The following is a 114,013-nucleotide window of genomic DNA, read 5'->3' as shown; positions in this document are numbered from 1 at the left end:
CGGATCCGGGAGAGATCACGGATGCCGCCGCCGAGCTCGACGAACTGGGCTGGGGAGCATTGTGGATCCCCGGCCTGGGAGGCGGGGACATCCTCGGCGACTCGGAGCGGCTGCTGCGAGCCACCCGCAGCACGAAGGTCGCGATCGGGGTGCTGAGTATCTGGCGGCACCAGGCCACCGAAATGGCGGCCGGGCATACGCGGCTGCAGGACGGGTACGGCCGCCGGCTGCTCCTCGGGCTCGGCGTCAGCGACCCGGCCGCCGCGCAGAGCGCGGGACACGCCTATCGACCGCTGTCAGATATGAGCGCCTACCTGGACAAGCTCGACCAGGCCCCCCGGGTGCCCGCGGACGAACGTCTCATGGCCGCGCTCGGCCCCAAAATGACCGAGCTGGCAGGGCGGCGCACCGCGGGTGTGCATCCCTTCATGGTCACCCCGGAATACTCGGCCGCGGCCAGGGAACTGCTCGGTGACGGCCCCCTCCTCGCGCCCTACCAGGCGGTCGTGCTGGAGCGTGACCCCGGCAGGGCGCGCGCCGCAGCCCGGGACTTCCTCGGCGGGTTCCTCGCCATGGACCACTACGCCCGAAATCTGCGCCGCCAGGGCTTCACCGAGGAGGACCTGGCCGGCGGCGGTAGCGACCGGCTCATCGACGGCGTCGTGGCCTGGGGCGATGTGGAGACCATCGGCAATCGCGTCCGCGCACACCACCAGGCCGGCGCCGATCACGTCTGCCTGCATGTGGTGGGCGCCGGCTCCGGCCTGCCCCTGCCCGAATGGCGTGAACTGGCCGTGCTGACCCGCTGACGTGTCCCGGCTGCCCGAGGCATACGGCTACCCGCCATGACACCGGGGGACTGGCGTCCGCACGCGTGCCGTCGGCAGCGCACACCGATGCCGTCTGCGGTCCTCCCGACGTCCCGCGCGCCGGCTGCGCTCACGCGCGACCGCGCGTCAACGACCGTCGTGCCGACGTTTCCCGGCCCCGCAACCGACCGACAGCAAGGAAAAGCGATGGAAGGCCCCACCCGGCACCCGGGCCGAACACAGCTGCACGCACCGCGAGATCAGCAGCTGTCGGGCGGATGGCCCGCGGTCGTCTCGGTCGCGCTCGTATCGTTCGTGCTTGTCCTGTCGGAGTTCCTGCCCATCGGCCTGCTGCCCGATATCGGCGGCAGCCTTCATGTGTCCACGGGCACGACGGGGCTCCTGATCGTCGTCCCCGGCCTGGTGGCCGCGATCACCGCGCCGCTGGTGACCGTCGCCTCCGGGCGGCTTGACCGCCGGTGGGTCCTCATCGGCTTGGCCGCCCTGATCGCCGCCTCCAACACGGCGGCGGCGGTGGCCCCGAACCTCATCGTGATGGTGGCCGCGCGCGTCCTGCTCGGTCTGGGAGTCGGCGGATTCTGGGCGATGGGCATCGGAGTCGTCCCCCGGCTGGTGGCCGCCCATGCGGTCCATCGCGCCTCTTCCCTGGTCACCGCGGGCATCTCGGCCGGCACCGTCATCAGCCTGCCTCTCGGTGCCCTGATCGGGCGCCTCGCCGAATGGCGGACCGCGTTCCTCCTCGCCACCGTGGCAGGCCTGCTCACCCTGACGGCACTCGTAGTGCTGCTGCCCGCCCTCCCACCGACCGGCACCGTGCGCTTCGCGACCCTGGCGGCGTCCTCACGACACCGTGCCGTCAGATTCGCCCTGCTGGCCACCGCGCTCATCTTCTTCGGCCACTTCGCCGCCTACACCTACATCACCCCCTACCTCGAGGAGCACGCACACTTCGGGTCCTCCGCCGTGACGGCCGTACTGCTCACGTACGGCGTCGCCGGGCTAGTCGGCAACTTCGTCTCGGGCGCGACCATCGGCCGCAGCCTGCGCGGGGTGTACGTCACCGCCACGGTGCTGGTGGCCGCCGCGGTCGGCCTTCTGACCCCGCTGGCCGACACGGCGCCCGCCGTCGTCGCCCTCGTCGCCCTGTGGGGCGCGGCCTTCGGCGCGGTGCCGATGGCCCTGCAGACCTGGATCGCGCGCGCCGCCCGCGACGCTCCGGAAGGCGGCCTGGCACTCCTGGTCAGCGCCTCCCAGATCGCACTCGCCGCCGGGTCCTTCCTCGGCGGTGCCGTTGTCGACGGCTACGGCGTGGGCACCTGCTTCGCGCTGGCCGCGGTGCTCGCGCTGTTCAGCGCGGCCACCCCGAACCGCCACCACCGGTGACACGCCGCACCGCCACCACCGGTGACACGCCGCACTGCCACCACCGGTGACACGCCGGCGCTGTCCTGCCGTTCTGCCCGGGCAGAACGGCAGGTGGATCACCCTCCTGGCCGTTCCGCCGGTACGGGGCCATCCAGGTCACACGGACAGCGAGGGTCATTCACCGTCCCCAATCCTGGCGGGGATTCGCCGGCCGCGATCAGGCGTCCGCCCGCGACGGCCAGACACGCATGGCGAGGTCGACGGTCTGGTGCAGTTGCTCCCGGCTCGCGCCGCCGGCCGCCTGAACGGCGATGCCCTGGTGAACGGTGGCAAAGTAGCGGGCCAGACCCTCGGGGTCGACGTCGTCCGGCAGTTCCCCCTCGATGCGGGCCTGCTCCAGCCGCGCACGCAGGAAGGTCTCGCCCATCCTTCGGCGCGTCGCCATCTCGTCGCGGGCGCCCTCCGCGGCGGGAGCGGAGGCAAGCCCACCTTGCACCGTGAGGCAGCCGGGAGGGCAGTCGGGACGCGTCGTCCCGTCAACGGCGCCGTGCAGGAGACGCTCGACGACGGCCCGCGCCGTCGGCTGCTCGAATGCTTCGCGAATGTAGCGCGCGGGGCCGTCGGTGTAGCGGTCGAGGACCTTCCGGAACAGCTCCTCCTTGTTCCCGAAGGTGCCGTAGAGACTGGGCGGATTGATGCCCATCGCCCTGGTGAGGTCTGAAATCCCGGTGCCTTCGTAGCCCTGGCGCCAGAACACCTCCACCGCCCGGTCGAGCGCCTCGTCGACATCAAAGCCGCGCGGTCGTCCTCCCGCCATGATGGCCTCCCGGTATCGACCAGAATCTATAACGCTCACTACAATACGCCATGGTCTCCGTGTCCGACGGGACAAGTCCGACGGACCTACGGCTCTCGGCAGGCGCCCGCCGACGACCTGAGAGCCCTGAGAGTAGGGCGTGCACTACCGGAAATCTCGGAGCGCACTACCGGGGATCTCAGGGGGTGCGCTACCCGGGATCCGGGTGGTGTCCTGCTGGGGGTGGCACTCGGTGGCGACCTAATGTCTCAGGCGTGATCAAAAACTCCCGTCGTGTTCTCGCGCTCTCCTGCGCCGCACTCATCGCCGTCGCCCCCCTCGCGGTGGTGACCAGCGCCACCGCCGCCACCACTGCCGCCGCTGTCACCACTGCCACTGCCACGGGGTTCACCCGGGGATCCCTGGTCAAGGCCGAGCGGTCGGCCCACCTGTCGGGCGGGCAGGTCAACGACTACCTCGGCAGCGCCGGGTTCCCGACGATCGAGGACGCCAAGGGGATCGACGTCTACAGCGTCACCTACCGGACCGTCGACGTGCAGGGCAGGCCGACCACCGCGACCGGCGCGGTCGCCCTGCCCCGCGTGCCCGCTCACAACCTGCGCGTGGTCAGCTACGCGCACGGCACGATGGCGACGAGGAAGGACGCCCCGTCGGTGGAAACCCAGAGCGACGGCAGCTACATGGCGGCCTACTTCGCCACCCACGGCTTCGCCGCGGTCGCCCCCGACTACCTCGGCCTGGGCGGCGGACCCGGCCCCCATCCCTACATGCACACCGCCACCGAAGCCGGTGCCTCACTCGACCTGCTCAAGGCCGCCCGGACGCTGGCCGGCCAGAAGCGGGTCACGCTCGACAGGCGAATCCTGGTGACCGGCTTTTCCCAGGGCGGCCACGCCGCCATGGCCCTGGGCGCGGCTCTCCAGAAGGACCAGGAGCTTGACGTGGCGGCCGTCGCGCCGGTCAGCGGTCCCTTCGACCTCGAGGACGCCGAGTTGCCCGCCGCGCTCCACGGCGGGCTCGACGACCGCTCCGCCACCTTCTACCTCGCCTACTGGCTCACCTCGATGGACCGGATCTACAACCTCTACGACGCCCCCGCGCAGGCCTTCCGCCCGCCGTACGACAAGAAGATCACCAAGCTGCTCGACGGGAGCCAGGACTTCGACACGATCGTGGCCGGTCTGCCGCCCACGGTGGAGAAACTCCTCACTCCCGGCTACCTCAAGCGGCTTGGCAAGCCCTCGGGCACGCTGCTGAAGGCGATCAGGGCGAACGACACCACCTGCCGCGACCTGCGGCCCGGCGTGCCCGTGCGGCTGTTCGCCGCGCGCGGCGACCGCGACGTGGCCATCGCCAACTCCGTGAACTGCCTGAAGGATCTGCGGGGCAAGGGCTTCGACGCGAGCCTCACCGACGTCGGGGAGGTGGACCACACCGGATCGGTCATGCGATCCATGCCGCAGGTGCTTGACTGGTTCCGGCAGGAGGCCACGACCGAGTAGTTCGGGGTTTCCTGACATCTTCCCCGCCCTGAGGGACGGGGCCTCCACGCCGCAGATACTCGGTGACGATGGCGTGCCCCGAGTCGGGTGATGACAACGATGGGGCCCCGCCGGTTGGCGCCGGCGATCCGCGTCGTCGGTGGATCCAGTCGTCACCGTTGCGCGAGGGCGCGGAAGCGCGGAGAGAAGAAAACCCTCATTTTTTGGTGACTGCCGTCAAATCGACACGGCAAATGGCGAAGGACAAGAAAAACTCCCACAGCGCGTCAACGGCGGAACGGCGACGAGGCGTGAGCAAGATTGGCCGGCCCGCGCCTCGTCAATCTCGGCGGCCCGTCAGATTCGGACGATAGCCCACAGACCTATAGAAAAAAGGCTTAAAGCGCCTGGCGAGCACCGTTGATCTACCGTACGATTGGGCCGCTTCGCCCAGAAATGCGCATTGATGACACTTAAGTCACCTTTGGTGTTTTTGGAGTTTTATTCCCTTTCGTCAAAGGAACTCCCCTTTGTTAATCCCTTCCCCCCGCGGATCGAAGCTGATGGCTTTCGCGTCCGCACTGGCGATCCTGACGGTCATCCCGCCGGCGTTCTCCACCACGTCGGCCACCACCCCCGGCGCGACGGCCGCATCGAACACCTCCGGCGCCCTTCGTGCCATCACCCTGATCACCGGTGACAGGGTCACCGTCACCACCGCCGCCGACGGCACCGAGACGAAGCAGGTCGAGGGTCCGGATGGCGGATCCATCGGGTTCAAGATCAATAAGGTCGGAAAAGACACCTACGTCTACCCCGACTCCACCCTGTCGTACGTCTCCGCAGGGCTCCTCGACAAGGACCTGTTCAACGTCACCCGGCTCCTCGCCGACGGCTACGACGACGCGCACACCGATCGTCTTCCCCTGATCGTCACCTACACCGACGCCGCCGCCGGCGCGCGCACCCAGGCGGTGCCCTCCGGGGCGGCCAGGGTCCGCGCCCTGAGCAGCATCCAGGGCGCGGCGCTGACCGAGGAGCGGAGCCGTTCGGCCGACTTCTGGTCCGCTCTCACCTCCGGCGCCGGCGCCCGCACCTCCGGCGCCGCGCCGGTCTTCACCGGCGGCATCGCCAAGATCTGGCTGGACGGCAAGGTCAAGGCCGACCTGGCCGACACCACCGCGCAGATCGGCGCCCCGCAGGTGTGGGCGGCGGGCAACACCGGCACCGGCGTGGACGTCGCCGTCCTGGACACCGGCGTCGACACCGGTCACCCGGACCTGGCCGGCCGGATCGCCGAGACGGCCAGCTTCGTCCCCGACGAGGACGTCAGCGACTATCACGGCCACGGCACCCACGTCGCCTCCACGATCGCCGGCACCGGCGCCGCCTCGGGCGGCACCGAGAAGGGCGTCGCCCCCGGCTCCGACCTGCACATCGGCAAGGTCCTCGACAACTCCGGAAGCGGTCAGGACTCCTGGATCATCGCGGGCATGGAATGGGCCGCCCGCGACCAGCACGCCAAGATCATCAGCATGAGCCTCGGAGGCGGTCCGACCGACGGCACCGACCCGATGAGCCAGGCCGTCAACACGCTCAGCGCCGAGACCGGCGCGCTCTTCACCATCGCCGCGGGTAACGCCGGACCGAACACCGTCGGTACTCCGGGCGCCGCGGACGCCGCGCTGACCGTGGGCGCCGTGGACGGCTCCAACCAGCTCGCGGACTTCTCCAGCCAGGGTCCGCGCGCGGGCGACTACGGGCTCAAGCCGGAGCTCACCGCCCCCGGCGTCGACGTGCTGGCGGCACGCTCGCAGTACGCGCCCGAGGGCGAGGGTTTCTACCAGACGCTGAGCGGCACCTCGATGGCCACCCCGCACGTCGCGGGAGCCGCCGCGCTGCTGGCCGCCGCGCACCCGGACTGGACCGGCCCGCAGCTCAAAGATGCCCTGGTCAGCTCCACCAAGGCCACCCCGGACTACAACGCCTACCAGGCCGGCAGCGGTCGCCTGGATGCCGCGGCCGCGGTGCGGAACACGGTGTTCGCGACCGGCAGCGCCTACTCCGGCTTCCACACCTGGCCGCACGAGCCCGGTGAGAAGAGCACCAAGAAGGTGACCTACACCAACACCGCCGGCACCCCGGTCACCCTCGACCTGGCGATCAACGCGCCCCAGGCACCCCAGGGTGTGTTCACCCTGTCGGCCACGCGGGTCACCGTGCCCGCGCACGGAACCGGCGAGGTCGCCCTCACGGCCAACCTGGACAAGATGCCGCTGGACAGCCACTACAGCGGCATGGTCGACGCCTCCGGAGCCGACGGCAAGGTCCTGGCCCACACCCTCATCGGGGCCGGCAAGGAGAACGAGCGCTACAACCTCACGATCACCGCCAAGGACCGCGGCGGCGAGCCGCTCTCCGGACAGCTCTTCGTGGCGGGAAAGAAGCTCTTCGAGTCGTACGGTCTCGGCGCGTCGGGCACGGGCAGCCTCCGGATGCCGGTCGGCACCTACGCGGTGTGGCTCGAGGCCGACGTGCAGGGCACCCACGGCCCGCACTCCCTGGGCGTGGCCACGCTGAGCGCTCCCGAGATCATCCTGGACCGGGATCGCGCGGTCACGCTGGACGCCTCGAAGGCCCGGCAGGTCACGGCCGTCACCCCCCAGAAGACCACGGACTCCCAGATCCGTCTGGACACCTACCGGTCCTTCGGCCCCGACGACTCCGCGGGGAGCTCCCAGCTGCCCCGGCCCGAGTACGACAGCATGTGGGCGCTGCCCACCGGCAAGAAGGTCACCAGGGGCGAGTTCCTCTTCGGCGCGCGCTGGCGCAAGGAGGAGCCCATACTGACGCTGGACGCAGACCGGCGGAGCTTCGACGACCTGCGGGTTCAGCGAGGCTCGACGCCGCTGCCCGAGGGACGGACGAAACTCGACACGGTCTTCGTCGGACAGGGCGCCGAGGCCGACTTCGCCGGGCAGCGGGTCCAGGGGAAGGTCGCCGTGGTGCGTCACAACGACGCCGTCACCGTGGAGCAGCAGGCGGCCTCGGCCGTGAAGGCCGGCGCGCGGCTGCTGCTGGTCGTCAACGACGGAATCGGCCGCCTGCAGCCCTGGACCAACCCCATCTGGGCCCCGCCGCCCCCGCCGCCCCTCACGGTGGCCACCCTCACCCATGACGAGGGCGAGGAACTGATCACTCAGATCCAGCGCGGCAGGGCCCCGCTGACCCTGGTCTTCAGCCTCACCACCGACTACCTCTACGACTTCGTCCACCACTACGACGGCGCGGTGCCCGCCGACCCGACCTACCGGCCGGAGAAGCACGACCTGGCCCGCGTCGACGTCTCCTTCCGCAACTACCAGCAGGACAGCGCGATCGAGTATCGCCGGGACGTCTGGCAGGGAGTCGCGATCAGCAGTTCCATCTCCCTTGAGTCTCCCGCCCAGGGCGAGCGCACCGACTGGGTCTCCGCGGACGCGGACATCCAGTGGCAGGAACAGGCACTGCTCCTCGGTGAACTCCAGGAGTCGGCCCCGGTGGGACGTTACAAGGCCGGCACCACCAGCGACCTTCACTGGTTCGGCCCGATCCAGCGTCCTCGCCTCGGCGTCCAGGCGGGACTGCCGACGAGGCAGGACGACACGTTCTACGTCACCGTCCTGGGCTGGGGCGACTCCGGCGGCGACCACGTGGGCGCCACCGTCAGCAACCCCGAGGTCATGAACACGCTGACGCTGTACCAGGGAGACACGCTCCTGCAGGAGAACTACTTCGACTGGATCGAGGTCGGAGGGCTCGGCTCCGAGCGCCTTCCCTACCGGCTCGTCTCGGAGAACTCCCGCGGCACCTGGGCGAACCCGTACTCCACCAGCACACGGACCGAGTGGGGTTTCACCTCGGCGGCCGGTGACCCCGGCACGGCCGCGGTCCTGCCGCTGATCCAGCTCGACTACAAGGTCGACACCGACACCGCGGGCAAGGCACGCCGCAACGCCGACCTCGCGGTCATCCCCTCCCATCTCCCCGGAGGGCCGAGCTCCAAGGCGATCAACGCCCTCACGCTCGACATCTCCTACGACGACGGCGCCACCTGGCAGAAGGCAGACCTCACCCATGCCGGTGACGGCTGGAAGACCAGACTCCACGCCTCCGCCAGAGCCACGTACGTCACCCTGCGCGTCACCGCGCACGACGGCCGGGGCAACAGCGTCACCCAGAACATCACCCGAGCCTTCGGGCTGAGGTAACCACTCTCAACCCCGTCACCGGGGCGGGGCCGCTCGGCCCCGCCCCGGTGACGGAGGCCGGGAAAAGGATCGTCCCCGCCGCTTCCGACGTCACGGCCCCGCTCCGCGGACCGTACTCGGGAGCCGGTCGTCCGCGATCGCCGCTGAGAGTTCTCCGGATGGATTCGTCCGGCCCCGGAAACCGTCCGCCCCGATGCGGTCACGTATGACGCTCAGGTTCAGGCGCCGGGATACTTCCGCAGCCATGCCTCGGTGACCTCGTGCCCGTCGACCGACTGCGCCGCGAAGTCGTCGGCGAGCTCGACGATGACTTCGCGCCCTTCGAGGTGGGCGAGCCACTCGGCGGGGAGTGCGGTCTCGCCGTGTACGGCTCCCAGGAGGTTGCCGCAGACGGCGCCGGTGGAGTCACTGTCGCCGGAGTGGTTGACCGAGAGCAGGAGTGCCCGCTGGAAGTCGCCGGGCTCCGGATGCACCAGGGCGCAGTAGACCGCGATGGCGAGAGCCTCCTCGGCGACCCACGCCTCGCCGAGGGATCCGACCTTCTCCGGGCTCGGGTCGCCCGTCGTCGAGAGGGAGACGGCGGCGTGCAGCGCCTGCGTGGTCTCCTCGTGGGAGGGATAGGTCGCCAGCAGGTCCATCGCCTTCCGTACGGCCTGCGCGAGCGGCTCGGCTCCCCGCCGGACCTCGTCCTCCATCAGGAAATGGACGAGGGCCGCGAAGGCGCCGGCGGCGAGGTACCCGGTGGGATGGCCGTGGGTGATCTGGGCGCACTCGACGGCCAGATCGAACGCGTGCCGGGCGCTCCGCGCACGGAGCCCGAAGGGAGCCGAGCGCATCACCGTTCCGCAGCCCTTGGAGTCGGGATTGACCGGGCCCGGCAGACCGGGGGAGACGGGGACGCTTTCCCACTGGTGACGCAGGCCGGACAGGCAGGCGTTTCCGGGGGCTCGCTTGGAGTAGAGCCACTTCTGCTCGCGGAGCCAGCCGGTGCGAACCGTCTCGTTCACGGAAGGAGCGGAGGAGGTGGAGGAGACGGGGAGAGGGGCGGAGTGCTGCTGGGTGTCCAGCCAGCGCAGGTAGGCCCGCCGGACGGCGGCGGTTTCTTCCGTGAGGGGCGGCTCCTCCGCGACGGTCTCACCTTCGCGAGCCGGCCTGTCCGGGGTGGCCCCGGTTTCGCGAGCCGGTCCGTCCACGGTGATCTGGTCCGCGCGGATCAGCCCCTCCACGGTGAACAGCGTCATCTGCGTGTCATCGGTGATCAGGCCGACCTCGCCGCGCCAGTCGGCGACGAGCCCGGTCAGGCCCGCGAGGCCGTACTGCTTGCGGATCCTCCGGATCGGTTCGAACTCGACGGGCGCTCCCAGGGCGTCGCCGAGCGCGCCGCCCAGGAGGCAACCTCTCACGCGACTGCGGTACTCCGGCAGGTCATCGGTGGAACGGCGCACGGTCGTGATCCTTCGGCTTCTGTCAGATGTCCGGCGGACGGTAGCAGATGTCCGGTAGGCGGGAGCGTTCATGGTCGGTCAACGGGCGGGCCACTCGAGAGTGGTCGCGCTTCTGGATGAGTGCGGTGTCATTACGAAATTTACGGCCAAATAGGTACGTGTGGCATTGATTATGAAGGCGTTCGCCATCTGACGGCAGCTACCCGACGACAGAAATCAGGCGTGCGAGAGGGAGATTTATACCGTTTCGCACCTTTCTGTGTCGACCTTTTGTGGTGGTGGTCAGGTCGCGTTCCGCGTCGTATGGGATGAAACCCCCGTGAAACCGGTTCTCCTTACCCTGATCTCGATTAGCGCCAATGCCGCCGGGGGGCGGTATCCGAGTTGCCGTGAGGTGAAGGTGGCTGTCCGTGCCCGGAATCGACGAAGTGCTGCCCAGGGGAGTCGCGGGCCACGGCTCGGCGAGCGCCACCGAGGCTCCGGGCACGTGATCCATTCTCGCCGGATTATGCGGCCTTCCAGTAGGCGCCGGCCCCCTCGGGGACTGTCCGGCACTCCAACCGGTACCGACCGAGAACGACGTCAGGCGGGGCGCGTTGCCTGCGGACGTCACTGCCGTGACCTCCGCGGGGGCGGTCGCGGCCTTGGTCGGGGACACCGGGTTGCACGCGGTCATGACCACGCCTTCGGGATGAGCGGGGAATCTCACCGACGGCACGTGCTCACCCGTCGCCGAATCACACAGGTGACAGATGAGCGTGCAGACCGGAGACTTCTCCCAGTCCTACCGGAGATGAGTGCGGGGAGGAACGAATGAAAAAGTTAAAGAGCGCGATACTGGCCGTGGTGGTGGCCGGGCTCCTGGGGGCAGGTGCCGCGCCCGCCGACGCGAGGCAGTACGAAGGTCCGTGCCAGGAGCAGGAGGGCGGCTTCTGTCCTGACAGTCACTGGATGGCCCCCGGCGATCCCCCCGACGGGCTTCCCACCGCTCCCCCCGGAGGGACCCCCTGATCCCTCTGAAGGAACCTCCGGTGTGAACCGGCGTCGCGGGGTGGTCAGGCGGGAGGCGGGGGTCGTGCTTCCGCCTGACCGCACCGTACGTCTGGATCAGCACGGCAGGGCGGGCAAAGGAGGGGACGGCATGGCGTCGAGGGCCGCCGGCCGTCAACCGTCCGCCCGTGCCGGAGGGACTGGCGGACCACGGCGAGCGCGGACCGGGCCGGCTCGCACTCGCCGTGGTCCTGTCGGCGATCACCGACACATGACGGCGGGCACTGTCCCGATGACGATCGAGGAGAGATGAAGAAGATCAGATTGGCGCTGCTGGCGCTGATGGTGGCCGGGGCACTGGTGGGGACGAACGCCGCGCTCGCCGACGACACCGAGCCGGATCCGGATTTCAACGTCCAGGACAGCCACTGGATGGAACCCAGCGAGCCCCCCGAGACCCCTGCTCCTCCCGTGCCGAGTCCTGATCCTTCCACGGGGACTCCTGCTTCTCCCGTGCCGAGTCCCGATCCTTCCACGGCGACTCCTGTTCCACCCGCGCCGAGTCCCGATCCTTCCGAGGAGGCGGCGCCCGAGGATCCCCATGAGGATTGGGAGCCTCCCCTAATGCCTACCAAGGGGTGGATCCCCCAGGATCCCTCGGAGGGGAACCCCTAGTGATCGGGGGAACCGGCGTCGTGGAGCCGGTCAGGCGTGAGGCGCGGGCTGCGTTCGCTGTGTTTGCCGTGCATCCGCCTGGCCGTACCCCAGGTCCGGGTCAGTACGGCAGGGGCGGGCACAGCGTGGTGTCGAGGCTGCGCCGGGCATCCACCGCCCGCTCGTGCCAGACCGGCAGGCCGATCTCGGCGAACTCGCTGATCGCCCGGTCCAGCATGGACCGGGCCGGTTCGTGCTCGCCGCGTTCGGCGGCGAGCCGTCCGGCGGCCAGTCGGGCACGGGCGGCGATGAAGGTTTCCCCGAGTCCCTCGGCCAGTGCCAGCGCGGCGTCGAGGTGGTCGGCCGCGGGGTCGAGTTCCCCTGCCAGCAGTTCGGCCTCGCCCACCCCGAGCAGGCCGTACGCCTCGCCGATCCGGTCTCCGATCGCCTGGGACGCGGCGCTCACCTGTCGGTATGCGGCTTTTGCCTGCTCCGTGCGTCCCTGCCGCAGGTGCAGCGCGCCCATCCGGTTGAGGATCTGGGCGGCCCCTCGTAGATCGCCCAGATCGTGGTAGACGTCCAGCGCGGTCTCCAGGAGCGGGGTCGCGTCGGCGCGGCCGTGCTCGATGTGGATCTGGGCGATGCTGCCGAGCACGTGGGCCTCGGCGTGCCGGTCGCCGACCTCGCGGAGCATCCGCAGTGCCCGCCGGTAACGGCGGAGCGCCGTCCCCGCGCGTCCCTCCACCCGCTCGATCAGCGCGGCGTTGCGCAGGGTCAGCGCCTGGCCGTGCTGGTCGTTCACCGCCTCGAAGAGCGGCAGCGCGGCGTCGAAGTGCGGCCGTGCGGCGGTGTAGCGCTGCCGGAAGAGATCGAGCGTGCCCAGCGAGTAGCGCATCGCCGCCTCGCCGCGCGAGTCGCCCGCGCGGCGGACCACGGCCAGCGCGGTCTCCGAGGTGTTCCGCCAGTCGTCGAAGTGGCCCTGAGCCTCGAACAGTGTGATCGCCGTCATGGCCAGGTCCCAGCAGGTCTCGCTCAGCTCGACCCTGGCCGCCTGATCCACCGCGGCCACCAGGCCGAGCCGTTCGCTGCGCAACCAGGCGGCGGAGTCGGCGAGCAGCCGTTGAGAGGCGACCGCTCCGCAGTCCCAGCGGAGTCCTTCGCCGTGCAGCACGGTGTAGTCGCCGCCGTACTGCCGCCGGTGCGCCTGCTCGGCGAGCGCGAGGTACGCCCCGGTCAGCCGGGTCAGCGCCGCGCGGACGGAGGCGGGCGGCTCGTCGGCCTCACCACGTTCCCTGGCGTGCAGCCGTACCAGGTCGTGGATGCGGTAGCGCGGCTCGCCGATGCCGTCCAGCCCCGCGTACTCGATGAGCTGCGCCTCCATCAGCCCCTCCAGCACGTCCTCGGCGTCGCGTGGCTCGGCGTCGAGAAGCGCCGCGGCGACCCAGCCGGCGAAGTCGGGCGTCTCGACCAGGCCGAGGCGGCGGAACAGGGTACGGCCGGGCTCGGTGAGTCCGGAGTAGCCGAGGGCGAGGCTGGCCCGCACCGACAGGGCGCCGTGGGTGAGCTCGTCGAGCCGGTCGTGTTCGGCCACGAGCCGGGAGACCAGCCGGTCGACGGTCCAGTGCGGTCGTGCGGCCAGCCGCGCTCCGGCGATCCGGAGCGCCAGGGGCAGCCGTCCGCACAGCTCGGCCAGTTGCCCGGCGGTGGTGCCGTCGGCGCCGTCGGAGGTCAGTTCGGCCCGGCCGGTGATCGTGCCCAGCAGTCCGACGGCGGCGGTGCTCGTGAGGACTCCGAGGACGAGCCGGCGCGTGCCGGGCAGCGCGGTCAGTGCGCTGCGACTTGTGATCATCACCGCACATCCGTTCTCCGGAGGGATGAGCGGCTCGACCTGGGCCTCGTCCGCGGCGTCGTCCAGCAGCACCAGGACGCGACGGCCGGACAGCCGGGCGCGGAACACCTCGGCGCGCTCGTCCAGGCTGTCCGGAATGGCCCTTCCCTCCACACCGAGCGCGCGCAGGAACCGGCTGAGCGCGTGCGACGGTTCGACCGGCTCGGCCCCCGCGCCCCGCAGGTTCACATACAGCTGGCCGTCGGGGAAGTCGTCTCGCAACTCATGGGCGGACTGTACGGCCAGCGCAGTCTTGCCCACTCCCGGCATGCCGGAAATGGCGCATATCGCCGGGGTGGTGGCAGGGCGGTCACGCAGGATCGCGGCGAGCCGGCGCAGCTCGTCATCGCGTCCGGTGAGGTCACCCACCCCGGCGGGAAGCAGGAACGGCACCGGATCCGGTGCCGTGGCCGCCGTCTTCCTTTCCGCGGGCTCCGCTCTCATGTGGAGGTCCAGGCCGATCTGAGAGTCACCGCGCAGGATGGCCGCCTCCAGCGCGCGCAGCTGCGGCCCCGGCTCCAGCCCCAGCTCCTCGGCCAGGACGGCGCGGGTACGCCGGTAGGTCTCCAGCGCCTCCGTACGCTGCCCGGACCGGTGCATCGCCACCATCAACCGGGCGGCCGCGGACTCCACGAGTGGATCCTCCGCGACCAACGAGACCAGCTCGGGAATGACCTCGGCGTGTCTGCCCATCACCAGGTCGACGTCGATGCGCTCGATCAGCACCCGCCTGCGGTCCTGCTCCAGCCGCTCCGCCGCCTCCGCCAGTGGGGCCACGTCGTCCAGACCGGCGAAGGCGCGGCCGCGCCACAGCGCGAGCGCCTCCCTCTGCAGGACGGCCGCCGTCTCCAGATCCTCCCGGTCCAGCGCCCTCCTGGCGCGCTCGGCCAGGTCGGCGAAGTGCCAGGCGTCGACCTCCGCCGTCTGCGCCGACAGCGCGTAGCCCGAGCGGTCGTGCCGGATCCGTTCGGGATCGTCGAGGGTCTTGCGCAGCCGGTGCACGAGCACCTGCAGGTTCTTGCCGGCGCGGGGCCCGAGCTGCTCCCCCCACATCGCGTCGATCAACGTCTCGGCTGCCACGACGCGTCCCTGCGCGCAGACGAGCAGTGCCAGCAGTCGTTCCTGCCTCCGGGAGGACAGTGATGCCGGACGCCCGTCGAGGACGAGCGTCACATCGCCAAGTACCTGGAACCTCATCGAAGCTCCCCGAACGGTTCGCAGATCTCAAGGGCCGGTACGAACCGCGCCGCTCCGGAGACGGTCCGTAGTTGTCTGATTTCGGGGAGTATAGCCCGAATAGATCACCTTATGGTAAGGCGTTGAAGGTCCGTTTCGGCGGCCTTAATGATGATTCGGATCGGATGCCTGCCGGAGCGCAGGCCTGATGCGGTCGCCGATCCGTCATTGCTGAGAAGATGTCGGGACATGGATCGTATTGACCTGGTTCCGCGCCTCGCCCGGATGGTGGTCGTCGCCGTTCTCGGCGGTTTCGCCAGTGTTTACGTGCTCGCGGGACTGCCCTCGCCCGTGCCGGTGCTGATCGCGGTGGCCGCCTTCGTGGTTCAGGTCGCCTGTGTCCTGACGGACGCGCGACCGTGGTGGCTGCTCGCCGTACAGGCCGGTCTGGGCTGTCTGGGTGTGCTCGGTTTCGGGATGTCGGTGGGGATGCTCGGGTTCGTGGCCGGGTCGCTGCTGCTGACCGCCGCCTGGCCCGCGGCGGCGCTCGTCGTGGCGGGCGCCGGGGCCATCTCGCTGTCACCGGACGCCACGATCACCACGCTGCTGATCGCCCTGGTGATCTACGGGCTGGTCCGGATGATCGAGCTGGTGGACGACCTGTTCGCGGCGCGACTTGAGCTGGCCATGGCGGCCGTGGCCGAGGAGCGACTACAGATCGCCGCCGAGCTGAACGCCGGCGTCGGCCGGAGCCTGGCGATCGTCGGAGGGCTCGACCCGGAAAGGCCCGAGATGCTCGGCGAGATCCTGGCCGTCACCCGGCAGGCCCTGGCCGACGCCCGCGCCGCCGCCGTCGACTACCGCTCCCTCTCCCTGGCCCCCGACACCGCCTCCGCCCGCGCGCTCCTTCTCGCGGCCGGGGTCGAGATCGAGGTCCGCGTGGGTCACACCGAGCCCCTCGGTCCCACCGGGGCCCTCCTCGCCGCCGCACTCCGCGACGCGGTCTCCGACGCCGTACGGCACGGCACCGCCCGCCACTGCCTCATCGAGACCTCCGAATCCGAAGATTCCGTACGGCTCCGCATCGTCCACGATGCCCCTCGCACCGCCGTCCAGGCCGCCGACGCCCTCTCCGAAGCCCAGGCCCGCATCGCCTCCGCCCACGGGACCCTGACCCTCGACCTCGCCCCCGACGGCCGTCTCACCGTCGACGCCCGTGTCCCCAAAACCCCACCCGCCCGGCCGGCGGCGATCGGCGCGGCGGGCTCGGCGACCGGCACACCGGGTGGGGCGGGCGGCGGAGCGGGTGCCGGAGGGCGCCTCAGCGGTGTCTTCGGGCGTCTCGGTGCCGGGCGCCTCGGCTTCGGGCGCCTCGGTGTCGGGCGTCCCAGGACGGTGGGGAACGCGGACTCGGCGTATCGGCTGTCGGTGGCGTTGCTGGCGGCCGTGCTGGTGGGATTCTGCGCGAAGGCGCTGTTGCGGGTGTCGGCGGAGATGCTGGTCCCGGTCGCGGCGTGCCTGGGCCTGGTCGTCTTCCTGCATCTCAGGTCGGTGAGAGGACGGCATCCGCGGAACCTGCTGGTGATGGCCGCCCTGACCTACCTGCCGATCCCCGCGTTCGGGTCGGGCTGGTTGGTGGTGGCGGGATTCCTGGCCGGACCGCTGCTGCTGGCCCTGCCACCGGTGGCGGCGTGGCCGATGGTCGCGGGGGTCATGGGAAGCGTGGCGGGGATCGGCGTGATCATGGATCTCGACCCCGGAGTGGTCGTCAACCTCACGGTCAGCACGCTGGTGACCGGGCTGGTCATATACGGCCTGGGCACGCTGGCCCGGCTGGTCAAGGAGCTCCAGACCGCCAGGGAGCGATTGGCGAGCGCGGCCGTCGTCCAGGAGAGGCTCCGGACGGCCAGGGACCTGCATGACCTCCTCGGCCACAGCCTTGCCGCGATCCTCCTCAAATGCGAGCTCGCCCGCCGCCTCGCCGACAGGGATCCGGATCGGGCCAGGGCCGAGCTGGCCGACGTCGTCGAGATGGCCGGGCGGGCGGTGGCCGACATGCGCGGCGTATCGGGAGACGGGCGGGAGATGTCGCTCGAGGTCGAGGCGGAGTCGGCCAGGTCGGTGTTGGCCGCCGCCGGGATCGAGGTGGAGCTCGACCTCTCCCACGACCGCCTGCCGCCGCAGACGGCCACCGTCCTGAGCGCCGTGCTCCGTGAGGCCGTGACCAACGTCCTGCGCCACAGCTCCGCCCGGCGCTGCGTCATCAGGATCACGCCCGAAGGGCTCAGCGTGGCCAATGACGGGGTGCCCGCCGCAACGAACAAGCCGGGTTCCGGAATCGGCAACCTGACCACCCGTCTGGCCGCCCTCGACGGCGGACTGACGATCCGGACCGACGGCGGCTGGTTCGAACTGCGCGCCGTGTTAGATCCAGCCCGCCTCGGTGGCGATGCGGACCGCGTCGGTGCGGTTGCGGGCGTTGAGCTTGGCCACGATGGCCGTGAGGTAGTTGCGGACGGTTCCCGCGGTTAGGTGGAGCCTGGTGGCGATCTCGGGCGCGTCCGCGCCCTCCGCGACGAGGCGGAGCACGTCGGTGTCGCGCGGGGTGAGCGGGTTGCCGGCGAGGTCCCAGGCGGTGACGGCGAGCTTCGGGTCCAGCACCCGCTGACCGGCGGAGACCGCGCGGATGGCGTCGATCAGCTCATCGGGCGGGGCGGTTTTGAGCAGGAAGCCGCCGACCCCGGCGGCCAGGGCCTGGCGCAGGTGGCCGGGCCTTCCGTTCCCGGTCAGCAGCAGCACGCCGCATCCGGGCAGCCGCTCACGGAGCACGGCCGCGGCGGTCAGGCCGTCCATGACGGGCATGTCGATGTCGAGCACCGCGACGTCCGGGCGATGTTCGAGCGCCGCCGGGAGGACCTGGTCGCCGGAGCCGACCGCGGCGACCACGGTGAGATCGGGCTCCAGCTCCAGCAGTGCGACGAGCGCGCCCCGGACCACGTGCTGATCTTCGGCGAGGAGAACCTTGAGCATGTGGTCATATGTACCAGTTCATGATGAGGTCATGGTCCACAGGTGAGGGCATCTCTGGGCCGGAGATCGCGTGCTCGGAAGACTCGTACCCATGAACAACGTGGTGCGTCTGGACGCTGTGAGCAAGGTGTACGGCAGGGGGCAGAGCGCGGTGGCCGCCCTCCGCGAGGTGACGATCGGCATTCCGAAGGGCAGTTTCACCGCGGTGATGGGCCCCTCCGGATCGGGCAAGAGCACGTTCCTGCACTGCGCGGCGGGCCTGGACAGGCCGACCTCGGGATCGGTACGGCTGGGCGACACCGAGCTGTCGGCGATGAACGAGACCGAGCTGACCGAGCTGCGCCGGGAGCGGATCGGTTTTGTGTTCCAGGCCTTCAACCTGGTGCCGTCGCTGACCGTGACACAGAACATCACGCTGCCGCTCCGGCTGGCCGGGGTGAGAACGGACGAGGCCTGGCTGAGGGGGATCGTCGAGCGGGTCGGGCTGACCGGCCGCACGGACCATCGGCCCGCGCAGCTGTCCGGTGGGCAACAGCAGCGGGTCGCGATCGCCCGGGCCCTGGTGGCCCGGCCCGAGGTGGTCTTCGGCGACGAGCCGACCGGTGCCCTGGACATGATGACGGCCCGCGACGTGCTGGCCCTGCTCCGCGAGGTGGTGGACGGTCTGGGGCAGACCGTGGTGATGGTCACCCACGACCCGATCGCCGCCTCCTACGCCGACACCGTCCTCTTCCTCGCGGACGGCCGCATCGTCGACTCCGTGACCGCCCCGACCGTCGACATGGTCGCCGAGCGCATGACCCGGCTGGGGGCGTACGTCTGATGATCTCCTTCGCCCTGCACAACCTGCGCCACCGCAAGGCCTCTTTCGCCGGAGCCTTTCTGGCGCTGCTCTGCGCCGCCGCGCTCGTCTGCGCCTTCGGCATGCTGCTGGAGACCGGCCTGCGGGGCACCATCGCCGCCGCCCGTTACGCCGGGACCCCGGTGGTCGTCGCCGGGGACCAGAACGTCCGGGAGACGATCCGCAAGTCCGAGGACAAGGTCAAGGTCAAGGTCAAGCCCATCGCCGAGCGAGCGTGGATCGCGGCCGGACTGGCCGACAGACTCCGGGCGGTGCCCGGAGTGACCTCGGTCGTCCCGGAGGTGACCTTCCCCGCCTACGTCACCCGGGTGTCCTCAGGAACGGCCGCGGGACGCGACGCCTCCCGGAGCACGACCGCTGTCACCCGGGTGTCCTCCGGAACCGCCGCGGGACGCGACGCCTCCGGGAGCGCGGCCTCGACCCCCACGGCATCGGTCCCCTTCCTGGGACACGGCTGGGAGTCCGCCGCCCTCACCCCCTTCACCCTGGCCGAGGGCCGGGCGCCGAAGGCGGACGACGAGGTCGTCGCCGACGCGGCCGCCGGGATTCGCACGGGATTCCGCGTCACGATCCAGTCCACCGCCGAGCCACGCGTCTACCGGGTGGTCGGCGTGACCGCGCAGGCGCTGGAGAACCAGCCCACGCTGTTCTTCCACACCGGCGAGGCCCGCCGCCTGGCCGGCCATCCCGGCCTGGTCAGCGCGATCGGCGTCTTTCCCGCCGTGGATGTCACCGCCGCGCTCAAGGACGCCTCCGCACAGGGCCCCGCCGCCGCGCGGAGCGGCACCGCGGGAGCGGCCGCCGACGCGGAGGGCGCCTCCATGCAGGCCCCCGTCACGGTTGGGGGCGCCGCCGCGGTGGCCTACACGGGTGATGCCCGCGGCCCGCTGGAGTTTCTCAACGCGGACAAGGCACGGATCAAGCTGATCAGCCTCGGCGGCGCACTCGGCGGCACCTCGCTGCTGGTCGCGATCATCGTGGTGGTCGGGACGTTCGCGCTCTCCATCCAGCAACGCCTTCGCGAGATCGCGCTGCTCCGGGCCGTCGCCGCCACCCCCGGGCAGATCAGGAAGATGATCGGCGGCGAGGCCCTGCTGATCGGCCTCCCCGCCGGAGCGATCGGCTCCGCCCTCGGCATCGGGCTCGCCTTCTGGCTGCGGACGAGGTTCGTCGCCCTCGGCGCGATGCCGGTCAACCTGGAACTGGTCGTGAGCCCGTTCCCCATCGTCGTCGCGGTGGCGGCCACCGTTGCCGCGGCCTGGGCCGCCGCTCGGGTCTCGGCCCGCCGTACGGCACGCGTCAGGCCGGTCGAGGCGCTCGGCGACGCCGCGCTGGGCCCGGCGCGACTGCCCGTGGTCCGCGTACTGGCCGGGCTGGTCTGCGTAGCGGGCGGCGTGACCCTCACAATCGTGCTCTCCACGCTCTCCTCCGAGGCCGCGTCCAGCCCGGTCACGATGCTGACGGCCCTGATCTGGACGGTCGCCGTGGCCCTGCTCGGTCCCGTCGTCGCGCGGATCCTCGTCGCCGTGCCGGCCCTGCTGCTCCGCGCCTCCGGGGCCGGCGGTTACCTCGCCGCGGCCAACCTCCGCACCGGCGCCCGCCGCCTGGCCTCCGTCATCACCCCGCTCACCCTGATGGTGACCATGACCTGCACGATCCTCTTCGTCCAGGACACGACGGGTCACGCCGCCGCCGGTCAGCTGCGCGACGGCACCCGCGCCGCCCACGTGCTCGGGCCGCACGTGCCCGCCGCCGCGGCCGAGGCCGTACGGCATGCGCCGGGGGTCACCGCGGTCACCGAGGTCCTGCACACCACGGTCCGGATCGGTCTCGCCAAGTACGGAGTCCAGGCCGTCACCCCGGACGGGCTCGAGCGGACCATGAGCCTCGGCGTGCGTTCCGGCTCGATCGACCTCCTGGGCGAGGACACCGTGGCGGTCAGCGAGAAGCTGGGCTTCACGGTCGGCGACCGGATCGGGCTCACGCTCGGCGACGGCACGCCCGCCACGCTGAAGGTCATCGCGACCTACACCCGCAACCTCGGTTTCGGCGACCTCACCCTCGCCCGCGGCCTGATGGCCGCCCACGTCGACAATCCCCTCAGCGACACCGTCCTCGTCGCCGGGTCCTCGGCCGCCGGTCTCGCGAAGGCCCTGCGGAACTTCCCCGGGGTCATGGTGGCGGACCAGGCGACCGTCGCGGCCGAGCGCGAGCAGGCCGGCGCCGAGATCAACTACGTGGCCATGGGCCTGATCATCGCGTTCACGCTCATCGCGGTCGTCAACACCCTCGCGATGGCCACCTCGGACCGCGCCCGCGAGTTCGCCCTGCTCCGCCTCGTCGGCACCACCCGCCGCCAGATCCTGAGGATGCTCCGCCTGGAGACCCTGTCCGTGGTCGCCGTCTCGGTGCTCCTCGGCACGGCCGCCACCCTGGTCACCATCTCCGCGTTCAGCACCGGCATGACCGGCTCCGCCCTGCCCTACGTCTCCCCTCTCACCTACGCCCTGATCGTCGCGGGGGCGGCGATCCTGGCGGTGGCCGCCACCAGCGTCCCCGCCCGTTTCGCCCTCCGGGGCCACCCCGCCGACACGATCGGCGCCCGCGAATAAATCTCCCGGCTGCCGAAGGTCCCGGATTCCCTCCGGGACCTTCGGCATTCCCGCCGGGCCCGATGGGCGGGCCTGGGGTTTCTCGCGGAATGGGCGCGGCCGAGCCCGTTCCGCGGGGAGTCCCGAGCGTCTTAAGCGATCCTCAGCGGGGGATTAACCGGTAATAATGCACATTGCCAAGAAGATCAAGGGGCTGGCAGATTCGCCGTTCTCTGTCACCATTGCCCCATGCACGCCCTCCGTCTCCTGCGCGCCGCGGTGTTCGCGGTCGTGTGCGTGACGGCGTCGATGGCCATGCACGTGCTGGCCCAAGGCGCCCCGGTGGCTCCGGGCGTCCTGGCCGGGGCGATGCCGCCGGTCGCGGTGGGCGCGTACTTCCTCGCCCGGCGGCAGCGCGGGTTCGGCGCGCTGATGGGGGCGAGTTTCGCCACGCAGTACGGCCTGCACCTCTGGTTCTCCGCCGGAATGGCTCCGCCGCCGCCTGAGCACCCGCACGGTGGCGGTCTGTCCGTGGGCCTGTTCATGCTGCTGGTGCACGTCGCGACGGGACTGCTGTCCGCCTACTGGCTGGAGCGCGGGGAGTCGGGCCTGGCCATCCTCCTGCGCCTGCTCGTCGCCTCGGTCCTCACTCTCCTGGTGTGGCGGGCACCCGCCGTCGCGCACCCCGTCGCACCTCCCGCCAGGGGCGACGACCGCGTCTCCTTCGTCACCCGGCTGCTCGCCGCGGCCGTCTCCCGGCGTGGGCCGCCGGGAGCGTTCTCCGTCATCTGATCGGGCCCGTGGGCCCGAGTGCCGCCGCGCCCTCGCGGACGGCCTTTCTCATGAACCACTCGCCGAGGCGGCGCGTGCCTTTCGCCGTGCGCGCCCCCAGTGAACGGAGAACCTCCCATGACGTCGGACGTCGAGGTTCAGCCCACCGCTGAGCCGTCCTTCCCTGAGCCGTCTTCCCCTTCCGCATCCCGAGGGCCCTCCACCTGGCCCATCCTGCGTTCGCTCCTGCTCCGCCTGCACTTCTACGCCGGCATCCTCATCGCACCCTTCCTGCTGGTCGCGGCGACGACCGGCCTTCTCTACGCGGCCTCCTACCAGCTGGAGGAGGTGGTCTACTCCCACGAGCTGACAATCCCGGTCCCGGCGGGGCAGGGGAGACTGCCGCTCGCGCGGCAGGTCGCCGCGGCCACGTCCGCGCACCCCGAGGGCACCGTCAACGCCGTACGGACCGCCGACGAGCCCGATGACACGACGCGGGTTCTGCTCGATGTGCCGGGCCTCGCCGAGAGCACCCGGCTGGCGGTGTTCGTCGACCCCTACACCGGCGAGGTCAGGGGAGCCCTGGAGAGCTACGGCAGCTCCGGCGCGCTGCCGGTGCGAACCTGGATCTCCACCCTCCACCGCCATCTGCAACTGGGTGAGCCGGGACGCCTCTACAGCGAGCTGGCCGCCAGCTGGCTGTGGGCCGTCGCGCTCGGCGGGCTGCTGCTCTGGCTGAGCCGCCGCCGGAACGGCCGGCGGCTGCGCCGGCTGGTCGCGCCCGAGCGCGGCGTCCGCGGCCGGAGGCGGGCACTCTCCTGGCACGGCTCGGTCGGTCTGTGGGCGGTGATCGGTCTGCTCTTCCTGTCCGCCACCGGACTGACCTGGTCGAAGTACGCCGGAGCGAATGTCGACGTGCTCCAGAGGGCACTGAACTGGTCCACCCCGGCGCTCCCCACCTCCGCGGGTGACCACGCCGACCACGCCGGTGGGGACCACGCCGGTCCTGGTTCCACCCAGTCCGTCGACGTCGACCAGGCCATCCGGGCCGCCGCGGGCAGGGGACTGTCCGGGCCCCTGGAGATCGTCTGGCCGGGCAAGTCCGGGAGCGACTACGTCGTCAAGGAGATGGACCGCGACTGGCCACAGCGGAACGACCAGGTGGCGGTCGCCCCCGCCACCGGCCAGGTCACCGGCGAGCTGCGCTTCGCCGACTTCCCCATCGGGGCCAAGCTCACCCGCTGGGGCATCGACGGTCACATGGGGCTGCTGTTCGGCCTGCCCAACCAGATCCTCCTGGCGGCGCTCGCCATCGGGCTGATCTCCGTCATCGTGCTGGGCTACCGGATGTGGTGGCTGCGCCGTCCGACCCGCGGCTTCGGCACTCCCTACAGGCGTGGCGACCTGCGACGGCTGTCCTGGACGGTGGCCCTGCCCCTGGCGGCCGTGGTGATCGCCGTGGGACTGTTCCTGCCGCTGCTCGGGATCTCGCTGCTCGCCTTCCTCGTGCTCGACGTCGTCCTCGGCCGCGTCAAGGCGTCCCGCGCCGGAGCGCCGGGCGTTGGCAAGCCAGACGCTGAGACACCTGACTCAGAGAAACCCGCCGCCGGGTTGTCCGGCTCCGTGGAGTCCGGTGCCGGGGAACCGGGTGCCGGGACGTCCGGCGCCGGGGAAGCCGGGGTTGAGAGATCCGGCGCCGGGCCGTCCGACTCCGAGGAGCCCGGTGCCGGGATGCCCGGTCCCGAAAAGTCCGGGGTCGAGGCGCCCGCCTGACGTGCGTGGGGGTACGGCGACGCCGTACCCCCACCCACGGGCCGGTTCACTGCTTGACGGACGGGCGTCCTGCCACGAAGTTCTGGACGTTGACCTTCCATCGTTCGATCGGTTCCCGGATCCTCCGCTCCCGCCACTCGGCTCTGCGCAGGCTCCGCGAGCCCGGCCGGTAACGACGCCGCGCCCAGGGCGAACCGGGGCGGGCCAGCCGGATGGCCCCGATCAGAGCCAGCGGGGTGATGTAGATCCCGAGCAGGCCGGTCCAGATCTTCCCCTTGCCCAGGGCGACCAGGGAGAACAGCAGGTTGCCGCCGACGAACAGGGCGATCATGCCCGTGGACGGGAGATCGCCTTCCACGTCGGGAGTGAGCGCGTCGCCGAGTTCCAGCGGGCTCGCGCCGAGCAGGGCCAGCCCGCACAGCGCGATCGCGACGAAGACGGCGTCCACCGACAGGCGGCCCTGCTCCTTCCAGTAGACGTCGTCGAGATGGAGCACCAGCGCGAACTCGTCCAGCACGAGCGAGGTTCCGATGCCGAAGAGCGCGGCGAGCAGGCCGGCGGAGATCGAGGTGTTGTCCTCCACGGACAGCCCGCTGATCCCGCCCACGCACATGAAGACCAGGCCGAACACGACGTGATGGATGTGCGTGCCACCGGGCGCCACGTTTCCGGGCCACCACTTCACCTGGGCGCGGATCAGGCGCACGCTGATCCGGATGAACACGAACGTGACGATGAAAAAGACGAAGAAGCAGAACAGCCGGAGCCTGCCCGCCGCCACGATCTCCCTCGCGAACCAGCTACCCACCCGTGCTCCCGCCCGCGCGACAAGGGAGGAGGTCCGGGCAGATTATCACCGAGGTACGGCCCCGCTCCCGGCGTCATAGGCCACACGAGATCAGTCTTGCCGGAGACGCTCCGGGGCCGTCCAGGGCACGGCCGGGGGTGTCCGGTCTCGATAGCCGACGGCCTCGATATCCGACGGGCTTGCCTCGTCGGGTGAGCTCGGTGGGTTCGGCGGAGCACCGGGTGCGCCGCTCCGTGACGTCGGGTCAGATGCTGCGATGGGTGCTGACGGCGGCTCGGAGTTGGTCGAGCTTCGGCGCGAGGGCGGCATCGACGGCTCAGGGCCACGGCCGCCTCATTGATCACCGCACTGCTCGCACCCGCGGCCTGACCGAGCACTACCGACCCGCGTTGGCGCGGCGGGCCGTGCTGAACCGGCGTTGGTAGGCGGTGGGGCTGATCGACAGCTTCCTGGCGAAAACCCGTCGCATGCTTTCGTAACTGGGGAACCCGGCGAGGGTCGCGGCCTGCGTCGCGGTGTGTCCCTGGTCGAGCAGTGCCCTGGCCATGTCGAATCGGATGTTTTCCACGTAGCGGGCCGGTGTTGTGGACAGCTCGTCGTGGAAAAGCCGGGTGAGGTGCCGGGTGCTCGCGTTGAGGTGCTTCGCGAGTTCACCGAGCGAGTGGTCCCCGCAGGGGTTCGCCGTCACCAGGTCGGTGATTGTGCGGAGAGCCGGCGAGCGGGGCGGCGGTCCTTGCAGCGGTGCCGAGAACTGGGACTGGCCGCCCGCACGCTGCATGTACACCACCAAGGCGCGGGCGACATCGCGCGCCAGGTCGGGCCCGTGGTCCTCTTCGACGAGGGCGAGCGCCAGATCGATGCCGGCCGTCACCCCCGCCGACGTGTACGTGGTGCCGTCGCGAACGTAGATCGCGTCGGGCTCGACGCGGCACGTCGGACACCGGGCGGCGAGCTCGTGCGCGACCTTCCAATGCGTGGTCGCGCGCTTGCCGTCGAGGAGACCGGCGGCGGCGAGGACAAACGCCCCGGTGCAGATCGACACGACCCGGCCGGCCACGGCCGCCGGTATCCGCGCGGCGTCCGCCAGGTCGCCGGGGACACGGGCGCCCGGATAGAGGTCGGACCCGGCCACCAGGAACGTCTCGAAAGCCGGCTCCGAGGAGGCGGCGCCGTCGACCGCGACCCGGACCCCGATGTTCGACGTGACGTCCGCACCGGTCGGCGACAGCAGCACGATCCGGTAGTCGGCACCGAACCGGTTCGCCTCCTTGAACGCCTCCGCGGGACCGGCGACGTCCAGCAACGTCACTCCGTCGTAGACGAGGATCGCGACGCGATGGGGGACGGCGTTCACCACTCCGGTCCCTCCTGAGCCGGATCCGCGCGGTGACCGGCCGAACCCCGGCGGCACCGGCCGCCGTCGGGTCGGCGACGCAGAGGCATGGACACCGTTCATTGTTAGCACACCGTTACCAAGATCCTCGTGGGCGGGGTTGCGCAACCGGCGGCGGGCGCCGAAGCCACCCCTCCGGCCCCTGGCCGGCTTCGGCGTGCCGCAACCGAGGCCCGGTCGGCTCACGCGATGAACCCGGCACCGGGCCTCGCGCGGAACCGGCTGTGACGGATGACACGAAGGCGCAGGCCACACGCCGGACCCGGCTGAGCGACGTGGTGGAGCACACGGCTGCGGTTTCGCCCTGTCCGGATATGGGTGATTCCTGGCCGGACGAAGGCGGCGCCGTACGCCGGTCGGTCGGCAGCATGGACGTCGGACACACGGTCCACCGCCGACGCACTTCCCAGAAGGCCAGAGGTCATGTCAGAGTTCATCGCAGGGCTGGAGATTCCTGAGACAGCGGCGGTCGCCGAAGCGACCGGGCTCATCCAGGAGACGACCAGCCCTCTCATCTACCACCACTCCCGGCGGGTCTTCCTCTTCAGCCTGATTCACGCTCACAGGCTCGGCGTGAAACCGGACCCGGAGCTGCTCTACCTGGCGGCCATGTTCCACGACACCGGCCTGCTGACTCCCTTTTCCGACGTCGAGCAGCGCTTCGAAGTCGATGGCGCCGACCACGCGCGCAAGTTTCTGCTGGACCGGGGTTTCTCGCCGGCCGCCGCCGAGACCGTCTGGACGGCGATCGCGCTGCACACCACGCCGGGCATCCCCGACCGGATGGCCCCGGAAATCGCGACCACGCAACTCGGTGTCCTGACCGACGTGCTCGGCTTCGGCCTGGACGGCCTGGAACACGATCAGCTGGACGAAATCCTCGCCGTCCACCCACGAGGGGACTTCAAGAACGAGTTCCTGCGAGCCTACGTCGACGGGCTCAAGAACCGCCCCGAGACCACGAACGGCACCGTGAACTCCGACGTGCTCGAGCACTTCATCCCCGGCTTCCAGCGCATGACGACGGTCGAGCGCATCATCGGCTCGCCCTGGCCGAGCTGACCGGACATCACCCGAGGCAACGCGACGAACGGCGTCGCCTCGGTCCCCGAGCCCTCACAACCACCCCATGCCGCCTACCGTGCGGCCCAAGGACGGGCGAGCCAGCTTTTTTGTCGTCGAACCCGCCCGCGCCCGGCTGACCGACCTCGCCCAGCGCCTCCGGGCCGGACGGCTCAAACCCATCGTCGGCGCCGTGCGACCGCTTTCCGAGACGGCCTCCGCGTTCGCCCGCGACCGCCGCACGCCCGGCAAGACGATCATTCAGGTCGTGGACGAACAGGGAACGCGGCGCTCATGACCAATATGCGAGACAACAAGGTGCGTGATCAATCCATGACCGAGACCGTGAACTCTTCGGCGAGCGAAACCGAGGCCCCGGCCGTTGTCGTCACCCTCATGCAGATGATCAGTGGCTACTGGGTGAGCCAGATCGTCCGCACGGCGGTCGACCTTTCCATCCCCGACCATCTCGCCACGGAGTCACTGACCGCGGAAGAGATCGCTGAGCGCGAGTCCAGCGACCCGCGCACCACATACCGGCTCCTGCGCGCCTGTGCGTCGCTCGGCCTGGTGGCCTACGAGGGCGATCGCCGGTTCTCGGGGACGCCGATGAGCGAGCTGCTCCGGTCGGGAGTGCCGAACACGCTGCGGGAACTGGCATTGGTCTGGGCCGGCCCGTCGCACTGGCGGCCCTGGGAGCGGATGCCTGAGGCCGTCCGCAAGGGCGGGACTCAGATCGAGGCGGTGCTGGGCAGCGATTTCTTCTCCTACCTGGCTGAACGGCCCGAGGAGGCCGCGCTGTTCTCGGCCGCGCTGGCGGGTGTCACGGACCAGTTGAACCGGCTGGTGGCCGCGACGATCGACACCACGAACGTCTCGGTCGCGGTGGATGTCGGCGGTGCTACCGGAGCACTTGTACGCGGCATCCTTCAGAGGAACCCGGCACTGCGCGGCCTGAACCTGGACCTGCCGGTCAATGCGGCCACGGCTCGGCAGGAGGCCGAGAAGGACGGTGTGGCGGACCGTTTCGAGGCCGTCGGCGGTGACTTCTTCCAGGCCGTTCCGGCAGCCGACCTGTACCTGCTGAAGGCGGTGTTGCACGACTGGTCGGACGAGCAGTGCGTGCGGATCCTGCGCAACTGCCGTGCCTCCGCCCGCTTGGGAGCCCGTGCCGTGGTCGTGGAGAACGTGATTGGTGAGATCGGAGCCCCGGGTGCCGAACCGCTCGCCGACATGCACATGCTGGCCATGTCGCCGGGCCAAGAGCGTGACCTGCCCGAATTCGATGCGTTGTTCGCCGCCTCGAGATGGCGCCGGGTCTCGGTCACCCCGACGGGTCTCAGCTTCGCGATGATCGAGCTGGAAGCGTTCTGACATCCGGCCGCTGCCGGCGGCGCTACAGAGCTGACAGAGCACTGCTAGTCCGGGTGGTGCTGGTGCTGCAGATAGGCGGCGGTCTCGGGGTTGGCCGGGAAGTAGGCCTCGATGGCCAGCTCGGCGACGGTGATGTCCAGCGGGGTGCCGAACGTGGCCATCGTGCTGAAGAAGGCGAGCTCTCGATAGCCGCGGCGGAGTCGCAGCGGGATCACGATGTCGCCGGGCCCCGGCCGCTCTATCTCGGGCTCGGGCTGGTCGCAGGGGTAGTCGACGAGCTCGCGCCAGAGCGCGGCCAGGTCGGGATCGGCGGTGAGACTGATCTGGCGGCGCAGCCGGTGCAGCAGGTGGGCCCGCCACTCGCCCAGGTTGGTGATCCGCTGGGCCATCCCCTTGGGGTGCAGGCTCAGCCGGAGCACGTTGACCGGCGGGACGAGCAGTTCCGGTGCGACCCCGCGCAGCAGCAGGCCGGTGGCGGAGTTGCGGTCCACCAGGTTCCAGCGCTGGTCGACGACCACCGCGGGGTACGGCTGGTGCCCGCTCAGCACCTGGCCCAGGGCCTCCCTGACCGATGCCATGTGCGGGGAGCTGAGCGGGGTCTCCGAGTAGACCGGTGCGAACCCGCCGGAGAGCAGGAGATGGTTGCGCTCGCGGAGGGGAAGCTCCAGCTCCTCGGCGAGGTGGAGGATCATCTCCCTGCTGGGTTTGGAACGGCCGGTCTCCACGAAACTCAGGTGACGGGTGGAGATGTCGGCCTGGATGGCGAGATCCATCTGGCTCATCCGCCGACGTTCCCGCCACTGGCGGAGAAGTTCGCCGACTGGCCGGGACACGCTGGTGCTGGTCACGCACTACACGATAACCGGCCGGGCCATGGTGAAACCATTACCGTCCACGTTATGCGTACCATGATGTTATCTTGCGCGCATAGAATATGCAGATACCAGCCAAAAATGCTTGGACACCATGAATTATCGGCGATAAATGCCTATTCAGGGTGGCAAAATCCAGGCATGCGGTGACGGGTCGCGGCGGTGTTTCGGTTCGGTGAGGCCGCGGCACCGCCCGTTTCGGACACCGATGCCGCCGGGCTACGGGCCCGGGTTGTCCGATGGCGGATTCTGCCGGAGGGCGGTGACCGCCCACCTTCGAGCCGCCTGGCGGAAACTCCAGCGTTCGTCGGTCATCGCGATTCATACTGTCTGTAGTGACGATGCGCGCGACGATTGAAATCCTCGCCTCCGCCGAAACCATGGCGGCCATCCGTGAGGGGCTCGCCGACCTGGAAGCGGGGCGCGTCCACTCCCAGGCAGAGGTGGAAGCCGAGCTGCGCCGGGTCGGCCGCCTGTGAGCGAGAGGTACGGACCGCCGGACCTCCCCGAGCGTCTGCCCGGTGGAGGCCGTGAGGGTGTCGGCGGTCTGTGGTCAGCGGCGGCGGACCTTGGTGGTGAGGCGGTTGAGGATGCGCTCCCACTCGGTGCCGAAGGGATTGTCCTGGACGAGGTAGGTCCAGGTGGCGGTGGGGCGCTTGAGGCCCGCGCCGTCGAGGTCGAGGCCGTCGGCGGTGATCGAGGCGGTCTCGAAGGTGGCGATCGAGCGCGACTCGGTCTCGGCCAGCATGCGCTGGTAGGCGGCCTTGGCCTCCTTGTTGAACTCGTCGATCGGGCTGAGGCGGCCGAGGGCGCGCAGGTGGATGCCCTCGCGGAGGTCGGCCAGGTCGGCCAGGTGGTCGGCCCAGGAGTGGTCGAGGTGGAAGAGCACGATCTGCCGGGCGGCCTCGTGCAGCACGTCCTCGCCGACGGTCTCCTCCAGCTCCGACCACCGCTCCGGGGCGCCCGCCGACAGGGCCTCGCCGGCCGAGTGGCCGCGCAGGATCTTGTCGCGGAGGTCGAGGACCAGGCTCCGGTGGAGTTCGAGGAGGCGGGTGTAGCGCCAGGTGTTGCGGTGGATCTCCATGTTGACGCCCTCGGCGACCCGCTGGGCGTGGCCCACGAGGGTGTGCTCGGGAACGCCCGTGGCGTACTCGTCTGCCACGTAGTGAGTGATCAGCTCGTCCTCGCCGCTGACGAAGAAGATCGAGCCGCCGGGGTCGCCCTGGCGGCCCGCGCGCCCGCGGAGCTGGTCGTCCAGGCGGCTGCTGGTGTGCCGGCCGGAGCCGATGACGTACAGGCCGCCGAGCTCGTCGACGCCCTCTCCGAGGCGGATGTCGGTGCCGCGCCCGGCCATCTGGGTGGAGACCGTGATCGTGCCGCGCTCTCCGGCCCCGGAGATGATCGCCGCCTCTTCCGCGTCGTTCTTGGCGTTGAGGACCACGCAGTCCAGCCCGCGCCCGCTCAGGGTCAGTGCCAGCCGCTCGGACTCGGCCACGTCCAGGGTGCCGATCAGGATCGGCCGCCCGGTGGCGTGCACCTCGACGATCTCGTCGACCAGGGCGTGGTCCTTCTCCATCCGATACTCGAACAGCCGGTCGGGCTCGTCGATCCGCACGCACGGCCGGTTGGACGGGACCACGACCACCTTGAGGTCGTAGAACTCCCGGAGCTGGTCCCCGACCGCGACCGCGGTGCCGGTCATCCCGCACTTCTCCGGGTAGCGGGTGATCAGGCCCTGGACGGTGATCGAGTCGAGGATCTCGCCGGTCTCCGAGGGAGACAGCGCCTCCTTGGCCTCCACCGCCGACTGCAGGCCGTCCGGCCAGCGCTGCAGCATCGCCACCCGGCCCCGTGACGGGTTGATCAGCTGCACCTTGCCGTCGCGCACGATGTAGTCGACGTCCTTGGTCAGCAGGGCGTGCGCGTGCAGGGCGAGGTTCACCTCCGTCAGGGAGGACGGGCTGTCGTAGAGGTCCAGATCCAGCGCCTGCTCGACGGTGTCGATGCCCTTGGTGGTCAGGTGGACGTTGCGCGCCTGGTCGTCGAGCTCGTAGTGGTAGCCCTTGACCAGCTGGCGGACCAGCGCGGCCATCTCCGGCACCGCACCGCCCGGGTCGGCGCTCCCCGCCAGCACCAGCGGCACCCGGGCCTCGTCGACCAGTACGGAGTCGGCCTCGTCCACCAGCGCCACGTTGGGCGCGGGCACGATCAGGTCGGCGACGTCGGTGCAGAGCCGGTCGCGGAGCACGTCGAAGCCGATCTCGCTGACCGAGCCGTACGTCACGTCCTTGGCATAGGCCGCCCGGCGCTCCTCCGGCGAGGAGCTCTGGCCGATCCAGCCGACCGAGACCCCCAGCGCGTCGTACAGCGGGCCCATCCACTCGGCGTCGCGCTGGGCCAGGTAGTCGTTGACCGAGATCACGTGGACGCGCTTGCCCTGGAGGGCATAGCCGGCGGCGGCCATGGCACCGGACAGGGTCTTGCCCTCGCCCGTCGCCATCTCCGCGATGTTTCCCGACATCATGGCCAGCATGCCGACCAGCTGCACGTCGTAGGGCCGCAGACCCAGCGTGCGGTGCGCGGTCTCCCGCACGATCGCACAGAACTCGGGCAGGTCGTCCACCGAAGGCACCGGAAGCTCGGTGAGCTCCCGGATCCGCTCCTCGCGGGTCGCGGCGGCCGCCACGGTCCGTTCGAACGGCGTCCGGTCGATCGAACCGGGACGCTCCAGGAACCGCCTGACGAGCTGAGTTATCGAGGCCACGTTCCCTCCAACGCCCGTTCCCGGGCTCACGTTCCCACTGTCGCCTTTACCGTACCGACTGTCGCCTCACCGTACAGACGGGGTAGATCATCCGGGTAGGGGGGTATTGGGCGGGATATGTGCCTTTTTGTGCCGGAGCGGGTGCCGCGGCGTCGCCCGCGCCGTCGCGGAACAAAACCGAACGGGATTCGCGTCGGTCGTGGACACGACGTCCGGGGAAGGACACGCTGGACGCGTGCCCTTCCCCATCGGGCATCCAGCGGCTCCGACATCTTCAAGGCCCTCGCGCCCGGCGCGTGTGTCCCTACCCTTGCCCCTTTCCCCCTGGAGGCACGATGAGCCTGTCCGATCTGCAGCCGGTCCCCACGGACCAGCTCGTCTTCCGGCTGCCGCAGACCTTCGAGACCGTGGAGGAGGAGCGCCGCCATCGCCGGGAACGCCTGGTGGCCGCGCTGCGGCTGTTCGGCAGGTTCGGCTTCGAGGAGGGCGTCGCCGGCCACATCACCGTCCGGGACCCCGAGCACACCGACCACTTCTGGGTGAACCCGTTCGGCATGTCGTTCAAGCAGGTCAAGGTGAGCGACCTCATCCTCGTCAACCACGACGGACAGGTGGTCGAGGGCCGCTACCACGTCAACCAGGCCGCGTTCGCGATCCACGCGATGATCCACCAGGCCAGGCCGGACGCGGTCGCCGCCGCGCACAGCCATTCGGTGTACGGCAAGGCCCTGTCGTCGATGGGCGCGCTCCTGGAACCGCTGACCCAGGACGCCTGCGCGTTCTATGAGGACCACGGCCTGTTCGACGACTACACCGGCGTGGTCCTGGAGACCGAGGAGGGACGTCGCATCGCCCAGGCCCTCGGCTCCCACAAAGCGGTGATCCTGCGCAACCACGGTCTGCTGACGGTCGGCGACAGCGTGGACGCCGCGGCCTGGTGGTTCATCACGATGGAGCGCTCGTGCCAGGCACAGCTCCTGGCCAAGGCCGCCGGTCCCACGATCCAGATCAGCCACGAGAACGCCAAGCTCACCCACGGTCAGATCGGCAACGACCTGGTCGGCTGGATCAACTTCCAGCCGCTCCACGACCAGATCATCGCGGCGGAGCCCGACCTGTTCGACTGACCCCGGTACGGGGTCGTCTCGCTCCAACCTCTGTGGCTCTTCCAGATGGCTCTCACCCGTGCATGCTCTTTTCCGGATAGGAGGCTCCGGTCTCGCGGCGGGTCGTATGACGGTGACCTCACTCATGGGGCAGGCCGGTCGGCGGGGAAGTGGGGGAACCCACGTGCTCCTTTAGTCGGGAAAGTTGTGGTTGCGTGGTTATGGGGTGACCGGAAAGGCCGCTCCCGGCGATGGAGCGGCCTTGGCGCGCGGCGGCTCAGCTGGGAAGCGAGGAGTCTCGTCTCTCGCGAAGGGCGAGCAGGCCGACGGCGGCGAGCAGCAGGACCGCACCGCCGGCGGTCTGCGGGGTGAGCCGTTCGCCCAGCAGGAGCACTCCGATGATCGCCGCCCCGACCGGCTCCACCAGGGAGATCACGGAGGCCGTCGTGGCCCGCACCGCGGCGAGGCCGGCGAAGAACAGGCCGTAGGCCAGGGCGGTCGGGATCGCGCCGAGATAAACGATGATCGCCGAGGAGGCGAGCGGGTCACCCGACGGCAGCAGGCCCTGAGCCAGCGCGAGGGGAAGCAGGCAGAGGCCGCCGACGACAAAGCCGCCCATGGCGGTGGCGTACGGCTCGTCGGTGGAGGCGCGGTTGAGCAGGGTCACACCCGCGTAACCGGCCGCCGAGAGCAGCGCCCACCCCATGCCAAGCGCGGAAAAGGTCGCCGATCCGCCGTCGAGGGTCAGCATGACCAGGCCGGTCAGGGCGATCGCGACGGAACCCAGCCCGGCCGCACCCAGTCGCTCGCCCAGCAGCAGGCGCGCTCCCGCGGCCACGAAGACGGGCGTGGCGCCTATCGTGACCACGGTGGCCACGGCCAGACCGGATTCGGCGATCGCCGCGAAGTAGGCGGTCTGGTAGACGGCCATGGCGACGCCGGTGACCACGATCCGCCCGAGGCCGCGGACGCGCCCGAGATCGAAGAGGCGGGACGCCAGCAGGAGCATGACCGCCCCGGCGGCGAACCGCCAGAAGGAGACCGAGACGGGTCCGAGCCCGCCGGTCCGGTAGAGCAGCGCCCCGGCGGCGCCACCGGTGCCCCAGGCGGTCGCCGCGATGGAAACGTACAGCAGGCCCCGCCGTACGGAGACATGCGTCATGGATAACTCTCCAGATGAGGTGGTTGTCGTCAGGCCGCACGTATGCGGGCGTCAACCACCTACCGGACCGCTCGGGTCCGGCTGTCAGGAGAGAGGTGCCGCCCGCCTAACGGGCGACGGGCGGAGACATGATCAAATGCACGGCACCACCCTAACCGGCGCCGGAGGCGTCATCCAGCGGTTATCGAGCACCCCGGCGGCGAGTGACGGCCGCTGTCGTCTCGTCGCTATGGCGGCAGACCGGGCTCAGCCCGACGGCCTGCCGCCGAGCCGGTCCCAGCGGTGACATGAGAGCCCTCGCACAGGGTGCGATCACCTGGTGAGGCCGTCGACACGAGATCATGATTCCCGCGTCAACGCGATCCCGTCCACGTCGTGCCGGGCGGTGAGGGTGACCCCGCTGCGATGACAGCGGACCGACTGCAGCTCAGGCGTGTTCGACACCACGGTGACGCCCGGGGCGACGGACCGCTCGGCGGTGGTCGTCCGATCTGCGCAGGGCAGGATCAGACACGCGTACGAGGCAGCTTCCGGCCGCGGGCCGTGGTCGAACCCGATGGAGAACACCTCCGCCGACAGCGGCGCGGCGGAGCCGGTCACGGTGACGTCCGACCACCTGCCGGTACGGGGCTCCAGCCGGGCGGACACGGACCCGTGACCGGCCAGCGGCACGTACCCGATGCGCCCGTGATGGACGTAACGGGGACGGCGCGGATCCGGCCCGGCCGTCATCGGTCCCTCCGCCAGCCGCTGGTCGATCGTGGTGATCACCGGGTGAACGGCCGACGGCGCGGTGATTCCGGCACCGAGCGCGACGAACAGGTCGTCGAAGCAGAACCACGCCTTCCAGCCGTCCGCGATCCGGTCCGTCCCCTCCAGACGCATCACGGCGATGCCGTGACGACCGTCGGACCAGCCGCCGACGTCCCCGGAGCCGCCGTGCCGGTTGTTGGGGCGGGGGAAGAGCGCCGCCGGGTCGCGGAACCACTCGGCGGTGACGCCGGGGAGCCGGGCCCAGTCCCACAACGGAATGACGGCCCGGTAGCCGTCCTGCGGGTCGTCACCGACCCGGATCGCGGCGACGCCGTCGCCGAGGTGGCGACCTCGGAGGTTCTCACCGTTCATGCTCTCGGTGGGAGCGGTCCGCGTGGACGACATGCGCACCGATACCGACCAGGCGGGCCGCCGATGCACGAGGTAGTCCGAGCGCGGGTAGTACCGGCAGCCGACCGGGCCCACGGGGAGGCGTCCGGCCTCGGTCCCGGCCAGACGCGCGTCGAACGCGGCGAGTTCGTCCCGCCTTGGCGCGCCCGCCGCCAGCAGCCTGCGAATCGCGGGCCGCAGCTCGCCGGTGGCGCGGTGCGCTCCGGCACGGGTGATGTTGCGTCCCATGGTGGTGAAGTCGAAGCCGCCTCCGTGCACCGCCCACTGCTGGCCGTCCAGCAGGAAGTCGGTGAACAGCCGGACCTCGGGCGTGCCGAAGGCCCACGGGGTGCCGTGCACCGCGTAGATCCACAGGGCGAGGTCCGCGACCAGGGAGGAGCCGTAGCCGCCGGAGTACAGCTGCGCGCCGTGCTGGTGGAAGCTGAGGTCGTCCTGGATCCCCTCGCCGTCGGTCACCCGCAGGACCGTCGACATCCGGGCGACGGCCGAGGAGACCAGCTCGCCGTCGTTCGCCAGGAGCCCGTGCCGCAGCACGATCCCCTGGGCCCAGACGAGGTTCTGGCCGGTCATCTCGATCGAACCGGCGCAACCGGCGAGCCAGTCGCCCCACCGCGTGCGCTGCCGGGTGCCGAGGTCGCCGGCCAGCAGGAGGAGGGCGTCCCCGATCAGCTGCGGTGCACCGATCTGGTTGAACCACCAGTTGTCGCTACGCGGGCCGTGGCGGCGCCACGCGTCGAGGGCGCTCAGAGCCGCGTCCCGGTGTTCTTTCGACAGGGCCAGGCGCAGCGCGCGTGACACATGCTCCAACGGCCGGAAGGCCGTGCCGTCCCGGTCGCTGTAGTCGATGTCCGGCCAGGTGCCGTCGGCCGCCAGATCATTCTTGAGGCGCGTCGCCTCCGCCAGATCGGTGACGCCGTCCAGGAGCTCGTGCCGCAGGCGGGCCCGTACCGCCTTGAGATCATGCATGTTCGGTAGTCTTTCCACTACTCTCCGTGTGCTCACCCATGATCTCTTCCGCACCCTGTGGGTCAGGCCCCTTGGGCCGCCAGGAGGGGCACGGTGAGATTCGTTCCTCGATGTGGGGGATGGCCACGTCGAATGGCGGTCGTAGCCGAACGAGCGGATTCGGATGTTCGACAGGTCCTGGATGCGGGTCCGTCTCGAAAGGCGGGCCTCCACGCTGAGCTACTCGGTGACGTGAGCGCCGCGTGGCAAGGAACCGATCGAAAGACAGGTCATCCCGCGCCGCATACCTGACGGCAGCTGACAGGTATAGGCGTGACGATGAGACTCATGACCACGATCGCGAAGTTCCTCGCCGTTAACATCGACTGTGCCGAGCCCAAGCGGCTCGCCGAGTTCTACGCGACGGTCTTCGGCTACGAGATCCAGTACGCCGAGGACTCCTACGCCGGCATCGGCGACGGCACGATGACCATCTACTTCCAGCAGAACCTCGACCGCAAGCCGGCCGCGTGGCCCGGCTCGGACAAGCAGTTTCACATGGATGTCCGTGTCCCCGACGTCAAAAGGGCAGTTCAGGACTATCTGGAGCTTGGGGCCGCCAAGCCCGATTTCCAGCCCGATGAGACAAGTTATGTCGTGCTCGCGGACCCCGAAGGGCACCTCTTCTGTGTCTGCCCGGCCCGCGACTAAGTGAGGGATCAGCCTCTACCCGCTTGCCGGGCACCTTAAGCTTGCGGGATGACCCGAGAAATTCTCTTTTGCGTTCCTCTGCTCTCCCCAGGTGGGTGGAGATGACTTGGGTCGGGATTTCCATCGCTCTCGTCGGCGCACTGGGCTATGCGCTGGGGGCCGCGCTGCAGCAGTTCGAGGCGGTCTCCGAGGGGGCCTCGCTGAAGCTGATGAAGCGGCCTCGCTGGTTGCTGGGCGGCGTCATCGGCTTTGCCGGGGCCAGCCTGCACGCCGTCGCCCTGAGCTTCGCGCCGCTGATCGCGGTGCAGCCGGTCAGCGTGGCGACGCTGGTGTTCGCGGTGCCGCTGGCGGCGATGATGCACGGCCGGAGACCGCGCAAGGAAGAGATCATGGGGTCGATCGCGGTGGCGGTCGGGCTGCTCGGCCTGGTGCTGCTGCTCCCCACACATGCCGTGACGCCGCACCTGACGAACCATGAGGCGTTCGGTTTCCTCGGGGCCGTCGGGCTGGTCGTGCTGGTGGCCCACCTGGCCGCGCGGAAGGTGACGGGATCGGCCAAGGCGCTGTTGCTGTCGGTCGGCGCGGGCGCGGTGACCGCGTCCGTGTCCACCTTCGTCCGGGTGGTGGGCGGCGGTTTCGGCGGAGACCTGTCGAAGCTGCTCAGCTGGTTCCTGTTCGCCATTCCCGTGCTGCTCCTCTGCGCGATCGTGCTGCTGCAGAAGTCCTACGAGGTCGGCTACTTCGGCATCGCCTACGCCACCGTCCAGGTGGTGGATCCGATCACCTCGATCATCGCCGGCGTGCTCCTGCTCGGCGAGGCGATGCCGACCGGCTGGCTGGACGTGATCCCCGCGCTCTTCGCCGCGGCCCTGCTGATCTGGGGGACCGTCACCCTCGGGCGTCTCGCCCCCGACCACGGGGTTTCCGCCCTGCCCCGCGAGACCGCCCTCCTCAGGTCATAGGGATCGCGGGCCAGGGGCATCACCGCGGCGTCACTCAGATCGTGGAAGCCGGGGCGCCACAGATATCACTCAGGTCATGGGGCTCGTGGGTGTCGCAGGCATCGCGGGCGGAGTCCAGCCGAGCACGTCGTCCATGACGCCCGTCATGCGGGCGGGGGCGAGGCGCCAGGTGAGTGCCATCATGGCGTCGCGCAGCCGTACGGCCAGCGGATTGCGCAGCCGGGTGGCCCGGCAGATCGAGGCGGACCTGGCCACGATCCCGGCGGTCCGCTCCAGCCGGGCGGCGGTGTAGCCGTCCAGCCCCGTGCCGCTGCCCGCGACGTGGGCCAGCACCACCGCGTCCTCGATCGCCTGGCAGGCGCCCTGGCCCAGGTTGGGGGTCATGGCGTGCGCCGCATCGCCGAGAAGGGCGACCTTTCCCCTGTGCATCGCGGGGAGCGGGACGGCGAGGTGGTAGACGTCGTTTCTGAGCACGTTCTTCGGAGAGGCCGAGGCGAGCAACGCCGGGATCGGGGCGTGCCAGTCTCCGAACAGGCGCCGCAGCTCGGCCCGCTGGTCCCCGCCACCGCCGCCGGCCGGGACCGCGTCGGTGGCGTAGCAGTAGGCGAGGCCACCGGCCAGCGGCATGACCCCGAAGACCTTTCCCTCGCCCCAGCTCTCGGAGGTCTGGCCGGGAACGCCCCCGCCGGGGATGAGAACCCGCCAGCTGGTGATCCCGGCATAGCGCGGGCCGGGGTGACCGGGGAACAGCGCGGCCCTGACGGAGGAGTGGATGCCGTCCGCGGCGACCACCAGGTCGGCCTCCAGGTCCATGGGGTGGCCGGCCTCCGGGGCGGACGCCCGCCCGGTTTCCGGGTGGGTCCGCCGGCCCGTGGCGAGACCAGGTCCCGGGGCGGTCCCGGGGCCCGCTCCCGGACCGGTTCCCGAGGCGGTTTCCGGACCTTGAACCTCGATGGTCACCCGGCCGGTCTCCGGGTCCACTTCCTTCACCGTGGTGTTCAGCCGGATGGTGCCGGGTTCGAGCCGGGCGAGGAGCACGTCGACCAGGTCCGCGCGGCGCAGCACCACCACCGAGTCGCCGTGCCGGGCGGAGGTGGCCTCCTCGGTGGTCTTCATCAGCCATCGGCCGTCGGCGCGCCGGATGCCGGCCTCGCCCTGGATCGCCGACAGCCCGCGGATCTCGTCGCCGACGCCGATCGTGTCCAGAGCCTTGAGCGCGTTGGCGGCGACGGCCAGCCCGGAACCGACCGGCTCCAGGGACGCCGCGCGCTCGAACACCGTCACGTCCCAGCCTCGCTGCTGCAGCGCCACCGCCGCCGTCAGCCCGCCGATCCCCGCTCCGATCACCACTGCGTGCGCCATGACCTGCTCCTCACTACGGCTGTAGTGGATATTACTACGGCCGTAGTTAAACTACAAATGTAGTATCAGGGGGGTGAAGCCCCAACGTGCCGAACTCGTCGCGGAGACCGCCATCACCCTGCTGGCCGAGCGGGGCATGCGCGGACTAACCCATCGGGCGGTGGACGAGGCGGCCGGGCTGCCGCCGGGTTCGACGTCCAATCTGGCCCGCACCCGTTCCGCGCTGCTGGAGTTGACCCTCGCGCGGCTCGCCGAGCTGGAGGCCGACGCATTCGCCCCGGTGCTCGACGTCGCCGGACTGACCATGCCGGACATGCTGGCCGAGATGACGGCCCGGGCGCTCTGGACGCAGCTGACCACCGGCCGCCGCCAGACGATCGCCCGTTACGAGCTCGCCATGGAGGCCACCCGCCGTCCCGAGCTGCGCAAGATCTACGACGAGGCGGGGAGCCGGTTCCGCGATCCCGCGGTCACGATCCTCTCCGCCGCGGGGTCGACGGATCCGGTACGGCACGGCCGCCAGCTGGTCGCCTTCAGCGAGGGCATGATGTTCGACGCCGTCATCGGGGCCGGAGCCGAGCCGACCCTGGACGACCTTCGTCTCGGCGTGAGGGATCTGCTGCGCGGCATGCTCGCCGGGTGAGCCGGGTGAGCCGGGTGAGCTCGGTGAGGTGGGTCAGGTCGGGCGGCGGGCCGGCGGTCGCGGGATCCTGTACGGCATGCTCACCCGGTGAGCTGGGTGAGTCGTGCGCGGTGGGCGGGCCATTCGTCGTCGAGGATGCCGAAGTAGGCGGTGTCGCGCCAGGTGCCGTCCGGGCGGCGCCGGTGGCGGCGCAGCACTCCCTCGGACAGGCCGCCGATGCGCCGGATCGCGGTCTGGGAGCGGATGTTGAGGATGTCGGTCTTGAGCAGGACGCGGTTCACGCCCAGCTTGTCGAAGGCGTGGTCGATCAGAAGGATCTTGCACTCGGTGTTCACGGCCGAGCGCCACACGGCTCTGCCGTACCAGGTCCAGCCGATCTCGATGCTGTCGGCGAATCCCGGGACGTCGTGGTAGGTGGTCGATCCGACCACCCGGCCGGTCTCCTTGAGGATCACCGCGAACGGCACCACGTCGGGCCTGTCGATCAGCTCGGTCGCGATCTCCGCCATCTCGGCCTCGCTGCGCGGCGTCGGCGCCGGCATCCAGCGCCACACCTCGTCGTCGCCGCCACCGGCCAGGAACAGCTCGGGGACGTGGACGAGGCTCAGCGGCTCCAGCCGTACGACATCGCCTTCGAGGGTGACGGGAGTGGGTGTGTTCGCGGTCATGAACACGACCTTAGGGCCGAAAGTGGACCTGCCCTAAGGTCCACTCCCGTGTGTTTTCCCGGGACCACTCCGGGACTCGGCTAGCTGAGCCTGCGGCCCTGAGCGGAGTCCTCGATCAGCTGTGCGAGGCGCTTCTCCCTGGTCTCCGGCCTTTTGGCGGTGGTCACCCAGTGCAGCGCCGTCCTGCGATAGCCGGGCGGCTGGCCCTGGAACCACGTCCAGGCGGTCGTCTCGGCCCGGAAACGACGCTCCTGTTCCGAGGGCAGGGCGGGGTCCTGGCTCCGCTCGTGGGAGTAGATGAGGGAGTTCTCCTCGGTGCGCCGTTCGAAGGCGCCGACGCCCGCGGGGTGCATCAGGCCCAGCTCGGTGAGCTCGGCGACCTTGGCGATGTTGACCGCGCTCCACGTGCTGCGGGATTTTCGCGGGGTGAAGCGGATGGAGTAGCTCTCGGCGTCGATGCTCCTGCGGACCCCGTCGATCCAGCCGAAGCAGAGAGCGTGGTCAACGGACTCGGGCCAGGTGATGCTGGGACGGCCGGTGCCTTTCTTGAAAAAACCGACCAGGAGCTCGGTCTCGGTGGTGTGATGCTTCTCCAGCCAGAGGCGGAAGTCTTCCGGGGTGGCGAAGAAGATGGGCTCCATGCCGTTCAGAATAAAGGGCGTGTCGACATCCATACCGGCCGGTCGGTACGCTCCTGGGAGACCTGAGGAGGGCCCATGGACTTCGCGTTCGACGCCGAAACCGAGAAGCTGCGAGGACGGCTGCTCGACTTCATGGACGAGTGTGTGTACCCGGCCGAGGAGGCCTTCGAGGCCCAGGCTGCGACGAGCGGGTGGGCCAGCCCCCCGCTGATGGAGGATCTCAAGGAGGAGGCGCGCAGGCGGGGCCTGTGGAACCTGTTCCTGCCGGGAGAGCACGGCGCGGGCCTGACCAACCTGCAGTACGCGCCGCTGGCCGAGATCATGGGCCGCTCACCCAGGATCGCCCCCACCGCCACGAACTGCGCCGCCCCGGACACCGGCAACATGGAGGTCCTCTCCATGTTCGGCAACGAATGGCAGCGCAAGGAGTGGCTGGAGCCGCTGATGAGCGGGCAGATCCGGTCGGCGTTCGCGATGACCGAGCCCGACGTGGCGTCCTCCGACGCCACGAACATCTCGCTGTCGATCGTGAGGGACGGCTCCGAGTATGTGATCAACGGGCGGAAGTGGTTCGCCTCCGGCGCGATGAACCCCAACTGCAAGATCTTCATCGTGATGGGGAAGACCGACCCCGAGGCCTCCTCGCACAGGCAGCAGTCGATGGTCCTGGTGCCGCGCGACACACCTGGCATGCACGTCAAGCGGGGCATGCACGTGTTCGGCTACTCCGATGCCGACCACGGCGGGCACGCCGAGATCGTGTTCGAGGACGTCAGGGTGCCGGTGGACAACCTGATCGGGGAGGAGGGCGGCGGTTTCGCGATCGCCCAGGCCCGCCTCGGACCGGGACGGATCCACCACTGCATGCGACTGATCGGGATGGCCGAGCGGGCCGTCGAGCTGATGTGCGCGCGGACCCTGTCCCGGAGCGCGTTCGGCAAGCCGATCGCCCAGCAGGGGGTCGTCCAGGACTGGATCGCCGAGTCGCGGGTGAGGATCGAGCAGCTCCGCCTGCTCGTGTTGAAGACCGCCTGGCTGATGGACACCGTCGGCAACCGCGGGGCCCACACCGAGATCCAGATCATCAAGATCGCCACTCCGCGCGACGTGGAGTGGATCCTGGACAAGGCCATCCAGGCCCACGGCGCCGGCGGCGTCAGCCAGGACTTCCCGCTGGCGGCCCTCTGGGCGGGCGCCCGGACGCTGAGACTCGCCGACGGACCCGACGAGGTGCACAAGCGCTCCCTGGCGTACCGGGAGCTCAAGAAGCACATGACGCCCCCGGCGTCTTCCCACGACTGAGCCGAGGGTCTCCGTCCCGCAATCCCGATGAAGGAGTGTTCGTGGCATTGGACGAAAAGGCGATCCAGGAGCGCGTCGCCGCGTTCCTGGCCGGGCACGACCCCGCCGGGGACCGGCTGGAGTTCCTGCGGGCCCGGTTCGACGCCGGGCTGGCCTGGGTGCACTTCCCCGAGGGCCTCGGCGGGCTCGGCGCCCCCCGCGAGCTGCAGAACGTCGTGGAGCGGGAGCTCGTGGACACGCCGCAGCTCACCCCGGGGGTGCAGGCGATCGGACTGGGGATGGCGGCGCCGACGATCCTGACGTTCGGCACCGACGAGCAGCGGAAACGGTTCCTGCGCCCGCTGTGGACGGGCGAGGAGATCTGGTGCCAGCTCTTCAGCGAGCCCGGCGCCGGGTCGGACCTGGCGACGCTGGGCACGCGCGCGGTCAGGGACGGCGACGAGTGGGTCGTGGACGGGCAGAAGGTGTGGACCTCCGGGGCACACCACTCCCGGTGGGCGATCCTGGTCGCCAGGACCGACGCGGACGTGCCCAAGCACCGGGGGCTCACCTACTTCGTGTGCGACATGCACGCCCCCGGTGTCGAGGTCAGGCCGCTGCGGCAGATCACCGGGGAGGCCGAGTTCAACGAGGTCTTCCTGACGGGCGTACGGCTCGGCGACGATTTGAGGCTGGGCGAGATCGGTGACGGCTGGCGGGTCGCCCAGACCACGCTCATGAACGAGCGGGTGGCCATCGGCGGTGCGCCGGTCCGGCGGGGCGGCGGCATGGTCGGCCTGGTCGCCGAGAACTGGCGCGCGAGGCCCGAGCTGCGCACCCACGACCTGCACCAGCGCCTGCTGCGGCTCTGGGTGGAGGCGGAGGTGACCCGGCTGGCCGGGACGCGACTCCGCGAGCAGCTGTCCGCCGGGCAGCCGGGGCCGGAGGGCTCCGGCATGAAGCTCTCCTTCGCCACGCTCAACCAGGCGCTGTCCGGGTTGGACCTGGAGATGCGCGGGGAGGAGGGGCTGGGCTACGACGACTGGTCCTTCCGCCGCTCCGACAGCGTGGACTTCTTCGGCCGGGGCACCGGCTACCGCTACCTCCGCGCGAAGGGCAACTCGATCGAGGGCGGCACCTCGGAGATCCTGCGCAACATCGTCGCCGAGCGCGTGCTCGGCCTGCCCTCCGAGCCCCGCGTCGACAAGGACGTGCCCTGGAAGGATCTTCCCCGATGACGCTTCTTTATACCGAGGTCGAGGAGGAGCTCCGGGCCTCCGTGCGGGATCTGCTCGCGGACCGTTGCAGGCCGGACGCCGTGCTGAAGCGGGTCGAGTCGGGCGTGCCGTACGACATGGACCTCTGGAAGACGCTGTCCCGGGAGATCGGGGTGGCGGGCCTGCTCGTGCCGGAGGAGTACGGCGGGGCGGGGGCGTCGGCGCGGGAGGTCGCGGTGGTGCTGGAGGAGCTGGGACGGGCGGTGGCGCCGGTCCCGTTTCTCACCAGCGCGGTGCTCGCCACGAAGGCCCTGATCCAGGCCGGTGAGGAAGAGCTGATCCAGGAGCTCGCCTCGGGGGAGACCACCGCGGCGCTCGCGGTGTCGATGGCGGCTTCGCCGTACCGGCCGCTGCCGGAGACCGTCACCGTCACGGACGGGCGGGTTCTGAACGGGGAGATCCGGGCGGTGGCGGGTGCGGACGTGGCCGACGTGCTGCTCGTGCCCGTCGGGACGACGCTCTACGTGGTGCGGGCCGAGAACGTCCGGGTCGACGTGGTGCCCTCGCTGGACCTGACCCGGCCGATCGCCACCGTCACGTTCTCGGACGCCCCCGGTGACGCGATCGGCGCGTTCGACGTGCGGAGCGTGCTGAACTTCGGCGCCGGTCTGCTCGCCTCCGAGCAGCTCGGGGTCGCCGAGTGGTGCCTGAGCACGACGCTCTCCTACATCAAGGAGCGCCACCAGTTCGCCCGGCCGGTCGGCTCCTTCCAGGCGATCAAGCACCGGATGGCCGACCTCTGGCTGGACGTGGTGCGGGCCCGTGCCGCCGCGAGGAACGCCGCCGACCTGCTGGCCGCGGACTCGGAACCGGCCGCGTCCCGCGACGCGGAGGCGGTCGGGAACCGCGAGCTGGCGGCGGCGGTGGCCAAGGCCTGGTGTTCGGAGGTGGCGGTGCACGTGGCCGAGGAGAGCGTGCAGCTCCACGGCGGGATCGGGATGACCTGGGAGCATCCCCTCCACCTTTATCTCAAGCGCGCCAAGTCCACTGAGATCGCGCTCGGCAGCCCCGGCGCCCACCGGGACGCCCTGGCGGTCCTCGCCGACCTGCCCGGCCCGGCCTGACCGCACGGTGACGCGATGACCTCCGGCTTCCCGCCGGGGGTCGTCGCCGTCCCGGTCGGGCGGAGGGTCACGCGGGGGGTGCCGGCCGATCCGGCCGCAGCGAGGTGAGCAGCAGGTCGGCGAAGTGCGCCCCCAGCTCGGCGCCGGAGAGCGCGCCCTCCGTGCTGTACCAGGTGCCCAGGTGGTGGACGGAGCCGAAGAAGAAGTCGACGACGATGTCGGCGGGGGTGTCGGATCTGAAGGTGCCCTCGCGCTGGCCCTCGGTGACCAGGTCGCGGAAGCGCTCGTGGTAGCGGCGGCGCTCGGCGCGGACGCTCTTGCGAGTGTCGGGCGCGAGCAGGTGCATCGAGCGGAAAAAGATCTTGGAGTCGTCCAGGTTGTCTACGGTGGTCGTCACGACATCGGAGGCGGCGGCGTAGAGGCGCTCGGCCACCGGCCCCGGGCTGTCGGCGAAGTGGGTGAGGCGCTCCATCTGCATGCGCAGCACGCGCCCGTAGATCTCGTGGAGCAGATCGTCTTTTGAGTCGAAATAGTGGTACATCGCGCCCTTGGTAACGCCGGCTGCCGCGACGACCTCCTGCACCGACGTGCTTTCAAAACCTCGTTCGGCGAACAGGCGAGTGGCCTCGCTGAGCAGGCGCTGTCGTACCGGCTCCTGGTCCTGAGTCATCCGTGTCCCCCATTGTGTGGTTCAGCAAGCATACCGACTGGTCGGTTGAGCTGCCGATGAGGTAGCTGTGATGTGTTACTTGCATCACCTTCGCGTGCCTGGAGCCCCTACTTGGGTATTCCATAGTCGGAGGATCTTCAGCGTGGCAGATCCGCACCCCTTTCCATCCACCATTCGAGCCTTCAGGGGGTTCGCTTTGCCAGGCGGATCTATCTACGTGCCTCCCGACGACCAGGTCCATGGTCTGTCGCCTCAGGTTATGTACGAGCAGTTCTGGCTCAAAGAGGCCGATCAGCGAAGGAAGATGGCCGGGGTCAAGGCCGCGGTCGGCCTGGTGGTGGGTGTCGCGCTGGCCTACCGGTTCGATCTCTCCCCACCGGTCGTCGGCCTCCTGTTCGGCCTGCTCGTCGGCGCCGGCGACCTGCTCTGGAACTGGTGGTCGCACGACGCCACGGCGGTCTGGCGTGGAAAGCGCCGGGGTGAGGTCATCACCGGCAAGCTGCTCCGCCGCAGGCTCCGCAAGCGCGGCTACCAGATTCTCGAAGGCCGCGCGGTACCGGGAAAGGCCTCGATCGACCACCTCGTCATCGGTCCCGGTGGCGTCTGGGTCGTCGACAACGAGGCGTGGGACCCCGAGACCGAGATCGCCCGGTATGGCGATCGGCTGTTCCTCGGTGAGAAGTACGGGACGAAGGTGGCCCAGGCACTCGTCGAGGTCGCCGATTCGCTGGCCGAGGTGCTGTCCCGTGAGTCGGGCATTCCCATCACGATCGAACCGCTGCTCGCCGTACACGGCGGGGTCATCAGGCGGTCGGTCACCGCGGAGGGCCTCACCCTGCTCAAGCCGCGGCTGGTCGCGCGCTGGATCCTGAACGGGCCGCGTGCGGAGTTCGACGAGTCCCAGGTGGAGGTGCTCACCCGGACCGCCGCTCGGGTACTGCGCAGGATGAGCTGATCGTACGGGTGCCGGTGCTTCGCGGTCACGGGTCGTCTTCCGCCCGCGAAGTACGGGAACCCCGCGAAATGCCCGATGCCCAGGTGATGTGGCATCGCAGTGGGTATTCACTGCGGTTCTGGGTCGAGGCAGCTTCCGGTTTCGTGCACCTGGTCCTTCGGCGGGGGCCCGATGGACACGTCGCTTCCCCAATCGGTGAAGTCGATCTCGGTCACGGCAGACCTGGGCACGTCCTTCTCGGCCAGAAGATCGGTCATGATGAGACGGACCCGGCGGGGAAGCTGGTCCGGCCCGACCCACAACTGCCACGAGACCTCTATGGAGCGGGACTGCATCGGCAGTTGTACCGCCATAACGGGGTCGTCGCCTTGGGCCGGGATGCTGAACTCGGCGTGCGAGGCACTCCCGGAATGTACGACGGTGGCGACCGCGTCGATGACCCCGCCGGAGGAGGGAGCGGGGGCCGTAAGCCGCTGCAGTACCTTGGGCGACAGAACCGCACGTGCGTCGAGTGCCCCCAGGAGACGCGCCGCCATCCCGCATTTGGGGCTGCTGTGGTGAAGCCAGGCCTTGCCGGCGGGAACGTCTCTCCGGTCGGCCCGCTGCTCGTAAGTGTCGGTGCCGCTGATCGAGATCGCCTTGGTCGTCATATAGGACAGATCATCCGGAATGATGCCCTTCAGATCTTCGGGGATGTCGGTCCGGTGGAAGGTCGTGGTCAGATCGGAGGCAGCCGCACCGAGCCGTAGGATTCCGGTGGTCCGGCTCTCGCTGTATTCGCCGATGTTGACCGGCACGATGGTGTCGTCCTCCGACGAAGGGGTGGGTGTCACCACTCCGCTGTAGTCCACACGGACGAGCTTGGTGACCTTCACTCCGGTCGAGTCTTTCGCCTGCTGGGCCACCGCCTCGGCGGGCGTCCGCCCCGTCATCGTGCTCTCTTCGCCACACCCGGCCGTCAGGGTGATCACCAGCACGGTCGGCACAATCCTCGATAAATGCACCCGGTGATCATAGGAGCGATGGGTGAGGGCGTGCGCAGACCACTCTGGCGACGGCGGGCGCATATCCGTGCCATCCCGCCTGACTCAGGACGGTTGTTCCGCCACCTGGAACCAGACCGGCCTGCCTGCTCCATCGTGGCGGTCGGTCCGCCGCGGCTGTGCGTAGGAGAGCCGGCAGGTTCGTCGGGGGCGGGGAAGGGCCTCGACACAGGAGGCCACGGTTGGTCCGGGGCGCCACACGAACACCACGATCGCGTGGAGCGCCTGGCTCGATATGCGCTATCCGGTCACGCGGTAAATATATTGCGTGAACCATGCGGACTATTGCAAACTCTAGTTTCAAAGATCCCATGATCCATGGGTAATGAGACTTGTCGTACCGCGAATCTGAGGTGTCCATGGCAGGCGACGACGGCGCGACACCGCTGATCCAGGCGGAGGGGCTCGGGAAGACGTACCCGCCCAGAGACAGGCGGGGCACCGGGTTCCGGGCCGTGGCGGGGATCGACTTCCACGTCAACCGGGGAGAGGCCTTCGGGTTCCTCGGTCCCAACGGGGCGGGAAAGTCCTCGACGATGCGCATGCTCGGCTGCGTCTCCCCGGCCACTGAGGGAACCCTGCGGATCCTCGGCATGGACCCCGCACGCGACGGCCGGAAGATCCGGGCGCGCCTGGGAGTGGTCCCGCAGGACGACGTGCTGGACCCCGATCTCACCGTGCGCGAGAACCTGACGATGTACGGCCTCTACTTCGGGCTGCCCCGCCGGGTGATCAAGGAGCGCACGGAGCGCCTGCTGGAGTTCGCGCAGCTGGAGGAGAAGGCGGGCGAGCCGCTGGGGGCGCTGTCCGGCGGCATGCGGCGGCGGCTGACGATCGCCCGCTCCCTGATCAACGAGCCGGACATCCTCCTGCTCGACGAGCCGACCACAGGGCTCGACCCGCAGGCCAGGCACGTGCTGTGGGATCGGCTGTTCAGGCTGAAGCAGCAGGGGGTGACGCTGCTGCTCACCACCCACTACATGGACGAGGCCGAGCAGCTGTGCGACCGCCTGGTGGTGATGGACAAGGGGCTCATCGCGGACGAGGGATCACCCCAGGAGCTCATCCGGCGGCACTCGACCCGCGAGGTCCTGGAGCTGAGGTTCCGGATCGACGAGCACGAGCAGGCCGCGGAGAAGCTCCACGACCTGGTCCGCCCCGGCGAGGGGGAGCGGGTGGAGGTCCTGCCGGACCGGGTGCTGGTCTACACGCACGACGGGGAGACGACGCTGGCCGCCGTCACCGCCGCGCGGATGACCCCGATCACCGCCCTCGTGCGGAGATCGACGCTGGAGGACGTGTTCCTGCGCCTGTCCGGCCGGACCCTGACGGACTGAGGCGGACCCATGCCCATGTTCCTTCGAGAGTTCCTCTCGTGGATGCTCCGCTACCGCCGCACCTGGAAGAGCACCATCGTCATCAGCGTGGCGAACCCGCTGCTCTTCCTGGTGGCCATCGGCGCCGGGCTCGGACGGCTGGTGGACCCCTCGTCACTCGGCGGCCTGACCTACCTGGAGTTCTTCGCCCCCGGGCTGATCGCCGCCGCGGCGATGCAGAACGCCTACATCGAGGGGGCGTTCGCGGTCCACGGCTCCCTGCGCCGGGGCCAGGGCTACGCGGTGGCCGCCGCGACGCCGCTGGAGCCCCGCGACATCATGGCCGGGCACCTGCTGTTCATGGCGTTCAGGATCGGGACGAGCGCGCTGGCCTTCGCCGTGGTGATGATGGCCCTCGGCGCCACCCGGTCGCCGTGGGCGGTGCTCACCGTGCCCGCGGCCCTGCTGACCGGCATGGCCTTCGCGGCCCCGCTGGCGGCGTGGACGGTGACCGTCGACAAGTTCGACACGCTCAACAAGGTGTTCCGGTTCGTGCTGATGCCGATGTACCTGTTCTCCGGGACCTTCTTCGGCATCGAGACGCTCCCCGACTGGCTGCGCCCGCTGGCGTACGTCCTGCCGCTGTGGCACGGCGTCGACCTGTGCCGCACCCTGAGCCTGGGCACCGCCACCCTGCTCACCTCCGCGATCCACGTCGGCTACCTGGGGGCGCTCACGGCGGCGGGCGTCGCGGCGGCCCTGGTCACCTACCGGCGCCACATCCACGTCTGAGGGGGCGACATGCTGGAGAACCTGAAGAACAGGGCGCCGGACACCGCCGTGCCGTCCGTCGTCCCCCGCTGGGGCGGCGCGCACTTCCTGGTGTTCCGCAATCTCCGGGTCCACGCGGGAGGCAACCCGTGGACCATGGCGATGTACTCGATCTTCGAGCCCATCCTGTACCTGCTGGCCATAGGTGTCGGCATCGGGCAGCTCGTCGGGGACGTCGAGGGGGTGAAGGTCACCTACGCCGCGTTCGTCGCGCCCGGCCTGCTCGCCACGGCGGTCATGAACAGCGCCCTGCACGAGACGATGGAGGGCGCCTTCGTCAAGTTCACCCACGACAGGTTCTACCAGTCGATCCTCTTCACCCCCGTGTCCCTCACCGGGATCGTCGTCGGTGAGGTGGCGTGGGCGGTGCTGCGAGGCTTTGTCACCGCGATGGGGTTCCTCCTCGTGATCACGGTGTTCGGGCTGATCTCCTGGTCGGACGCCCTGGTCGCCGCCGCCGCGACGCTGCTCGTCGCCTTCGCCTTCGGGGCCGCCGGGCTGGCGGTGGCGACGCGCATCAGGGCGTGGTCCGACTTCCAGTACGTGCAGCTGGTGCTGCTGCCGATGTTCCTGTTCGCGACGACCTTCTACCCGGTCACCGTCTATCCCCGGCCGGTGCAGGTCGCGGTGGAGCTGCTGCCTCTCTACCACGCCATCCAGCTGCTGCGGGGGTGCGCCCTCGGCGAGATCGATTCCGGCCTGATCGTGAGCGTGGTCTATCTCCTGGTCATGGGGGCACTGGGCCTCGTCGTGGCCCGCAGGCAGTGGGCGCGCGTCATGCTGCACTGAGACCGCGTCATGGACGTGGGGCTCAGCCCGCGCGGCCGAACCCGGAGGCAGGGGTTTCGTAGGCTTCGCGGGCGTCGAGCAACTCTTCCCAGTGCCTCTCCGCCCAGGCGCACGCGACCGCCATCGGTCCCAGCAGGCTGCGTCCGAGCGGGGTCAGCTCGTACTCGACCCGCTGCACAGCCTCGTCGTAGGCGGTACGCGAGATGAGGCCGTCCCGTTCGAGCCCCCGGAGCGATTGCGTGAGCACCTTCGCGGTGATGCCGCGCAGGGGAATCCGCAGTTCGGAGAACCGTCGCGGGCCGTGTTCGAGACAGCGGATGATCATCCCCGCCCACTTGTCGCCGAACCGGATCGGTGAGAGCGCGGACGGGCAGAGCTCATCGAACATGTCGGGGGCCAGCGGTTCGTTCATGGGCGTCACGATATCCGGTGTCCCCTCGGTATCCCCTGGGTAACCACTGCCCCGGATAGCGTCCGGGGCAGGCGGCTGGAGCCCATGCCCAGCCCTGGTGAGAGGGGTGATCCGATGAGCGAGATCGTGGTCTTCGGGGCCGGTGGCCGAGCCGGACGCGCGGCCGTGGCCGAGGCGCGCGAGCGCGGGCACCACGTCACCGCCGTCGTCCGTGATCCGGTCAAGTACGGTGACCTCGGGGCCGAGGGCGTACGGGTTGTCTCGGGCGATGTCACCGACGCGTCCGGCATCACCGCGATCGCCGCCGGTCACGACGCCGCGATCAGCGCCGTGTACGACCCGGGCGCCGACCCGCATGACTTTTTCGTCAGCGCGGCACGGGCCCTGGCCGACGGTCTGGGGCAGGCCGGGGTGGGACGGTTGGTGGTGGTCGGGCTGGCCCCCATCCTGGAGACCCCCTCCGGGGTGAAACTGATGGACGCTCCCGGCTATCCCCAGGAGTATCGATCGTTCTATCTGGGACACGCGGCTGGGACGGACACGTTGCGTGCGACGGCCACCACACTCGACTGGCTGGTCATCAGTCCGGCCGGCGACTTCGACCACGGTGGTGCACGCAGCGCCCGGTACCGGACCGCCCAGGCGGACGCGGCCAGCCGCATCTCCTACGCCGACTTTGCGATCGCGCTGCTCGACGAGATCGATGCCCCAAGGCACCACCGCACGCATCTCGGCGTCGAGGAGGGATGATGGACGGCCGAGCCGGAGAAGACGTTCACGACAGTCCGAACGCCTGGGTCGCCCGGCACATCCACAGCTTTCTCGAAACCGGTGGCCAGGCGCGTCCGGGCATGAACGACCTGCTGCTGACGACCCGAGGCCGGAAGTCGGGCACATTGCGCCGCACGGCACTCGTCTACGGGCGGGACGGTGATCGCTTCGTGCTGGCCGCGTCCAACGGCGGTGCGCCGAACCACCCGGCCTGGTACCTCAATCTGCTGGATGACCCCGAGGTCACGGTACAGGTCGGCACGGAGACGTTCGCCGCGCGGGCCCGTACCGCCACGGCGGAGGAGAAGCCGCCGCTCTGGCTGCTGATGATCTCGATCATGCCTTCCTACGCGGACTACCAGCGGCAGATCAGCAGGGACATCCCCGTGGTGATCGTGGAGCGGGTGTAGTGGCCGCCCTGCGGTCTGCCGGGGACCTGGGCCGGCCGCCCTAAGAGATCATCTTGAATCAGGGCATCCGGTCGGCGGATATCGCTCCGTTCCTTTCACCGTCCCCGATTAATGGTGCGGACCGGCCCTGGAAGTGAAGTCCTTGAGCGGTGCGGACCGGTCGGCGGCCGGCCCGCACCGTCGGGATCGTCAGGCGAGTTCTTCGATGAAGGCCGCCAGTTGGGCGACGTTCCGGCATTCGTGCATCGGGACGATCCCGCCGTAGGCGGTCGCCAGCGAGTCGCCGGTGTCCCACTGGGCGGTCGGTTCCGGATTCAGCCAGTAGGCGTGCCGGGCGCCGGCGCTCAGGCGTCTCAGCGTCTCCAGCGCGGGCGGCTGGTAGTTGGACCGGGCGTCGCCGAGGATCAGCAGCGACGTCTTGGGCCCGATGGCGTCGCCGTACCGCTCGGCGAACTCCTCCAGCGCGTGGCCGTAGTTGGTACGGCCGAACCGCACCATGTCCGCCTCCTGGGTCAGTCGCGTCATCGCCTCCACCACGTCGGCGCCGGGGACGAAGAACCGGGTGATCTCATCCACGGTGTCCACGAACCCGAACGCCCGGACCTTGGTGAACTGCTCGCGCAGCGCGTAGGTCAGCAGCAGCGTGAAGTGGGCGAAGGAGGCGACCGAGTCGCTGGTGTCACAGAGGACGACCAGTTCGGGCTTGTGCGGGCGGCGCGGCTTGTTGAAGGTGTTCAGCGGCACCCCGCCGCTGGACAGTGAGGCCCGTACGGTCCGGCGGAAGTCCAGGCGGCCACGGTGGCCGAGCCGGTGCTTGACGGTCAGCCGGGCGGCCAGGCGGCGGGCGAGCGGGTGGACCTCCCTGCGCAGCCTGGCCAGGTCGGCCTTGGTGATCCGCAGGAAGTCGAGCTGCTCCAGCGGCGGCCGTACGGCGGAGCGGGCGATCCGCTCGATCCCCGAGTCCTCGGCGATCCGGCGGCGCACATCGGTGGAGACGGCCTCCTCGAACCGCCTGGTGTTCTCGTTGATCCGCTGCCGGGCGACCTTCTCGGCCAGCCCGCCGCGCTCCTGGCCGGCCAGGACCTCGGCGAGCAGCCGTGCCATGAGCGTCTCGGGGGAGAGCGCCCGCATCACCGAGTAGGAGAACCAGTTCTGCCTGCCGGGGCCCGCGGGCTGGCGGCCGAAGCGCTCCACCATCGCCCGGGCGAACTCGTTCATCCCCTCGGCGCCCAGCAGCAGCCGGGCCAGCCGGTCCCGCAGCTCGGGAAGCGGGGCGGCCTCCAGATCCAGGTCGGGGGCGTGCGAACCGCCTTCCTGGCGGGGGTCGTACAGGCCGCTGGTCGAGGCGGGGAACCACAGGTCGAAGAGCACGTCGAAGCCCGGCCGGTGCGAGGGCCGCTTGACCAGGGTCGAGGCGTAGGCGGCGCGCAGCGAATCCCGCTCGCTCAGGTCGATCACCTGCAGGGCTCTGGCGGCGTCCAGCCCCTCGGCCAGCGACACCGGCAGCCCGGCCTCACGCAACGCGTGCACGAAGCCGATATGACGGTCGAGCAGGCTCATGTCCCAGCCCCCATGCCGCTCACCCGGCCGGTCCCGCCGCTCGCACATCCGTTCACGCTGGAAGATCCGATCACGTGCTTTGCCCGGCCGTTCGCGGGTCCGGCTCCGTGATCCGTTCCGCGGTCCAAGGGCCCGGCCTCGCGTCCGGTCGCGCCGTTCACAGGGCCAGCTCCTTGCGCGCCCGGGTCTGGTCGGAGGCGTGCTTGAGCACCACCCCGAGGGTGGCGCCGATCGTCGCCTCGTCCAGCTCGGTCCGTCCCAGGGCGAGCAGGGTGTTGGCCCAGTCGATCGTCTCGGCGATCGAGGGGGCCTTCTTCAGCTCCAGGGTGCGCATCGTGGCGACCGTACGCGCCAGCTGCTCGGCCAGGCCCGCCTCGATCGTCGGCACCTGGGCCAGAACGATGTCGCGCTCGCGCTCCGGCGTCGGATACTCCAGGTGCAGGTAGAGGCAGCGCCGCTTGAGCGCCTCGGAGAGCTCGCGGGTGGCGTTCGAGGTCAGCACCACGTACGGCTTGCGCACGGCGGAGATCGTGCCGAGCTCGGGGATCGTGACCTGGTAGTCGGAGAGGATCTCCAGCAGGAGCCCCTCCACTTCGACGTCGGCCTTGTCGATCTCGTCGATCAGCAGGACAGTCGGGACCTCAGAGCGGATCGCCCGCAGGAGGGGCCGCTCCAGCAGGAACTCCTCGGTGAAGATGTCATCGTGAGTGGCGTCCCAGTCCCGGTCCGATCCGGCCTGGATGCGCAGAAGCTGCTTCTTGTAGTTCCACTCGTACAGTGCCCTGGCCTCGTCCAGCCCCTCGTAGCACTGCAGCCGGACGAGCTGGGCCCCGGTCGCCGCCGCCACGGCCTTGGCGAGCTGGGTCTTTCCCACCCCGGCCGGGCCCTCGGCGAGCAGTGGCTTGCCGAGCGCTCCGGCCAGGAAGACCGAGGTCGCTATGGAGGCGTCGGAGAGGTAGTCGACGGCACTGAGCCGCTCCCGGACGTCTGCGGGCGAGGCGAACCACATGTGTGCTCCCAGTACAGGACCGAATGTTGTTCTAGCTTAACCGCTGATCGTCGGTGATTTCGAAGCCCTGCCCGATGTGCGCTATCCTTCGAGGGCTTCAAGCGCCGCTAGCTCAGTTGGTTAGAGCAGCTGACTCTTAATCAGCGGGTCCGGGGTTCAAGTCCCTGGCGGCGCACAGCGCATCCGAACAGCGCACCCACGATTCCGTGGGTGCGCTGTTCGCGTTTAACGCCGTCCCGGTTTGTGCCGGTTTCTGCCCGATGTTGGCTCCATGTTTGCTCGAACGCCGCCGCATCGCCGAAAACGATCATCCGGCCGATGTGATCGTTCCCGCCTGACCCGCCCCCCGCCTCGCGATCATCAGCGAGGGGCCGTCCTCGTGTCCGGGGCCGGCGGGCGGCGTGAACGCGCCACAGAGTGCGCAAGGCGGGAAGGAGGACGACGCGCACACGGCCGGACGAGGGCGGGCTTTCGGGGTGGTCGGGCTGTTCCGCCGGTGGCCCAGGGCGAAGAGCTGACGCAACGGTGGACGAGCGCCGCGAACCGCTCAGGCGAGCCGATCTCCAGAACATCCTCAGGAGGTGGCAAGTGGGAAGGCTGGTCACGCATACCGAAAGTGTCTAAACATCTTTGACGTTTTCGTAAGGGCAGTGCTCTACTCCCTGCCATGACGACTCTGACGAAGCTTCAGCCTGCCCCTGTCATCGACGAGACAGTCCGGCTGGTGGTCGAGCACTACGTTTTCCCTGAGATAGCCGAGCAGCTCGCCGGCCTCCTCCAACGACGTCTCGCCGAGGGGGCCTATGACGTCGACGGTGCCGAGGAGCTCGCCCGTCTGGTCACCGCGGACCTGCAGTCCGTCAACAACGACAAACACCTGAGACTGAAGCACCACGCCGACCCGGTGCCCCCCAAGCAGATGGAGGCCACCCTGGCCTCCATCCGCCGGGACTTCGACACCTCGCTGGGCGGTGCGCCCCGGGTGGAGTTGCTCGACGGAGGGATCGCCGTGGTGGAGCTGGCGCCGATGCTGTTTCCGCTGGATTGGGCCGCCGAACCGCTGAGCGCCGCGCTCACCCTGGCCTCCCGCGCCCGGGCGCTGATCGTGGACCTTCGCAGCAACCGGGGCGGCGACCCGGACACCGTCGCCTTCGTCTGCAGTTACCTCTTGGACGAGCGCACTCACCTCAACACCATGCACTGGCGCGACGGCGAGCGCAGCGAGCAGTCCTGGAGCCTGCCGCACGTTCCCGGCGCGCGCTTCGGTGGCAGCAAGCCGTTGTATGTGTTGTCCAGTGAGAGCACCTTCTCCGCCGCTGAGGAGCTGGCGTACGACCTGCAGCAGCTCGGCCGCGCCGTTGTCGTCGGCGAGCGCACCCGCGGCGGCGCACATCCGTGCAAGGGCTGGACCGTGCACCCACACCTGGAGGCCACCGTCCCCACTGGCCGCGCCATCAACCCCGTCTCCGGCACGAACTGGGAGGGCACCGGTGTGCAGCCGGACGTCCCTTGCGCTGCCGCTGAGTCCCTCGACCAGGCGCACGCACTGGCCCTCGCCCGACTGGCAGACTGACGCAGTCCAGCTCATCGACAGTGTGGCACCCAAAAGTCCTTCGTGATCAAGGCAACTGGAGCTCCGGGCGTGGTACCAGACCTCGCTGAGGTCGGTACCAAATCCCGCTCGCCCCCGAATAGCGCGCTGGGCCCGGGCTGGCCTCCTTCGAAGGCCCTGGCTTGGGCGTATATGGGCTGAACTGCGCCACGAGCGCGCCTGCGCCGCTTGGTGCAGGCTGGGGATGAAAGAATCTCAAACGGCTCATTTAAAATATATGCCGCCTAAATGAGAAATCGCACAATGGGGCATATTTATTTACATGAAATGAATTGGAGAAGGTTTTTGGATTTATGTTGTTAATTTAAGCCTCGTTGGCCGGGGTGGCGTATTTGATGGCGCCTGTCGGGGTACTTCTCGGTGCGATTGTTTGGGCACTACGGGTGCCTATTTCTTCGGAATCGCAACGATGCGGATGAAAATGAAATTAAGCGGTAACGGGCGAATCGAGGCTCCGCCCCCCGTTGGGCAGCACTACCAGGCATGGAGTGTCGCGGCGACAATAGCTGGAGCTTTTCTCGCAGTGGCATGTCAGGTGCCGGCGAACGCCGATGCCAAAACGACGGAAACCTTCTACGTTAATTCTCTGATCGGTGATGTCAGGGCGATTCTGAGCCCCGGCCTCACTATCGCTCCACGAAATATTTACACCCATGCCAAGGCCGACGGCTGGAAAGGGTGGGGAAAATCCTGCGAATACCTGCCCAGCCCGCCGAGGCCGATAGATGATCCGAGCTCGCAGGCCTCGACGGAAGTAAGCCTGGCCTTGACGTCGGCCCCTTCATGCCAGACAGGTCCAGCGGGTCCGACGGGCCCGGCGGGTCCGACGGGCCCGGCCGGACCCCGGGGACCCGCTGGCCCACAAGGTGTGAGCGGTGTGAGCGGTGCCGATGGCCCTGAAGGAGAGGCAGGTCCGACCGGACCCGCAGGTCCTGCGGGCCCGGTCGGACCGCGGGGCCCGGCAGGCACGGCCGGTCCTCGCGGTACCAGCGGCGCCGACGGCCCGGAAGGAGCACCAGGTCCGACCGGCCCCGAAGGTCCGGCCGGCCCGCAGGGTCTCTCCGGTGCGGACGGCGCGGTAGGCCCACAGGGTCCGGCGGGCGCTGACGGCGCCAATGGCGTGGACGGAATGGACGGTGCGGTAGGTCCGGCGGGTGCGGACGGCGCGGATGGCGCGGTCGGTCCGGTGGGTCCGCAGGGGCCGGCGGGTGCCGATGGTGCGGTCGGTCCGCAGGGTCCCGCGGGCACGGACGGCGCGGTAGGTCCCGCGGGCACGGACGGCGCTGTAGGTCCGGCGGGTGCCGACGGTCCGGTCGGTCCGGCGGGTGCTGATGGCGCGGATGGAGTGGACGGTGCGATAGGTCCGCAGGGTCCTGCGGGCGCGGACGGTCCGGCAGGTGCCGATGGTCAGGTGGGCCCGGTAGGTCCGCAAGGCCCGGCGGGTGCTGACGGCGTGGATGGCGCGGCGGGTCCGCAGGGTCCCGCTGGCACTGATGGCGCGGACGGCGTAGTAGGTCCGGTAGGGCCGGCGGGCCCGGAAGGTCCGGCGGGTCCGGAAGGTCCGGCGGGTCCGGCGGGTGCTGATGGCGCGGTGGGCCCGGCGGGTCCGCAGGGTCTCTCCGGTGTGGACGGCGCGGACGGTGCCGTAGGTCCGCAGGGTCCGGCGGGTGCCGACGGTGCGGTAGGTCCGGCGGGCGCTGACGGCGCGGTGGGCCCAGAAGGTCCCGCGGGCGCTGATGGAGCAGTCGGTCCGCAGGGTCCCGCAGGTGCTGATGGTGCGGTGGGTCCGGAAGGTCCGCAGGGCCCCGCGGGTGCCGACGGCGCGATCGGTCCGGTCGGTCCGCAGGGTCCGGCGGGTGCCGACGGCGCGGATGGTGCGGTCGGTCCGCAGGGTCCGGCGGGCGCGGATGGTGCGGTGGGTCCGGTAGGACCTACAGGACCACAAGGGCCGACCGGTCTTATCGGGCTTGCAGGTCCCATCGGGCTCACCGGTTTTATGGGACCTGTTGGTGAGATTGGCCCCGAGGGTCCCGCAGGACCACAAGGTCCTGCGGGAGCCAATGGCGCCGAGGGGCCGGCGGGCCCGGTGGGGCCGGTGGGGCCGCAAGGACCGGCCGGACCTGCCGGAGTGGATGGCGCCGAGGGGCCGACAGGCGCCCCCGGAGCTGACGGCGCCGATGGGCAGGCAGGCCCTCAGGGTCCTGCTGGGGCGAATGGCGCCGACGGTCCGGCGGGTCCGGTGGGCCCGGCAGGATCCACCGGTCCGGCGGGTCCCGCGGGTGAACAGGGTCCCGCAGGACCGGCCGGACCCATCGGTCTGACCGGTCCTGCGGGACCGACCGGCGCGGCCGGTCTGGCCGGGCCCACCGGTCTGACGGGTCCTGCGGGTCCGACCGGCGCGACGGGCGCGACCGGCACGACCGGTTCGCGTGGTGCCACCGGTCCGACAGGCCCCGCGGGTCCGACGGGTCCGACGGGTCCGACGGGTCAGCAAGGTCCTACGGGTCCGATCGGGCAGACAGGGCCTGCGGGTGCGACCGGTTCGCGTGGCACCACCGGTCTGACCGGAGCCACGGGTCCGCAGGGTCTCACGGGTGCACAAGGTCCTGCGGGACCTACGGGGCCCAGCGCGAGCATCGTCGCCTCCAGGGAGAACGGAACGGAGTTCACCGCGTTCGCCTCGGGCGCCGGGACGACGTTGGTCAGGGATCCGCGAACGGTCCCTCTGTGGCACAACCTCTCAACGCTGACGGGTTACCCCGGCAACGTGATCGGGGTCGCCCTGAATGAAGATCTCGTCAACCTCAACGTCACCGTGCTGAGTTCGACCGGAACGGTCGCCCGGACGAGCTGTCTGGCGCAACCTACTCCGGGAACGCTCCTGAATCCGGCGGCGTGGCCGACGAACTGCTCCGCCTTCGTCAATATAACCCCCCCGAACTGAACTAACCGGGGGCATGAAAGGCAGGAAAGGAGTGCGTGTCGTGTTCGGGATGACCCGGGCGCGGCACGCGTTCCGTCTGTGAAGGGAAACCCCGGATGGCGCTCATCCCGTGGCCACCGGAAAGCCGGTCGGGCTGTGCTCACGGAGAAGTCCGGCGAGTCGGTCGCTTCGAACGACCTCGGGGCCGCTGTCGACGGAGGTGTCTCACTCTCCGGGTGCGTTCTTCCGGGATTCTTACCTCCGAACGAGACCATCCCGTCGCCAAAGAACTGGAAAATTCCGGTAAACAGACCGGTCGGGACTCCCGGCCCAGCCGCCTATTGCAGGGGAAATCTCCCCCGAGGTCAAATTTGTCGTGCTTCGTACTTTTTAGTGGCTTATGACGGGTATAGGGATTTAAGTCCGTTCCGTACGAAAGCCGGAAGGGGGCGTGGGTCATGATCCGACCCGCAGGCCTAGAACAACATCCCGATCTCATCGAGATGCGAGAGAGGTATGAGCGAGCGGGCTCCAGCACGGCAGCCCAGGGAATCGACGGACTCTCCCTCCTCGCAGGGCTATGGCTGGCTATCTCTCCATGGGTAGTCGGCTTCAACGGTCTGTCCAGGATTTCCGTGAGCAACCTGGTCACCGGTATCGCGCTCGCCGCGCTGGCCATGGCGTTCGCGGCAGCCTTCGGCCGAACCTACGGGCTGAGCTGGATCGCAGCGATCATCGGAATCTGGACCATCATCGTGCCGTGGGTCACGAGATCGGCGACGACGTCGACCATCTGGACCAACGTCGTCACCGGCGTCATCATCTTCCTGCTCGGGATGGGAGCGGTGGCGGTGAGCGCCAGGAAGATGCCCAACATGGGCGGCAGGACCTCCCACATGTCGAACGACATGTCGGGCAGGACCTCCAACATGCCGGGCAGCAGTATGCCGGGCCATAACATGCCGGGCAGGCCCTGAACAGGCCTGAACAGGCAGACCCCGAACCGGTGCGACGCGGTGTGGCGGGCGAATGCTCGTCACGCCCGCCGGACACCGGTGGCCTCTCGTCCCACCTGAGGTTGATCATCACGGCCCGGGGCCGTCGTCCCGGAAGAGAAGAAGCCGCCTGTCCGGCCGTTGCCGGGCGGGCGGCTGCTCAACGGGGCCCGTACGGCTCCCGCACGGCTAGAGCCGCACCTCTTCGGACTCGCGTCCGTGCACGATCAGGGCGTAGATGACGAGCACGTCGATGGCGATGGCGAGAAGCGACCACCATGGGTAGGCGGAGAAGAGCAGCATCTGCGTGACGGCGTTCACCATGGCGAGGATGACCGCCACGGCGCGGGCCCAGGTCTGCCCGGCGATCACCGCGAAGCCGGCGACGACCAGGAGAATGCCGAGTATCAGGTGGATCCAGCCCCAGGCGGACAGGTTGAACAGCAGGGTGTTGTTCGGAGTCTCGAGGAAGAACGTGCTCCTGAGAATGGCGACCAGGCCGTAGATGATGTTGAACGCACCCGTCAGGATCATCATCAGGGCGGCGAACCAGACCCAGCCGACCCAGCCGGTGATCCTCGGGGCCCCCGTGCTCGTGGTCCTCGTGTCCCTCATGCCGCGTGTCACGCCGGTTCCCTCGTTGCGCAGCATGCCGCTTTCGCCGTGCACCCTCTCGGTTCCCTCGTCGTGCAGCATGCCGGTTCCCTCGCCGGGTATCCTGCCGGTTCCATCTCCGGGCACCCTGCCGGTTCCCTCGTTGTGCACCATGCCGCCTCCTCCTTCATGATCGTGAGTCATTACCAGGAGTGATCGCCGCTGCGGGGGGAGGTCATGTCACCCGAAAAGGGTGAACTTCAGACGAAACCCTGCCGGGTGGCCTGGCTGATCGCCTCGCGACGGGTCGTGACCCCGAGCTTTCGGTACACCGAGCGAAGGTGGGTCTTGACGGTGTTGACCGACAGGAAGAGGTCCTCGGCGATCTCCTTGTTGGTCATGTGCGACGGCAGGAAACGGAGTACGGCCAGCTCGCACTGGGTCAGGGCCGGCGCCTCGTCGCTGTTCGGGTTCACGGCTCCGCGCTCGAAACGGCGGAGGATCTCGTTGCCGAACGGGACACGGGGACCGTTGGGCGGCACGAGAATCGTCAGGAGCGACCTGACCGATCGGCCGCCGTCGAGGAACACCCGCCGTGCCCGGTGCGGCTCCGCCAGCTCCAGGGCCTGATCCAGCAGCTCGGCGGCCGACGACGTCGCTCCCAGGCGGCGGTGCGCGGCCGCGGCGACCAGCAGCGCGGCGACCCTGTCCAGCAGGCGCGTCTCGCCCGCCGTACCCCTCAGGCAGTCCTGCACGGCGACGAGTGCGCGCACCGGGTCGTTCCGTATGAGGTGCAGCCGTCCCATGGCGACGGCGTCCGAGGCAGGCGGTGGAGAGCCGGCCTCCGCGGCTGCGGGCTCCGGGACCACGGCCTCTTCGGCCACGGGTCTCGCAGCCACGGTCTCCGCGGCTGCGAGAGGCAAGGCCGCGGGTTCCGAACCCGTGAGGGTCGGGGCTGTGGGGTCCGGGTCGGGCAGAAGGCTGGGAAGGTCGGTCGCAGGAAGCCAGGCGATGTCGAGGAGGGCCACCGCCTGGATGAGCCGAGACGACAGCCGGCACCGCCTGTTGAGTTCTGCCAGGCATGATCGGGCGGCGGCGACGTCGCCCCCGGCGACCAGGGCTCGCGCGCGGATCAGCGTCGCGAACGCGGGGACCGGCCCGTCTTCCGGAGGCCGCCTCCGTGGCCACGGCTCGATCCGATCCAGCAGCCGGTGGACGTCGGCGGGTTCGTCGCGTTCCAGGTGCACCCAGGCGAGAGCGAGGTCGGCGATCGGGTGAGGTCGTAGCGACGGCGTGGGGCCGCGGAGCGTACCGGCCGTCTCCTTCGCCCGGGCCAGGTCGCTCTGAAGCGTTCCGACCGTTTCCTCCGCTCCCGTCAGATCGCCCTGGATCGCGTCGATCAGCGCCGCACACGCCATCGCGAAACAGGTCAGAGCGGGAAAGTCGCCGGCTTCGAGCTCCTTCACCGCGCGGCGCAGAGCCGTACCGGCCGAGACGAACTCGACGTTCCAGCAATGGGCGAGTCCCAACGCCAGCAGCAGGCAGCCGGTCGCCCTGCGCTCGGCGGGCGCGTGCGGTGGTACGCCGCCGGTCCGGTGGAGCGCCCGCCGGGCGGTGGAGAGGCTCTCCGGGGTGCAGTCGCCGCCCATCCAGGCCCGGACGAGATCCAGCGCGGCGATGATCCGGTTGATACGGGGCTCCACGGTCCCGGCGGCCCTCCCGGCCGACTCGATGTACGGCGCGGCCGCGTCGGGGTCTCCGGCGACCAGCCGGGCCCAGGCGTGGGCGAGGGCCACCATCGGTGTGGCGGAGGTGAGCTCGGGCGGAAGGCGCGTGAGGATCGCGGAGAGTTCGCCGTCCTCGGCCCCGAGGAGGACGCGCACGTCGTCCTCGGCCAGTATCTCGACGGCGTGCTCCCAATCCTCTCCGGCGACCGCGGCTCGCAGGGCGTCCAGCGGCCTGCCGCTCGATCGATGCCGGCGCGCCGCCTCACCGAGAAGACGGGGCACGTCATCGGGGGACTCTCGTCCCAGCTCGGCCCGGAGGAACTCCCGGAAGAGCGGGTGGAAGCCGTACCCCGGCCGACCGGCGTCGGGCGCCTCCACGAAGCAGTTCTCCCGGCTCAGCCGATCCAGGATCCGCGCCGCGTCGGCCGTTCCGGTGAGCGTGCCGGCCAGATCGGCGCTGAGCGGGGAGGCGACGCTGGCGCGCAGAAGGAAACGGCGGACCTCGGGTTTCTGGCTGCTGAGCACCTCGTCGCGGAAGTAGTCGCCGACGATGCGGGTGCTCCCCGTGAAACCTCGCCCCTGCCGGTCCGTTTCGCACTGCTCCTTCAGCCACAGGCAGGCCAGGCGCAGGCCGGTGCTCCATCCGCCGGTGCGTGCGACCAGCTCCGCCACCTGGTCCGTGCCGATCGGCAGGTCCGCCGTGCGGAAATACTCGGCCGCCTCGGACTCGGTCCAGGCGAGATCCCCGGCTCCGATCTCCGCGAGATCGCCGGAGACGCGCAGCCGGGCGAGCTGGAGGGCGGGCCGGTGGCGGCCCGACAGTATGAGACGGAGCTGTGGTGGGGTGCGCCGGAGCAAGAGGTCGAGGCCGTGCAGGACCTCTGGCTGATCGAGCTCGTGGATGTCGTCCATCACGAGGACGATCGGCCGATCCCTCCCGGAGACCGCCTCGACGATCTCATCGACGAGGTCCATCGGCGGAGCGCGGTCCGGCGAGGGGGCTCTCGGTGACGGCTGGACCTGTCCGAGTGCCGCGGCCAGATGAGACCAGAATCTGTGCGGCTGGTTGTCCGCGGGGTCGACGGTGAGCCATGCGACGTCGTGAGTCCTGCCGCAGGTGATGCTCCACGACGCGCACGCGGTGGTCTTGCCGGAGCCCGCGGGAGCGCTGATCAAGGTGACCCGGTGTCCGACGGCGTGATCGATCTTCTCCTGAACACGGGACCGGGGCAGTACGGCCACGTGGAGACGTGGAGGCGCGAGCTTGCCGGCCGGCGGCGCGCAACCGCCGCCTTCCGGCCGGGGAGTGGATCCCCGCGCATCGGCCACAGCCGTCATGACGCCCCCGACCTCCCAGCCGGAGCACAGACGGAATCCCTACTTGTCCGGCGGGCCGTACCAATCACCAAATTACTTCTGAATTACCGCTTTTCCCGGAATCAACGCAGGTCACTCCCGTTCGGGGCCGATCTTACGAATCCTCGACGTTCGGCCCTGACGGCTCCGTCACCTGGAACCGGATGAAATTCGTTCCGGGACTCCGGTAAGCGCGCTGCAAGCGGTGATCAAGCCCTGGCCCCCACTCTGTGACGCAAGAGAAACCCGAAAGGTTGTAAAAAATGCCGAAAAATGCGTATGTCGTGGGTGCCGGGGCCGGACTCATCCTGCTGGTCGCCGGCGTGTATGGGCTGACCTCTCTGTCCACCATCTCCTGGGGAGTGCCGACCTTCATCGTGGGCATGTTCCTGGCGACCATGAGCTCGATCCTCCTTGTCACGAAGCTGGCCCACGGTCAGGGCCCGGCGACCGGCGTCCTCGGCCAGATGAAGAGCTTCATGGGAACCGGCAACCAGGACCTGATCGGCACCGGCGTTCCGGTGCGAGCGTTGATCACCTCGATGCGAGACACGGGCACCACCGTGAACGACCAGGTGGTCGTCGCATTCGGCCTCCAGGTCCAGCCCGCGGGCGGCCCGCCGTACACGGTGAGTCACCGCCAGATCCTGCCGCGTCTCCTGATGGGCGCCGTGCTTCCCGGCAAGCTGGTCCAGGTCTGGTCCGACCCGGTCGACGCCCAGCGCCTCGCCATCGACTGGTCCGCCCTCCCCGTCCAGCAGTCCTGATCCTCGCCGGGAACGTCAGTCCCAGTTGCCGATCTTGACGTCGTGGGGATCCGAAGCGCCCTTCCCGGTTTCGACCAGCGACTTCAGGCTCATCAGAAAGACCGCCCACTTGGTGCTGCAGTGGTGCATGAATTCCACCGGCTCCTTCCAGCCCTCGTGCTTGAAGAGAACGACGGTGTAATCGTCGACCTGATCGAGGTCCCAGCTCACGTGCGTGCCGATCCATTCTTCGGGTCCTTCGACCACCTCCCACAGCACGCGCTTGCCGGGGTGGAGCTCGAGGACCTTCATGTCGAATCCGCCGGAGTCGAACCGGAACCGGAGCACGCCGCCGAGCTCGTCGCCTTCGCCGTGGGTTCTGGTCGTCCACCAGCCGGAAAGCCCCTCGACGGTGGTCAAGGCCGTGTAGACCTCGGCCACCGGCGATGTGATTCCGATCCTGTGCAGGATGTCCACCATTTTCGATTCCTCTTTCCAGAGTTGGTTCTCGTCCGAGTTCTGTGAATTCACCGCTGTGTGCCGTGCCGGTCTCTGCCGCGCTGAATCGCCTCGGCGATCTGCTTGATGCGCCGGAGCCTGGCGTCCCACGTTGCCTCCACCGAGGACAGCCCAGCGATCGCGCGAGCGAGTTGCGCCTCGTCCACCCGGTACCTCCTCTCTCGTCCGGCGGGCGACGCGTGCACCAGGCCGACGCGGTCGAGCACGCCGAGATGTTTCGCGATGTGCAACCTTTGGTTGCATGTCAAATTAGCGCGCGATCCACGATTGTGCAACCATCGGTTGCTCGTTTGGAGAAGGTCGAGACCCGTCGACGTCCACACATGTCCCGGCGAAGGCCGAGGAGCCGAGGCTGCTTCCGGCCGCGTCCGGTCCCGGATCTAGGGCGCCGGGATGCCGTTCGGGCGGGCGGGGCGCCCGAAACGTACGGGGACACCCGGCGAGTAGAGCACGCTCACCGGCGGTCCGGCCGGTTCGGGCAGCCCTGCCGCCGCCACCAGGTCTTCGTCGCACTCGATGAGGTCGGCTCGGTGCAGGGGCCAGCGCGGGTGGGTGTTCGGCAGATACATCGGCCGCCCGAAAAAGGTGTTGTGCATGCCCCAGCGGGCGGTCAGGAAGTGTTCGAGCTCGGTGGGCTCCTCGATGCGCTCGCCGGTCCGTATGGTGATCCGGCTGTGCGCGCCGCGCGGTCCCGGCCAGCGCCGTGTGCCCGTGTAGGTGATGGTGTCGCCGCTGTGACGGATGGCCATCCGGGACCATACGTACGGCAACCGGAAGGCGGTCCGCGCGACGATCACCGGGATCAGGCGGGAGGCGTCGAGCGAACGGAAGACCACGCCGCGCCGCCCGTGGGCGTCCACCGAGTAAAGACGGACGTTGGTCTCGGGGAAGGTGCCCAGGTAGGGGATGCCGGGGAGGCGGAACCAGCCGATGCGATGCATCCGGAAGGCGACGAGGCCGACGTAGGTGACCCCGTCGAGGGTGTCCGGGACGGTCCCGGCCGGTAGCAGGGGTGCCACGTCCGCCGGATCGGCGGCCCAGTGCAGGAAGGCCATGTCGAGCCACGACTGGGTGAGCAGAGGGCTCGGGGTGGAGCGGGGCGGGTCGGCCGTAACCGGCTCCGGAACGGCGGGCGTGAGCGACACGACATCAGGATCTCAGAACACGCCACCCCCGCCCATCACCGGCCGTTCGTGCCGGATCCGGCTAGCTGGCCGGCCTGCGCCGGACTCGCACTACTTCCACGGGACAAAACTCTTCTTCGGGACGCCGGGAGGTTGGGGGGTGATAAGGACATCGGCGTTGTCGTCGGACTCTGGGAGGCCGTTGGCCGGCCAGGATGAGCGGGTGACCTTGCTACCGGGTGGAGCGACGATGGGGGCGGGGGAGCCCCAGCCGACGTACTCGGTGGTGGTCGTGTTGCGGAAGAAGGGCCGGTTATCGCTGATCTCCCAGAAAGAGATGATCTGAAAGGGAAGGCCCTTCTCGTCGGTGAAGACGCCCCAGCCCACCTGAATGCCGCCGGTGACGGTGTCGAGCTTACGCCCGACGATCTCACGGAAGGTCGAGGAGAGCTCGTACAGCTTGGAGAAGGTGGTGGTGCCCGAATAGAGGGTGGCCTTTCTCTTCCTGCCGTCGAAGCCCTTGATCGCGACGACCGTGCCATCGGTGTTCTTCTTGATCAGCAGGGCTTTCAGGACGGCCGGCTCGAACACGTTGATCACTTGGTCGCCGAAGGCCGCCGCTGCGCCGCTGCTCCGCTGAAGGAGGGCCCAGGTCTTCCCTTCGGGAAGGAGGGGGGCGTAGTGCTTTCCGGAGGCGTAGCGCCAGCCTTTCACGCTGATCGAGCGGTGTGCCTGGGTCAGCGTGAGCAGGCTCTGGGACTGCTTGTCGCCGCCCTGCGCGTTGTCCTGGGCGACCTGGCGGGCCACGGACTCGAACGTCAGCCGGCGCGTCATGTCGGAGGCGACGACTCCTGATCTCCCGAGCTGGAGTGAGCCGCGGTTCTGGACGCCGTATCCCGAGCCGTACGCCATGTGGTTCACGATCCGCCCACCGGCCATGCGGACCTTGCTCTGCTCGACAACCCTTACTCTGACGCCTTTGGCGAGTTGGTCGTTCAGCGCGCTCACCGGATTGAGGGGAGCGGCCTGGGCGGTGGCGGGAGCGGCCGGGGCCAGAGCTGGCACGACGAGCACGGTGGCAGCGAGGGCGATCCATCGCTTCATGAGCGCGGGTCCTAACGGTGGGGGGTTGAGGTTCGACCGGCTGGAACCCTTGGTGACGGCCTGAGGACATGGGGTCACACAGTCGTCATGATCATGGCTGTTGATCGTATACCGGCCTGTCCGACGGCAGGCTATTCGGGCGGCGGCTTGATCTCCGAATCCTGGTCCATGCTCGAATCGTCGGGGAAGCGCTCGGCGACGTCGGGGCGGGAGCGCAGGCGCTCGGGGAAGCCGGGGCCGAGGGTGGCGGACACGTCGCGGAGGTCGAGAGGCTCACGGCACTCGGCGCAGACGACCTCGGCGTGGGTGTCGTGGTCGTGGTGCCGCAGATTGATCGGCGGGCCGTCGGGGGAGAGCCACTTGTCGCCCCAGTGCATCATCGCCGCCAGGACCGGGAAGAAGTCGCGGCCCTTCTCGGTGAGCACGTACTCATACCGCTGGGGACGCTCCTGGTACGGCACGCGCTCCAGCATCCCCTCCTCGACCAGTCGCTTGAGGCGCTGGGTGAGGATGTTGCGGCCGATGCGCAGGTTGCGCTGGATGTCGTCGAAGCGCCGGGTGCCGTAGAAGGCCTCGCGCAGCACGAGCGGTGTCCACCAGTCGCCCAGCAGGTCGACGGATCTGGCGATGGAACAGGGCCAGTCGGCGAACGGGGTGCGCTTCATGATCTGAATTCTATCCGGCCTCAACAAGTTCGTTGCACTAGTGAACTCACAAGGTTAGAGTCGATTTTGGTACCGAACGGGGGCTATTCATGACGTGGCAGCCGACCGCCTGCGTGTTGTGCGCGAGTAACTGTGGCATCGAGATAGAGCTGGACGAGCGCCGGTTCAAGCGAATCCGCGGCGACAAGGCGCATCCCTCGTCGCAGGGATACACCTGCGAGAAACCGCTCCGTCTCGATCACTACCAGAACGGTACGGACCGGCTCACCCACCCGCTGCGGCGGCGGCCCGACGGCACGTTCGAGCGGATCGACTGGGACACCGCGATCACGGAGGTCGCCGGGAGGCTCGCGGCCGTACGGGACGCCCACGGCGGAGAGACGATCTTCTACTACGGGGGCGGCGGCCAGGGCAACCACCTGGGCGGCTCCTACTCGGGCTCGGTGATGCGGGCCCTGGGCGGGAGATACCGGTCCAACGCGCTGGCCCAGGAGAAGACCGGGCAGTTCTGGGTGTCGGACCGGATGATCGGAAACTTCGCCACCGGCGACTTCGAGCACTGCGAACTCGCGCTGTTCATCGGCAAGAACCCCTGGCAGTCGCACGGCATCCCGAGGGCCAGGCCCACACTGCGCGAGATAGCCCGCGACCCCGCCCGGGCCATGATCGTGATCGATCCGCGGGTCACCGAGACCGCCGAGCTGGCGGACATCCACCTGCGGCTCAAGCCGGGCACCGACGCGTGGTTGCTGGCGGCCCTGGCCGCGGTGCTGGTCCAGGAGGACCTGATCGCCCGCGACTGGCTGGCCGGACGCGCGGAGGGTCTGGACGAGGTCGTGACCGCCCTGGCCAAGGTGCCGGTGGCGGCCTACGCCAAGGTCGCGGACGTGCCGGAGGATCTTGTACGGCAGGCCGCCCGCCGCATCGCGTCGGCCTCGAGCGTGGCCGCCATGGAGGACCTCGGGACCCAGATGACCCTGCACTCCACGCTCAACAGCTACCTCGACAGTCTGATCATCCTGCTCACCGGCAACTTCGGCCGGCCGGGCACCAACAACCCGCCGATCCTGTTCATGCCGCTGGTGCAGACGTCCTACCTGCGGCCGCAGAAGGAGCGGTTCAGCCCGGTGGCCGGAGCCAGGATCATCTCCGGCCTGATCCCCTCCAACGTGGTCGCCGAGGAGATCCTGACCGACCATCCGGCCCGCTACCGCGCAATGCTGGTCGAGTCGTCCAACCCGGCCCACTCCCTCGCCGACTCGCCCCGCATGCGCGAGGCCCTCCAGGCACTCGACGTGCTGGTCGTGATCGACGTCGCCATGACCGAGACGGCGAGGCTGGCCGACTACGTGCTTCCCGCGCCGAGCCAGTTCGAGAAGTGGGAGGCGACGTTCTTCAACCTGGAGGCGCCCGCCAACTACTTCCACCTCCGCCGCCCGGTCCTCGACCCGCCGCCGGGTTCGGACCTGCTGCCCGAGCCGGAGATCCACGCCCGCCTGTGCGAGGCGCTCGGCGCCCTGCCCGACCTGACCGCCCTGCACCAGGCGGCGGCCGAGGGACGTACGGCCTTCGCCGGCGCGTTCCTGACCGCGATGGCCACCGATCCCGCGCTGGCGGCGGTGCCCGAGGTCGCGCTCTATCGCACCCTCGGCCCGACGCTGCCCGCCCCGGCCGCGGCCTCCCTGTGGGCGCAGGCCCATCAGGTGGCGATGCGCCACCCGGACGCGGTCCGCCGCGCCGGAGTCACCGGGGACGACCTGGGCGAGGCGCTCTTCGAGGCGATCCTCTCCAACCCTTCGGGGATCCACTTCACGGTGGACGAGCCCGGCGACGGCCTGCGGCGGATCGGCACCTCCGACGGGAGGATCCACCTCGCCCTGCCCGACCTGCTCGCGGAGCTGAGCGACCTGCCTCCGGCCGGCCCACCCCGCCATCCGGACTTCCCGTTTGTGCTCTCCGCGGGGGAGCGGCGGGCCTTCACCGCCAACACCCTCTACCGCGATCCCGCCTGGCGTCGCCGCGACACCTCGGGAGCCCTGCGCATCAACCCCTCGGACGCCGTCGGGCTGGGGCTGGAGAACGGCTCACTCGCCCGCGTGACCACCCGCAGGGGCAGCGTCGAGGTGGCGGTCGAGCTGTTCCCGGGTCTGCGTCCCGGCCACGTCTCCCTGCCCAACGGCCTCGGGCTCGGCTACCCGGCGGAGGACGGCGTCTCCGTTCTGACCGGAGCACCGCCCAACGAGCTCACCTCGTCCGACGCCCGCGACCGGTTCGCGGGCACTCCCTGGCACAAGCACGTCCCCGCCCGGGTGGAGGCGGTCTGACGGCCCGGCCGACGCCGCTGCCGGTCGGACGGGCGAGTTCGAACGGCGTGCGATCCCGCTCGGTGGAGCAACCGACCTGCGAGACGCCCGTAATCCCCGGCCGGGCGATCCCGCACCTCGGTGACCTTCTCCGATGCGGGCGCGCGGAAGGGCCGGGTCCATAAAGGTTACATATAGTAATTATATAACTACACAGAGTGGTGTACTGTTCGAAGCGTGGCCGCAGATTCACGGAGAGGGGCCCCCCGCAGGCGCTGGAGGTCGGCGCTATGGCTCGTCATGCCTCTCGTGATCCTGATCCACCTGAGCCTGGACTGGAGCTGGCACTCCATCCGCATTTACTCGGGTGCGGAATCCGCGGCTCTCATAGCCGCCGCGGGCCCTGATGTGTGGTCGACGCACCTGCGGACACCCTTCGGTGAGGGCGGTCGTCCTTCCGAAATCGTCAGGCGGCCCACGGCGCCCAAGCACCACGACCCCCATGACATCTGGGCACACCACATCGTTCGCCCACGGGCCGGAGACCGCCTCACCCGGACCCTCCTGCCGGACGGTCTCGCCGGTGGCCTGTTGCCGGCCGGATGGCTCAGCTCGACATGGCCGGACTTCGCTCCGGACCGCCCCGCGAGACGATTTCCCGAAGCATCCCCCGTGCGGCCGGCCAGTGTCGGCCTGTTGATCCGGCTGGGCATCTCCCTGACCTAAGCCGACGCACCCGGCGGTAGGCCCGACAGCCCGCGCGTCCTGTCGCGCGCCGCCGTTCCCGTCGTACGCATCCACTCATGCGGGCCGATTCGGCCGTGCGCCATCGAGCCCGGGCCAATGCCCTCTGCAATCTGCGGATTGCCCGATACCCACGCCCGATCCACGGGAGCACCGTCTCATGCGAGAGATCCAGACCATCAGCGAAATATGGGAATTCTTCTGCCTGCGCTGTCTTCGGACCTGGCAGGACCTCTACGAGGCCTGCCACTCAGATGACGGGCATGGCGGCGACACGGTCGTATGGCGTCGCGGGGGCCTGCCCAGCCCGCCCCCGTGGAGCGACCTCTGCTGTCCTCACTGTCACAACATCTATGTCAAACCCCTGCCGTCGCGTAATCGCCCGCCCGTCTGCCGGATCAGCGAAGTGCCCCAGCAGGACTCGCCCCAGCAAGACCCGATCGCCTCGAATTAGCCGCGCCCGCGGGGGTCATCCCGTGGTGGCGGCCCATGCGACGGTGGTGGAGGTGAGGGCTTGGGGGGTGGCCGACGGGGCGGTGCTCTTTTCGCACGGGTCGAGCTGGGCGGGCTTGTGCTTGGCCGGGGCGGCACCGGGGAAGGAGCGGGCGAAGAACTCGGCCCAGTCTCCTTCCTTGAGAAACTCGCTCAGCTTCTTGCTGACGATCTCGCAGTCGGCGAAGTCATTGTCGGGCAGTCCGATGCCGTACTGCTCCTTGGAGCCGAAGGTCAGATCGGGCAGCACGTGAAGTCCGGGATAGAGTTCGGAATTCGCGAAGCCGTACAGAACCAGCTGGTCGGTCGATACGGCGTCGACCTGCCCCTTGCTCAGCTGGGTGGCACAGTCTTTCAGGGCCGTCAGGACCGTGAGGGTAAGCCCTTTTCTGTCCTTCTCGGCGAGCTGGGCGTGGGACGTCGTGCCGTCGGCGACGCATACGTTTCTGCCTTCTGTCACCAGATCCTCATAGCTCTGGATTCGCCGGTCGCCTTCCCTGACCATCACCCCCTGATACGTGATCATGTAGGGTCCCGCGAAGTCCATTCTTTTCCGGCGATCGTCGGTGATGGAGAAGGTCGCGACCACCATGCGAGCTTTCTCCTCCTCAAGCACCCTGATCCGGCCCTCCAGTGTCACGTCCACGTACTGCTGGTCGATCTGCAGCTTGCTGCTGAGCCAGTCGGCCAGTTCGATGTCGAATCCGCTGCGCTGGTTGGCACCCGGGTCAAGCATCGACCAGCCCGGATGGTCGGTGGTGACGCCCGTGTGGATCACCGCGCCGGAGTGGAGGAACCCGCCTGGGAGCGGCGGAGATGTGGATTCGGAGCAGGCGGACAGGGCGGTGGCGGCGAACAGGGCGGTGGCGAAGGCGACTCGCCGGAGGATCCGGGTCACGGGCGGCTTCCTAGTTGTAGAGAACGGCTTCGGAGACTTTCAGGTGGAGCAGGCAGGAGCCGTCGGGAACCCGGAGATCGACCTGCACGCCCGCCCGGTCCTTGACGCGGCTCAGAGGCAGCCGGATCTCCTCACCGGAGTGGGCGATGGCCGGTGGGTTGCTCCACCGGTCGTCGGCCAGGAGCCTCACCTCGAGCGTGGCCGGTACGACGCAGTTACCGGTGGATCGCGCATTCACCAGGGTGAAGGTGATGGAGAGGTTCTCGCGGCCGGGTGGGCGCCCGGGGATCTCGACGGCGGCCTGTGCCCCGTCCTCCATCGACTGGCCGTCGAGGACCGTGACGTCGTCGGTGACTCTCAGATCGGGGCTGTGGATGACGAACCACCACGTGGACGCGGAGCCCAGCCCCAGCACCACCGCGACCAGCAGCGTCAACCAGAACCGCCCTCTCCTCAGGGGAGGCTGCGGCTCCCTCGTCCGGAAGAGGAGCGCGAGGAGGAGCGCGACGGTCGCGACCACGAAGGACAGGGTCTGGGAGACCTCGGCTCCCTTGGCCCCCTGCGCCAGTAGCGCGATTCCCCCGAAACAGGTCGCGATGCACGCTGGAATAAACCAGACCATATCCCTCAAATAGGGCGTTTGGCTTGGTTTGTGCATCGTCACATTCCACCTCCGGCATTAATCTCCCCGCATTTCGACCGAAAACAATGGTCAAATCTTGAGCGCAATGCTATGTCGGTAGATCAGGTTATTTTCGCTTTTGACTGGATTCCTTGCAGGTGTGGTCGGGGTCTCCACCGGAATGGGTCGGGTGAACGCGGCCCCGAAGCGGCGTTCCCGGGGCAATCTCCGTATTGTTCGTCTGGAATGCGCAAAGAGAGGATGCCGACCCTTTTGTCACGCGAAAAGGTCTCGAAGGCGTAGACGAAGGAAGAAGACCACGCGACGCCACTTTCCGGGCAAGGAGAGCCGGTGGACGCCGTTCGGGACTTGACATAACGATGGGGGTTCCGGTAGTCCGGAAATGGAGACCAGACGCGTCGTGAATCCACAGTGCCGCCGGCCGAAGGTCAAGACTGGAAAGCCTTTGTTTCTCCGGCGGGCAGTCGGGGGTGCCTATGGCGATCTACGAATACCTGTGCCCGGCGTGCGGGCCGTTCGACGTGCGCCTTCCGATAGGAACCGCCCCGCTGTCCCGTGGCTGCTCCACGTGCGAGCGCGGCGCCCGTCGCGTCTTCTCCCCGCCGAACATCTCTCGTACGCATCCGGCGTTGTCCGCCGCCCTCGATCGCGACGAGCAGAGCCGGGAGGCTCCGGCGGTCGTCTCCAGCCTGCCCGTCCGGCGGCGTCCGCGGCCACCGCATCCGGCACTGGCGCGCTTGCCGCGGCCCTGACCGGCGACTGCCGTGGCACTGACCGACGGAACGCCGGACAACCGAATAACAGGACAACACATCCTCGTACGTCCGAACCCGTGACGCCCGTGCCCGGTGAAGGCCGGCGTCCGGTGCGGCCGGGGCACGTTCGTGCAGTCGCATGGCGTGAGCGGATCACGTTGCCCACCTGGATCGACCATCACCGACGCTAGGAGGTGCCACGGATGGGAAACGTCGGGCTGCTCTACGTCGGTGCGGTGCTCTTCATGAACGGGCTGATGCTCCTGGGGAAGGTCGAACCGCGGTCGGCGGCTGTTTTCAATCTCTTCGTCGGGGTGTTGCAGGTGATCACCCCTCTCGTGCTGGTCATCACCGCCAACGGTGACACGAATGTGATTCTCAACGCGTCGGGCCTCTTCCTCTTCGCCTTCACCTACCTGTACGTGGGGATCGGTGTGCTCGGAGAGTTCGACACCACGGGCGTCGGTTACTTCTCGCTGTTCGTGGCCATCATGGCGCTCGGCTACTCGTACGCGAATTTCCAGGTTCTCAACGACAGGCCTTTTGCCGTCATCTGGCTCTACTGGGCGTTCCTGTGGTTCCTCTTCTTCCTGCTGCTGGGTCTGAAGCGGGAACACCTCACCGTCTACACGGGCTGGGTGACGGCGATCGAGGGCTGGGTCACGGGGGCCATTCCGGCGTTCCTCCTCCTCAGCGGTTACTGGCAGCGCTGGAACCAGAGCCTCATCGCGATCATTCTCGTCGCGTTCGGGGTGGTCGTGTTCGGTGCGCTGTGGCCGCGGACCAGGAAACAGGGGATGGGTCCCGCTCGCGGGGAGACCGTCGCCGCCCGTCAGGCCCATCGGTGAACCGTTCGCGACGACCCGGAGGAGAGCCGGGCCGAGGGAGGGAGAGGAGGTGATGCGGCTTTCCGGCATCCGATCGTCGTGCGTCTGATCCAGGAGGAGAACCCGTCATGCCCAAAGTCATATTCAGCGTGGACCAGTCGAAGTCAATGCGCGACCAGGCCGTACCCGGCCACAACCGGTGGCATCCCGATATCCCCACGGCCGCCATGGTGCGCCCCGGAGACGAGTTCCGCCTCGAATGCAGGGACTGGACCGACGCCCAGATAGGCAACAACGACTCGGCCAACGACGTGCGTGACGTCGACCTGTCCCAGACGCACATGCTGAGCGGACCCATCGGGGTCGAGGGAGCGGAGCCGGGAGATCTCCTGGTGGTCGACATCCTCGACCTGGGGCCGGTTCCCCAGCAGACCGGCGGTGTGTCGGGACAGGGCTGGGGCTACACCGGCGTGTTCGCCAAGGCGAACGGCGGCGGCTTCCTGACCGACTACTTCCCCGACGCGTACAAGGCGATCTGGGACTTCCACGGTATATACGCGACCTCCCGTCACCTGCCCGGCGTCCGGTACGCCGGCATCACCCACCCCGGGCTGTTCGGCACCGCGCCGTCGACGGAGCTGCTCGCGAGCTGGAACCGGAGGGAGCGGGCCCTCATCGCCCTCGATCCCGACAGGATCCCTGAACTGGGCCTGCCGCCGCTGGCCGACAACGCCCTCGCCGGAACGGCGACCGGCGACCTGGCGAACCGAATCGCCGCCGAAGGGGCTCGCACCGTGCCCGCACGGGAGAACGGCGGCAACCACGACATCAAGAACTTCACCCGCGGGGCGCGCGTCTTCTACCCCGTCTTCGTGAAGGACGCCAAGCTCTCGGGAGCTGACCTGCACTTCAGCCAGGGCGACGGTGAGATCACCTTCTGCGGCGCGATCGAGATGGGCGGCTTCATCGACTTCCGCGTGGACCTCATCAAGGGAGGCATGGAGAAGTACGGCGTCACCACCAACCCGATCTTCATGCCGGGCAACGTCGAGCCGCGCTACACGGAGTTCATGTCGTTCATCGGCATCTCGGTCGACCACGACACGGACACGAACTACTACCTCGACGCGACGCTGGCCTACCGCCGGGCCTGCCTCAACGCCATCGAGTACCTCAAGAAGTGGGGCTACACGGGCGAGCAGGCCTACCTGCTTCTCGGTTCGGCGCCCATCGAGGGGCGGATCAGCGGGATCGTCGACATTCCCAACGCGTGCTGCTCCCTCTACCTGCCGACGGCGATATTCGACTTCGACGTGCGTCCGAACGCGGAGGGACCCGTCAAGAGGGACAGGGGGCAGTGCGCCGTGACGTCCTGACGGGCACTGACGGGCACTGCTCGGCACTGACCGGCACTGACCGGCACTGCTCGGCACTGGCCGGCACTGCTCGGTACGGTGTAGGCGGGGGTGACCGGCGCTCCTCCGGCGCCCCGCGTTGAGGAGGCCTGCCGGGGCGGGGGTCGCCCCGGCGGGCGGAAGCGGCGGACAGACGGCGGACATCGCTTTCTGACGCCCCCGCCCCTCGTTCTATCCGGCGGTATACCGATAATTTTTGCCTGGCCCAGGGCAGAACTGTCCCTTGGGGCGCTTGACAGGCCAAAATTGATCCGTGGTCAGGATCGGATCGGTAGAGATGGACGAATGCGAGCGTGGGCAACTTCCGCCAGTGCTGGGTCAGCTGTTCGCCGACGGAGGTGACGGGCGGACGCTCTCGGTGGAGTTGCCGCCGGGGGATGTGGTCTGGCCCGACCCCGGTTACGCACAGCTGGCCATTCGTCGCCGTCCGGCGTTCTGGCTCAGTGACGAGGCGGTGCCGGGTGAGCTGTGGGCCGATCTCCGGGCCCAGCATGAGCACTCGGGTCTGTGGCCGGTGCTGCTGGAGGACTCCATACAGCCGTGGTCGACGGGCCAGGTCGCTCCGGACACGGTGGTCGAGATCGATCACTACCACACGGCGGCGTTCATGGCCGAGGTGTGGGCGGACTGGATCGCGAGGGCCCATATCGACCAGCTGGAGCTGCTGGACCCGTTCGGTCCCGAGTGCCCGGGTCCGGCCCCGTCCGGCAAGCTCGCCGCCGACCCCGGCGTGGTCGCCGACTGGTACGCCGGGCTTGTGGCCGAGCGCAGGACCCCTCTCGGGCTGATCGCGGCCGATCGGGGGGCCGACGCTCTGGCCGTCATGGGGTGGCAGGGCGCCCTGAACCACAACGAGTGGATGGTCCCGCTCGCCGCCGTGGTGCGGAGCTGGGAGGAGAGATTCGGGGCACGGGTGGTCGGCATGGGGTTCAACACCCTGGACCTGAGCATCGCCGCGCCCCCGGTGACCTCGGAACACGCCCTGCACGTCGCCGCCGAACACTGGACGTTCTGTCCCGACAGCATCACCCAGGGCGCCGGGACGCTGATCGACTACGCCGAGCAGATCAAGGGCAGGAACACCTGGTCCTTCTGGTGGGACTGACGGGCCGGTCGTCCCCCGGCGGTTTTCCCCGCGCGCGATCCTCAGGACGAAGGACCTTTTGTCGGGGGGACCGTGTATCAAGTACTGGTTACCGAACAGGGAGACGAAGATGGCGACCATCACCGATGAGCAGATGCGCGCGCAGTTGTCGACGGCAAAGCCGTACACCGTCGTGATCCTCAAAACCGGCCCCAACCGGCAGATGGAAGGCGTCGACGGCATCATCTGGGAGCACGGGCGGCGCAACTTCTCCCTGCGCGCCGACGGGCTGCTGTCCGTCGTTCTCCCGGTCATGGACGAGACCGAGGTCAGCGGCATCGGCATCTTCAACCTTGACCAGGACGAGACGATCAAGATCATGGATGACGACCCGGGCGTTAAAGCAGGTGTTTTCGTCTACGAGGTGCATCCTGCCCGGAGCTTCCCGGGTGACGCGTTGCCCGCCTGACCACTCACGCGCGGGCGGTGCGGGAGGCACTCAAGGAGGCCCGGCCGCCTCGGGCCGGGTCTCCTCGGGGGTTTTACGGAGGCCAGAGATTTTACAGAGGCCCGGGGATTTCAGAGGCGCTGCCAGAGGGCGGGGACGTTGGACGGCTCCCAGCCGGTCAGCGAGGTGTGCGACTGGAGGCAGCGGTAGGTGGCCCCGGAGTAGGTCACCAGCGCTCCGGTGGCGTAGGAGACGCCCGTGCGCCAGGCCTGTGCCGAACCCGGGGGAGTCGGGGTGGGCGTGGGGGTCGGAGTGGGCTTCGGGGTGGCGGGGGGAGTCGGGGTGGGGGTGACCGTCGGGGTCGGGCTGGGGGAGGCGGTGCCGCCGAAGGTCACGTCGGAGCAGGTGTAGAAGGCCTCCGGGCTGTCGGAGCGCTGCCAGATCGAGTAGATGAGATGGCGCCCGCTCTTGCCCGAGGGGAGTTGGCCCTGCATGACGTAGGCACCGTTGACCAGGCCCGGGTTGGTGACCTTGAGGAACGGCGTGGTCTCCAGGTCCGACCACTTCAGCGGCTGGGCGGGGTTGTAGCCGTTCTTGGTGACATACACGTCGAAGCTGCCCGGGTGGGGCGCGGTGGCCTTGTACCTGAAGGTGTAGGCGCCGCCGCCCGCGGGGAGCGCGGTCGAGGGCCAGTCGGTGCGGGCCGCGTCGAACCCCCGATACTTGGCGCGCCCGGCGCTGCACAGCGTGCCGTCGGGGATGATCGTACGGTGCCGCCCTGCGGCGTCACCGATGTTGATCTCGTTCCAGTCGTAGAGCGGCTGGGTGCCGCCGGTCGTGACCGCGGCCTTGCACGCGGCGGTGTCGGGACTCTCCGGTCCCTCCAGGAAGCACGCGTAGACCCGGCTGACCGGGGATTCCATCGAACCATGGGCTTGCGCGGAAGTGATCAGCACCGTCGAGAGAAGGGCCGGCGCACTGGCGGCAGCGGCGATCAAAGCGATCTTACGCTTGTTCATTAGACTGTCTCCCCCGGGGTGGAAAGGAAGAAATCGCACTTCAAGGTGATGATCGTCGGTCGACTATTAGGTAACTTTACTAACAGTTTCACTGAAGTCAACGCCCGTGAGCAAGATGGTCAAGGTCTGCCCGGTAAGGGTTCCTTGACGATTGCAGGTAGATCTTCTGGGGCTTTCGTGGCTTTTGCTTTGCTTTGTCCCCTTGGGTCGGTAGTGTCCCATTTACCGGTTGGCGACCTGCCCTTCATCGGAAGGAGCGGCCAGCCGCGTCGAATCCCAAGGTCAGTAGGGCCGCGGGAGCCGGGGACCCACCTCGTGGGGTGAATCCGCCGCGAACGTGCGGCGGTAGGGCAACTCCACCGCCCGAACCCGTCAGCTAACCCGGTAGACGAGATGGAGAGGAGATCCCCTATGGATCACCGCGTCATGTTCGTACCGGTGCATCTTCCGTTCGTGTCGATCGTCTAGCACCTCCGCCGCACCTGATCGCGGTGTCCTCCCGCACGTGCTCCGCGTAGCGCCCGGTTGATCCGGCTACGTCCTCCCGTTCTGTGAGCGCGTCTCCGCCAGTGCCTCCTCCCCGTGTGTCGCACGCGGCTGCCCCATTCCCTCGCGAAAGAGGCTCTTCCATGCGTTTCTCCCTCAGTCCGCATAAGAACCGTCTCGCCGCTGCCACCCTCCTTGGCGCGAGCATCCTGACCTCCGCCGGTGTCGCCTCGGCACTCCCGGCCTCCGCGCACTGCGCGGACGCGCTCCCTGCCTCGGTGTCCCCCGCCGTGGCGGGTTTCGCGCCGGCGAGCCTCGACGTGCCGGCGGGCCTCAACGCACCGACGAGCCCCGAGCCCAAGCTCGATTCGGACGTCCCCCTCCTCAAGGGTTCGACCAAGGCCTCCTACTTCTGGGACGACGCCTCCGGCCGCGCCGGGGACACCGGCCTGCCCGCGAGCGGCAAGCCGATGCAGAAGGGCATGATCGCCAGTCCGAGCTGGCCCCTGTTCACCGAGGGCTACGTCATCTACAAGGGCAAGAAGGCCCCCTTCTTTGTCGGTGACCGCGGCCCCGGCACGCCCTCCAGCAGCGGAATCATGATCGACATCGACGCCAAGACCTTCGCCGACCTGACCGGCGGCACGTTCAACTCCGACACGCTCGCCGTGGAGGGCAACGGAGGCCTGGGCCACATCGACGTCCAGTACGTGGTCACCAAGTGGGGCACCGGCGTGGGCAAGAAGAACTACCCCATGGCGTTCTCCACCGGCGCGTGGAGCCGCAAGGACAACAACCCCGCCACGCCCCCGAAGGTCGACGTCGTCAACGACTGACCGACGGCCTTAACCAGGCCGGGCGCCTACGACGCCGGACTCCCGCCCTTGTCCTCGTTTCTACCGAATGACATTCTGTTCCGCAGGATCGACAGGACATTCGCGGGACCAGCACGGTAGGAGTGCCATGACTCAGCGCGCCTCGGCGAACGGCATCGAGATCGCCTACGACACCTTCGGCTCCCCCCGGGGCCGCCCGCTTCTCCTGGTCATGGGACTCGGCTCCCAGCTGATCCACTGGGACGAGGAGTTCTGCGGGGCTCTCGCCGACGCGGGACACCATGTCGTACGGTTCGACAATCGCGACGTCGGTGAGAGCACCCATCTCCACGACGCGGGCGCCCCCGTTTTCGGCGAGAACATGCGGGCCCCCTACCTGCTGGACGACATGGCCGACGACGCCGCGGGGCTGCTGGACGCGCTCGGCTGGGAGTCCGCACACGTGGTCGGCGCCTCGATGGGCGGCATGATCGCTCAGTTGCTGGCGATCCGCCACCCGCACCGGGTGCGCAGCCTCACCTCGATCATGTCCACTCCGAGCCCGGAGGCCGCCCGTCCCACCCAGGCGGCGATGGCGGCGCTCATGGCGCCACCCGCGTCCGACCGCGAGACCGCGATCCAGCGAGCGCTGGCCACCTGGGAGGTCATCGGCTCCCCGGGATATCCGCTCGACCGTGAGCGGACCACCAGGCTCGCCGGGCTGAGCTACGACCGGTCCTTCGATCCCGCCGGATCGGCCAGACAGCTCGCCGCGATCACGGCCTCCGCCGACCGCGCGCCGATGCTCAAGGAGCTCACGGTGCGCGCCCTCGTGCTGCACGGTGAGGACGACCAGCTCGTGCCGCTCTCCGGCGGGATCGCCACGGCGGAGGCGATCCCCGGAGCGGGGCTCATCACCTTCCCCGGCATGGGGCACGATCTGCCCCGCCCGCTCTGGCCCGAGTTCGTCGGCGCGATCGGCGAGCTCACCGCGGCCGCCGAAGATTGAGCTCCGGTACGGCTTACGCCTCCCGGGGCGTAAGCCGTACCGGAGGATCAGACCTCGAGCTTCTCTTCGATGCCGCGAAGGGAGTGCCTCGCGAGTGCGAGGTTGGCCCGGGCACGGTCGAGCGCGAGGTAGAGGAAGAGACCCTTGCCGCTCCTGCCGGCGAGCGGCCGGATCACGTGATACTGGCCGCTGAGCGTGATGAGGATGTCCTCGATGCCGTCCTTGAGGCCCAGCGACTCCATGGTCCGCATCTTGGCCTTGACGACCTCGGTGTTACCCGCCGCCGCGACCTGAAGGTCAAGGTCCTTGGAACCGCCGAGCGCGCCCAGCGCCATCCCGCTGTTGTAGTCCACGACCACCGCGCCGATGGCGCCGTCGATCGCCATCATCTCCTTGAGGGAGATGTCCATGTTGCCCATTCCAGGCTCCGATCACTGAGTTACCGACATGTGAGATGTGATGGCGGCCAGGTTCGCCGCCGTCTTGCGGCCCTCCAGCCGGAGCAGCCCGAGGTTGGTACCGGGGCGTGCGAGGACTGTAAGGACGATCTTGGGGCCGGCGGCGTAGAAGACCGCGTAGCCGTTGGTGCCGGAGATCAACGTCTCCTCGAAGGTGCCCTTGTCGACCATGCTCGTCATACGGCGGCTGAGGGCCAGGAGTGCGGAGGAGAGCGCGCCGGTCTGCTCGGCGTTCTCGCCCAGGTCATCGGCTATCGTCATGCCGTCGACGCTGCACGCGACGCATCCGTCCACATCGGGCATGCGCGCACGCAGCAGCATCATCTCCTGGCGTACCGTGTCACGGAGCTCCACCGGAATCCTCCTTCCAATCAACTTCAGCCTCCGCGGCCTTATCGGCATCGGAGCCAGCTCACGTCAGTGCCTCCAATGCGTTCCTCAGCCGGATGAGCAGGTTCAGGTCGGTCGGGTCCCCCGTCGCCGCGGGGAGCCAGTCGGATGATCCAGAGGAGGTCGCACCGGCGTCGGGGATCTTCGTGTCGCCGCGTGTCCGTTTGGGCAGCAGGTCGGGGGTGTCGGGCGGCTGCGGGGTGGCGAGGGGAGCGGGCGGATCCGGCGCGGCGGGCATGCCGGGAGCGGAAGGGCCGGAGGTGACAGCGGGCTTGGCGGGTCTCGCCGGGGCGGCGGGCACCGCCCCGGGCTCGGATTCCGGCATGCGGAGCAGCCCGGACGAGGCGAGCTGCCGTACGGCGAGCAGCACCGAGTAGGCCGGGCGGCCCAGCTTCTGCGCCAGATCGGCGGGAGGCGTCGCGGAGTCTGCGCCGACCAGCACCTCCCACTGCAAGGGGGTCAGCACGACCCGCTGAGCGGTGATGCGTCCCAGCGGGACAACCGGGAGCGCGTCCAGCTCCGCGGACGGCCAGGTCTCGTCCAACCGTGCCTTCCTTCGCTTGCACTCCCGAAACAGCCCGGTCACCTCGAAGTACCACTGCGGCCCGAGCCAGTGCAGCTCTCCCGGCCGGAACCGCGGCCGGTGTCCGGTGGCGCCGCACAGGAAGTAGGCGGCGTCGAGCACCGCGTTCAGCACGCAGAACTCAAGCTCGCCCCTGGTGAGAACGCCCTTGTCGACCAGTTGCTCGCCACCCCACCGGCCCTCGGTGGCGGCCTGCCTGGCCTGCCGTACGGCATGGGCGGAGATCCTGCGGCTGGCGGTGAGAAGGTCTTCCACCCGGGGAGCGGCCGTGCTCTCGGCGTAGGTGACGCGGCCGTCGGTGAGGTAGAACGTTCCGGCCTTACCCAGACGCAGCGAGCCGGTGGCCCGATCGTCGGCGAGCCCGCGAAGTATGTTCTCGACGCTCTGCATGGATTCACGTCGTTATCAGGCAGTCGGACAGCGCCTGAAGACGATGACGGGCCAGAGCCAGATTCGAGCGGTTCAGATCGAGCCTGACATGAATGACCAGAGGACCATCGAAAACCGTTTCCAGCGGTCTCAGTAAATGGTGCCCGTCGTCCGTGGTTATGATCATGTCGCGGATTCGGATTGTTCCACCGGGAGAGGCCACGGCGAGCCCGTCCAATGTCGCGCGGAGGATTTCACTCAATCCCGCGGCTGACTTCTCCGCGTCGGTGTGACGGCCCCCACCGCCGGTCGCCACGGCCATCCCGCTGGTCTGATCGATCAGAACCGCATCCAGCGCACCGGGTATGGCCATGACCTCGGCCAAACAGTCTTCGATTCCGAGCACGGGCTCTCCCTCGCCAACGACTTTCAAGAGGTCGCCCGGACAGCGTAGGGAAAGCCCGCCGGAGTTGAGTGCCCTACTCGCAACTCCGATAGAAGGAGGGGCAGGATTCAATAACCGGATAGAAGGATAGGCACTCCGAGTGGAAATTCGTCTAGATGGACTCGGTGATAAGTGCCTCCTCGTCCGGCTTGAAAATAAGAACATTCTTCACGTAGGAATCCACCGCGGCGGGCAGGCCGACATCGTTCCCGGCCCGCTCCGACATGTACCAGCGGTGGTCGAGCACCTCGTGGAAGAGCTGGGCCGGCTCCAGCTTGCCCCGCATCTCCTGGGGCACGGCCTGCACCGTCGGCTGAAAGACCTCGGCGAGCCACCGGTGGGCGACGATCGCCTCGTCCTCGTGGCGCAGGCCGTACGACACCCGGAAGGAGTCGAGATCGTTGAGCAGCCGCCTGGCCTGGTTCTCCTCCACGTCCAGGCCGGTGAGCCGCAGCAGCCTGCGCTGATGGTGGCCCGCGTCCACGACCTTGGGACGGACGATCAGCCGTCCGGTGCCCGCCTTGCGGCGGACCATCATCTCGGCGACGTCGAAGCCGAGTGAGTTCAGCCGGCGGATCCGCTGGTCGATCATGTGCCAGTCGACCTCCTCGATGATCTCGTCGGAGGTGAGCTCGTTCCAGAGCGCGTGATAGCGCTCGCAGATCGAGTCGGCGACCTCCTCCGGGTCGATGGAGGCGTGGAGCAGCTCGCCCGCCTCCAGGTCGAGCATCTCGCCGAAGATGTTGGTGTGCGCCACCTCGATGTCGTACAGCCGCTGGCCCTCGCTGATCATGGGGTGGAGCTCACCCGTCTCGGCGTCGACCAGATAGGCGGCGAAGGAGCCCGCGTCCCGGCGGAACAGGATGTTCGACAGCGAGCAGTCGCCCCAGTAGAAACCGCTCAGGTGCAGCCGGACCAGCAGCACGGCGAGCGCGTCCATCAGCCGGTTGAGCGTCTCCGGCCGGAGCGTGCCCGACATGACCGCCCGGTAGGGCAGGGAGAACTGCAGGTGCTGGGTGATGAGCGCGGAGTCGAGCGGCTCGCCGTTCGCGTCGGTCCGCCCGGTGACCACGGCCACCGGCTCGACCGAGGGGGTGTCCATCCGGCTGAGGTCCCACAGGAGGCGATACTCCCGCTTGGCGTAGTACTCGCTGATCTCCTTGATCGCGTAGACCTTGCCGGAGAGCCGGGCGAAGCGCACCACGTGCCGGGAGATGCCGCGGGGCAGGGAGACCAGGTGATGCGCCGGCCACTCCTCCAGCGGGACGTCCCAGGGAAGGCGGATCAGATCCGGGTCGCTCGGGGCGCCGGTGAGCTGGAGGGGCATGGAAGTCAATCCTCGCGACGGGGAAATGTGGGCGGTTGGAAAGCTCGCTGGACCACCGCGGAGAGCTGCTCCTCGGTGAGCACCCGGGGCTGCCCGATGCTCCTGGCCCGCACGTAGACCTCGCAGAGCCATTCGAGCAGCCGGGTCGCCTCGAAGGCGGCGCCGAGGTCGTCGCCGAAGGTGACCCCGCCGTGGTTGGCCAGCAGCACGGCACGCCTGCCGGAGAGGGCTTCCCTGACGTTGGCGGCCAGTTCGGGGGTGCCGTAGGTGGCGTAGTCCGCGACCCTGACGGTCCCGCCGAGCAGCAGCGCGTTGTAGTGGATCGGCGGGAGCTCGGTCATGGTCGTGGCTATCACGGTGGCGAAGGTGGAGTGGGTGTGCACGATGGCGCCGGCGCCGGTGGCCGTATAGACCGCCAGATGCATGGGGGTCTCGGAGGACGGCTGCAGCTCTCCCTCGACCAGATGGCCCTCGACGTCGACGATCGGGCAGTCCCCGGGCTCCAGCCGGTCCAGGGAGATCCCGCTGGGTGTCACCGCGACCAGGTCGTCCACCCGGACGCTCAGGTTGCCGGAGCTTCCGATGACCAGGCCGGTCCCGGAGGCCCGGCGGCCGTACTCGCACAGCAGTCGTCGTTCGTCCCCCAGCAACATGTTCTAAAAGTAAGGGCTTGCGGTGATGGGCGGCAAACCTTCATTATCTGGTCTAGACCGGTTGTTGCCCATTGTCGACGGGAAGCCGCAGATTCCTTACTCTCCTGGGAGCGTTGAGTCAACGGTCTTGCAGGGGATATCGGGTGGTCTGTGACCTTTCGTCCTGAGATTGCGCTTCTTTGGCATTTGGTTGCTACCGGATATGTCGCGAGGACATCACGGCTCGGTCTAGACCGGCTGAGACCTCTTGACGCTGGACTACGGAGGTACGTACCTTCGGGCAAACGTTTAGGAAACTTTCCTAATTGATCCCCCGCTCAGGAGGGTTACATGTCCAACTCGGCCGGTACGCCAGGAGCTATCACCCGGCGGCAGATGATCCGCCGGATCGGCCTGACCGCTCTGATCGCCGGCCCCGGTGCCGGATTGCTCAGCGCCTGCGCCACCAGTGGGGGCGAGGCCCCCGCGGCCACCGCCTCCGCCGCTCCGTCCTCCGGGGGCGCGGTCTCGGCCGCCAACCCGTTCGGAGTCGCCGCCAACGCCCCGCTCGAGGTGGTCATCTTCAAGGGTGGCCTCGGTGACAGCTACGCCACCGACGTCCACGAGCCGCTGTACAAGAAGGCCTTCCCGCAGGCGACGATCAAGCACGTCGGAACGCAGCAGATCGCGCAGACCCTGCAGCCGCGTTTCGCCGGCGGCGACGTCCCGGACATGATCGCCAACTCCGGCACCGACCTCATGGACAACGCGGCCCTGCAGCAGGAGGGTCAGCTTCTGGAGCTCACCGAGCTGTGGGACGCCCCCTCCATCGACGACCCGAGCAAGAAGGTGCGCGACACGGTCGCGCCGGGCACCGTCGAGTCGGGTCTCATCGACGGCAAGCCGTACCTCATGAACTACGTCTTCTCCGCCTACGGCCTCTGGTACGACTCCGCCCTGTTCGAGAAGAACGGCTGGACCCCGCCGAAGACCTTCGACGAGTTCAAGGCCTTCTGCGAGAAGGCCAAGGCCGCCGGCGTCGTCCCCTTCGCCTACGCGGGCAAGAACGCCTCCTACTACGCCTACTGGATGATCCTCATCTCCGCCGCGAAGATCGAGGGTAACCAGTTCCTGCTCGACGTCGACAACCTCGTCGACGGCGTCTGGAAGCGCGACTCGATGAAGCAGTCCGCCGCCGCCTGGGCCGAGATCGGCAAGTTCATGGACAAGTCCTTCGAGGGCGAGATCCACACCGGGGTACAGCTCAAGCAGAACCAGGGCAAGGTCGCCCTCTACCCCTCGGGCTCCTGGCTGGAGAACGAGCAGAAGAGCCAGACCCCCGACACCTTCAAGTACGCCCTGACGCCCACCCCCAGCGTCACCGCCGCCGACAAGATGCCCTTCGAGGCCATCCGCGCCGCCGCCGGCGAGGCCTACATCGTCCCCGCCAAGGGCAAGAACCCCAAGGGCGGCCTGGAGTACCTGCGCATCATGCTCTCCAAGGAGGGCGCGAAGGGCTTCACCGAGAAGTCCGGCAACATCACCGTCGTGACCGGCGCCGCCGAGGGCCTGGAGCTCTCGCCCGGCAACGCCAGCCTCAGCGCCGCGCAGACCGCCGCCGGCCAGAACATCGTCACCTACAGCAGCTTCGAGAACTGGTACAAGGAGTTCGAGACCGAGCTGCGCAAGCAGACCAACGCGCTGATGTTCGGCCGCATCTCCGCCGACGAGTTCTGCGACAAGATGCAGAAGGCCGCCGACAAGACCAAGGCCGACTCGTCCATCACCAAGCAGAACCGGACGGTGTAGGCGCCAATGCGGCACGGCAAGTATCCGTTCATCGTCGGCTTTCTCGCCGCGCCGGTGCTCCTCTACGTGGTCTTCGTGGTCAGCCCGTACATCCAGGCTTTCTACATCTCGCTGACCGACTGGAAGGGCATCTCGGCAAATCCTCAGTTCGTCGGCCTGGAGAACTACTCCAGGCTGTGGGACGACGAGGTCTTCTGGGCCGCGGTGCGTCACCATGGTGTTCTGCTGCTTGTCATGCCGCTGGTCACCATCGTGATCGCGCTGTTCTTCTCCTTCCTCCTCAACCTGGGGGGAGGGCAGAAGGGCGGCCAGATGACCGGAGTCTGGGGCTCGAAGGTCTACCGTGTGATCTTCTTCCTGCCCCAGGTCCTGGCGGTGGCCATCGTCGGCCTGCTCTTCCAGACGATCTACCGCGCCGACGACACCGGTGTGATCAACGGCCTGCTCGGTAAGATCGGCATCGACCCGGTCGGCTGGCTCATCGATCCGGACATCGCCTTGTTGTCGATCATCGGTGTGATGGTCTGGCAGGCCGTCGGCTTCTACGTGGTCCTGTTCTCGGCCGGCATGTCCACCATCCCCAAGGACGTGTTCGAGGCCGCCGCGCTGGACGGCGCGGGCCGGTTCACCCTGTTCTTCAGGATCACGCTCCCGCTGCTGTGGGACACCATGCAGGTCGCCTGGGTCTACCTGGGCATCGCCGCCTTCGACGCCTTCGCCCTGGTCCAGGTGCTCTCGGTCGACCGCGGCGGGCCCGACAACTCCACGACAGTGCTCCCACTGGAGATCTGGCGTACGGCGTTCAGCTTCTCCAAGTTCGGTTACGCGTCGGCGATGGGCGTGGCGCTGTTCTTCATGACCATCACGTTCGCGGCACTGACTCTGCGCGTGACCAGGCGCGAGAGGATCGAGTTCTGATGGTTACGGACCAGGCCCACCGGCCGTCCTCCTCCGAGAGACCTGAGAAGCGGAAGAACCCGCTCGGGATCTTCGGTGCCATGTCCCATCTCGCGCTGGTGATCTGGGCGATCCTCATCATCGGCCCGATCCTGTGGACGTTCCTGGCCTCCTTCAAGACCAACACCGAGATCTTCGGTGATCCCCTCGCCCTGCCGGCCTCCTTCGGCTGGGACTCCTGGGGCCGGGCCTGGGAGAAGGCCCACGTCGGCCAGTACATGCTGAACACCATCTTCGTGGTGGCGTGCAGCACGGCCGCGACCATGCTGCTGGGCTCGATGGCCGCCTACGTGCTGGCGCGCTACACCTTCCCAGGTAACCGGCTGATCTACTTCCTGTTCGTGTCGGGCATGACGTTCCCGGTATTCCTCGCGCTGGTCCCGCTGTTCTTCGTGGTGAAGAACCTCGGTTTGCTCGACACCCACCTCGGCCTGATCCTGGTCTACACCGCCTACTCGCTGCCCTTCACCGTCTTCTTCCTGTCGGCGTTCTTCAAGACGCTGCCCACCTCGGTGGCCGAGGCGGCGATGATGGACGGCTGCTCCCACACCCGGACGTTCTTCCAGATCATGGTGCCGATGGCCAAGCCCGGCCTGATCAGCATCACGATCTTCAACATCCTGGGCCAGTGGAACCAGTATCTTCTGCCGATCGTGCTGCTGTCCGGCAACGTCGAGGACAAGTGGGTGATCACCCAGGGTGTCGCGAACATCTCCACCAGCGCCGGCTACGAGGCCGACTGGCCCGGCATGTTCGCCGCGCTGAGCATCGCCATCGTCCCGGTCATGATCATCTACATCATCTTCCAGCGCCAGATCCAGTCGGGTCTCACCTCGGGCGCCGTCAAATAGCCGTAACGGTGTCGCTTCGCCGGTAATCCCGGCGGGGTCGTCGGGAGTCGTTCTTATTCGGAACGACTCCCGCCCCCTCTCCTCGGAGAAGCTCACTCATGGCCGACCCGGAACAGGCCTTTCCCTTCCCGTTCTTCGGAGCGGGGGAGGCCGACTACTACATGTGGGCAGAAGTGCACGTGCGCTTCGGCCGCGAGCCCACGAGCTCGCAACGCGAGGTCATCGTGGGCACCGTCCCGGGCCCCCTGCGCAACACGGTCGACTGGTGCGAGGGACGCCAGCTGCTGGCGGCCAGCGGCCTGTTCCTGCACGGCGCGGTGATCCGTGCCTACCCCGGCGGAGGCGAGCCGGACCGGATGGGCGAGGACGGCTGGCTCTACGCCGCGCCCTCCCGGATCGCGGCCCTCAACGCCGACATCGAGGCATGGCTCATCCGGATCCACGAGGAGTGCCCGATCCTGGCGGCCTACCGCGCCGAGGACCCCGACAGCGGTGGCACCCGCCTGTCACCCTGGCACGAGTGGAGCCTCGCCCGCCTGCCCGGCCTCCTGCCGGAGCTGGAGCAGGCCCTCGACAAGGGCACCCACGCCACGTCCATGGCCCAGGGCGTCATGGCCATGGCCCGGCGCGCGGGAAACCTGCCCCGGCTTGGTGTCTTCGCCAAGAACGTGATCTCCTGGGCCGATGGACCTGCTTGATGACTCCGCGGTGAACCAGAGACTGACCGGCGTGCCCGAATGGCGGCGGGAAGGCGACGAGATCCGCCGTAAGATCACCGCCCGCGACTTCCCGGCCGCGATCCGCATCGTGGACGAGATCGCGGTCGAGGCCGAGAAGCTCAACCACCATCCCGACATCGACATCCGCTGGCGCACCCTTCACCTGGCGCTCACCACCCACGACGCCGGTGGTCTGACGGACGCGGACTTCACCCTCGCCGCCCGCATCGACGAGATCGCCGCGCCCCACACCTGAGGCTCGTACCGGCCGTGTCCGGACGGAAAAATATGAATACCATGAGTGATCGCATGATTACTGATTAGAGTGGGCGCTGCTCCTGCCCCATCTGATCAGGGAGATGCCGGATGCGCATTCTCGGTGTTCTTGTCGCCCTCGGCCTGCTCGCCGTGGCCTGCGGCCAGCAGGCGCCGGCGGCCCAGCCGCCCACGCACAGCCCGGCCGCCACCGCGATCCGCCTGGCCGGGGGTGGCACGCTCATCGCGGCCAGGCCCAAGGCCTCGGCGATCGTCTACGACACCGCCCTGGCGCCCGCGGGGGCCTCGGTCAATGCCACGGCCGAATCGGGGGCGGTGCTCGCCACCTCCACGGTCACGGTCGCGGGCCTGCTGCCCAACCGGACGTACGGCGTGCACCTGCACGTGAACCCATGCGGGATCAAGCCGGAGGACGCGGGCCCGCACTACCAGCACGCCCACACCCACGCGAGCGCGGACAACGAGGTGTGGCTCGACCTCACCACCGACGCCTCGGGCTATGCCACGGCCACCGCCACCCAGGACTGGGCGTTCGTCCCCGGCCGCCTGCCCCGGTCGCTGGTGATCCACGCGGAGAAGACCGCGACCGCCGGCGCCCAGGCGGGCACCGCCGGAGCTCGGATCGCCTGCGTCACCCTCGCCGAGGTCTAGGGCCCCGTACGGCTCCCGCTTCGAGGGCGCCGTGGCGTGCGGTTCCTTCGGATCCGGCGTGGTTCCCGCCGGATCCGGCCTCGCCTCGTGTCAGGCGTGAGCGGGGATGGTGCCCAGGCGGCCTGCCTGGTAGTCCTCGAACGCCTTGGTGAGCTCGTCAAACGCGGACGAGCCCCGTCCATACCCGGACCGGACTCGTCCTCGTGTGGTCCCAGCGAGCCCTACAGCCCGCCCTCAGACATCCCGTGCACGGCCGGGATCGTGCCCAGCCGCCCTTTCTGGAAGTCCTCGAACGCCTGCTGAAGCTCTTCCCTGGTGTTCATGACGAACGGTCCGTAATGTGCCATCGGCTCTCGGATCGGCTGGCCGCCAAGGAGGACGACCTCCAGATTCGGCGTATGCGAGTCCTGCTTCTCGTCCGCGCGGACGGTCAGCGAGGAGCCCGCGCCGAAGACGGCGGTCTGGCCCAGCTGGATCGGCCGGTGCTCGGCACCGACCGCGCCCTTGCCCGCAAGGACGTACACGAGGCCGTTGAAGTCCTCACGCCACGGCAGCGTGATCTCCGCGCCCGGCGCCAGCGTCGCGTGCACCATCGTGATCGGCGTGTGCGTGATGCCGGGACCCTTGTGGCCGTCCAGCTCACCGGCGATCACACGCAGCAGCGCGCCGCCGTCCGGGGTTGTCAGCAGCTGCACGTTGCCGCCGCGGATGTCCTGGTAGCGCGGCGCCATCATCTTGTCCTTAGCAGGCAGGTTCACCCACAGCTGCAGGCCGTGGAAGAGACCGCCGGACATGACGAGCGCCTCCGGTGGGGCCTCGATGTGCAGCAGGCCCGAGCCCGCGGTCATCCACTGGGTGTCGCCGTTGGTGATGGTGCCGCCGCCACCGTTGGAGTCCTGGTGGTCGAAGATCCCGTCGATGATGTACGTGACGGTCTCGAAGCCACGGTGCGGATGCCAGGGGGTCCCTTTCGGCTCCCCAGGCTGATAGTCCACCTCACCCATCTGATCCATCATGATGAACGGGTCCAGATGCCGATAGTTGATCCCCGCGAACGCCCGGCGAACGGGGAAACCCTCACCTTCGAAGCCACTCGGCGCAGTCGTCACGGCCAGAACGGGGCGAGCCACGGCATCCACCGATGCGGCCACGCGCGGCAGGGTCAAGGGGTTATCGACAGTTACAGCAGGCATGGGTCCGACTCTCCTCTGGATGGAATTTTCCGCAGGTCAGCGAGCATCCGTCGGGATGCTCCCCCAATTGACAGAGTCCTTGGACTCACCCGGCGCGTAATCTACCTCGCCCATTTGGTCCATCATGATGAACGGGTCGAGATACTGGGACTTGATCGTCGCCAGAGCCCTCCGGACCGGGAAGCCCTCTCCATCGAATCCGCTGGGTGCGGTGGTGATGGTCAGCACCTCGCGCTCCCGCACCGCGTCGAGCGGCTGGGGCAGGCGGGGCAGGGTCAGTGGGTTCCCTACGGTCACGGCTGGCATCTTGGATCCTTCCTACGATGTTCGCCGGTGATAACTCAGTTGATGTTTCAACTATTCCATGATTCGGGGCCGCGGCGTCGAAAGTGCCGCGGCCCCGGAAGTGACCGGCTGTCCGGTGGAATCGTCAGCCGGCCGGATCCGATCGAACCGCGGAGGATCCGGCCGGCCCCGGCCGGTGTGGACGCGGTGATCCGGGCAGGGCACGGACCCGGCCGGGTGGACGCGACGATCCGGCCGGGCGTGGACTCAGCCCGACGTGGCCAGCGTGAACGCGCCCCGGCTCAGCGAGATGAGCTCCCCGACGGCCGTCCTCTCGTCGATCGCGCTCTGGGGGTTGTTGGTCAGCGCGGTGACGACGTAGGTCTTCTCCTTCGCGGAGCGGGCGCGGAAGGACAGGTCCAGGACCCCGAGCTCGGAGCCGCCCTTGGCCCAGACGACCGGCCATTTCCTGGGGTCGAGCTTGAGTCCGAGGTCGTCGGCCGACATCGCCTCGTGCAGCGGCTTGCTGTTCAGCGTGGCCAGCCCGGCGTAGGCGCGGCAGACGTCGCGGGGCGAGCCGAACCACTCCAGCCTGTCGATCTCACGAGGCCTGTCCCAGGGCCTGATGTCCGTCAGGGCCTGCTTGGCGACCGTGTTCTTGAGGTAGGCCGCCTTCTTGGCCGGGCGCAGGGCCAGATAGGCGTTGGCCTGTCCGGGGTAGTTGACGCCCTTGAGCAGGAAGAGCTCGCGCGTGGTGAGGAAGGGGACGTTCTGCTTGGCGTGGCCCGACCACCGGCGCACCGTGGACTCGACGGCCCCGCGTCCGACCGTGTGGATGAGGAGGTCGGTGGCGGTGTTGTCGCTGATCGAGATCATCAGCTTGGCCGCCTCGCGGACCGTGACGGTGCTGTTGTCCGGCCGCTCCGCCAGGCCGCCCTCGCCCGTGCTCCTCCACTCGGGTCTGATCGTGAGCTTGGTGTTCCAGCTCAGCCTGTCGTCGCGGATCTTCTCGGCCACGGCGCCCATCACGTAGAGCTTGAAGATCGAGCCCAGGGGCTGCGCCCTGTCCGGGTTCACCGCGTGGACGACCTCGCAGCGGCCCCGGGAGTCGATCTCGGCCGCGAGGAAGCCCACCTGGGGGGCGGCCTTGCGGAGCCGGGTGTCAAGCTGCTTCCAGCTCGTGGGGGAGGCGGGGATGGGCGGCGCGGGGGGCGTCGCCCCGATCAGGTTGATCTTCCCTGCCGCGTCCACGCGGAGCTGGAGGACGAACTTCTGGCTGCCGATCGCCCCCGTGCCCACCAGGGCCGTCGGTGTCACCGTGGTCAGCTCCTCCAGCTGGAACCCGGTCGCGTTCTTGAGAAACGCGTTGAAGCCGTCGACCGTCAGGGCCTGGAGATACGCGGCGTTCACGTGCTCGCCGAGCTCGCTCTCCGTCAGAGGCGCACGGCTCGGCGCGTCGAGGAACCAGCGGAGCTGCCGGCCGGCCGGGCTGTCGGGGATCTCCGGGGCGACGGTGACCACCTGGGCCGTGGACGCCGTCGCAGGCTGTCCGCCACCCGCGAGCGAGGTGAAGGGGACGGCCGCCGTGACGACGGCGAGGGTCAGGAAGCGCGTCGATCGGAACGGTAACCGCACGAAAGGCTCCTATCTCGGATGACGTGTGTCTCGGGTGTCGGGCCGCCTCCCGGCGGCCTTGATCCGAAACTAGGACGGGCCATGGCGCCGCACCATCCGGCGGACCTCCGTCTTCCGGGGTGCGGCGAACCACACCGACTGTGCGGACAACCTCATGGACGGCGGCCCGTCCGGTAGGTCACCCTGCCTTCCATGAACTCCACCGCCCCGGCCCGCGCGCTCGCCGCCTCGATGGCCGGGGCGGCGGCGGCCGGGATCGTCGCGGGTGAGGTGCTGTCGGCCGGTTGGCCCCTGCCGATCACCGAGTGGTTGTTCGGCGCGGCGTGCATGCTCCTGCCCGCGGTCGGCTGGCTCATCGCGGTCAGGCGGCCCGACAACGTCTACGGCTGGCTGTTGCTGGCCTCCGCCGTCTGCCTGGGCCTCGGAGGCCTCGGGGTGGGTCTCCTGGTGAGGAACGACGCCGGTGAGGGGTTCATACCCGTCCTCGGAGCCCTGCTGGCGTCTCTGTACACGATTTTCTACGGCCTGACCTGGGTCTTCGTCCCCCTGCTGTTCCCTGACGGGCATCTGCCCTCGCGGGGCTGGCGCGCGGGCGTCTGGATCGCCGCGGCGTCGATCACCGCCCACTGTCTGGGCGTGCTCCTGGCCCCGGACGAGGTCTGGGCCGGCGCCTTCCCCGATGGCGGTGGCAACCCGCTGGGACTCGGCGGGATGGCCGGTCTGCTCGCGGCGTTCGTGGCCGGGACGGGACAGCTTGTCACCTTCCTGGTGGGGCTGTCGGTGCTCGTCTCCCTGATCCGCCGCTGGTGGCGCAGCACCTCCACCGAGCGCAGCCGGCTCCGCTGGATGGTCGCGGGTTCCGGGGTCACCCTGGGGGGATTCGTGCTGACGCTGTTCCTGGCGGGGGAGAGCGAGACGGCGCGCTGGGCCGGTGTCATCGTCGCCATGGCCACGCTGCCCGCCGTGATCGTGGTGGCCGTGTTCCGGCACAACCTGCTCGACCTCCGGGTGGGGATCAGGGGCTCGAAGTTCTTCCTGGTCTTCGACCTCCGGCCGACGGTGGACGAGCTCCTGACGGAGCTCGGCCCGGGGTTGGAGGAGGCCGAGCCGGTGGAGCAGCTGGGCAGGCTGGCGGGGGCCGTACGGGCGGGGCTGGAGACGCGGTGGGCGGCCGTCGCGCTCGCGGACGGCACGCGGGTGGTGGCGGGGCGGGAGGAGGGTGTGGCCGTGCTCACCGTTCCGGCCGGGCTGGGACACATCGCGTGCGGCCCCAGGACGGCCGGGCGCTTCACCGCCGAGGACCGGAGGCTGCTCGACGCGCTGGCGGTGCCGATCGGGCTGGCGATCCAGAACGCGGGGCTGGTGACCCGGCTGGTCAACGCGCAGGAGGCCGAACGCCGGCGGATCGAGCGCAACATCCACGACGGGGCACAGCAGCAGCTCGTCGCGCTGATCGCCGGGCTGGAGCTGGCCCGCGCGACCGGCGGAGGGGCCGACAGCCTGGCGCTCCTGCGCGAGCAGGCCCGCCAGACCCTCAACGACCTGCGGGAGCTGGCGGCCGGCATCCACCCGTCCGTGCTCAGCCAGGGCGGCCTGGTGGAGGCGGTCGAGGAACGCTGCTCACGCCTGCCGGTGGCCACGACGGTGGCGGCCGACCCGGACCTGCGCGCACGGCGCTTCCCCGACCAGGTCGAGGGCGCGCTGTACTTCACGGTGAGCGAGGCGATCGCCAACGCGCTCAAGCACGCCGCGGCCTCCCGGATCGAGGTGCGGCTGACGCAGTCCGCCGGCCGGCTCCAGGCGGTCGTCCTAGACGACGGGAGAGGCTTCGACCTGGACGCGACCGGTCGCCGGGGGCTGGGCGCGCTGGCCGACCGGATGACCGCCCTCGGCGGCGGGCTGGACGTGTCGGGCGGACCGGGCGAGGGCACGCGGGTGCGCGCCTGGGTGCCCACGCTCGGCTGAACGGGACGGGAGACCGTACGGTCAGCCAAAGACGGCGGGCGGCGGGACGGGACGGGACGGGACGGGAGACCGTACGGTCAGCCGAAGACGGCGGGCGGCGGGACGGGGATGATCACGGCGTCGCCGTCGTTCAGCGGCCGGGCCCCGGCGATGAACTTGACGAGTTCGTCGCCGTACACGCATCGGGCCTGGGTGAGGCCGCCCGCGGCCTTCCTGGTCAGGCCGGCGAAGGGGAGATCGAGGTGGGAGGCGGCGACGATGAGGTTGCCGAAGCGGCGTCCCCGCATGACGCCGGGCTCGGCGAGCAGGGCGACCTGGGGAAAGGTGCCCCGGATGGTGGCGAGCATCCGGCGGGCGAAGGCCAGGCCCTTGCCGTCGGCGATGTTGACCAGAAGGGTGCCGTCCGGGCGCAGGACGCGGGCGGCGTCACCCATGTATTCGGAGGTGGCCAGGTCGAGCGGCATCGCGGCGCCGCTGAAGGCGTCCAGCACGATCAGGTCGGCCGAGTCGTCCTGGAGCCCGGCGGTGGCCGTACGGCCGTCGAGGATCTTGACCTTGAGCCGGGGCACCGACTTGAGCCGGAGCTGGTCTCTGACGAGCTGGACGAGGTCCCCGTCCGGCTCGGCGACGATCTGCCGGGATCCGGGGCGGGTCGCCGCGACGTAGCGGGGCAGGGTGCAGGCGCAGCCGCCCACGTGCACGGCGTCCAGCGGGCCCTCGCCGAGAAGGTCGATCACGACGGCCATCAGCTGGACGTATTCGAAGTCGAGGTAGGTGGCGTCGTCCAGGTCCACGTAGGACTGCGGGACGCCGTCCTTGGAGATCACCCAGCCGGAGGAACGGTCCAGGTCCTGTAGAAGGTCGACCTCGCCGAAGGTGACCGGATAACGGCCCGGCATCGGCCCCTTCAATTCCCGCCTGACCATCAGATTTGAGCCTCTTTCGTCTGATATACACCCGGGGAGAAATCCATGGGAGAAACCGTATGCGTAGTCGAGCGGTCCTCGTGCTCATCATCGTCGTGCTCCTTGTCAGCGGGGCGGGCGTCTACGTTCTGGTACGGCCCACCGGGCCGGAACCGGGCTCTCCGGCGGCGGCCGGTCCCGAGGAGACGGCCGAGGCCTACCTGAGTGCCTGGCAGGACAGCGACATCTCCACGATGAGCCGCCTGGTCGCCGACGCCCCCTCCGACTTCGTCGAGCGGCACCTCGCCTTCAGCCGCGATCTGGACATCGAGTCGCTCACGCTCACCCCCGGCACGCTGAAGCGGCAGGGCGAGCGGGCGGAGCTGCCGTTCCAGGGAGTCAGGGGGATCAAGGACCTCGGGAACTGGGCGTTCGCCTCGACGCTGCGCCTGGCCCTGCGGGACGGCAGGTGGAAGGTGCTCTGGACGCCGGAGACGCTGCACCCGGCGCTCAAGGACGGCGGGCGGCTCCGGTTCAGGGAGGTTCCGGCGCCGGGGGTCGAGCTGGTCACCCGTTCCGGCGTGCGGTTCCCGCGCGACAGCGGGGCCGAGGACTATCTCGGCGGGCTCAACGCCGACGTGGGGGCGACCGAGAGCGGCTACGTCCTGGAAGCCGTCGCGGCGGACGGGAGGACCGAGGAGTTGGTGACGTTCCCGCCGCCGAACGCCAAGCAGATCAAGACCACCTTCTCCCGGCCGATCCAGGCCGCGGCGGCCCGCGCGCTGGACGGCGTGGACAGGCCGGCGGCGATCGTGGCGATCCAGGCCGACACCGGCCAGGTGCTCGCGGTCGCCGACCGGCTGGGCGGGGAGGGCGCCTTCCGCGGCTACTACCCCCCGGGCTCGACGTTCAAGGTGATCACCGCCGCCGCCCTGCTCTCCGCCGGCCTGAGCGCGGACTCACCGGTACGGTGCCCCGCGACCTACACCCCTCCGAACGGCCAGTCGATCCGGAACGCCGGAGGGGACGCCGCCCCCGGAACCATCACGTTGGCCGGCGCCTTCGCGGTCTCCTGCAACACGACCTTCGTCGAGCAGTCGATCCTGAGGCTCTCGGCCGGCGGCCTGGTGAAAGCCGCCGAGCTGTTCGGATTCAACCAGGACATCAAGGGCCCGGGGGTCTGCGGCAGGATCGAACCCCACGGAGACGTCGACGACCTCCGCTCCGACGCCATCGGCCAGAACTCGGTGGTGGCCAGCCCGCTCTGCATGGCCCTGGCCGCGGCGGCCGTACAGAACGGATCCTGGCACCAGCCGTCCATGATGAAACGTGCCGCGGAGCCGGAGGACACGGTCGCCCTGCCGCCCGGGGTGGCCGCGGGCCTGCGCACGATGATGCGGGAGGTCGTGTCGAGCGGCACCGCCTCCTCCGCCAACCTTCCCGCCGGTACGGCGGGCAAGACGGGGACCGCCGAGGTGAACGGGCAGGAGACGCACGCCTGGTTCATCGGCTACCGGGGAAAGCTGGCCTTCGCCGTCTTTGTGAAGAACGGCGGAAGCGGCGCGCAGGCGGCCGTCCCCATCGCCGCGCGCTTCCTGCGGGCGCTCTAGCCCTCTGGCTTTCGCGCGCGGCCACGCCCGGAGGTCGCCGGCCACGCCGACCCGTTCCGGAGCAGGACGCCGTCCCCCTCCGGGAAGCCGTCACCGGCCACGCGAGCGCCTCCCGGAGCCCGAACTCGTCCCTTCCTCCCGGAAGCCGTCACCGGCCACACAGGCGCGTCCCGGAGCCGAACGTGCTTCCTCCCGTCCGGGAAGCCCGGTGTCCGTGTATGGCAGATCACAACCTACGGTGACGTAACTTACGGTACCGTAGGTTTATGACCACGATCGGCACCGAAAGACTCGCCCTCCCGGAGCCCATCAAGCCTCGCCTCCGCGGCTGGCTGCATGCCGCGGCCCTTCCCCTCGCGCTCGTCGCGGGGTTCGTCCTCGTCGCGCTGGGGCCCGTCCCGCAGGCACGGCTGGCCGCCGCGATCTACGCGATCACCTCGGGCCTGCTCTTCGGCGTCTCGGCCACCTATCACCGCGGCACGCTCTCCCCGCGCCTCGCGGAGGTGCTGCGCCGCCTCGACCACGCCAACATCTACCTGATCATCGCGGGCACCTACACCCCGTTCGCGCTGCTCGCCCTGGACGGGCCGGCCAGTGCGGTGGTGCTCGGGGTGATCTGGACCGGCGCGATCGCCGGGGTGCTGTTCCGGGTGCTGTGGATCGGCGCGCCCCGCTGGCTGTCGACCGCGCTCTACATCGGCCTCGGCTGGACGGCCGTCTTCGTGCTGCCCCAACTGGTGGAGGGCGCGGGAGCGGTCGCGGTGGTTCTGCTCCTGGCGGGCGGGCTGCTCTACACGGCGGGCGGAGTCGTGTACGGCCTGCGCCGCCCCGACCCCTCTCCGCGCTGGTTCGGCTTCCACGAGGTCTTCCACGCCTTCACCGTCGCCGCCTACGTGGCCCAGTACGTCGCGGTGTCCCTGGTGGTGTACGCGGCGACGTAGTGCGCCGACGGGGCCGGTCGGCTCGCGACGCGTCCGAGACGGCGCGCCGCGAGCTCCGGGAAGGTCCGCGCGCACCACGTCCGGGACGGCGCCGCGAGCTCCGGCCGGACGGCGACGCGTCCGGGGTGGCGCGTCGCGAGCTCAGGTCCGGTCAGACGGCGACGCGTTCGAGGCGGCGCATCGCGAGTTCCGCGAGGAGCGCGGCGCCGTCGGGAAGCACCGCGTTGTCGAACGATGCCTCCGGGGCGTGGTTGTAGGCGGCCTTGCCCGGATCGGCGTCCGCCGGGCACGCGCCGAGCGCCACGAACGCCGAAGGCACCTGGTCGCAGACGAAGGAGAAGTCCTCCGAGCCGGTGAACGGCTGGGGGGCCGTGAGGAACCGGTGCTCGCCGTACACCTCGCGGACGGTCGAGCCCACGAAGTCGGCCTCGGTGGGGTTGTTGACCGTGACCGGGTAGTTCACGTCGTAGTCGGCGTCCACCTCCAGCCCGTGGGCCGCCGCGATGCCCTTCACCAGGGTCACCGCCCGCTCCTGGATCCGCGCGTGCGCGGCGGCGGAGAACGACCGGATCGTCGCCTCGAACCGGGCCTCCTCCGGGATGATGTTGTCGGCGGTGCCCGCGTGGAAACTCCCGACGGTGACGACCACCGGGTCGAACACGTCGAACCCCCGCGTCACCATGGTCTGCAGCGCGGTGACCATCTCGCAGGCGGCGGGGATCGGGTCGTTGGCGCGGTGCGGCGACGAGCCGTGTCCGCCGGCGCCGCGCACGGTCACGATGAGCTTGTCGGCGGCGGCCATCATCGGCCCGCCCTTGGTGACGAACATTCCCTGGGGAATCACCGAGCTGATCACGTGCAGGGCGTAGGCCGCGACCGGGCGCTCGCCCGTCGCGTCCAGTAGGCCCTCGTCAATCATGATCTTCGCGCCGCCCTGACCCTCCTCGCCCGGCTGGAACATGAAGAGCACGTTTCCGGCGAGCCGGTCACGCCTGGCCGCCAGCAGATGTGCCGCCCCGGTCAGCATGGTGGTGTGCAGATCGTGGCCGCACGCGTGCATCCGGCCGTCCACCTGCGAGGTGACCGCCGCGCCGCTGCGCTCGGAGACCGGCAGGGCGTCCATGTCGCCCCGGAGCAGCACGGTCGGACCCGGCTGGGAGCCTCGCAGCACCGCGGTGATCGAGCTCAGCCCGTCGCCGAGCCGTACCTCCAGGGGGAGACCGGCGAGCGCCTCCAGCACCTTCTCCTGGGTGCGCGGCAGGTCGAGACCCAGCTCGGGCTCCCGGTGCAGGGCGTGACGGAGGCGGACAAGCTCGTCCCGCATGTCGATGGCGGACTCGTGAAGGGACACCGGGCATCCTCCTGGCGATCTAACGGCTATATGTCCTGAAACGGACGGTAGCTCTGATTTAACCGAATTGTGGTCTCAGAGTGGTGATCTTCCGGAAAGGAATCGAGCACATGGGGAGGGAACATGGAAGAGCTGGCTCATACCTGGTGGGTGTACCTGATTCGTGGCGTGTGCGCGATCCTGTTCGGTCTGGTGGCGATCGTCTGGCCGGGCATCACGCTCTTCGTCCTGGTCGCCGTCTTCGGCGCGTACGCCATCGTCAACGGCATCTTCGAGCTGTTCAGCTCGGGCAGGGGAGGTTCTCGGGGCTGGACGATCTTTTCTGGCGTCGGCAGCATCCTGATCGGTCTTCTGGTCCTGTTCTGGCCGGGGATCACCGCGCTCATCCTGCTGCTTCTCATCGCGACCTGGGCCGTTGTCGTCGGCATCCTGGAGGTCGTCGCGGCGATCATGCTCCGCAGGGCCGTGGAGGGAGAGTGGATGTTCATCATCAGCGGCGTGCTGGCGGTGCTGTTCGGCATCCTGCTGTTCCTCTGGCCCGCCACGGGCGCGCTGGCCATCGCCTGGCTCATCGGCGCCATGGCGCTCGTGTACGGGATCTCCCTGCTGGCACTGGCGTTCAGGGTGAGGGGAATCGGTTCCTACGGCCCTTCGGGAAGACCTCATCCCGCTTGACGGCCGGATAATCTTCACAGAGACCGGGATGTCTGCGTAAGATTTCCGTATAGACGCGTCATGAACGGGGGATCATCTGTTCAGGTCAACGTGGAGGGGACATGGATGTACACGGCTGTCTCGCTCGTCATCTGCTCGTCGACGGTTACCGGCTGGTGCTGGACCTCGAACGGAGCAGGGGCTCCCGGCTCGTCGACGCCCGCACCGGCCGGAGCTACCTGGACTTCTACACCTTCTTCGCCTCGGCGCCCCTGGGCGTGAACCCGTTCGACGATGATCCGGACTTCCTGGCCATGCTCGGCAGGATCGCCGCGAACAAGCCCGCCAACTCCGATCTCTACACCAGCCACCTCGCCGACTTCATCGAGACGTTCACCCGTGTCCTCGGCGACCCCGAGCTGCCGCACCTGTTTTTTGTGGAAGGCGGTGCGCTCGCCGTGGAGAACGCGCTGAAGTGCGCCTTCGACTGGAAGAGCCGCCACAACGAGGCGAACGGGCGATCCCCGGAGCTGGGCACCAAGGTGCTCCACCTCACCCGCGCCTTCCACGGGCGCAGCGGCTACACCCTCTCGCTGACCAACACCGACCCGGTCAAGACCGACCGTTTCCCGAAGTTCGACTGGCCTCGGATCGAGGTGCCGGGGATCCACCTCGGTGACGTCGAGGCGGCCGAGGAGCGGGCCCTGGCCCAGGCACGGGCGGCTTTCGAGCGGCACCCGCACGACATCGCCTGCTTCATCGCCGAACCCATCCAGGGCGAGGGCGGCGACAACCACCTGCGAGCCGAGTTCCTGCTGGCGATGGAGCGGCTCTGCCACGAGCACGACGCGCTCCTGGTCATGGACGAGGTGCAGACCGGAGCCGGGATCACCGGCACTCCCTGGGCGTACCAGCAGCTGGGCGTGCGCCCCGACATCGTGGCCTTCGCGAAGAAGGTCCAGGTGGGTGGGATCATGGCGGGCCGCAGGGTCGACCTGGTGCCCGACAACGTGTTCCAGGTCAGCGGCAGGATCAACTCGACCTGGGGCGGCGGGCTGGTCGACATGGTCCGCTCCCGGCGGATGCTGGAGATCGTGGAGCGCGACGGCCTGATCCCGCGTGCCGGGGAGCTCGGCGGCGAGCTTCTCACCGCGCTGCTGAAGGTCCAGGCGCGCTTCCCCGACCTGGTCGAGAACGCCCGCGGGCGCGGGCTGATGTGCGCCTTCGACCTGCCGGACCCGGCGGAGCGCGATCTCCTGGTGGCCTCCCTCAGGGAGAACGAGGGGGTGCTCGTCCTGCCGTGTGGCGAGCGGTCGGTGCGGCTCCGTCCGGCGCTCTCGGTCACTCCTGACGAGCTGGGAGAGGGCGTGTCCGCCATCGACCGGGCCCTGGAGTCCTTCAGGGACGTGCGACTGTCGGCCTAGCGGCCCGGTGCCCGCCTGCCGGCCCGAGGTTCGCCGGTCGGCCCGGAGGTCACCCGGCGGCCAGGAGGCCGTCTGCCGGCCGGGAGGAGCCTGCCCGCCTGGAGCTCATCTCTCGGCCGGGAGGCCGCCTTTCGGCCTGGAACCTGCTGGAACCTGTCAGCTGGGAAGTCGTCTCTCGGCCGGGAAGCGCGGCGGCTCCTCGTGGGCGGCTCGCTCCAGCCAGAGGCCGATCGCGGTGACCCGCGAGTCCACGCCGAGTTTGGCGTATATCCGGTTTACGTGGTTCTTCACGGTTTTTTCGCTGAGAAATAGGTGCTGGGCGATCTGCCCGTTGGAGCGACCCGTCGCGATCAGTTCCATGACCTCGGTCTCGCGCCTGCTCAAGCCCGTCACGACTCTGGGTTCGGCGTCGAACGGGGCATCGTCGACTCTCATCCGGCCTCCGTGGCAGCCAACACGGTCAGGTCGCCGATACCCCCGGTCTTACGGCGTAGCGATAGCAGCGAGCATAACCCGCTATATCCATTTTTGGTGGCAAGTGGATGGTCCGGAAAAACAGAACGGCCGATCCCGTAGGACCGGCCGTTCTTCTGGGGTGAGTGACGGGACTTGAACCCGCGACATCTAGGACCACAACCTAGCGCTCTACCAGCTGAGCTACACCCACCATGTCTGCCGCAGCAGCACATGAAAAAGCATAGCGGTTTCTGGGAGTCGTTTCGCACCGGGTTTCCGGCGGAGGCTCAGGGGGTGCGGGTGGAAACGCTCTCCGCCAGCTCCCGGGCGGTCGCGGAATCGGGTCCTGGCTGGGCCACGAAGACCGCCGCGCGGTAGTAGCGCAGCTCCCTGATGCTCTCGGTGATGTCGGCCAGAGCCCGATGTCCACCTTGTTTCTCGGGCGAGGCGAAGTAGACCCGGGGGTACCACCGCCGGGCCAACTCCTTCACCGAGGAGACATCGATCATCCGGTAATGCAGGAACGCGTCCACGGCAGGCATGTCACGGGAGATGAACGACCTGTCGGTGGAGATGGAGTTGCCGCACAGCGGAGCCTTCTTGGGCTCCCGGATATGGCTCTTGATGTATTCGATCACCATGGTCTCGGCCTCGGCCAGCGTGACGCCGCCACCCAGCACGTCCAGCAGGCCGGAGGCCGTGTGCATCTCCCGCACCACCTCCGACATCTGCTCAATCGACTCGGGCGGAGGCTTGATGACCACGTCCACACCCTCGTCAAGCTGGTTCAGCTCGCCGTCGGTGACCACGCAGGCCACCTCGACGAGCGCATCACGGCCAAGGTCGAGCCCGGTCATCTCGCAATCGATCCAGACCAGCAGATCACTCATAGCCTTCAGGGTAGTACTCCCTTCAGGAGAGCTTGAGCGACTCGACAACTCGGTTGGCCACCGACACGTCGAGATTGTCCGGCACGGACAGGTAGACCAGCGCCGGAGGGGCGGAGGCTCCCCGGTCCACGATCACGAAAGCGGCTCGCTCCTTCTTCCACTTCCAGCCGTTGGCCTCGGACTCCTTGGAGAAGTCCAGATCGACCATGAGCAGCCAGGCGTCCTTGCCGCTCACCTTGATGGCCTTGTCCTGGACGGTCTTCCGCAGATGCTCGGGGCTGTAGTAGACCGGCTCGACGGCTTTCAGCAACGTCGCCGCGGTCGCCTGCATGCTGTCGACCCCGCCGTAGGGCAGTCCCTCGGGAAGCCCGCCGGTGAAGATGTTGCCGAGCCAGTTGCCGCCCTTGCCGTCGAAGTCGTTCTGGGAGACCGCGACGGCCGCGGTGTTCCACGTCAACGAGAGCGGGTCGGGGGCGACGCTCGTGGGCACCTGCCAGGGTGAGCCGGGAAACGCGTAGGACAGGCCGGTCTCGGGGTCCTGTACGCGTCCGTCCCGCGGCTGGGGCAGCGGGGGAGCGCTGTTCTGCTGATCCGGGATGGACGGCGGGATCGTCGTCTCGGGCTGCGGCTCGGAGCTCGGCTCCTGCGTCGTCGAGGGCGGCGGGGTGACATCGCTCGCGGTGGGCGTGGAATCGGGGTTCATCAGGAACATCGCGGCGACCACGATGACGACGATCAGAGCCACCACTCCGCTGCCGCCCAGGATCCACGGCAACGGGCTCTTCTTGCGTGGCGGCGGGCCCGACGGATACCCGAACGCGGGAGCGGGCATCTGCATCGTGTTGCCGCTGGACGGCGCGCCCCAGTGCGGCTGATCCATGCGGGCGCCCTCCGGCGCCGGAATGGTCTGCTGGCCCCACTGCCCCGTGCCTTCCCGAGGCTCGGACGGCGGTCCGGCGGGCCCGCCGGATCCGAAAGAATCAGCAGGGCGGGTAGGGCTGGAGTGAAGCTCCGCCGAGCGAGGCCCTGCCGGCTGGGACGAAGATCCGGTCTGCGGCGCCTGGGACACGGGCTGCCCGGCGGGGGCGTCCCCGGGATGCGTGGCGTCGGTCCACTGACTCCCGTCCCACCAGCGCAACTGTGGCGAGCCGTAGGGGTCGGGGTACCAGCCGGGTGGGGTCTGCGTGGTCATGGCCGCCAGAGTAGTAAGAACCGCTTAGCAGTGCATTGTTGACCTTGTGCCCCACTCATGAACATTTGTAGGTAAAAGTCGCCTTGTCCTGGAGCTTCTTACCGTCGGGGAGCGGAGAGATCACCTGCAACGTGGCGGTCCCCTTGAAACTTCCCTCGCCCTTGACCGTCCACTCCAGACTCACCTCGTGCGAGGTCTCCCCGGCCACGAGCTGGTCGGTCTGGGAGATCGGGGCCTTGCGGTCGCTCCGCTTCCACTGGTAGCGAACCTCTCCGGCCGAGCCGTTGGTGGAGAGCACGCCCAAGATTTTGACGGTCGTGTCGCACTTCTGCGCCGCCTTGGGGGCGATCACGTCCACCTTGGTCACCGCCAGAGGCACCGACGAGCCACGGAACAGCCAGATCGCCAGCCCGGCCACGATCATCAGCGCGAGGATCACCGAGGCGAGTATCGTGCGGGCCCGCCGCTGCCTGGGTGGAGCCCCGCCGCTCCGGAGCCCGGCCGCGGGCAGCTCGGTCCGCTGCTGGTCCCGGCCGGCCCGCCAGATCTGGGCGGCCGTGGTGTCCACCGGCACCCCCGGGCCGAACCGCATGATCACGTCTTCGGTGGGAGGCTCGCCGGCCCTCGGATCCTTCAGCAGGGTGACGATGTCTCCCTCGTCCGGCATGACCGGCATCCGCGCCGGCTGCCCGACCTGGGTGGGCATGTCGCGTTCTGCCCGCCGACGCAGGATCTCCATCAGCCTGTCGCGGGTGACGAACCCCGGCGGCAGCTGATCACGCCCCAAGAGCAGGGTGTCGCGAGCCGGGGTGAGTCCGAGGGTGGAGGCCGTGGCCGCCGCTCGTTCGAGCAGGGCGGCCGATCGGGGATCGGCCGCGGCCCAGCTGGCGGCCAGGCCCCGCGCGAGCGAGGCCCAGGCCGTCACGTCCCGCTCGGGAGCGGGAGGCCGCCCGAGCAGCGCGTCGGCCAGCCCCCGTTCGGCGAGCAGAGCCGAGCCGTCCGGGGCGATCGCCACGGTGCCGGGATGCAGCGCCCCGTGGGCGAGCCCGGCGGCGTGTATGGCCAGCAGCGTCTGCGCGATCTCCACGAGGATGGTGGCCGCGCTGCCCGCGTCGGGTCGCGGGATCCCGGGTTCGTCGGCCAGCAGATCGGCCACGTTCGGGCTGACCGGTTCGGCGGTGAGCAGCCAGACCTCGTCCTGGGCCGTGATCAGATCGGCGATCGGGACCAGCCCGGTCAGGCCGCTCTGGGCCAGCCTGCGGTCCGCGACCACGGCCGCGACCAGCCGGTCACGGGTCGCGCGATCGGTGATCAGTCGTGGATCGAACCTGAGCGCGGTCCCGGGTCGTCCGTCGGCCGAGACAGCCGACGACCAGGTGCCCAGATCGTCGGCCCAGGTGCGGCCGGCCAGCCGGAATCCGGCGATGTTCGCCCCGTCGGTGCTCATGATCGTGCTCGTTCAGCCATTTACTGCCATCTCTACTGTGGGCCGACCACGCCGCTCTACCGGGGGTCGACTGCGCCGCGTGTCACCGTCAGTGTCAACGGAACGGCGTCGTTCGTCATCAGCTTGAGGGTGAGGAGTGCCGGGGCGGCCGTCCCGATGCCGAGCGAAGCGATGATCCCTTTCCGGGGGGTTCCTTCCGAGGACTCGGGGGCGTTCTGCTCCGGCGGGTTTTCCACGCCGCGGGGAGTGGTCTGCGGCGGCGAGGGGTTCTCCTCGGTCGGGGTGTTGGTCGGTCGCGGAGGCCTCGTGGGCCGTGGCGGCGGTACCGGCCGAGTGGGGGCGACCGTCGGCGGCGGAGTCGCCGGTGGGGTCGTCGCCGGGCGGGTCGAGGGAGCGGCCGGGACGCCGATGTCGGAGATGTCCACGCCGGAGGGGGTCGGCGAAGGTTTCACGGGGGGTTTCGTCGGTTTGACCGGTGGCTTCTTGGTCGGTTTGACCGGTGGTTTCTTGGTGGGTTTCACCGGCGGTTTGGGGTTCGGAAGCGGATTGCCGGTGGGCGGCGCCGGCGGAGGGCCGGCCACGGTGGGTGCCGCGGTGGGTGTCGGTTCGGGCGTTTCCTCGGCCGGCTCCTCCGTGGGCTCCTCGGTGGGCTCGGCGGTGTCCTCGGCCGGGATGATCGTCTCCACCGGCTCCGAGGGGGACGGTTCCTGCGTGGTGGTCGTGCCCTGCGTCTGGATTTCGGTGACGTCACCGGCGTTGACCAGCACCGCGGTCACGCCGCTGATCGCCGCGACGAATCCGAGGCCGACCAGGACCTTGACCCCCAGCTTGCCGCCCAGGGACGTTCCCCCGTTACCACTTCGGCTCCGGTTCCGGCTCCAGCGCCGGCCTCCGCCTTCACCGAGGTCCGTCTGGGCCAGGGAGGTGTTGGCGACTCCCGAAGCCGGCGCCTGCCCCAGGGGGAACAGCGAGGCCAGGAGCAGAGCGACCCCGGCCAGGCGGCGACGGCCGCGCTCCTGCCACTCCGGCCCGTAGGCATCGGCGGCGACGGCCTCCAGTTCGGTGAGGAAGGCGGCGGCGGTCGGCGGCCGGTCGGCCGGGTCCTTGGCCAGGCCCCGCTCCACCAGCCCCTGCAGGGGTGGTGGCACCTCCTCGATGGGCGGTGGCGTGACCTGGTGCTGCCGGGCCAGCGCGGCGATGTTCGTGGCGCGGAAGGGCCGGGCGCCGGTCAGGCACTCGAAGAACACGACGGTGGCGGCGTAGACATCGGTCGACGGCCCGGCGGGACCTCCCAGCCACTGCTCGGGCGCCATGTAGGGCGGCGTGCCGGCCGGGGCTTCACCGTCGCCGGCGCGGACCGCGATGCCGAAGTCGACGAGCTTGCTCATGCCGCTCGCGTCGACCATCACGTTCTCCGGCTTGAAGTCGCGGTGCACGACTCCGGCCGTGTGCGCGGTGGCCAGCCCCAGCAGGGAGCCCTTGAGCACGACCAGCGCGGCCTCCGGGCCGGTCGGCCCTTCGGAGCGCAGGAGCGCGCGCAGGGCGACACCGTCCACCAGTTCCATGACGATGGCCGAGCCCTCGCCGGTTTCGACGTAGTCGTACAACTGGACGGAATGAGGGCTGTCCAGGGTGTTGAGCACCCGCGCCTCTTGCCGGAAACGTGCCACGAACGCGACATCGTTGCGGAGTTCGTCGGACAGGTACTTGATCGCCACCAGGACGCCGTCGGCGTCGTGCCGTGCCATCACCACGGAGCCGCCGGCGCCGGCGCCCAACTCGCGGATTTCGGTGTATCCGGGGATTCGCCAACTTGACGACGTGCCGTGCATAACCGTCTCCTCAGTTGCCTGGGCCCCCACCCATAACAGACGAACCGTAGCTTAGCGATAGACGATCGTGTTCTCGTTATCAATCACGAAACAGCCCACAAAGCCAGAGTGATCAGTCCCTGTCCTGCGATATCGCGGTCAGGAGGTGCGTTCCGTGGACGTCTTGACCGTGTCCTTCGATGACGGCGGCGCGGGGGCGGCAGGGATCGTACGGGCGACCGTCGCCTTCGGCTCCGTCTGCACCGTGCGGGTCGTCGCCGGCCTCGGCTTGACCGTGCGGGTCGCGGTGGGCTTCGGCTCAGGTCTGGCCGTGCGGGTCACCGTCGGCTTCGGTGTCGGTCTGGCCGTGCGGGTCGCCGTTGGTTTCGGTGTCGGTCTGGCCGTGCGGGTCGCCGTTGGTTTCGGCGTCGGTTTGACGGTGCGGGTGGCCGTGGGCTTCGGTGTCGGTTTGGGACACGCGGGAGTCCTGCCGTTCGCGCCGCTTGAGCCTCCGGACGGATCGCCGGTCGCCATGACGCTCCAGGTCGACCCGCAGGCCACCTTCGCGAAGGCGAACCTGACCGTCCGCGTGTAGCTGGTAGCCCCGGACAGGGGCACGACGGCCTGCTGTACCGCCTGACCTGCCTGGAAGACCACGCTCAGGCGCACCTGCCGGGTGTTCGCGGTGTCCACGGAGACCGAGACCACTCCGGTGCCCCGCGCGTTGAGATTGGCCCGCAGCACGTCCACCCGGCGCACCTCCGGCTTCGGAGGCTTGGGCGTGGGGGACGGTTCGGGGGATTTCGAGGGGAGCGGGGTGGGGGTCTTGGCCGGAGGCTTCGGCGACGGGGAGACCGACGGGGAGGCCGGTGGCGAGACCGAGGGGGAAGGGGAAGAGGACGGGGAGGAGGCCTGGGAGGACGGCGGTTCCCCGGACGGTCCGGCCGCGGTGGACTCGGAGGGCCCGGAGAACTCGGAAGGTGACTCCGGCGGTGACACGGAGGAATCCGGCGAGGCGGAGACCGGAGGGGACGTCGAGGGGGTCGGCAGGGAAAGGGGCGCCAGGGCCGCCGCCTCGGGGGACGGCTCCGCGGCGACGATATTGATCTTCTGGGCCTGCGGTGACCGGTCGCCGGCCAGCGCGTACACACCGAGGCCGCCCGCGATCACCACCAGTCCCGCCCCCACCGCGACCCCCGTGGTCCTCGTGCGCAGCGTGCCGAGCACCGTCTGGAACAGCGTGGTCCCGGCCGCCGGGCCGGGAGGATCGTTGAGCCGGAACAGCAGGGGGAGCAGCGCCGCCAGCGCGGCCAGTTTGCGGCGTCCGCGCTCCTCCCAGTCCTCGCCGTACCCCGCGACGGCCGCGGTCTCCAGCTCGGCCACGAACCCGGCGGCGGTGGACGGCCGGTCCGCCGGGTCTTTTGCCATGCCCCTGGCGATCAGCGTCCGGACCGCCTCGGGCGCCTCCTCCACCGGGATCGGCGCGTTCTGGTGCTGGTACATCAGCACGGCCCGCTCGGTCGCCCGGTACGGCCGGTGCCCGGTCAGGCACTCGAAGAAGACGGTGGTCGCCGCGTAGACGTCCGTGGCGGGAGACGCGGGACCGCCCGTCCACTGCTCGGGCGCCATGTAGGGCGGGGTGCCCGCGGGCCGGTCGATCTCTCCCGCCTGTACGGCGATGCCGAAGTCGACCAGCTTGCTGGTGCCGTCCGCCTGGACGAGCACGTTCTCCGGCTTGTAGTCCCGGTGCACCAGCCCGGTGTGATGGGCGGCCGCCAGCCCCGTGAGCGAGCCCTTGAGCACGGCCAGGGCCGCCTCGGGTCCGGTCGAGCCGTGTTCGCGGAGCAGTTCCCGTAGAGAGACGGCGTCGACGGCCTCCATGACGATGGCGGCGCCCCCGGCCATCTCGACGTATTCGTAGAGCTGCACCACGTTGTCGTCCGCCAGCTCGACCAGGAGCCTGGCCTCGGATCGGAACCGGGCGAGGAAATCCGCGTCGTCCCTGAGCTGCTCGGCCAGGTATTTGATGGCGACCCGGGCGCCCGAGTCGTCGTGCCGGGCGAGCACGACCCGGCCACCGCCGCCCGCGCCGAGCTCGCGCAGCTCGGTGTATCCGGGGAGGTTCCATTCGATGGACGTCATGTGCCGCACTCCAGCGTTCCGGGTCCCGGGCGAGGGGCTTCGCTAGGAAGACGTGTGGCACCTGAGGCCGGTTTGCCGGGGAGGGCTTACCGAATGGGCATGATTCGCGAAGTGATGTGTTTGGGGACGTCCAGGTCCATGGTCATCGCCGGGTCGGCTTCGGGAACGCCCCAGGCCGAGTGGAGCGGCAGGACTCCGGCCCAGATCGGCAGGGCGTAGTCCTCCTCGTCGTCGAGCGGCGGGCCCTGCCGTACCTTCACCGACGCCTCGGCCAGGGAGAGGGCGAGCACGGAGGTCGCGGCGAGTTCCTTGCGGGTCGGCTCCCGCGCGGCGTCCCACTGACCGGGGGCGAGCTGCTCGGTGATCGCGCGCAGGCCCGCCAGGCGCTCCTCGTCCTCCTCCACCGGGCGGAGAGGGCCGTAGATCATGGCGGAGCGGTAGTTGAGCGAATGGTGGAAGACCGAGCGGGCCAGCACGACGCCGTCCAGATGGGTCACCGTGACGCAGACGTCGCCGGTGCCCCGCAGGGAGGTGGCGCCGGTGGAGCCGTGCAGGTAGAGGGTGTCTCCGATCCGGCCGTAGCCGGTGGGGACGACCATCGGGGCTCCGTCGACCACGACGCCCAGATGGCAGACCAGCCCGGCGTCCAGCACCGCGTACAGGTCCTCGCGGTCGGTGAGACCTCGATGCTTCGAGCGGCCGAGGGTGGTGCGGGGAGTCGTGGAGAGCATGGCTCTAACCTAGAAAAAAGTGGATACCAGGAACACATCCACTCGCTGCCACTTCTGGGAGACCACTTTGCCGCGACCCGCCGTCGACCTGCCCATCTCGGTGGACCGCGGGGCCGCCACGGCCCTCGCCGTCCAGCTCGGTGACCGCCTCCGCACCGCGATGCGCGACGGCACCCTCAAGTCCGGCGAGCGCCTGCCCTCCACCCGCGCCCTCGCCCGGCAGCTCGCCGTCAGCCGCACCGTCGTCACCGAGGCCTACCAGCAGCTCTACGCCGAAGGCTGGCTCGACGGCCGCCACGGTTCCGGCACCTACGTGGCCGAGATGGTGGTCCATGTCCCGCCCGTCGCCGCCGACTCCGCTCCAGGCTCCGGGTACGGCCTGGCGCACGGAGACGCTTCCGGATATGGCGAGAGGCCCGGCGCCGTTTCCACCTGCGGCGACGGACCCGTTTCCCGCACCGGCTCCCACGGAGGCCCGTCCGGACCTGGTTCCGGCGCCGTTCCCACCTGCGGCGACGCGTCCGCCGGCGCCCTCGCGTCCCTCTCGCCCACCGGGACCGCCCGTCCCCGGCACGGCGAGACCATGATCGACCTGCGTCCCGGGCAGCCGTGGGTCCGCGACTACGACCGGGCGGCCTGGCGCAGGGCGTGGCGCAAGGCCGCCGACCTGCCGCCGGGCGTCGACCCCGACCCCTACGGCCTTCCCAGGCTCCGCGAGGCCCTGGCCGAGCACCTCCGCAGGACCAGGGCGATCCCCGTCGGCGCGGAGAACATCATGATCACTCGGGGCACCGGCAGCGGACTCGACCTCGTCGCCGCCACGATCCTGCGTCCCGGTGACCGGGCGGGCGTCGAGGACCCCGGCTACCGCGTCGCCAGAAACGTCTTCGCCGCCCGGGGCGCCGAGGTCGTGCCCTGCCCGGTCGACGAGGACGGCGTCATCGTGGACGGGCTCCCCGGCGACCTGCGTGTCCTCTACACCACCCCCGCGCACCAGTACCCCCTCGGCGGGCGCCTTCCCATCCCGCGCAGGGAACACCTTCTCGCCTGGGCACGCCGTACCGGCGCGCTCGTCGTGGAGGACGACTACGACGCCGAGTTCCGTTACGACGTCGCCCCGCTGCCCGCCCTCCACGGTCTCGACCCCGAGCGGGTGGTCCTACTCGGCAGCCTGTCCAAGTCCCTGTCGCCCGACGTCGGCGTCGGCTGGCTGGTCGCCGCGCCACACCTTCTCGCCGCCGTCGCCCGGACCCGCGACGACCTGGCCGACCGCACCAGCGGCCCGGTCCAGCAGGCGGTGGCCGTACTCCTGGAAAAGGGGGACCTGGACCGGCACCTGCGCCGGATGCGGCTGGAGTACGCACGGCGCCGCGCCGCGCTCGTGGACGTCCTCGGCTCCCGGATCATGGGCGACACCGCGGGGCTGCACGTCATGGTGGAGTTGCCCGCGCACACGGTCGGGCCCCTGGTCGAGGCCGCCCGCGACCGGGGCGTGCTGCTCGACGGGATGACGCGGCACCACCACGGCCCACCGACCAGGCACGGCCTGGTGATCGGGTACGGCTCCGCCTCGCTCGCCGAGGTCAGACGGGGAGTCTCGGTGATCGCCCAGCTGATCGGATGACGCGGGTGAGCGGCCCGGCTCGCCCCCCGGTTCATGGGGACTGAATGGAGGTGCGCAGGCGGCCGAAGGTCTTCAGCACGCGGTCCGCGGTGTTCCGCAGGGCCGGGTTGGACAGGACCGTTCCCCGCGCCTTGCGGGCCGGCACCCGAAGCATCCAGTGCACTCCGGCTCCGGCGCTCGGCCGGGCGATCCGGCCCTCCGCCACCTCGTACTCACCGTTTTTGAGCTTCTCCTTGTATTCCTTCTCGCCGCGGCCCATGTCGATGATCTGGATCCCCGCCGCGGCGGCCCTCTCGGCCATGGCCAGGTGGTGGATCAGGCCGGGGGAGTATTTGGCGTAGGAGGTGTCGTAGGCGGGGAACCAGCCCGCGAGCGTGGTGCCGGTGCGCACGCCGAAGTGGCCGGCCACCGGCTCGCCGTCGACGTAGAGCATGTCCAGGACCCCGCCGAAGTGCTCGGTGTCGGTGGCGAGCAGCCGCTCGACCAGCTCCACGATCCAGGGCCTGGCGAACCTGTCGGTGCGGCCGGTGCGGCGGTACTGGTCGGTCTTCCAGCCGAGCAGCGTGTGCAGCGGCGCCAGGTCGGTGGTGGCGTAGTCGTGGTGGATCGCCCCCACGTCACGCTGGAGCTTGCGGGTCTTGTAGGCCGTCGAACGGTAGGTCTTGCCGGACTTCAGCTTGATCGTCTCGATGTACGACGCGTAGCCGTCCCGGAGATCGATGATCGGTGACGGATGCCGGGTATGCCCGGGCTGGAGCAGCGGCTGTCCCGGGATCAGGTGGTCGAACTCGAACACGGCCAGGTCACAGGCCTTGATCAGCTGATGTGGATCGATCTCCAGGTCCTTGGCGTGGACCAGTCCCTGCGCGTCGGTCAGTCCCGCCGCCACCGGCATGCCGATGCCCATCGGATGTCGTTCGAAGGGAAGGAATCCCACGACGTCGGGCCCGTCGTGCAGCACCGCGACCCGCACGCGATCCTGCAGGGCGCCTACGGCGATCGTGAACTCCGGCGACAGAAAGGGGCTGTCGAAGGCGGG

General features: G+C 69.3%; 101 protein-coding genes, 2 tRNA genes and 1 riboswitch (2 of these 104 only partly in view). Of the genes, 54 read left to right on the top strand and 49 right to left on the bottom strand.

Going from position 1 to position 114,013, the window contains the following annotated elements:
* Together CHC08_RS04965 and CHC08_RS04960 are read left to right on the top strand one after the other, a co-directional pair.
* Positions 1-809: the 3' portion of a TIGR03620 family F420-dependent LLM class oxidoreductase gene (locus CHC08_RS04965; protein WP_089205946.1), read on the top strand. 46 nt of this gene lie to the left of the window's left edge; only the last 809 of its 855 coding nucleotides appear in the window; its start codon lies off the left edge, out of view; the stop codon is at positions 807-809.
* Between the two features lie 207 nt (positions 810-1,016).
* Positions 1,017-2,213 carry an MFS transporter gene (locus tag CHC08_RS04960; RefSeq protein WP_089205945.1) on the top strand — a complete coding sequence of 399 codons (1,197 nt, stop codon included), beginning with the start codon at positions 1,017-1,019 and terminating at the stop codon, positions 2,211-2,213.
* Between the two features lie 199 nt (positions 2,214-2,412).
* Here the strand turns inward: CHC08_RS04960 and CHC08_RS04955 are convergent, their stop codons facing one another.
* Positions 2,413-3,012, bottom strand: coding sequence for a TetR/AcrR family transcriptional regulator (locus CHC08_RS04955; protein WP_089205944.1), 600 nt, complete (start codon positions 3,010-3,012; stop codon positions 2,413-2,415).
* A gap of 254 nt (positions 3,013-3,266) precedes the next feature.
* Here CHC08_RS04955 and CHC08_RS04950 point away from each other — a divergent pair, with 254 nt between their 5' ends.
* Together CHC08_RS04950 and CHC08_RS04945 are read left to right on the top strand one after the other, a co-directional pair.
* Complete coding sequence (locus CHC08_RS04950; RefSeq protein ID WP_179281885.1) at positions 3,267-4,514, top strand: dienelactone hydrolase family protein; 1,248 nt, start codon at positions 3,267-3,269, stop codon at positions 4,512-4,514.
* A 542-nt stretch (positions 4,515-5,056) separates the two neighbouring features.
* Entirely contained in the window at positions 5,057-8,743 is a 3,687-nt protein-coding gene (locus CHC08_RS04945; RefSeq protein ID WP_089205942.1) for a S8 family serine peptidase, read from the top strand.
* Between the two features lie 218 nt (positions 8,744-8,961).
* Here CHC08_RS04945 and CHC08_RS04940 read toward each other — a convergent pair whose 3' ends face one another.
* Positions 8,962-10,188 carry an ADP-ribosylglycohydrolase family protein gene (locus CHC08_RS04940; protein ID WP_245878129.1) on the bottom strand — a complete coding sequence of 409 codons (1,227 nt, stop codon included), beginning with the start codon at positions 10,186-10,188 and terminating at the stop codon, positions 8,962-8,964.
* An 813-nt stretch (positions 10,189-11,001) separates the two neighbouring features.
* Here CHC08_RS04940 and CHC08_RS04935 point away from each other — a divergent pair.
* Positions 11,002-11,199: a hypothetical protein gene (locus CHC08_RS04935; protein WP_089205940.1), complete on the top strand. Its 198-nt coding sequence runs from the start codon at positions 11,002-11,004 to the stop codon at positions 11,197-11,199.
* Positions 11,200-11,487: 288 nt separating this feature from the next.
* Positions 11,488-11,853: a hypothetical protein gene (locus CHC08_RS48020; protein WP_143653112.1), complete on the top strand. Its 366-nt coding sequence runs from the start codon at positions 11,488-11,490 to the stop codon at positions 11,851-11,853.
* Between the two features lie 100 nt (positions 11,854-11,953).
* Here the strand turns inward: CHC08_RS48020 and CHC08_RS04930 are convergent, their stop codons facing one another.
* Positions 11,954-14,917 carry an AfsR/SARP family transcriptional regulator gene (locus CHC08_RS04930; RefSeq protein ID WP_089205939.1) on the bottom strand — a complete coding sequence of 988 codons (2,964 nt, stop codon included), beginning with the start codon at positions 14,915-14,917 and terminating at the stop codon, positions 11,954-11,956.
* Positions 14,918-15,145: 228 nt separating this feature from the next.
* Here CHC08_RS04930 and CHC08_RS04925 point away from each other — a divergent pair, with 228 nt between their 5' ends.
* Entirely contained in the window at positions 15,146-17,428 is a 2,283-nt protein-coding gene (locus tag CHC08_RS04925; RefSeq protein ID WP_218825128.1) for a sensor histidine kinase, read from the top strand.
* On the opposite strand, the gene CHC08_RS04920 is transcribed toward CHC08_RS04925, so the two are convergent.
* Positions 17,321-17,926 carry a response regulator transcription factor gene (locus CHC08_RS04920; RefSeq protein WP_089205938.1) on the bottom strand — a complete coding sequence of 202 codons (606 nt, stop codon included), beginning with the start codon at positions 17,924-17,926 and terminating at the stop codon, positions 17,321-17,323. The genes CHC08_RS04925 and CHC08_RS04920 overlap by 108 nt on opposite strands.
* 91 nt (positions 17,927-18,017) lie before the next feature.
* Here CHC08_RS04920 and CHC08_RS04915 point away from each other — a divergent pair, with 91 nt between their 5' ends.
* The 4 genes from CHC08_RS04915 (at position 18,018) to CHC08_RS04900 (ending at position 23,923) form a co-directional block, all read left to right on the top strand.
* Complete coding sequence (locus CHC08_RS04915; RefSeq protein ID WP_089205937.1) at positions 18,018-18,749, top strand: ABC transporter ATP-binding protein; 732 nt, start codon at positions 18,018-18,020, stop codon at positions 18,747-18,749.
* The gene (locus CHC08_RS04910) at positions 18,749-21,400 is read left to right on the top strand and encodes an ABC transporter permease (RefSeq protein ID WP_089205936.1); all 2,652 of its coding nucleotides are present in this window, start codon (positions 18,749-18,751) and stop codon (positions 21,398-21,400) included. The genes CHC08_RS04915 and CHC08_RS04910 overlap by 1 nt, the downstream gene beginning before the upstream one ends.
* 228 nt (positions 21,401-21,628) lie before the next feature.
* Complete coding sequence (locus CHC08_RS04905) at positions 21,629-22,171, top strand: hypothetical protein (RefSeq protein ID WP_089205935.1); 543 nt, start codon at positions 21,629-21,631, stop codon at positions 22,169-22,171.
* A 117-nt stretch (positions 22,172-22,288) separates the two neighbouring features.
* Positions 22,289-23,923 carry a PepSY-associated TM helix domain-containing protein gene (locus CHC08_RS04900; RefSeq protein ID WP_218825127.1) on the top strand — a complete coding sequence of 545 codons (1,635 nt, stop codon included), beginning with the start codon at positions 22,289-22,291 and terminating at the stop codon, positions 23,921-23,923.
* A gap of 46 nt (positions 23,924-23,969) precedes the next feature.
* On the opposite strand, the gene CHC08_RS04895 is transcribed toward CHC08_RS04900, so the two are convergent.
* Together CHC08_RS04895 and CHC08_RS04890 are read right to left on the bottom strand one after the other, a co-directional pair.
* Positions 23,970-24,731, bottom strand: coding sequence for a hypothetical protein (locus CHC08_RS04895; protein ID WP_089205934.1), 762 nt, complete (start codon positions 24,729-24,731; stop codon positions 23,970-23,972).
* A gap of 376 nt (positions 24,732-25,107) precedes the next feature.
* Positions 25,108-26,085 carry a GlxA family transcriptional regulator gene (locus CHC08_RS04890; protein WP_089206009.1) on the bottom strand — a complete coding sequence of 326 codons (978 nt, stop codon included), beginning with the start codon at positions 26,083-26,085 and terminating at the stop codon, positions 25,108-25,110.
* 462 nt (positions 26,086-26,547) lie between these two features.
* On the opposite strand from CHC08_RS04890, the gene CHC08_RS04885 reads away from it, so the two are divergent.
* The 3 genes from CHC08_RS04885 (at position 26,548) to CHC08_RS04875 (ending at position 28,560) form a co-directional block, all read left to right on the top strand.
* Complete coding sequence (locus tag CHC08_RS04885; protein WP_089205933.1) at positions 26,548-27,186, top strand: HD domain-containing protein; 639 nt, start codon at positions 26,548-26,550, stop codon at positions 27,184-27,186.
* 67 nt (positions 27,187-27,253) lie between these two features.
* On the top strand, positions 27,254-27,484 hold the full coding sequence (locus tag CHC08_RS04880; RefSeq protein ID WP_218825125.1) for a zinc-binding dehydrogenase: 231 nt from the start codon (positions 27,254-27,256) through the stop codon (positions 27,482-27,484).
* A gap of 35 nt (positions 27,485-27,519) precedes the next feature.
* Entirely contained in the window at positions 27,520-28,560 is a 1,041-nt protein-coding gene (locus tag CHC08_RS04875; RefSeq protein ID WP_089206008.1) for a methyltransferase, read from the top strand.
* Positions 28,561-28,604: 44 nt separating this feature from the next.
* On the opposite strand, the gene CHC08_RS04870 is transcribed toward CHC08_RS04875, so the two are convergent.
* Positions 28,605-29,408, bottom strand: coding sequence for a helix-turn-helix domain-containing protein (locus tag CHC08_RS04870; RefSeq protein WP_179281884.1), 804 nt, complete (start codon positions 29,406-29,408; stop codon positions 28,605-28,607).
* 359 nt (positions 29,409-29,767) lie between these two features.
* Here CHC08_RS04870 and CHC08_RS04865 point away from each other — a divergent pair, with 359 nt between their 5' ends.
* Positions 29,768-29,911, top strand: coding sequence for a hypothetical protein (locus tag CHC08_RS04865; RefSeq protein ID WP_179281883.1), 144 nt, complete (start codon positions 29,768-29,770; stop codon positions 29,909-29,911).
* A 74-nt stretch (positions 29,912-29,985) separates the two neighbouring features.
* On the opposite strand, the gene secA2 is transcribed toward CHC08_RS04865, so the two are convergent.
* Positions 29,986-32,187: an accessory Sec system translocase SecA2 gene (gene secA2, locus CHC08_RS04860; protein WP_089206007.1), complete on the bottom strand. Its 2,202-nt coding sequence runs from the start codon at positions 32,185-32,187 to the stop codon at positions 29,986-29,988.
* A 344-nt stretch (positions 32,188-32,531) separates the two neighbouring features.
* On the opposite strand from secA2, the gene CHC08_RS04855 reads away from it, so the two are divergent.
* Positions 32,532-33,323: a class II aldolase/adducin family protein gene (locus CHC08_RS04855; RefSeq protein WP_089205932.1), complete on the top strand. Its 792-nt coding sequence runs from the start codon at positions 32,532-32,534 to the stop codon at positions 33,321-33,323.
* A gap of 256 nt (positions 33,324-33,579) precedes the next feature.
* On the opposite strand, the gene CHC08_RS04850 is transcribed toward CHC08_RS04855, so the two are convergent.
* Positions 33,580-34,464, bottom strand: a complete 885-nt coding sequence (locus tag CHC08_RS04850; protein WP_089205931.1) for a DMT family transporter — start codon at positions 34,462-34,464, stop codon at positions 33,580-33,582.
* Positions 34,465-34,803: 339 nt separating this feature from the next.
* A complete protein-coding gene (locus CHC08_RS04845; RefSeq protein WP_089205930.1) occupies positions 34,804-36,594 on the bottom strand; it encodes a polysaccharide lyase family 8 super-sandwich domain-containing protein in 1,791 nt (596 codons plus the stop codon).
* A gap of 327 nt (positions 36,595-36,921) precedes the next feature.
* Here CHC08_RS04845 and CHC08_RS04840 point away from each other — a divergent pair, with 327 nt between their 5' ends.
* Complete coding sequence (locus CHC08_RS04840) at positions 36,922-37,284, top strand: VOC family protein (RefSeq protein WP_089205929.1); 363 nt, start codon at positions 36,922-36,924, stop codon at positions 37,282-37,284.
* Positions 37,285-37,385: 101 nt separating this feature from the next.
* Positions 37,386-38,246: a DMT family transporter gene (locus CHC08_RS04835; RefSeq protein ID WP_089205928.1), complete on the top strand. Its 861-nt coding sequence runs from the start codon at positions 37,386-37,388 to the stop codon at positions 38,244-38,246.
* Positions 38,247-38,315: 69 nt separating this feature from the next.
* Here the strand turns inward: CHC08_RS04835 and CHC08_RS04830 are convergent, their stop codons facing one another.
* Positions 38,316-39,608: an FAD-dependent oxidoreductase gene (locus CHC08_RS04830; protein ID WP_089205927.1), complete on the bottom strand. Its 1,293-nt coding sequence runs from the start codon at positions 39,606-39,608 to the stop codon at positions 38,316-38,318.
* 73 nt (positions 39,609-39,681) lie between these two features.
* Here CHC08_RS04830 and CHC08_RS04825 point away from each other — a divergent pair, with 73 nt between their 5' ends.
* Complete coding sequence (locus CHC08_RS04825) at positions 39,682-40,251, top strand: TetR/AcrR family transcriptional regulator (RefSeq protein ID WP_089205926.1); 570 nt, start codon at positions 39,682-39,684, stop codon at positions 40,249-40,251.
* Positions 40,252-40,331: 80 nt separating this feature from the next.
* Here the strand turns inward: CHC08_RS04825 and CHC08_RS04820 are convergent, their stop codons facing one another.
* Positions 40,332-40,919, bottom strand: coding sequence for a GNAT family N-acetyltransferase (locus tag CHC08_RS04820; protein ID WP_089206006.1), 588 nt, complete (start codon positions 40,917-40,919; stop codon positions 40,332-40,334).
* Positions 40,920-40,999: 80 nt separating this feature from the next.
* Positions 41,000-41,560: a YdeI/OmpD-associated family protein gene (locus CHC08_RS04815; RefSeq protein WP_089206005.1), complete on the bottom strand. Its 561-nt coding sequence runs from the start codon at positions 41,558-41,560 to the stop codon at positions 41,000-41,002.
* 75 nt (positions 41,561-41,635) lie between these two features.
* Between CHC08_RS04815 and CHC08_RS04810 the strand changes: the two genes are divergently transcribed.
* From CHC08_RS04810 to CHC08_RS04800, 3 genes are read left to right on the top strand one after another with little or no spacing between them, the layout of a single operon-like run.
* Entirely contained in the window at positions 41,636-42,862 is a 1,227-nt protein-coding gene (locus CHC08_RS04810) for an acyl-CoA dehydrogenase family protein (protein ID WP_089205925.1), read from the top strand.
* Positions 42,863-42,903: 41 nt separating this feature from the next.
* Positions 42,904-44,079: an acyl-CoA dehydrogenase family protein gene (locus CHC08_RS04805; RefSeq protein WP_218825124.1), complete on the top strand. Its 1,176-nt coding sequence runs from the start codon at positions 42,904-42,906 to the stop codon at positions 44,077-44,079.
* Positions 44,076-45,182 (top strand): acyl-CoA dehydrogenase family protein, encoded by a 1,107-nt coding sequence (locus tag CHC08_RS04800; protein ID WP_179281882.1) that lies wholly within the window; start codon positions 44,076-44,078, stop codon positions 45,180-45,182. The genes CHC08_RS04805 and CHC08_RS04800 overlap by 4 nt, the downstream gene beginning before the upstream one ends.
* 67 nt (positions 45,183-45,249) lie before the next feature.
* Here CHC08_RS04800 and CHC08_RS04795 read toward each other — a convergent pair whose 3' ends face one another.
* Positions 45,250-45,852 carry a TetR/AcrR family transcriptional regulator gene (locus CHC08_RS04795; protein ID WP_089205922.1) on the bottom strand — a complete coding sequence of 201 codons (603 nt, stop codon included), beginning with the start codon at positions 45,850-45,852 and terminating at the stop codon, positions 45,250-45,252.
* A 259-nt stretch (positions 45,853-46,111) separates the two neighbouring features.
* Here CHC08_RS04795 and CHC08_RS04790 point away from each other — a divergent pair, with 259 nt between their 5' ends.
* Entirely contained in the window at positions 46,112-46,807 is a 696-nt protein-coding gene (locus tag CHC08_RS04790) for an NERD domain-containing protein (RefSeq protein ID WP_245878127.1), read from the top strand.
* A 107-nt stretch (positions 46,808-46,914) separates the two neighbouring features.
* On the opposite strand, the gene CHC08_RS04785 is transcribed toward CHC08_RS04790, so the two are convergent.
* A complete protein-coding gene (locus CHC08_RS04785) occupies positions 46,915-47,784 on the bottom strand; it encodes a hypothetical protein (protein WP_179281881.1) in 870 nt (289 codons plus the stop codon).
* A 425-nt stretch (positions 47,785-48,209) separates the two neighbouring features.
* On the opposite strand from CHC08_RS04785, the gene CHC08_RS04780 reads away from it, so the two are divergent.
* From CHC08_RS04780 to CHC08_RS04770, 3 genes are read left to right on the top strand one after another with little or no spacing between them, the layout of a single operon-like run.
* Positions 48,210-49,187, top strand: a complete 978-nt coding sequence (locus CHC08_RS04780) for an ABC transporter ATP-binding protein (protein ID WP_089205919.1) — start codon at positions 48,210-48,212, stop codon at positions 49,185-49,187.
* Between the two features lie 9 nt (positions 49,188-49,196).
* Complete coding sequence (locus CHC08_RS04775) at positions 49,197-49,958, top strand: ABC transporter permease (RefSeq protein ID WP_089205918.1); 762 nt, start codon at positions 49,197-49,199, stop codon at positions 49,956-49,958.
* A gap of 9 nt (positions 49,959-49,967) precedes the next feature.
* Positions 49,968-50,786 carry an ABC transporter permease gene (locus tag CHC08_RS04770; protein WP_089205917.1) on the top strand — a complete coding sequence of 273 codons (819 nt, stop codon included), beginning with the start codon at positions 49,968-49,970 and terminating at the stop codon, positions 50,784-50,786.
* A gap of 22 nt (positions 50,787-50,808) precedes the next feature.
* Here CHC08_RS04770 and CHC08_RS04765 read toward each other — a convergent pair whose 3' ends face one another.
* On the bottom strand, positions 50,809-51,198 hold the full coding sequence (locus CHC08_RS04765; protein ID WP_089205916.1) for a winged helix-turn-helix transcriptional regulator: 390 nt from the start codon (positions 51,196-51,198) through the stop codon (positions 50,809-50,811).
* Positions 51,199-51,312: 114 nt separating this feature from the next.
* On the opposite strand from CHC08_RS04765, the gene CHC08_RS04760 reads away from it, so the two are divergent.
* Positions 51,313-51,948 carry an NAD(P)-dependent oxidoreductase gene (locus CHC08_RS04760; protein WP_089205915.1) on the top strand — a complete coding sequence of 212 codons (636 nt, stop codon included), beginning with the start codon at positions 51,313-51,315 and terminating at the stop codon, positions 51,946-51,948.
* Entirely contained in the window at positions 51,945-52,379 is a 435-nt protein-coding gene (locus CHC08_RS04755) for a nitroreductase family deazaflavin-dependent oxidoreductase (RefSeq protein WP_245878126.1), read from the top strand. The genes CHC08_RS04760 and CHC08_RS04755 overlap by 4 nt, the downstream gene beginning before the upstream one ends.
* Positions 52,380-52,568: 189 nt before the next feature.
* On the opposite strand, the gene CHC08_RS04750 is transcribed toward CHC08_RS04755, so the two are convergent.
* Both CHC08_RS04750 and CHC08_RS04745 read right to left on the bottom strand, forming a co-directional pair.
* The gene (locus CHC08_RS04750; RefSeq protein WP_245878125.1) at positions 52,569-53,987 is read right to left on the bottom strand and encodes a vWA domain-containing protein; all 1,419 of its coding nucleotides are present in this window, start codon (positions 53,985-53,987) and stop codon (positions 52,569-52,571) included.
* A 109-nt stretch (positions 53,988-54,096) separates the two neighbouring features.
* Positions 54,097-54,948 (bottom strand): AAA family ATPase, encoded by an 852-nt coding sequence (locus CHC08_RS04745; protein WP_089205912.1) that lies wholly within the window; start codon positions 54,946-54,948, stop codon positions 54,097-54,099.
* 101 nt (positions 54,949-55,049) lie between these two features.
* On the opposite strand from CHC08_RS04745, the gene CHC08_RS04740 reads away from it, so the two are divergent.
* From CHC08_RS04740 to CHC08_RS04735, 3 genes are all read left to right on the top strand, one after another.
* Positions 55,050-55,123, top strand: a tRNA-Lys gene (locus CHC08_RS04740).
* Between the two features lie 31 nt (positions 55,124-55,154).
* Positions 55,155-55,286, top strand: coding sequence for a hypothetical protein (locus CHC08_RS52310; protein WP_275937153.1), 132 nt, complete (start codon positions 55,155-55,157; stop codon positions 55,284-55,286).
* Positions 55,287-55,615: 329 nt separating this feature from the next.
* Entirely contained in the window at positions 55,616-56,521 is a 906-nt protein-coding gene (locus tag CHC08_RS04735; RefSeq protein ID WP_089205911.1) for a S41 family peptidase, read from the top strand.
* A gap of 820 nt (positions 56,522-57,341) precedes the next feature.
* Here CHC08_RS04735 and CHC08_RS52305 read toward each other — a convergent pair.
* Complete coding sequence (locus CHC08_RS52305) at positions 57,342-58,505, bottom strand: hypothetical protein (protein WP_218825123.1); 1,164 nt, start codon at positions 58,503-58,505, stop codon at positions 57,342-57,344.
* Between the two features lie 1,436 nt (positions 58,506-59,941).
* Here CHC08_RS52305 and CHC08_RS04725 point away from each other — a divergent pair.
* Positions 59,942-60,460: an SPW repeat protein gene (locus CHC08_RS04725; RefSeq protein ID WP_089205910.1), complete on the top strand. Its 519-nt coding sequence runs from the start codon at positions 59,942-59,944 to the stop codon at positions 60,458-60,460.
* Between the two features lie 207 nt (positions 60,461-60,667).
* Here the strand turns inward: CHC08_RS04725 and CHC08_RS04720 are convergent, their stop codons facing one another.
* Both CHC08_RS04720 and CHC08_RS04715 read right to left on the bottom strand, forming a co-directional pair.
* Positions 60,668-61,246 (bottom strand): DUF7144 family membrane protein, encoded by a 579-nt coding sequence (locus CHC08_RS04720; RefSeq protein ID WP_245878123.1) that lies wholly within the window; start codon positions 61,244-61,246, stop codon positions 60,668-60,670.
* 86 nt (positions 61,247-61,332) lie between these two features.
* The gene (locus CHC08_RS04715; RefSeq protein ID WP_143653110.1) at positions 61,333-64,137 is read right to left on the bottom strand and encodes a winged helix-turn-helix domain-containing protein; all 2,805 of its coding nucleotides are present in this window, start codon (positions 64,135-64,137) and stop codon (positions 61,333-61,335) included.
* A gap of 281 nt (positions 64,138-64,418) precedes the next feature.
* Between CHC08_RS04715 and CHC08_RS04710 the strand changes: the two genes are divergently transcribed.
* Entirely contained in the window at positions 64,419-64,922 is a 504-nt protein-coding gene (locus CHC08_RS04710; protein WP_143653109.1) for a hypothetical protein, read from the top strand.
* 15 nt (positions 64,923-64,937) lie between these two features.
* On the opposite strand, the gene CHC08_RS04705 is transcribed toward CHC08_RS04710, so the two are convergent.
* The 5 genes from CHC08_RS04705 to CHC08_RS04685 all read right to left on the bottom strand — a co-directional run bounded on the left by CHC08_RS04705 (position 64,938) and on the right by CHC08_RS04685 (position 68,313).
* Complete coding sequence (locus tag CHC08_RS04705) at positions 64,938-65,381, bottom strand: SRPBCC family protein (protein ID WP_089205907.1); 444 nt, start codon at positions 65,379-65,381, stop codon at positions 64,938-64,940.
* A gap of 47 nt (positions 65,382-65,428) precedes the next feature.
* A complete protein-coding gene (locus tag CHC08_RS04700) occupies positions 65,429-65,626 on the bottom strand; it encodes a hypothetical protein (RefSeq protein WP_218825121.1) in 198 nt (65 codons plus the stop codon).
* 174 nt (positions 65,627-65,800) lie between these two features.
* Positions 65,801-66,565: a YqjF family protein gene (locus CHC08_RS04695; RefSeq protein ID WP_089205906.1), complete on the bottom strand. Its 765-nt coding sequence runs from the start codon at positions 66,563-66,565 to the stop codon at positions 65,801-65,803.
* Between the two features lie 90 nt (positions 66,566-66,655).
* Positions 66,656-67,648: a hypothetical protein gene (locus CHC08_RS04690; protein ID WP_089205905.1), complete on the bottom strand. Its 993-nt coding sequence runs from the start codon at positions 67,646-67,648 to the stop codon at positions 66,656-66,658.
* A 131-nt stretch (positions 67,649-67,779) separates the two neighbouring features.
* Positions 67,780-68,313, bottom strand: coding sequence for a winged helix-turn-helix transcriptional regulator (locus CHC08_RS04685; RefSeq protein WP_089205904.1), 534 nt, complete (start codon positions 68,311-68,313; stop codon positions 67,780-67,782).
* 89 nt (positions 68,314-68,402) lie between these two features.
* Between CHC08_RS04685 and CHC08_RS04680 the strand changes: the two genes are divergently transcribed.
* On the top strand, positions 68,403-70,637 hold the full coding sequence (locus CHC08_RS04680) for a molybdopterin-dependent oxidoreductase (RefSeq protein ID WP_089205903.1): 2,235 nt from the start codon (positions 68,403-68,405) through the stop codon (positions 70,635-70,637).
* A gap of 279 nt (positions 70,638-70,916) precedes the next feature.
* The gene (locus tag CHC08_RS50535; RefSeq protein ID WP_089205902.1) at positions 70,917-71,342 is read left to right on the top strand and encodes a hypothetical protein; all 426 of its coding nucleotides are present in this window, start codon (positions 70,917-70,919) and stop codon (positions 71,340-71,342) included.
* 487 nt (positions 71,343-71,829) lie between these two features.
* Here CHC08_RS50535 and CHC08_RS04670 read toward each other — a convergent pair whose 3' ends face one another.
* Positions 71,830-72,750, bottom strand: coding sequence for a transporter substrate-binding domain-containing protein (locus CHC08_RS04670; protein WP_089205901.1), 921 nt, complete (start codon positions 72,748-72,750; stop codon positions 71,830-71,832).
* A gap of 10 nt (positions 72,751-72,760) precedes the next feature.
* Entirely contained in the window at positions 72,761-73,372 is a 612-nt protein-coding gene (locus CHC08_RS04665) for a hypothetical protein (RefSeq protein WP_089205900.1), read from the bottom strand.
* Between the two features lie 497 nt (positions 73,373-73,869).
* Between CHC08_RS04665 and CHC08_RS04660 the strand changes: the two genes are divergently transcribed.
* From CHC08_RS04660 to CHC08_RS04640, 5 genes are all read left to right on the top strand, one after another.
* Positions 73,870-74,145 carry an FmdB family zinc ribbon protein gene (locus CHC08_RS04660; protein WP_089205899.1) on the top strand — a complete coding sequence of 92 codons (276 nt, stop codon included), beginning with the start codon at positions 73,870-73,872 and terminating at the stop codon, positions 74,143-74,145.
* A gap of 206 nt (positions 74,146-74,351) precedes the next feature.
* Entirely contained in the window at positions 74,352-74,996 is a 645-nt protein-coding gene (locus CHC08_RS04655; protein WP_089205898.1) for an AmiS/UreI family transporter, read from the top strand.
* Between the two features lie 107 nt (positions 74,997-75,103).
* Entirely contained in the window at positions 75,104-76,351 is a 1,248-nt protein-coding gene (gene fmdA, locus CHC08_RS04650; protein WP_089205897.1) for a formamidase, read from the top strand.
* Positions 76,352-76,700: 349 nt separating this feature from the next.
* Positions 76,701-77,495: a DUF4253 domain-containing protein gene (locus CHC08_RS04645; RefSeq protein ID WP_245878122.1), complete on the top strand. Its 795-nt coding sequence runs from the start codon at positions 76,701-76,703 to the stop codon at positions 77,493-77,495.
* Positions 77,496-77,604: 109 nt separating this feature from the next.
* Positions 77,605-77,943 carry a hypothetical protein gene (locus CHC08_RS04640; protein ID WP_089205896.1) on the top strand — a complete coding sequence of 113 codons (339 nt, stop codon included), beginning with the start codon at positions 77,605-77,607 and terminating at the stop codon, positions 77,941-77,943.
* 110 nt (positions 77,944-78,053) lie between these two features.
* On the opposite strand, the gene CHC08_RS52300 is transcribed toward CHC08_RS04640, so the two are convergent.
* A complete protein-coding gene (locus tag CHC08_RS52300) occupies positions 78,054-78,941 on the bottom strand; it encodes a lytic polysaccharide monooxygenase auxiliary activity family 9 protein (RefSeq protein WP_089205895.1) in 888 nt (295 codons plus the stop codon).
* A 257-nt stretch (positions 78,942-79,198) separates the two neighbouring features.
* A riboswitch (cyclic di-AMP (ydaO/yuaA leader) is annotated at positions 79,199-79,347 on the top strand.
* Positions 79,348-79,570: 223 nt separating this feature from the next.
* Here CHC08_RS52300 and CHC08_RS04630 point away from each other — a divergent pair.
* Both CHC08_RS04630 and CHC08_RS04625 read left to right on the top strand, forming a co-directional pair.
* Positions 79,571-80,263 carry a hypothetical protein gene (locus tag CHC08_RS04630; RefSeq protein ID WP_089205894.1) on the top strand — a complete coding sequence of 231 codons (693 nt, stop codon included), beginning with the start codon at positions 79,571-79,573 and terminating at the stop codon, positions 80,261-80,263.
* Between the two features lie 127 nt (positions 80,264-80,390).
* Entirely contained in the window at positions 80,391-81,251 is an 861-nt protein-coding gene (locus CHC08_RS04625; RefSeq protein WP_089205893.1) for an alpha/beta fold hydrolase, read from the top strand.
* Between the two features lie 47 nt (positions 81,252-81,298).
* On the opposite strand, the gene CHC08_RS04620 is transcribed toward CHC08_RS04625, so the two are convergent.
* From CHC08_RS04620 to CHC08_RS04595, 6 genes are all read right to left on the bottom strand, one after another.
* Complete coding sequence (locus CHC08_RS04620; RefSeq protein WP_089205892.1) at positions 81,299-81,670, bottom strand: hypothetical protein; 372 nt, start codon at positions 81,668-81,670, stop codon at positions 81,299-81,301.
* A 12-nt stretch (positions 81,671-81,682) separates the two neighbouring features.
* The gene (locus CHC08_RS04615; protein ID WP_089205891.1) at positions 81,683-82,063 is read right to left on the bottom strand and encodes a roadblock/LC7 domain-containing protein; all 381 of its coding nucleotides are present in this window, start codon (positions 82,061-82,063) and stop codon (positions 81,683-81,685) included.
* A 58-nt stretch (positions 82,064-82,121) separates the two neighbouring features.
* Positions 82,122-83,072, bottom strand: a complete 951-nt coding sequence (locus CHC08_RS04610; protein ID WP_089205890.1) for a hypothetical protein — start codon at positions 83,070-83,072, stop codon at positions 82,122-82,124.
* Between the two features lie 4 nt (positions 83,073-83,076).
* Complete coding sequence (locus CHC08_RS04605; RefSeq protein ID WP_089205889.1) at positions 83,077-83,457, bottom strand: hypothetical protein; 381 nt, start codon at positions 83,455-83,457, stop codon at positions 83,077-83,079.
* 151 nt (positions 83,458-83,608) lie between these two features.
* Positions 83,609-84,823: a DUF4032 domain-containing protein gene (locus CHC08_RS04600; protein ID WP_089205888.1), complete on the bottom strand. Its 1,215-nt coding sequence runs from the start codon at positions 84,821-84,823 to the stop codon at positions 83,609-83,611.
* A 5-nt stretch (positions 84,824-84,828) separates the two neighbouring features.
* Positions 84,829-85,476, bottom strand: coding sequence for a class II aldolase/adducin family protein (locus tag CHC08_RS04595; RefSeq protein ID WP_089205887.1), 648 nt, complete (start codon positions 85,474-85,476; stop codon positions 84,829-84,831).
* Positions 85,477-85,806: 330 nt separating this feature from the next.
* Here CHC08_RS04595 and ngcE point away from each other — a divergent pair, with 330 nt between their 5' ends.
* From ngcE to CHC08_RS04565, 6 genes are all read left to right on the top strand, one after another.
* The gene (gene ngcE, locus CHC08_RS04590; RefSeq protein WP_089205886.1) at positions 85,807-87,264 is read left to right on the top strand and encodes an N-acetylglucosamine/diacetylchitobiose ABC transporter substrate-binding protein; all 1,458 of its coding nucleotides are present in this window, start codon (positions 85,807-85,809) and stop codon (positions 87,262-87,264) included.
* A 6-nt stretch (positions 87,265-87,270) separates the two neighbouring features.
* A complete protein-coding gene (locus CHC08_RS04585; protein ID WP_089205885.1) occupies positions 87,271-88,182 on the top strand; it encodes a carbohydrate ABC transporter permease in 912 nt (303 codons plus the stop codon).
* Positions 88,182-89,072, top strand: coding sequence for a carbohydrate ABC transporter permease (locus CHC08_RS04580; protein ID WP_089205884.1), 891 nt, complete (start codon positions 88,182-88,184; stop codon positions 89,070-89,072). Before CHC08_RS04585 ends, CHC08_RS04580 begins: the two co-directional genes overlap by 1 nt.
* A gap of 98 nt (positions 89,073-89,170) precedes the next feature.
* The gene (locus tag CHC08_RS04575; protein ID WP_089205883.1) at positions 89,171-89,770 is read left to right on the top strand and encodes a hypothetical protein; all 600 of its coding nucleotides are present in this window, start codon (positions 89,171-89,173) and stop codon (positions 89,768-89,770) included.
* Entirely contained in the window at positions 89,757-90,047 is a 291-nt protein-coding gene (locus tag CHC08_RS04570) for a 4a-hydroxytetrahydrobiopterin dehydratase (RefSeq protein ID WP_089205882.1), read from the top strand. The genes CHC08_RS04575 and CHC08_RS04570 overlap by 14 nt, the downstream gene beginning before the upstream one ends.
* Before the next feature lie 110 nt (positions 90,048-90,157).
* Positions 90,158-90,718 (top strand): superoxide dismutase family protein, encoded by a 561-nt coding sequence (locus tag CHC08_RS04565; RefSeq protein ID WP_089205881.1) that lies wholly within the window; start codon positions 90,158-90,160, stop codon positions 90,716-90,718.
* Between the two features lie 221 nt (positions 90,719-90,939).
* Here CHC08_RS04565 and CHC08_RS04560 read toward each other — a convergent pair whose 3' ends face one another.
* The 3 genes from CHC08_RS04560 to CHC08_RS04550 all read right to left on the bottom strand — a co-directional run bounded on the left by CHC08_RS04560 (position 90,940) and on the right by CHC08_RS04550 (position 93,831).
* Positions 90,940-91,827 carry a pirin family protein gene (locus CHC08_RS04560; RefSeq protein ID WP_245878121.1) on the bottom strand — a complete coding sequence of 296 codons (888 nt, stop codon included), beginning with the start codon at positions 91,825-91,827 and terminating at the stop codon, positions 90,940-90,942.
* 120 nt (positions 91,828-91,947) lie between these two features.
* The gene (locus tag CHC08_RS04555) at positions 91,948-92,217 is read right to left on the bottom strand and encodes a hypothetical protein (protein WP_218825120.1); all 270 of its coding nucleotides are present in this window, start codon (positions 92,215-92,217) and stop codon (positions 91,948-91,950) included.
* Between the two features lie 246 nt (positions 92,218-92,463).
* Positions 92,464-93,831, bottom strand: a complete 1,368-nt coding sequence (locus tag CHC08_RS04550; RefSeq protein WP_089205879.1) for a serine hydrolase — start codon at positions 93,829-93,831, stop codon at positions 92,464-92,466.
* A gap of 192 nt (positions 93,832-94,023) precedes the next feature.
* Between CHC08_RS04550 and CHC08_RS04545 the strand changes: the two genes are divergently transcribed.
* The gene (locus CHC08_RS04545; RefSeq protein WP_089205878.1) at positions 94,024-95,796 is read left to right on the top strand and encodes a sensor histidine kinase; all 1,773 of its coding nucleotides are present in this window, start codon (positions 94,024-94,026) and stop codon (positions 95,794-95,796) included.
* A 77-nt stretch (positions 95,797-95,873) separates the two neighbouring features.
* Here CHC08_RS04545 and CHC08_RS04540 read toward each other — a convergent pair whose 3' ends face one another.
* Positions 95,874-96,695, bottom strand: coding sequence for a spermidine synthase (locus tag CHC08_RS04540; protein ID WP_089205877.1), 822 nt, complete (start codon positions 96,693-96,695; stop codon positions 95,874-95,876).
* 86 nt (positions 96,696-96,781) lie between these two features.
* On the opposite strand from CHC08_RS04540, the gene CHC08_RS04535 reads away from it, so the two are divergent.
* A complete protein-coding gene (locus CHC08_RS04535) occupies positions 96,782-98,311 on the top strand; it encodes a penicillin-binding transpeptidase domain-containing protein (RefSeq protein ID WP_089205876.1) in 1,530 nt (509 codons plus the stop codon).
* Positions 98,312-98,577: 266 nt separating this feature from the next.
* Positions 98,578-99,252: a PAQR family membrane homeostasis protein TrhA gene (trhA, locus tag CHC08_RS04530; RefSeq protein WP_089205875.1), complete on the top strand. Its 675-nt coding sequence runs from the start codon at positions 98,578-98,580 to the stop codon at positions 99,250-99,252.
* Positions 99,253-99,403: 151 nt separating this feature from the next.
* Here the strand turns inward: trhA and CHC08_RS04525 are convergent, their stop codons facing one another.
* Positions 99,404-100,603, bottom strand: a complete 1,200-nt coding sequence (locus CHC08_RS04525; RefSeq protein WP_089205874.1) for a M20 metallopeptidase family protein — start codon at positions 100,601-100,603, stop codon at positions 99,404-99,406.
* Positions 100,604-100,726: 123 nt separating this feature from the next.
* On the opposite strand from CHC08_RS04525, the gene CHC08_RS04520 reads away from it, so the two are divergent.
* A complete protein-coding gene (locus tag CHC08_RS04520) occupies positions 100,727-101,278 on the top strand; it encodes an HdeD family acid-resistance protein (RefSeq protein WP_089205873.1) in 552 nt (183 codons plus the stop codon).
* 101 nt (positions 101,279-101,379) lie between these two features.
* Complete coding sequence (gene lat, locus CHC08_RS04515) at positions 101,380-102,681, top strand: L-lysine 6-transaminase (RefSeq protein ID WP_089205872.1); 1,302 nt, start codon at positions 101,380-101,382, stop codon at positions 102,679-102,681.
* 156 nt (positions 102,682-102,837) lie between these two features.
* On the opposite strand, the gene CHC08_RS04510 is transcribed toward lat, so the two are convergent.
* The 8 genes from CHC08_RS04510 to CHC08_RS04475 all read right to left on the bottom strand — a co-directional run bounded on the left by CHC08_RS04510 (position 102,838) and on the right by CHC08_RS04475 (position 111,350).
* Positions 102,838-103,116 (bottom strand): helix-turn-helix domain-containing protein, encoded by a 279-nt coding sequence (locus tag CHC08_RS04510; protein ID WP_089205871.1) that lies wholly within the window; start codon positions 103,114-103,116, stop codon positions 102,838-102,840.
* A gap of 156 nt (positions 103,117-103,272) precedes the next feature.
* Positions 103,273-103,348, bottom strand: a tRNA-His gene (locus CHC08_RS04505).
* A gap of 76 nt (positions 103,349-103,424) precedes the next feature.
* Positions 103,425-104,027: an oligoribonuclease gene (orn, locus tag CHC08_RS04500; RefSeq protein WP_089205870.1), complete on the bottom strand. Its 603-nt coding sequence runs from the start codon at positions 104,025-104,027 to the stop codon at positions 103,425-103,427.
* 22 nt (positions 104,028-104,049) lie between these two features.
* The gene (locus tag CHC08_RS04495; protein ID WP_089205869.1) at positions 104,050-105,219 is read right to left on the bottom strand and encodes a DUF2510 domain-containing protein; all 1,170 of its coding nucleotides are present in this window, start codon (positions 105,217-105,219) and stop codon (positions 104,050-104,052) included.
* Between the two features lie 55 nt (positions 105,220-105,274).
* Positions 105,275-106,666: a protein kinase family protein gene (locus tag CHC08_RS04490; RefSeq protein ID WP_089205868.1), complete on the bottom strand. Its 1,392-nt coding sequence runs from the start codon at positions 106,664-106,666 to the stop codon at positions 105,275-105,277.
* A 56-nt stretch (positions 106,667-106,722) separates the two neighbouring features.
* Positions 106,723-108,498 (bottom strand): serine/threonine-protein kinase, encoded by a 1,776-nt coding sequence (locus CHC08_RS04485; protein ID WP_089205867.1) that lies wholly within the window; start codon positions 108,496-108,498, stop codon positions 106,723-106,725.
* A gap of 138 nt (positions 108,499-108,636) precedes the next feature.
* On the bottom strand, positions 108,637-110,619 hold the full coding sequence (locus CHC08_RS04480; protein ID WP_089205866.1) for a serine/threonine protein kinase: 1,983 nt from the start codon (positions 110,617-110,619) through the stop codon (positions 108,637-108,639).
* Positions 110,620-110,705: 86 nt separating this feature from the next.
* Positions 110,706-111,350 (bottom strand): pyridoxamine 5'-phosphate oxidase family protein, encoded by a 645-nt coding sequence (locus CHC08_RS04475; RefSeq protein ID WP_089205865.1) that lies wholly within the window; start codon positions 111,348-111,350, stop codon positions 110,706-110,708.
* A 67-nt stretch (positions 111,351-111,417) separates the two neighbouring features.
* On the opposite strand from CHC08_RS04475, the gene CHC08_RS04470 reads away from it, so the two are divergent.
* Positions 111,418-112,974 (top strand): aminotransferase-like domain-containing protein, encoded by a 1,557-nt coding sequence (locus CHC08_RS04470; RefSeq protein ID WP_089205864.1) that lies wholly within the window; start codon positions 111,418-111,420, stop codon positions 112,972-112,974.
* Between the two features lie 31 nt (positions 112,975-113,005).
* On the opposite strand, the gene CHC08_RS04465 is transcribed toward CHC08_RS04470, so the two are convergent.
* Positions 113,006-114,013, bottom strand: partial view of a GNAT family N-acetyltransferase gene (locus CHC08_RS04465; protein ID WP_089205863.1) — the 3' portion only. Its footprint extends 78 nt past the window's final position; 1,008 of the gene's 1,086 nt are visible here — the last part of the coding sequence; its start codon lies beyond the right edge, outside the window — the gene reads right to left on this strand; its stop codon occupies positions 113,006-113,008.

The organism is Streptosporangium subroseum, assembly GCF_900188345.1.
Taxonomy (GTDB): domain Bacteria; phylum Actinomycetota; class Actinomycetes; order Streptosporangiales; family Streptosporangiaceae; genus Streptosporangium; species Streptosporangium subroseum.
This window is presented reverse-complemented; position numbering and strand designations above follow the sequence as displayed.

Coding starts and splice junctions, on each gene's coding strand:
- CHC08_RS04580 (WP_089205884.1), top strand. CDS start 88,182: ATGGTTACGGACCAGGCCCACCGGCCGTCCTCCTCCGAGAGACCTGAG.
- CHC08_RS04945 (WP_089205942.1), top strand. CDS start 5,057: ATGGCTTTCGCGTCCGCACTGGCGATCCTGACGGTCATCCCGCCGGCG.
- CHC08_RS04655 (WP_089205898.1), top strand. CDS start 74,352: ATGGGAAACGTCGGGCTGCTCTACGTCGGTGCGGTGCTCTTCATGAAC.
- CHC08_RS04790 (WP_245878127.1), top strand. CDS start 46,112: ATGTACGAGCAGTTCTGGCTCAAAGAGGCCGATCAGCGAAGGAAGATG.
- CHC08_RS04620 (WP_089205892.1), bottom strand. CDS start 81,670: ATGGGCAACATGGACATCTCCCTCAAGGAGATGATGGCGATCGACGGC.
- CHC08_RS04920 (WP_089205938.1), bottom strand. CDS start 17,926: ATGCTCAAGGTTCTCCTCGCCGAAGATCAGCACGTGGTCCGGGGCGCG.
- CHC08_RS04780 (WP_089205919.1), top strand. CDS start 48,210: ATGGCAGGCGACGACGGCGCGACACCGCTGATCCAGGCGGAGGGGCTC.
- CHC08_RS04510 (WP_089205871.1), bottom strand. CDS start 103,116: ATGAGAGTCGACGATGCCCCGTTCGACGCCGAACCCAGAGTCGTGACG.
- CHC08_RS04715 (WP_143653110.1), bottom strand. CDS start 64,137: ATGACGGCTGTGGCCGATGCGCGGGGATCCACTCCCCGGCCGGAAGGC.
- CHC08_RS04535 (WP_089205876.1), top strand. CDS start 96,782: ATGCGTAGTCGAGCGGTCCTCGTGCTCATCATCGTCGTGCTCCTTGTC.
- CHC08_RS04610 (WP_089205890.1), bottom strand. CDS start 83,072: ATGCAGAGCGTCGAGAACATACTTCGCGGGCTCGCCGACGATCGGGCC.
- CHC08_RS04630 (WP_089205894.1), top strand. CDS start 79,571: ATGCGTTTCTCCCTCAGTCCGCATAAGAACCGTCTCGCCGCTGCCACC.
- CHC08_RS48020 (WP_143653112.1), top strand. CDS start 11,488: ATGAAGAAGATCAGATTGGCGCTGCTGGCGCTGATGGTGGCCGGGGCA.
- CHC08_RS04720 (WP_245878123.1), bottom strand. CDS start 61,246: ATGGTGCACAACGAGGGAACCGGCAGGGTGCCCGGAGATGGAACCGGC.
- CHC08_RS04555 (WP_218825120.1), bottom strand. CDS start 92,217: ATGCCAGCCGTGACCGTAGGGAACCCACTGACCCTGCCCCGCCTGCCC.
- CHC08_RS04745 (WP_089205912.1), bottom strand. CDS start 54,948: ATGTGGTTCGCCTCGCCCGCAGACGTCCGGGAGCGGCTCAGTGCCGTC.
- CHC08_RS50535 (WP_089205902.1), top strand. CDS start 70,917: ATGCCTCTCGTGATCCTGATCCACCTGAGCCTGGACTGGAGCTGGCAC.
- CHC08_RS04925 (WP_218825128.1), top strand. CDS start 15,146: ATGGATCGTATTGACCTGGTTCCGCGCCTCGCCCGGATGGTGGTCGTC.
- CHC08_RS04710 (WP_143653109.1), top strand. CDS start 64,419: ATGCCGAAAAATGCGTATGTCGTGGGTGCCGGGGCCGGACTCATCCTG.
- CHC08_RS04840 (WP_089205929.1), top strand. CDS start 36,922: ATGACCACGATCGCGAAGTTCCTCGCCGTTAACATCGACTGTGCCGAG.
- CHC08_RS04640 (WP_089205896.1), top strand. CDS start 77,605: ATGGCGACCATCACCGATGAGCAGATGCGCGCGCAGTTGTCGACGGCA.
- CHC08_RS04545 (WP_089205878.1), top strand. CDS start 94,024: ATGAACTCCACCGCCCCGGCCCGCGCGCTCGCCGCCTCGATGGCCGGG.
- CHC08_RS04795 (WP_089205922.1), bottom strand. CDS start 45,852: ATGACTCAGGACCAGGAGCCGGTACGACAGCGCCTGCTCAGCGAGGCC.
- CHC08_RS04845 (WP_089205930.1), bottom strand. CDS start 36,594: ATGCATGATCTCAAGGCGGTACGGGCCCGCCTGCGGCACGAGCTCCTG.
- CHC08_RS04485 (WP_089205867.1), bottom strand. CDS start 108,498: ATGCACGGCACGTCGTCAAGTTGGCGAATCCCCGGATACACCGAAATC.
- CHC08_RS04665 (WP_089205900.1), bottom strand. CDS start 73,372: ATGGTCTGGTTTATTCCAGCGTGCATCGCGACCTGTTTCGGGGGAATC.
- CHC08_RS04810 (WP_089205925.1), top strand. CDS start 41,636: ATGGACTTCGCGTTCGACGCCGAAACCGAGAAGCTGCGAGGACGGCTG.
- CHC08_RS52300 (WP_089205895.1), bottom strand. CDS start 78,941: ATGAACAAGCGTAAGATCGCTTTGATCGCCGCTGCCGCCAGTGCGCCG.
- CHC08_RS04575 (WP_089205883.1), top strand. CDS start 89,171: ATGGCCGACCCGGAACAGGCCTTTCCCTTCCCGTTCTTCGGAGCGGGG.
- CHC08_RS04755 (WP_245878126.1), top strand. CDS start 51,945: ATGATGGACGGCCGAGCCGGAGAAGACGTTCACGACAGTCCGAACGCC.
- CHC08_RS04690 (WP_089205905.1), bottom strand. CDS start 67,648: ATGAAGCGATGGATCGCCCTCGCTGCCACCGTGCTCGTCGTGCCAGCT.
- CHC08_RS04725 (WP_089205910.1), top strand. CDS start 59,942: ATGATCCGACCCGCAGGCCTAGAACAACATCCCGATCTCATCGAGATG.
- CHC08_RS04850 (WP_089205931.1), bottom strand. CDS start 34,464: ATGACGCATGTCTCCGTACGGCGGGGCCTGCTGTACGTTTCCATCGCG.
- CHC08_RS04595 (WP_089205887.1), bottom strand. CDS start 85,476: ATGTTGCTGGGGGACGAACGACGACTGCTGTGCGAGTACGGCCGCCGG.
- CHC08_RS04660 (WP_089205899.1), top strand. CDS start 73,870: ATGGCGATCTACGAATACCTGTGCCCGGCGTGCGGGCCGTTCGACGTG.
- CHC08_RS04930 (WP_089205939.1), bottom strand. CDS start 14,917: ATGAGGTTCCAGGTACTTGGCGATGTGACGCTCGTCCTCGACGGGCGT.
- CHC08_RS04625 (WP_089205893.1), top strand. CDS start 80,391: ATGACTCAGCGCGCCTCGGCGAACGGCATCGAGATCGCCTACGACACC.
- CHC08_RS04765 (WP_089205916.1), bottom strand. CDS start 51,198: ATGAACGAACCGCTGGCCCCCGACATGTTCGATGAGCTCTGCCCGTCC.
- CHC08_RS04480 (WP_089205866.1), bottom strand. CDS start 110,619: ATGACGTCCATCGAATGGAACCTCCCCGGATACACCGAGCTGCGCGAG.
- CHC08_RS04520 (WP_089205873.1), top strand. CDS start 100,727: ATGGAAGAGCTGGCTCATACCTGGTGGGTGTACCTGATTCGTGGCGTG.
- CHC08_RS04490 (WP_089205868.1), bottom strand. CDS start 106,666: ATGAGCACCGACGGGGCGAACATCGCCGGATTCCGGCTGGCCGGCCGC.
- CHC08_RS04495 (WP_089205869.1), bottom strand. CDS start 105,219: ATGACCACGCAGACCCCACCCGGCTGGTACCCCGACCCCTACGGCTCG.
- CHC08_RS04475 (WP_089205865.1), bottom strand. CDS start 111,350: ATGCTCTCCACGACTCCCCGCACCACCCTCGGCCGCTCGAAGCATCGA.
- CHC08_RS04680 (WP_089205903.1), top strand. CDS start 68,403: ATGACGTGGCAGCCGACCGCCTGCGTGTTGTGCGCGAGTAACTGTGGC.
- CHC08_RS04960 (WP_089205945.1), top strand. CDS start 1,017: ATGGAAGGCCCCACCCGGCACCCGGGCCGAACACAGCTGCACGCACCG.
- CHC08_RS04835 (WP_089205928.1), top strand. CDS start 37,386: ATGACTTGGGTCGGGATTTCCATCGCTCTCGTCGGCGCACTGGGCTAT.
- CHC08_RS04775 (WP_089205918.1), top strand. CDS start 49,197: ATGCCCATGTTCCTTCGAGAGTTCCTCTCGTGGATGCTCCGCTACCGC.
- CHC08_RS04915 (WP_089205937.1), top strand. CDS start 18,018: ATGAACAACGTGGTGCGTCTGGACGCTGTGAGCAAGGTGTACGGCAGG.
- CHC08_RS04800 (WP_179281882.1), top strand. CDS start 44,076: ATGACGCTTCTTTATACCGAGGTCGAGGAGGAGCTCCGGGCCTCCGTG.
- CHC08_RS04585 (WP_089205885.1), top strand. CDS start 87,271: ATGCGGCACGGCAAGTATCCGTTCATCGTCGGCTTTCTCGCCGCGCCG.
- CHC08_RS04855 (WP_089205932.1), top strand. CDS start 32,532: ATGAGCCTGTCCGATCTGCAGCCGGTCCCCACGGACCAGCTCGTCTTC.
- fmdA (WP_089205897.1), top strand. CDS start 75,104: ATGCCCAAAGTCATATTCAGCGTGGACCAGTCGAAGTCAATGCGCGAC.
- CHC08_RS04815 (WP_089206005.1), bottom strand. CDS start 41,560: ATGGAGCCCATCTTCTTCGCCACCCCGGAAGACTTCCGCCTCTGGCTG.
- CHC08_RS04900 (WP_218825127.1), top strand. CDS start 22,289: ATGACGTCGGACGTCGAGGTTCAGCCCACCGCTGAGCCGTCCTTCCCT.
- CHC08_RS04735 (WP_089205911.1), top strand. CDS start 55,616: ATGACGACTCTGACGAAGCTTCAGCCTGCCCCTGTCATCGACGAGACA.
- CHC08_RS04935 (WP_089205940.1), top strand. CDS start 11,002: ATGAAAAAGTTAAAGAGCGCGATACTGGCCGTGGTGGTGGCCGGGCTC.
- CHC08_RS04565 (WP_089205881.1), top strand. CDS start 90,158: ATGCGCATTCTCGGTGTTCTTGTCGCCCTCGGCCTGCTCGCCGTGGCC.
- CHC08_RS04885 (WP_089205933.1), top strand. CDS start 26,548: ATGTCAGAGTTCATCGCAGGGCTGGAGATTCCTGAGACAGCGGCGGTC.
- CHC08_RS04770 (WP_089205917.1), top strand. CDS start 49,968: ATGCTGGAGAACCTGAAGAACAGGGCGCCGGACACCGCCGTGCCGTCC.
- CHC08_RS04910 (WP_089205936.1), top strand. CDS start 18,749: ATGATCTCCTTCGCCCTGCACAACCTGCGCCACCGCAAGGCCTCTTTC.
- CHC08_RS04685 (WP_089205904.1), bottom strand. CDS start 68,313: ATGAAGCGCACCCCGTTCGCCGACTGGCCCTGTTCCATCGCCAGATCC.
- CHC08_RS04820 (WP_089206006.1), bottom strand. CDS start 40,919: ATGACCGCGAACACACCCACTCCCGTCACCCTCGAAGGCGATGTCGTA.
- CHC08_RS04600 (WP_089205888.1), bottom strand. CDS start 84,823: ATGCCCCTCCAGCTCACCGGCGCCCCGAGCGACCCGGATCTGATCCGC.
- CHC08_RS04875 (WP_089206008.1), top strand. CDS start 27,520: ATGACCGAGACCGTGAACTCTTCGGCGAGCGAAACCGAGGCCCCGGCC.
- CHC08_RS04750 (WP_245878125.1), bottom strand. CDS start 53,987: ATGTGCGAGCGGCGGGACCGGCCGGGTGAGCGGCATGGGGGCTGGGAC.
- orn (WP_089205870.1), bottom strand. CDS start 104,027: ATGAGTGATCTGCTGGTCTGGATCGATTGCGAGATGACCGGGCTCGAC.
- CHC08_RS04705 (WP_089205907.1), bottom strand. CDS start 65,381: ATGGTGGACATCCTGCACAGGATCGGAATCACATCGCCGGTGGCCGAG.
- ngcE (WP_089205886.1), top strand. CDS start 85,807: ATGTCCAACTCGGCCGGTACGCCAGGAGCTATCACCCGGCGGCAGATG.
- CHC08_RS04830 (WP_089205927.1), bottom strand. CDS start 39,608: ATGGCGCACGCAGTGGTGATCGGAGCGGGGATCGGCGGGCTGACGGCG.
- CHC08_RS04570 (WP_089205882.1), top strand. CDS start 89,757: ATGGACCTGCTTGATGACTCCGCGGTGAACCAGAGACTGACCGGCGTG.
- CHC08_RS04880 (WP_218825125.1), top strand. CDS start 27,254: ATGCCGCCTACCGTGCGGCCCAAGGACGGGCGAGCCAGCTTTTTTGTC.
- CHC08_RS04905 (WP_089205935.1), top strand. CDS start 21,629: ATGCACGCCCTCCGTCTCCTGCGCGCCGCGGTGTTCGCGGTCGTGTGC.
- trhA (WP_089205875.1), top strand. CDS start 98,578: ATGACCACGATCGGCACCGAAAGACTCGCCCTCCCGGAGCCCATCAAG.
- lat (WP_089205872.1), top strand. CDS start 101,380: ATGGATGTACACGGCTGTCTCGCTCGTCATCTGCTCGTCGACGGTTAC.
- CHC08_RS04540 (WP_089205877.1), bottom strand. CDS start 96,695: ATGCCGGGCCGTTATCCGGTCACCTTCGGCGAGGTCGACCTTCTACAG.
- CHC08_RS04955 (WP_089205944.1), bottom strand. CDS start 3,012: ATGGCGGGAGGACGACCGCGCGGCTTTGATGTCGACGAGGCGCTCGAC.
- CHC08_RS04760 (WP_089205915.1), top strand. CDS start 51,313: ATGAGCGAGATCGTGGTCTTCGGGGCCGGTGGCCGAGCCGGACGCGCG.